This window comes from Fluviicola sp., from assembly GCF_039596395.1.
Classification (GTDB): Bacteria; Bacteroidota; Bacteroidia; order Flavobacteriales_D; family Crocinitomicaceae; genus Fluviicola.
This window is the reverse complement of sequence record NZ_JBCNJT010000002.1, coordinates 461,373-576,715: the sequence shown is the minus strand read 5'-3', so window position 1 is coordinate 576,715 and position 115,343 is coordinate 461,373. Positions and strand designations below refer to the sequence as shown.

104 protein-coding genes and 1 pseudogene (2 of these 105 cut by a window edge) are annotated in these 115,343 nt (G+C 43.4%); 74 read left to right on the top strand and 31 right to left on the bottom strand.

Annotated features, from left to right (window positions below; translation table 11 throughout):
- The 3 genes in view from ABDW02_RS11545 to ABDW02_RS11535 are tightly spaced (at most 24 nt apart) and all read right to left on the bottom strand, a layout consistent with a single transcriptional unit that may run on beyond the window.
- On the bottom strand, positions 1-607 hold the 5' portion of the coding sequence (locus ABDW02_RS11545) for an Omp28-related outer membrane protein (RefSeq protein WP_343634709.1). 329 nt of this gene lie to the left of the window's left edge; only the first 607 of its 936 coding nucleotides appear in the window; the start codon lies at positions 605-607; its stop codon lies off the left edge, out of view.
- Between the two features lie 17 nt (positions 608-624).
- Positions 625-2,319: a DUF6029 family protein gene (locus tag ABDW02_RS11540; RefSeq protein WP_343634708.1), complete on the bottom strand. Its 1,695-nt coding sequence runs from the start codon at positions 2,317-2,319 to the stop codon at positions 625-627.
- Positions 2,320-2,343: 24 nt separating this feature from the next.
- The gene (locus ABDW02_RS11535; RefSeq protein ID WP_343634707.1) at positions 2,344-2,853 is read right to left on the bottom strand and encodes a TlpA disulfide reductase family protein; all 510 of its coding nucleotides are present in this window, start codon (positions 2,851-2,853) and stop codon (positions 2,344-2,346) included.
- Positions 2,854-3,191: 338 nt separating this feature from the next.
- Here ABDW02_RS11535 and ABDW02_RS11530 point away from each other — a divergent pair, with 338 nt between their 5' ends.
- Both ABDW02_RS11530 and ABDW02_RS11525 read left to right on the top strand, forming a co-directional pair.
- A complete protein-coding gene (locus tag ABDW02_RS11530; RefSeq protein ID WP_343634706.1) occupies positions 3,192-3,953 on the top strand; it encodes a T9SS type A sorting domain-containing protein in 762 nt (253 codons plus the stop codon).
- Between the two features lie 66 nt (positions 3,954-4,019).
- On the top strand, positions 4,020-4,760 hold the full coding sequence (locus ABDW02_RS11525; protein WP_343634705.1) for a T9SS type A sorting domain-containing protein: 741 nt from the start codon (positions 4,020-4,022) through the stop codon (positions 4,758-4,760).
- Here the strand turns inward: ABDW02_RS11525 and ABDW02_RS11520 are convergent.
- Positions 4,757-5,449, bottom strand: a complete 693-nt coding sequence (locus tag ABDW02_RS11520) for a Sir2 family NAD-dependent protein deacetylase (RefSeq protein WP_343634704.1) — start codon at positions 5,447-5,449, stop codon at positions 4,757-4,759. The genes ABDW02_RS11525 and ABDW02_RS11520 overlap by 4 nt on opposite strands.
- Positions 5,450-5,562: 113 nt before the next feature.
- Here ABDW02_RS11520 and ABDW02_RS11515 point away from each other — a divergent pair, with 113 nt between their 5' ends.
- The 9 genes from ABDW02_RS11515 (at position 5,563) to ABDW02_RS11475 (ending at position 22,680) form a co-directional block, all read left to right on the top strand.
- Complete coding sequence (locus tag ABDW02_RS11515; RefSeq protein WP_343634703.1) at positions 5,563-7,458, top strand: choice-of-anchor J domain-containing protein; 1,896 nt, start codon at positions 5,563-5,565, stop codon at positions 7,456-7,458.
- A gap of 124 nt (positions 7,459-7,582) precedes the next feature.
- Entirely contained in the window at positions 7,583-9,847 is a 2,265-nt protein-coding gene (locus ABDW02_RS11510) for an NADP-dependent malic enzyme (RefSeq protein WP_343634702.1), read from the top strand.
- A gap of 13 nt (positions 9,848-9,860) precedes the next feature.
- Complete coding sequence (gene ruvA / locus ABDW02_RS11505; RefSeq protein ID WP_343634701.1) at positions 9,861-10,439, top strand: Holliday junction branch migration protein RuvA; 579 nt, start codon at positions 9,861-9,863, stop codon at positions 10,437-10,439.
- Positions 10,440-10,479: 40 nt separating this feature from the next.
- Entirely contained in the window at positions 10,480-17,856 is a 7,377-nt protein-coding gene (gene sprA, locus ABDW02_RS11500; RefSeq protein WP_343635945.1) for a cell surface protein SprA, read from the top strand.
- A gap of 1 nt (position 17,857) precedes the next feature.
- Positions 17,858-18,301 (top strand): GNAT family N-acetyltransferase, encoded by a 444-nt coding sequence (locus ABDW02_RS11495; RefSeq protein ID WP_343634700.1) that lies wholly within the window; start codon positions 17,858-17,860, stop codon positions 18,299-18,301.
- Between the two features lie 28 nt (positions 18,302-18,329).
- Complete coding sequence (locus tag ABDW02_RS11490; RefSeq protein ID WP_343634699.1) at positions 18,330-19,304, top strand: hypothetical protein; 975 nt, start codon at positions 18,330-18,332, stop codon at positions 19,302-19,304.
- A gap of 62 nt (positions 19,305-19,366) precedes the next feature.
- A complete protein-coding gene (purQ, locus tag ABDW02_RS11485; RefSeq protein ID WP_343634698.1) occupies positions 19,367-20,053 on the top strand; it encodes a phosphoribosylformylglycinamidine synthase subunit PurQ in 687 nt (228 codons plus the stop codon).
- 1 nt (position 20,054) lies between these two features.
- Complete coding sequence (purD, locus tag ABDW02_RS11480; RefSeq protein ID WP_343634697.1) at positions 20,055-21,329, top strand: phosphoribosylamine--glycine ligase; 1,275 nt, start codon at positions 20,055-20,057, stop codon at positions 21,327-21,329.
- Positions 21,330-21,426: 97 nt separating this feature from the next.
- Positions 21,427-22,680 (top strand): hemolysin family protein, encoded by a 1,254-nt coding sequence (locus ABDW02_RS11475; RefSeq protein ID WP_343634696.1) that lies wholly within the window; start codon positions 21,427-21,429, stop codon positions 22,678-22,680.
- A gap of 39 nt (positions 22,681-22,719) precedes the next feature.
- Here the strand turns inward: ABDW02_RS11475 and ABDW02_RS11470 are convergent, their stop codons facing one another.
- Positions 22,720-23,577 (bottom strand): aldose 1-epimerase family protein, encoded by an 858-nt coding sequence (locus tag ABDW02_RS11470; RefSeq protein ID WP_343634695.1) that lies wholly within the window; start codon positions 23,575-23,577, stop codon positions 22,720-22,722.
- A gap of 155 nt (positions 23,578-23,732) precedes the next feature.
- On the opposite strand from ABDW02_RS11470, the gene rimP reads away from it, so the two are divergent.
- From rimP to infB, 3 genes are all read left to right on the top strand, one after another.
- On the top strand, positions 23,733-24,209 hold the full coding sequence (gene rimP, locus ABDW02_RS11465) for a ribosome assembly cofactor RimP (RefSeq protein WP_343634694.1): 477 nt from the start codon (positions 23,733-23,735) through the stop codon (positions 24,207-24,209).
- Between the two features lie 6 nt (positions 24,210-24,215).
- Complete coding sequence (gene nusA, locus ABDW02_RS11460; RefSeq protein ID WP_294673171.1) at positions 24,216-25,451, top strand: transcription termination factor NusA; 1,236 nt, start codon at positions 24,216-24,218, stop codon at positions 25,449-25,451.
- A gap of 177 nt (positions 25,452-25,628) precedes the next feature.
- The gene (gene infB / locus ABDW02_RS11455; protein ID WP_343634693.1) at positions 25,629-28,472 is read left to right on the top strand and encodes a translation initiation factor IF-2; all 2,844 of its coding nucleotides are present in this window, start codon (positions 25,629-25,631) and stop codon (positions 28,470-28,472) included.
- Positions 28,473-28,566: 94 nt separating this feature from the next.
- Here the strand turns inward: infB and ABDW02_RS11450 are convergent, their stop codons facing one another.
- Positions 28,567-29,019 carry a DUF4395 domain-containing protein gene (locus tag ABDW02_RS11450; RefSeq protein WP_343634692.1) on the bottom strand — a complete coding sequence of 151 codons (453 nt, stop codon included), beginning with the start codon at positions 29,017-29,019 and terminating at the stop codon, positions 28,567-28,569.
- Complete coding sequence (locus tag ABDW02_RS11445; RefSeq protein ID WP_343635943.1) at positions 29,019-29,657, bottom strand: peroxiredoxin; 639 nt, start codon at positions 29,655-29,657, stop codon at positions 29,019-29,021. Before ABDW02_RS11445 ends, ABDW02_RS11450 begins: the two co-directional genes overlap by 1 nt.
- Positions 29,658-29,942: 285 nt before the next feature.
- Here ABDW02_RS11445 and ABDW02_RS11440 point away from each other — a divergent pair, with 285 nt between their 5' ends.
- Genes ABDW02_RS11440 through ABDW02_RS11430 form a run of 3 tightly spaced genes read left to right on the top strand, consistent with a single transcriptional unit; the run spans position 29,943 to position 32,804 of the window.
- Complete coding sequence (locus ABDW02_RS11440; protein ID WP_343634691.1) at positions 29,943-31,211, top strand: LETM1-related biofilm-associated protein; 1,269 nt, start codon at positions 29,943-29,945, stop codon at positions 31,209-31,211.
- A gap of 17 nt (positions 31,212-31,228) precedes the next feature.
- The gene (locus tag ABDW02_RS11435; RefSeq protein WP_343634690.1) at positions 31,229-31,624 is read left to right on the top strand and encodes a hypothetical protein; all 396 of its coding nucleotides are present in this window, start codon (positions 31,229-31,231) and stop codon (positions 31,622-31,624) included.
- 28 nt (positions 31,625-31,652) lie between these two features.
- Positions 31,653-32,804, top strand: a complete 1,152-nt coding sequence (locus ABDW02_RS11430; protein ID WP_343634689.1) for an acyltransferase — start codon at positions 31,653-31,655, stop codon at positions 32,802-32,804.
- A 131-nt stretch (positions 32,805-32,935) separates the two neighbouring features.
- Here the strand turns inward: ABDW02_RS11430 and ABDW02_RS11425 are convergent, their stop codons facing one another.
- The 3 genes from ABDW02_RS11425 to ABDW02_RS11415 all read right to left on the bottom strand — a co-directional run bounded on the left by ABDW02_RS11425 (position 32,936) and on the right by ABDW02_RS11415 (position 35,737).
- Complete coding sequence (locus ABDW02_RS11425; RefSeq protein WP_343634688.1) at positions 32,936-33,526, bottom strand: NYN domain-containing protein; 591 nt, start codon at positions 33,524-33,526, stop codon at positions 32,936-32,938.
- Between the two features lie 148 nt (positions 33,527-33,674).
- On the bottom strand, positions 33,675-34,616 hold the full coding sequence (locus ABDW02_RS11420; RefSeq protein WP_343634687.1) for an endo alpha-1,4 polygalactosaminidase: 942 nt from the start codon (positions 34,614-34,616) through the stop codon (positions 33,675-33,677).
- Complete coding sequence (locus tag ABDW02_RS11415; protein ID WP_343634686.1) at positions 34,613-35,737, bottom strand: glycosyltransferase family 1 protein; 1,125 nt, start codon at positions 35,735-35,737, stop codon at positions 34,613-34,615. Before ABDW02_RS11415 ends, ABDW02_RS11420 begins: the two co-directional genes overlap by 4 nt.
- Positions 35,738-35,891: 154 nt before the next feature.
- Here ABDW02_RS11415 and ABDW02_RS11410 point away from each other — a divergent pair, with 154 nt between their 5' ends.
- The 9 genes from ABDW02_RS11410 to rodA all read left to right on the top strand — a co-directional run bounded on the left by ABDW02_RS11410 (position 35,892) and on the right by rodA (position 45,354).
- Positions 35,892-36,536 carry a lipocalin family protein gene (locus ABDW02_RS11410; protein ID WP_343634685.1) on the top strand — a complete coding sequence of 215 codons (645 nt, stop codon included), beginning with the start codon at positions 35,892-35,894 and terminating at the stop codon, positions 36,534-36,536.
- A gap of 136 nt (positions 36,537-36,672) precedes the next feature.
- The gene (locus ABDW02_RS11405; protein ID WP_343634684.1) at positions 36,673-37,401 is read left to right on the top strand and encodes an FkbM family methyltransferase; all 729 of its coding nucleotides are present in this window, start codon (positions 36,673-36,675) and stop codon (positions 37,399-37,401) included.
- A gap of 9 nt (positions 37,402-37,410) precedes the next feature.
- Positions 37,411-38,868, top strand: coding sequence for an oligosaccharide flippase family protein (locus ABDW02_RS11400; RefSeq protein ID WP_343634683.1), 1,458 nt, complete (start codon positions 37,411-37,413; stop codon positions 38,866-38,868).
- A 30-nt stretch (positions 38,869-38,898) separates the two neighbouring features.
- Complete coding sequence (gene galE, locus ABDW02_RS11395) at positions 38,899-39,921, top strand: UDP-glucose 4-epimerase GalE (RefSeq protein WP_343634682.1); 1,023 nt, start codon at positions 38,899-38,901, stop codon at positions 39,919-39,921.
- The gene (locus ABDW02_RS11390; RefSeq protein ID WP_343634681.1) at positions 39,908-40,645 is read left to right on the top strand and encodes a hypothetical protein; all 738 of its coding nucleotides are present in this window, start codon (positions 39,908-39,910) and stop codon (positions 40,643-40,645) included. Before galE ends, ABDW02_RS11390 begins: the two co-directional genes overlap by 14 nt.
- Before the next feature lie 66 nt (positions 40,646-40,711).
- Positions 40,712-41,560, top strand: a complete 849-nt coding sequence (mreC, locus tag ABDW02_RS11385; protein WP_343634680.1) for a rod shape-determining protein MreC — start codon at positions 40,712-40,714, stop codon at positions 41,558-41,560.
- Complete coding sequence (locus ABDW02_RS11380; RefSeq protein ID WP_343634679.1) at positions 41,561-42,079, top strand: hypothetical protein; 519 nt, start codon at positions 41,561-41,563, stop codon at positions 42,077-42,079. It begins immediately after the preceding gene.
- Positions 42,076-43,956, top strand: coding sequence for a penicillin-binding transpeptidase domain-containing protein (locus ABDW02_RS11375; RefSeq protein WP_343634678.1), 1,881 nt, complete (start codon positions 42,076-42,078; stop codon positions 43,954-43,956). Before ABDW02_RS11380 ends, ABDW02_RS11375 begins: the two co-directional genes overlap by 4 nt.
- Positions 43,957-45,354 carry a rod shape-determining protein RodA gene (gene rodA / locus ABDW02_RS11370; RefSeq protein WP_343634677.1) on the top strand — a complete coding sequence of 466 codons (1,398 nt, stop codon included), beginning with the start codon at positions 43,957-43,959 and terminating at the stop codon, positions 45,352-45,354. It abuts the gene before it with no gap.
- A gap of 89 nt (positions 45,355-45,443) precedes the next feature.
- Here rodA and ABDW02_RS11365 read toward each other — a convergent pair whose 3' ends face one another.
- Entirely contained in the window at positions 45,444-46,172 is a 729-nt protein-coding gene (locus tag ABDW02_RS11365; protein ID WP_343634676.1) for a DUF2490 domain-containing protein, read from the bottom strand.
- Positions 46,173-46,598, bottom strand: coding sequence for a hypothetical protein (locus ABDW02_RS11360; protein WP_343634675.1), 426 nt, complete (start codon positions 46,596-46,598; stop codon positions 46,173-46,175).
- A 180-nt stretch (positions 46,599-46,778) separates the two neighbouring features.
- Here ABDW02_RS11360 and ABDW02_RS11355 point away from each other — a divergent pair, with 180 nt between their 5' ends.
- The 6 genes from ABDW02_RS11355 (at position 46,779) to ABDW02_RS11330 (ending at position 56,295) form a co-directional block, all read left to right on the top strand.
- Positions 46,779-49,862 (top strand): CotH kinase family protein, encoded by a 3,084-nt coding sequence (locus ABDW02_RS11355; RefSeq protein WP_343634674.1) that lies wholly within the window; start codon positions 46,779-46,781, stop codon positions 49,860-49,862.
- Between the two features lie 2 nt (positions 49,863-49,864).
- Positions 49,865-50,908 (top strand): PorP/SprF family type IX secretion system membrane protein, encoded by a 1,044-nt coding sequence (locus ABDW02_RS11350; RefSeq protein ID WP_343634673.1) that lies wholly within the window; start codon positions 49,865-49,867, stop codon positions 50,906-50,908.
- Between the two features lie 441 nt (positions 50,909-51,349).
- The gene (purH, locus tag ABDW02_RS11345; RefSeq protein WP_343634672.1) at positions 51,350-52,882 is read left to right on the top strand and encodes a bifunctional phosphoribosylaminoimidazolecarboxamide formyltransferase/IMP cyclohydrolase; all 1,533 of its coding nucleotides are present in this window, start codon (positions 51,350-51,352) and stop codon (positions 52,880-52,882) included.
- A 265-nt stretch (positions 52,883-53,147) separates the two neighbouring features.
- Positions 53,148-54,368 carry a hypothetical protein gene (locus ABDW02_RS11340; RefSeq protein WP_343634671.1) on the top strand — a complete coding sequence of 407 codons (1,221 nt, stop codon included), beginning with the start codon at positions 53,148-53,150 and terminating at the stop codon, positions 54,366-54,368.
- Positions 54,369-54,530: 162 nt separating this feature from the next.
- Complete coding sequence (locus tag ABDW02_RS11335; protein ID WP_144332395.1) at positions 54,531-55,556, top strand: rod shape-determining protein; 1,026 nt, start codon at positions 54,531-54,533, stop codon at positions 55,554-55,556.
- Between the two features lie 61 nt (positions 55,557-55,617).
- The gene (locus tag ABDW02_RS11330) at positions 55,618-56,295 is read left to right on the top strand and encodes a hypothetical protein (protein ID WP_343634670.1); all 678 of its coding nucleotides are present in this window, start codon (positions 55,618-55,620) and stop codon (positions 56,293-56,295) included.
- 139 nt (positions 56,296-56,434) lie between these two features.
- Here the strand turns inward: ABDW02_RS11330 and ABDW02_RS11325 are convergent, their stop codons facing one another.
- On the bottom strand, positions 56,435-57,073 hold the full coding sequence (locus ABDW02_RS11325; RefSeq protein WP_343634669.1) for a MarC family protein: 639 nt from the start codon (positions 57,071-57,073) through the stop codon (positions 56,435-56,437).
- A gap of 82 nt (positions 57,074-57,155) precedes the next feature.
- The gene (locus ABDW02_RS11320) at positions 57,156-57,731 is read right to left on the bottom strand and encodes a phosphoribosylglycinamide formyltransferase (RefSeq protein ID WP_343634668.1); all 576 of its coding nucleotides are present in this window, start codon (positions 57,729-57,731) and stop codon (positions 57,156-57,158) included.
- A gap of 161 nt (positions 57,732-57,892) precedes the next feature.
- Between ABDW02_RS11320 and ABDW02_RS11315 the strand changes: the two genes are divergently transcribed.
- From ABDW02_RS11315 to pyk, 12 genes are all read left to right on the top strand, one after another.
- Positions 57,893-58,129: an acyl carrier protein gene (locus tag ABDW02_RS11315; protein ID WP_013686655.1), complete on the top strand. Its 237-nt coding sequence runs from the start codon at positions 57,893-57,895 to the stop codon at positions 58,127-58,129.
- A 37-nt stretch (positions 58,130-58,166) separates the two neighbouring features.
- Complete coding sequence (fabF, locus tag ABDW02_RS11310; RefSeq protein ID WP_343634667.1) at positions 58,167-59,420, top strand: beta-ketoacyl-ACP synthase II; 1,254 nt, start codon at positions 58,167-58,169, stop codon at positions 59,418-59,420.
- An 8-nt stretch (positions 59,421-59,428) separates the two neighbouring features.
- The gene (gene rnc / locus ABDW02_RS11305; RefSeq protein ID WP_343634666.1) at positions 59,429-60,151 is read left to right on the top strand and encodes a ribonuclease III; all 723 of its coding nucleotides are present in this window, start codon (positions 59,429-59,431) and stop codon (positions 60,149-60,151) included.
- A 98-nt stretch (positions 60,152-60,249) separates the two neighbouring features.
- Positions 60,250-61,248 (top strand): hypothetical protein, encoded by a 999-nt coding sequence (locus ABDW02_RS11300; protein ID WP_343634665.1) that lies wholly within the window; start codon positions 60,250-60,252, stop codon positions 61,246-61,248.
- 3 nt (positions 61,249-61,251) lie between these two features.
- Complete coding sequence (locus ABDW02_RS11295) at positions 61,252-62,823, top strand: hypothetical protein (protein ID WP_343634664.1); 1,572 nt, start codon at positions 61,252-61,254, stop codon at positions 62,821-62,823.
- Between the two features lie 20 nt (positions 62,824-62,843).
- Positions 62,844-64,136 carry a T9SS type A sorting domain-containing protein gene (locus ABDW02_RS11290; protein WP_343634663.1) on the top strand — a complete coding sequence of 431 codons (1,293 nt, stop codon included), beginning with the start codon at positions 62,844-62,846 and terminating at the stop codon, positions 64,134-64,136.
- Entirely contained in the window at positions 64,103-64,825 is a 723-nt protein-coding gene (locus ABDW02_RS11285; RefSeq protein ID WP_343634662.1) for a hypothetical protein, read from the top strand. The genes ABDW02_RS11290 and ABDW02_RS11285 overlap by 34 nt, the downstream gene beginning before the upstream one ends.
- Before the next feature lie 65 nt (positions 64,826-64,890).
- The gene (locus ABDW02_RS11280) at positions 64,891-65,601 is read left to right on the top strand and encodes a hypothetical protein (protein ID WP_343634661.1); all 711 of its coding nucleotides are present in this window, start codon (positions 64,891-64,893) and stop codon (positions 65,599-65,601) included.
- Between the two features lie 68 nt (positions 65,602-65,669).
- Positions 65,670-66,017 (top strand): hypothetical protein, encoded by a 348-nt coding sequence (locus ABDW02_RS11275; RefSeq protein WP_343634660.1) that lies wholly within the window; start codon positions 65,670-65,672, stop codon positions 66,015-66,017.
- Positions 66,018-66,439: 422 nt separating this feature from the next.
- Positions 66,440-67,123, top strand: coding sequence for a hypothetical protein (locus ABDW02_RS11270; RefSeq protein WP_343634659.1), 684 nt, complete (start codon positions 66,440-66,442; stop codon positions 67,121-67,123).
- A 131-nt stretch (positions 67,124-67,254) separates the two neighbouring features.
- On the top strand, positions 67,255-67,686 hold the full coding sequence (locus ABDW02_RS11265) for an IPExxxVDY family protein (RefSeq protein WP_343634658.1): 432 nt from the start codon (positions 67,255-67,257) through the stop codon (positions 67,684-67,686).
- The gene (gene pyk, locus ABDW02_RS11260; RefSeq protein ID WP_343634657.1) at positions 67,683-69,101 is read left to right on the top strand and encodes a pyruvate kinase; all 1,419 of its coding nucleotides are present in this window, start codon (positions 67,683-67,685) and stop codon (positions 69,099-69,101) included. Before ABDW02_RS11265 ends, pyk begins: the two co-directional genes overlap by 4 nt.
- 96 nt (positions 69,102-69,197) lie before the next feature.
- Here pyk and ABDW02_RS11255 read toward each other — a convergent pair whose 3' ends face one another.
- Positions 69,198-71,759, bottom strand: coding sequence for a lamin tail domain-containing protein (locus tag ABDW02_RS11255; protein ID WP_343634656.1), 2,562 nt, complete (start codon positions 71,757-71,759; stop codon positions 69,198-69,200).
- Between the two features lie 91 nt (positions 71,760-71,850).
- Here ABDW02_RS11255 and ABDW02_RS11250 point away from each other — a divergent pair, with 91 nt between their 5' ends.
- Positions 71,851-72,414, top strand: a complete 564-nt coding sequence (locus ABDW02_RS11250) for a hypothetical protein (RefSeq protein WP_343634655.1) — start codon at positions 71,851-71,853, stop codon at positions 72,412-72,414.
- A gap of 101 nt (positions 72,415-72,515) precedes the next feature.
- On the opposite strand, the gene ABDW02_RS11245 is transcribed toward ABDW02_RS11250, so the two are convergent.
- Positions 72,516-73,637, bottom strand: a complete 1,122-nt coding sequence (locus ABDW02_RS11245) for a DEAD/DEAH box helicase (protein WP_343634654.1) — start codon at positions 73,635-73,637, stop codon at positions 72,516-72,518.
- Positions 73,638-73,894: 257 nt separating this feature from the next.
- On the opposite strand from ABDW02_RS11245, the gene ABDW02_RS11240 reads away from it, so the two are divergent.
- Positions 73,895-74,908 (top strand): aspartate-semialdehyde dehydrogenase, encoded by a 1,014-nt coding sequence (locus ABDW02_RS11240; RefSeq protein WP_343634653.1) that lies wholly within the window; start codon positions 73,895-73,897, stop codon positions 74,906-74,908.
- A 26-nt stretch (positions 74,909-74,934) separates the two neighbouring features.
- Positions 74,935-75,765 (top strand): DUF6089 family protein, encoded by an 831-nt coding sequence (locus tag ABDW02_RS11235; RefSeq protein WP_343634652.1) that lies wholly within the window; start codon positions 74,935-74,937, stop codon positions 75,763-75,765.
- Positions 75,766-75,968: 203 nt separating this feature from the next.
- Here ABDW02_RS11235 and ABDW02_RS11230 read toward each other — a convergent pair whose 3' ends face one another.
- The 7 genes from ABDW02_RS11230 to cyoE all read right to left on the bottom strand — a co-directional run bounded on the left by ABDW02_RS11230 (position 75,969) and on the right by cyoE (position 81,403).
- Complete coding sequence (locus ABDW02_RS11230) at positions 75,969-76,544, bottom strand: DUF420 domain-containing protein (protein WP_343634651.1); 576 nt, start codon at positions 76,542-76,544, stop codon at positions 75,969-75,971.
- Positions 76,522-77,190: an SCO family protein gene (locus ABDW02_RS11225; RefSeq protein WP_343634650.1), complete on the bottom strand. Its 669-nt coding sequence runs from the start codon at positions 77,188-77,190 to the stop codon at positions 76,522-76,524. Before ABDW02_RS11225 ends, ABDW02_RS11230 begins: the two co-directional genes overlap by 23 nt.
- Positions 77,191-77,257: 67 nt before the next feature.
- Positions 77,258-77,953 (bottom strand): SCO family protein, encoded by a 696-nt coding sequence (locus ABDW02_RS11220; RefSeq protein ID WP_343634649.1) that lies wholly within the window; start codon positions 77,951-77,953, stop codon positions 77,258-77,260.
- 25 nt (positions 77,954-77,978) lie between these two features.
- The gene (locus tag ABDW02_RS11215; RefSeq protein WP_343634648.1) at positions 77,979-78,347 is read right to left on the bottom strand and encodes a cytochrome C oxidase subunit IV family protein; all 369 of its coding nucleotides are present in this window, start codon (positions 78,345-78,347) and stop codon (positions 77,979-77,981) included.
- Between the two features lie 20 nt (positions 78,348-78,367).
- Positions 78,368-79,420 (bottom strand): cytochrome c oxidase subunit 3, encoded by a 1,053-nt coding sequence (locus tag ABDW02_RS11210; RefSeq protein WP_343634647.1) that lies wholly within the window; start codon positions 79,418-79,420, stop codon positions 78,368-78,370.
- A 21-nt stretch (positions 79,421-79,441) separates the two neighbouring features.
- Positions 79,442-80,497, bottom strand: a complete 1,056-nt coding sequence (locus tag ABDW02_RS11205) for a hypothetical protein (RefSeq protein WP_343634646.1) — start codon at positions 80,495-80,497, stop codon at positions 79,442-79,444.
- A gap of 6 nt (positions 80,498-80,503) precedes the next feature.
- Entirely contained in the window at positions 80,504-81,403 is a 900-nt protein-coding gene (gene cyoE / locus ABDW02_RS11200) for a heme o synthase (protein ID WP_343634645.1), read from the bottom strand.
- A gap of 505 nt (positions 81,404-81,908) precedes the next feature.
- Here cyoE and ABDW02_RS11195 point away from each other — a divergent pair.
- Positions 81,909-82,688: a DUF4382 domain-containing protein gene (locus tag ABDW02_RS11195; protein ID WP_343634644.1), complete on the top strand. Its 780-nt coding sequence runs from the start codon at positions 81,909-81,911 to the stop codon at positions 82,686-82,688.
- A 63-nt stretch (positions 82,689-82,751) separates the two neighbouring features.
- Here ABDW02_RS11195 and ABDW02_RS11190 read toward each other — a convergent pair whose 3' ends face one another.
- Genes ABDW02_RS11190 through ABDW02_RS11180 form a run of 3 tightly spaced genes read right to left on the bottom strand, consistent with a single transcriptional unit; the run spans position 82,752 to position 86,592 of the window.
- On the bottom strand, positions 82,752-84,236 hold the full coding sequence (locus ABDW02_RS11190) for a hypothetical protein (RefSeq protein WP_343634643.1): 1,485 nt from the start codon (positions 84,234-84,236) through the stop codon (positions 82,752-82,754).
- A complete protein-coding gene (locus ABDW02_RS11185; RefSeq protein ID WP_343634642.1) occupies positions 84,236-85,777 on the bottom strand; it encodes a hypothetical protein in 1,542 nt (513 codons plus the stop codon). The genes ABDW02_RS11190 and ABDW02_RS11185 overlap by 1 nt, the downstream gene beginning before the upstream one ends.
- A complete protein-coding gene (locus ABDW02_RS11180) occupies positions 85,774-86,592 on the bottom strand; it encodes a 3'(2'),5'-bisphosphate nucleotidase CysQ (protein ID WP_343634641.1) in 819 nt (272 codons plus the stop codon). The genes ABDW02_RS11185 and ABDW02_RS11180 overlap by 4 nt, the downstream gene beginning before the upstream one ends.
- 226 nt (positions 86,593-86,818) lie before the next feature.
- On the opposite strand from ABDW02_RS11180, the gene deoC reads away from it, so the two are divergent.
- The 6 genes from deoC to ABDW02_RS11150 all read left to right on the top strand — a co-directional run bounded on the left by deoC (position 86,819) and on the right by ABDW02_RS11150 (position 92,640).
- A complete protein-coding gene (gene deoC / locus ABDW02_RS11175; protein WP_343634640.1) occupies positions 86,819-87,739 on the top strand; it encodes a deoxyribose-phosphate aldolase in 921 nt (306 codons plus the stop codon).
- A gap of 21 nt (positions 87,740-87,760) precedes the next feature.
- A complete protein-coding gene (locus ABDW02_RS11170) occupies positions 87,761-89,230 on the top strand; it encodes an aldehyde dehydrogenase family protein (protein WP_343634639.1) in 1,470 nt (489 codons plus the stop codon).
- A gap of 109 nt (positions 89,231-89,339) precedes the next feature.
- On the top strand, positions 89,340-89,714 hold the full coding sequence (locus ABDW02_RS11165; RefSeq protein WP_343634638.1) for a four helix bundle protein: 375 nt from the start codon (positions 89,340-89,342) through the stop codon (positions 89,712-89,714).
- Positions 89,715-89,752: 38 nt separating this feature from the next.
- Positions 89,753-90,634, top strand: a complete 882-nt coding sequence (locus ABDW02_RS11160; protein ID WP_343634637.1) for an aldehyde dehydrogenase family protein — start codon at positions 89,753-89,755, stop codon at positions 90,632-90,634.
- Positions 90,635-91,133: 499 nt separating this feature from the next.
- Positions 91,134-91,856, top strand: a complete 723-nt coding sequence (locus ABDW02_RS11155) for a class I SAM-dependent methyltransferase (protein WP_343634636.1) — start codon at positions 91,134-91,136, stop codon at positions 91,854-91,856.
- Between the two features lie 202 nt (positions 91,857-92,058).
- On the top strand, positions 92,059-92,640 hold the full coding sequence (locus ABDW02_RS11150) for a hypothetical protein (RefSeq protein ID WP_343634635.1): 582 nt from the start codon (positions 92,059-92,061) through the stop codon (positions 92,638-92,640).
- 128 nt (positions 92,641-92,768) lie between these two features.
- Here the strand turns inward: ABDW02_RS11150 and ABDW02_RS11145 are convergent, their stop codons facing one another.
- Together ABDW02_RS11145 and gcvH are read right to left on the bottom strand one after the other, a co-directional pair.
- A complete protein-coding gene (locus ABDW02_RS11145) occupies positions 92,769-93,329 on the bottom strand; it encodes a hypothetical protein (protein ID WP_343634634.1) in 561 nt (186 codons plus the stop codon).
- A gap of 175 nt (positions 93,330-93,504) precedes the next feature.
- Positions 93,505-93,882, bottom strand: a complete 378-nt coding sequence (gene gcvH / locus ABDW02_RS11140) for a glycine cleavage system protein GcvH (RefSeq protein ID WP_343634633.1) — start codon at positions 93,880-93,882, stop codon at positions 93,505-93,507.
- Between the two features lie 201 nt (positions 93,883-94,083).
- Here gcvH and prfB point away from each other — a divergent pair, with 201 nt between their 5' ends.
- Positions 94,084-95,166 carry a peptide chain release factor 2 gene (prfB, locus tag ABDW02_RS11135; protein ID WP_343634632.1) on the top strand — a complete coding sequence of 361 codons (1,083 nt, stop codon included), beginning with the start codon at positions 94,084-94,086 and terminating at the stop codon, positions 95,164-95,166.
- Positions 95,167-95,273: 107 nt separating this feature from the next.
- Complete coding sequence (locus ABDW02_RS11130; protein ID WP_343634631.1) at positions 95,274-95,624, top strand: ArsC/Spx/MgsR family protein; 351 nt, start codon at positions 95,274-95,276, stop codon at positions 95,622-95,624.
- An 87-nt stretch (positions 95,625-95,711) separates the two neighbouring features.
- On the opposite strand, the gene ABDW02_RS11125 is transcribed toward ABDW02_RS11130, so the two are convergent.
- Positions 95,712-96,590: a T9SS type A sorting domain-containing protein gene (locus ABDW02_RS11125; protein WP_343634630.1), complete on the bottom strand. Its 879-nt coding sequence runs from the start codon at positions 96,588-96,590 to the stop codon at positions 95,712-95,714.
- 154 nt (positions 96,591-96,744) lie between these two features.
- Here ABDW02_RS11125 and ABDW02_RS11120 point away from each other — a divergent pair, with 154 nt between their 5' ends.
- The 4 genes from ABDW02_RS11120 to ABDW02_RS11105 all read left to right on the top strand — a co-directional run bounded on the left by ABDW02_RS11120 (position 96,745) and on the right by ABDW02_RS11105 (position 100,601).
- A complete protein-coding gene (locus ABDW02_RS11120; protein ID WP_343634629.1) occupies positions 96,745-97,068 on the top strand; it encodes a phosphoribosylpyrophosphate synthetase in 324 nt (107 codons plus the stop codon).
- Between the two features lie 66 nt (positions 97,069-97,134).
- Positions 97,135-98,388 (top strand): hypothetical protein, encoded by a 1,254-nt coding sequence (locus ABDW02_RS11115; RefSeq protein WP_343634628.1) that lies wholly within the window; start codon positions 97,135-97,137, stop codon positions 98,386-98,388.
- 194 nt (positions 98,389-98,582) lie between these two features.
- Entirely contained in the window at positions 98,583-99,983 is a 1,401-nt protein-coding gene (locus ABDW02_RS11110; RefSeq protein WP_343634627.1) for an arginine decarboxylase, read from the top strand.
- A gap of 240 nt (positions 99,984-100,223) precedes the next feature.
- The gene (locus ABDW02_RS11105; protein ID WP_343634626.1) at positions 100,224-100,601 is read left to right on the top strand and encodes a hypothetical protein; all 378 of its coding nucleotides are present in this window, start codon (positions 100,224-100,226) and stop codon (positions 100,599-100,601) included.
- Between the two features lie 44 nt (positions 100,602-100,645).
- Here the strand turns inward: ABDW02_RS11105 and ABDW02_RS11100 are convergent, their stop codons facing one another.
- Positions 100,646-101,008 (bottom strand): four helix bundle protein, encoded by a 363-nt coding sequence (locus tag ABDW02_RS11100; protein WP_343634625.1) that lies wholly within the window; start codon positions 101,006-101,008, stop codon positions 100,646-100,648.
- Between the two features lie 203 nt (positions 101,009-101,211).
- Between ABDW02_RS11100 and ABDW02_RS11095 the strand changes: the two genes are divergently transcribed.
- Positions 101,212-102,078 (top strand): TraB/GumN family protein, encoded by an 867-nt coding sequence (locus ABDW02_RS11095; RefSeq protein WP_343634624.1) that lies wholly within the window; start codon positions 101,212-101,214, stop codon positions 102,076-102,078.
- Between the two features lie 3 nt (positions 102,079-102,081).
- On the opposite strand, the gene ABDW02_RS11090 is transcribed toward ABDW02_RS11095, so the two are convergent.
- Positions 102,082-102,444: a hypothetical protein gene (locus ABDW02_RS11090; protein ID WP_343634623.1), complete on the bottom strand. Its 363-nt coding sequence runs from the start codon at positions 102,442-102,444 to the stop codon at positions 102,082-102,084.
- Between the two features lie 128 nt (positions 102,445-102,572).
- On the opposite strand from ABDW02_RS11090, the gene ABDW02_RS11085 reads away from it, so the two are divergent.
- From ABDW02_RS11085 to serS, 13 genes and pseudogenes are all read left to right on the top strand, one after another.
- On the top strand, positions 102,573-104,681 hold the full coding sequence (locus tag ABDW02_RS11085) for an Ig-like domain-containing protein (RefSeq protein ID WP_343634622.1): 2,109 nt from the start codon (positions 102,573-102,575) through the stop codon (positions 104,679-104,681).
- Positions 104,671-105,198, top strand: a complete 528-nt coding sequence (locus ABDW02_RS11080) for an ankyrin repeat domain-containing protein (protein WP_343634621.1) — start codon at positions 104,671-104,673, stop codon at positions 105,196-105,198. The genes ABDW02_RS11085 and ABDW02_RS11080 overlap by 11 nt, the downstream gene beginning before the upstream one ends.
- 104 nt (positions 105,199-105,302) lie before the next feature.
- Positions 105,303-106,319 (top strand): AAA family ATPase, encoded by a 1,017-nt coding sequence (locus ABDW02_RS11075; protein ID WP_343634620.1) that lies wholly within the window; start codon positions 105,303-105,305, stop codon positions 106,317-106,319.
- A gap of 6 nt (positions 106,320-106,325) precedes the next feature.
- A complete protein-coding gene (locus ABDW02_RS11070; RefSeq protein WP_343634619.1) occupies positions 106,326-107,195 on the top strand; it encodes a DUF58 domain-containing protein in 870 nt (289 codons plus the stop codon).
- On the top strand, positions 107,192-108,106 hold the full coding sequence (locus ABDW02_RS11065) for a hypothetical protein (RefSeq protein WP_343634618.1): 915 nt from the start codon (positions 107,192-107,194) through the stop codon (positions 108,104-108,106). The genes ABDW02_RS11070 and ABDW02_RS11065 overlap by 4 nt, the downstream gene beginning before the upstream one ends.
- Positions 108,103-109,128, top strand: a complete 1,026-nt coding sequence (locus tag ABDW02_RS11060; protein ID WP_343634617.1) for a VWA domain-containing protein — start codon at positions 108,103-108,105, stop codon at positions 109,126-109,128. Before ABDW02_RS11065 ends, ABDW02_RS11060 begins: the two co-directional genes overlap by 4 nt.
- Entirely contained in the window at positions 109,121-110,248 is a 1,128-nt protein-coding gene (locus ABDW02_RS11055) for a VWA domain-containing protein (RefSeq protein WP_343634616.1), read from the top strand. Before ABDW02_RS11060 ends, ABDW02_RS11055 begins: the two co-directional genes overlap by 8 nt.
- Positions 110,245-111,027, top strand: a complete 783-nt coding sequence (locus ABDW02_RS11050) for a tetratricopeptide repeat protein (RefSeq protein WP_343634615.1) — start codon at positions 110,245-110,247, stop codon at positions 111,025-111,027. The genes ABDW02_RS11055 and ABDW02_RS11050 overlap by 4 nt, the downstream gene beginning before the upstream one ends.
- The gene (locus ABDW02_RS11045; protein WP_343634614.1) at positions 111,008-112,750 is read left to right on the top strand and encodes a BatD family protein; all 1,743 of its coding nucleotides are present in this window, start codon (positions 111,008-111,010) and stop codon (positions 112,748-112,750) included. The genes ABDW02_RS11050 and ABDW02_RS11045 overlap by 20 nt, the downstream gene beginning before the upstream one ends.
- 88 nt (positions 112,751-112,838) lie before the next feature.
- The gene (locus tag ABDW02_RS11040; protein WP_343634613.1) at positions 112,839-113,003 is read left to right on the top strand and encodes a hypothetical protein; all 165 of its coding nucleotides are present in this window, start codon (positions 112,839-112,841) and stop codon (positions 113,001-113,003) included.
- 377 nt (positions 113,004-113,380) lie between these two features.
- A pseudogene (gene rplU / locus ABDW02_RS11035) lies at positions 113,381-113,689 on the top strand (50S ribosomal protein L21); the annotation flags it as partial.
- 36 nt (positions 113,690-113,725) lie between these two features.
- Positions 113,726-113,995, top strand: a complete 270-nt coding sequence (rpmA, locus tag ABDW02_RS11030; protein ID WP_343634612.1) for a 50S ribosomal protein L27 — start codon at positions 113,726-113,728, stop codon at positions 113,993-113,995.
- A 126-nt stretch (positions 113,996-114,121) separates the two neighbouring features.
- On the top strand, positions 114,122-115,343 hold the 5' portion of the coding sequence (serS, locus tag ABDW02_RS11025; RefSeq protein ID WP_343634611.1) for a serine--tRNA ligase. Its footprint extends 50 nt past the window's final position; only the first 1,222 of its 1,272 coding nucleotides appear in the window; its start codon is at positions 114,122-114,124; its stop codon lies beyond the right edge, outside the window.

Here is a 115,343-nt window from a genome sequence, read left to right as displayed (position 1 = left end):
CTACATGCAGGAAGCTTCCTCTTGTACTTGCGAAATAATTAGCATGTGACTGGATGTTTACACGAAGCGGTTTATTCAGTTCCACGGTAGTTTTTGAACTCCAGGTACCCGGAGAGCTGGTGTTGTCCGTACCATTCAACTGGCGGTTCACCGCTCCGCTCGGATTACCGATAAATCCTGTTCCCGGTTTGGAACCGAAATGGATCCCGATTTCGTAAGCCAGGTCGTTATACAAAACGGTCGGATAATCAGGCAGGGATATTTCCTGGAAATTGGATGCTCCTACCGGACTTGTGTGAATGGAAGCACCGAATACTCTTCCCGGATTTGCATCTTCCAGGTTGTGTAGCACCACGGCTGCATTCGGGCAGTTGTTGCAACGGTGTCCCGTGAAATCCTCGATCAATACATTGGTAAACGTATTGGTATTTGCGGGGAATGTAGGCCAAAGCCCCTGTGAGACATAATAGGCAGAATCACCATCCGGGTACAAAGACCAATCCAGTGTGGAGTTTCCGGCTGCTTTTGCAGGATACGCATTTTTTACTTTATCACAGGAAGCAATCACTGTTGCCAAAACTGCTGATAATACGATAAACTTTTTCATGTCCTAAAAGTGATTAATTAGAAACTTTGCGTTAATGAAACGGTCAATCCGTTAGATGCAGGAACAAATCGGCATACACCACCCACGCAGAATAAACCTGCACGCTGACGTCCGTAATTCACCGTTACTCGGGTTGCATCTTTGATCCATCCGAAAGATCCGATCGCATAATGCACTCTCAAATCTTTGTTTGAATTTCCATAATTATACTGGTCCATGAACCCAAGGAACCAATTCGGGGAAATGGTATACTCCAAAACAAGTGTCACCCAATCTCCTTTGTCCTTGGATGTTTGATAATCAAACAGGGCCATTTTTTTATTGGTTGTAAACAATGCCTGAAGTTCGGCTCTCAAATTGTGTCTTTTATTGATTTTCCAGCCTGCTTCCAAAACGGCAATGTGCGCATTGATAATCCCGTGTGCATCTTCGGTGATTTTCGACACGTCGTTATTGATTGCGATGTTGAAATAGGAACCGATCAGGTAAAAGCTTTTATTGAATTTGTAAGTGACATTCACGTTGATATCCTGCCAAAGCAAACTGTCCGACATGTCGAACGGATTTCCTTTGTAAGCCACCCGACTGGAATCACCCGGCAACCCGTAACCGTTTGTATGACGCAATGGTTTGTAGGCAGTTGAATAATTGAAGTTGATCGGAATTCCGTATTTACCGCCACCTTTTCCTTTCGGAATGGTATAAAGCACTTCAGCCTGGTAAGCAATTTCCCCCAAAGGTTGTGTAGCATACGGATAAAGTGTTGCCACTAAGTTATAGGTATGTGTTTTGTTCATCGCAGGCAGGTAATTGATGAACAAATCTGCCAACCCTTTTGTGCGGTCGGAACGGTAACTCATATTATCTACCGACTTGGCAGAAAGGGAAATTCCCAACCCTTTCCGGGAATAACCCAGGTTGATCAAAGCGGCGTGTCCCGGATTGTAAATGTATCCGTTGTCATCACTCGGATCATTGTCTTTGTGTGTATATTCCCCGTTCAGGGTGAATTTCTTGTAGCGCAACCCGATCCGGCCGCTGTAAGCTGCTACGTTTTCCGGAAGGATATACGTTTCGTTGTCGTCTTTCTGGTATTTACTGACGAAAGCTCCGCCAAGGGTTACGTCGAAATCACTGGAATCCATTGCGGGAATCAGTTCGTTCAGGTGCAACTGCAAGTCAACGCCTCGGGTGACACCTGCTGATTTTTCTACGCGTCCACTTTGGAAGGAATAACGCTGGTTCCCGTAAACTGCTTTTAGCTGCACCCCTTTATAAGGGCGTAAAATCACGCGGGCTCCGTCCATGGCGTTGTCATATCCCAGGTTACGGTCTTCGTAAGCCCGGAAAATGGTTCCTGCCCCGAATTGCTCGTAGAAATTCCCCAGGGTAATATCGATGTAATCATTCGACCAGCCTACGTAGCGCATTCCAAGTCCTGTTCCGTCGAAACGGTTCGGATACCCGTTAATACGAGGTAAATAGGATTCGAAACGGACGCCGGCCTTGAAATGTGAACCGGAATAGAACACATTCATATAAGAGTTCAGCAAACCGCGTTCAACAGGTTGAAGAGCTCCGATTAACGGATCGGCATTCAGGTACTGGAATGTTGCTTCCATGTTCCCGGTGATACCCCCTAATATATTCGATTGTCCGAACGCTGCGAGCGATCCGGACAATGCGCAGATTCCTAAAATCCAGTTTTTCATCTATAGTATAAGAGTGTGAGTAGCTTATTTATTTACGAGTTTTTTGATCTCGTCGTACAATTTTTCCTCGTCTCCGGGAGCATAGTTATTATGAGAATAAACGATGTTTCCTTTTTGGTCCACCAAGAAAGTGTGAGGCACATTGTTTACACCCATTGCACGTTTAAAGTCTCCGTTCGGATCCATCAGAACCAGGTAATCCCATCCTTTTCCGTCTACGTAAACCGGAACCTGTGATTTTGTTTTCTCGTCATCGATGGTAACGGCAACCAGGTTTACACCTGTTTCTTCCTGCCAATCCGGGTATAACTCGTGAATGGTATTCAATTCGCGTTTGCACGGAGAACACCAGGTAGCCCAAAAAGAGATAACCACCGGACCTTTGAAGCCCATTTCAGCAGTATTCACGGATTTACCATTCATGTCAACCAATTTTACAGAAGGCAATTGTTTAACGATTAACGGTTCATGGTCTTGAGCCATCGATAAGCCGGAAATAATAAGCCCTAGAAATAAGAACGCAATTTTTTTCATAGTTTAAATTTTAGCATGGGCCAGTTCAAGTTCTGTGCCGAATTCCAAAGATACCTTTTCCTTAACACAATTTTAAACATGTGTTATCGGATACTCTTGTATTCCTAAAAATTGTTAAGTCGCGGTGAAAGATTGTAATCCTAATAATCCTGATTTTCATCAAAATCAGACCGTTTAATTCCAAAAAACGACACTTCAATCAAAAAACCGGGAATATCCGGGCCAGGGCGCTTGTTTTTTTGAACAAAAAATTGTAATCTTACTGATTGATATATGAATGTGGCCTATTGTGAGACAAATAGAACGTTCCTATATTTGTGAAAACTGAAAATACGATTATGAAAAAATTATACTCCTTAGTTGCTGTTGTTTTACTTGCTTGCTCTACCGGTTTCGGGCAGGTGGAAATCAAGTTGTGGGATTCCGGCACGCAAGCTGGTACCGGAAATGCTTTGAACGGTGAAGAGTACACGGTTATGGCTACAACGGATGGGACACACGGAGTTACTATAAACTTCAAGAATACTTCTTCCGTAAATAAAACGTGGAAAATGGAGCGATACAGAATTACGGATATGGCTGCATGGACGGATTATTTATGCTGGGGTGCTCCCGGAGATCCATTCGGACAATGTTATACAGCTCAAATCATGAATACAAACCCTTGGACAAGCCCTAACCAATACAGTTTGGACGTTGCTCCGGGAGGTTCTGCAAACCTGGTAGCTGATGCGGATACGCAAGGTGCAGGAACAGAAAAATACCGTTTTTACCTGATCGAAGGACAGTCTACCCGTGTGGATTCTGTGGATGTAATCGTTACTTCTACTTTAGGAGTTGCAGATCAGAAACAGGAAGAAGTATCTATCGCTGTTTACCCGAACCCGGTTGCCAATAACCTGGTTATTGCTGCAAACGGATTGGATGGAGCAATTGATATTAAGATGACTGACGTTCTTGGAAAAGTAGTATTGAACGAAAGCTCAAGCCAGGCGAAAAAAGTATTGGATGTAAGTGACTTCAAAAACGGAGTTTATTTGGTTTCCGTATTCAACAAGGGAGAATTGATCCAGACACGAAGAATAGTTGTTAAGCACTAATTCGGTAAATATATTGCGAAAAGAGAGGTTATGCCTCTCTTTTTTTTTCACTTAAATCTCTAAATCATGAAAAGAATTTACCTTTTTACCTGCATTTTTTTAGTTAGTTCCCTGAATGCCCAGGTTGATATTAAATTATGGGATCATCAGGTCCAGGCTACGACCGGAAACACTATAAACGGAACGGAACAAGTGGTTGCAGTTTCTTCTGACGGAGACTATTCATTGACTTTCAATTTTAAATATACGTCCGGGACTTCTAAAGAATGGAAGGTAGAACGCCTCCGCTTAACAGATACCCCGGCCTGGGAAGACCGTTTGAATTGGGGAGTAGCAGGTGATCCTGCGCAGGAACAAGGATATAGCCCGGGACAAATGAATTCGAACCCGTGGACGGTGATCTGGAGTTATCAGGCAGATTCCGGCAACTCATTAAATCTAACCGCCATCGCATCTGTTCAGGGAGCAGGAGAGGAATTGTACCGCTATTACCTGGTTGAAAACGGAACGAGAATCGATTCTGTTGATTACAGAGTAACAACAGCTTTGGGTGTCGGAACAAATGAACCGGAATCGGCGATTGCGGTATTTCCCAATCCGGCTTCTGGTCTGTTAACGATTCAGGCAACGGGCAGTTCGGAGGTTTCTTATGCCTTTAAAATGCTCGACGCACATGGAAGGGTTGTTTTAGAATCCCGTGAACTCCAACAAATTGATCTTGGAACGATCGAAAACGGTCTTTATACGGTCTTGATCAGCAAGGATCAAAAACCTGTTCAGGTAACCCGGGTGGCTGTTATGCATTAATGGCCCAGGATTTCTTTCAGGAAGGGAATGGCTCCCTGGGCGGAGTAATTTAAAAGTTTGAAATCACCCGGGACGGATAGCTTTTCTGCCAGGGGGTCCACAACAATCTTCAGGGCGTTTTGCGGTGCGTAGTGAATGAGTCCGGCAGCCGGATAAACCTGCAGAGACGTCCCGATTACAATCAAGATATCTGCCTGGGCTACCATTTCTGCCGCTGTGGCAAGAAGCGGAACTTCTTCTCCGAACCAGACCACATGCGGCCTCAAGGGATAACCATCCTCACATTGATCCGTCATTTTTAACTCGTGGCCCTCGATGAGGTAGTATTTCTTTTCTTTATTCGGTCCTGAACTTTTTGCGTAACGGATATTTCCGTGCAGGTGCAGCACATGCTTACTTCCTGCCCGCTCATGCAGATCGTCAATATTCTGGGTAATTACCTGTACATTAAAATATTCCTGCAACCGGCTGAAATAATGATGCGCATCGTTTGGTTTTACGCTTATAACATTGAGTCGTCTTTCATTGTAGAATTTCTGGACCAGTTCCGGATTATTTTGCCAGGCCTGGGGCGTTGCTACTTCTTCTATGGAATAATTTTCCCACAGTCCATCGGCATCCCGGAAGGTCTTGATGCCGCTCTCCGCACTAATCCCCGCTCCCGATAGAATAACAAGGTTATTTTTCATATAAACGATTTAGCTTTCCAATAGTCAAAGTTAATTGAATCAAGCTTAGGTGGTTAAATAGTTGTTAAGTTATTGCCTTAATGTTAGATTTGGGATTCTAAAACGTTAAGATTATGAAAAAAAGTTTACTTGCTTTATCGGCGCTTTTTTCAGTAGGTTCTGCTTTCTCACAGGTAGTTTTGTCTGAAAATTTTGATGCCGGAACAACTTTGCCTGCAGGTTGGGCGCAATACAACGTAGACGGATTGACTCCGGCTTCAAGTGTAAGTTATATGGGAACAAGCGCATGGGTAGTTCGTGCTAACAGCGTAACGGGAACTGGTAACCATTTGGTTTCAACATCCTGGTATTCTCCTGCAGGAACATCTAATGACTGGGTTGTTTCTCCTTCAATCGCAGTTCCTAACGCAACCGGTTTTATGTGTCAGTTTGATGTTATGGCTCCGGATGCTTCTTTCCTTGATGGATACAAAGTATATGTTTCTACAACAGGAAACACGGTAGCAGATTTCACAAACCCTGCTGTTTTGACAGTTCCTGCTGCTCCTAACACTTATACAACGCAATCCTTCTCTTTGGATTCGTACATGGGACAAAACATTTACATCGCTATTCAAAACAACTCAAACGATAAGTTCTTGTTGTTCGTGGATAACTTCGTAGTTCGTAAGCCAATGAACGACGATGCGATGCTTCTTTCTTCCACTTTGAACCGTTACTCTTTGACAAGCACAAACAACACTTTGTCTATGCGAGTTAAAAACGACGGAGCAAATGCGATTACAGGATTGACAATCGATTGGAATGACGGAACTTCTCACAGCAGCGTTATCTCTACAAACATCGCTCCGGGAGCTACAGTAACGGTAAACCACCCAACTGCTGTTTCTTACGCTACAGTAGTAGAGAAAGACGTGAACATTACAATTACTGCTGTTAACGGAAACTCCGATGCAACAGACAATACATCCACTAACAAAATCAACACGGTAAGTGTGAACTCTCCGAAAGTAGTATTGTTCGAAGAAGGAACAGGAACATGGTGTGGATGGTGTCCAAGAGGTGCTGTTGCCATGGAATACATGGATAACACGTATCCGAATACATTTGCTGGTGTAGCAGTACACAATGATGACCCGATGATGGTTACAGCATATGATGCTGCAGCTGCATTCTCAGGATTCCCTGGAGCAAACGTAGACCGTGTACTTTTAGGAGTAGACGTTTCTGACCAGGATTTTGACAACTACTACAACGATCGTAAAGATTTGATTACTCCTGCAGGTTTGTCTATTCAGACAGGTGGTTCAGGAAACGCAGTTACAGTTACTGTAAACGCAACTTTCCGTACAGTTTTCGCAGCATCTAACTACCGTTTGGGAGTTATTATCTCTGAGGATAACGTAACAGGAACAACATCTGCTTACAACCAGACAAACTATTACAGTTCCACTTCTCAGAACATTGCGTTGAACGGTGCAGGACACAACTGGCAAACAGAACCAAACCCGGTAGCTGCTGCAAACATGGAATACGACCACGTTGGTAGAGCTTTGTTGGGAGGTTACACAGGTCAGGCTGGTTCAGTTCCTGCTGCAATTACAGACGGACAAGTGGCAACATACACATTCAACTACACAGTTCCTGGAACAAGTGTACGTGCAAACATGCATGCAGTTGCTGTATTGATTGACCAAAACACCGGTGAAGTTGTAAACGCGAAAGAAATTTCTTTGGCTACTTTAGGATTGGCTGAGGCTTCTACAATCAATATGGAAGTATTCCCTAACCCAGCTTCTGACGTTGTAAACGTGAAGTTTGACGGTCAAGGTGGAGAGTACACAGTTTCTATCATCGATTTGTCAGGGCGCACAGTTGCATCTAAAGTTGTTACAGGAGCAGGAGCTACAGCAGTAGAAGTACCTGTTACAGGTTTGACAGCTGGAAACTACCTGATCTCAATTGCTAATGAGACTGGTTCTTACACACAAAAATTGATGGTGAAGTAATTCACGGTTAAATATTGAATGAGGAACCCCGGCGATAAATGCCGGGGTTTCTTTTTATCCGAACTTTTGGTGCTCTTTGTATTAAGATTTATTAACTTTATCGCCCCTTACAATCTTATTTTATATGCCAAAAGTTCGTAAACAAGATGCGCTGGATTATCATGCTTCCGGCAGACCCGGAAAAATCGAGGTGATTCCGACGAAACCTTATGCGTCTCAACGGGATTTGTCTTTGGCATATTCTCCGGGAGTTGCAGAACCTTGCCTGAAGATCGCGGAAAATCCTGCGGACGTTTATAAATACACCAGTAAAGCGAACCTGGTTGCAGTTATTTCCAACGGGACAGCTGTACTCGGATTGGGCGATATCGGTCCGCTGGCTTCCAAACCGGTGATGGAAGGAAAAGGGTTACTTTTCAAAATCTTTGCAGACATTGATGTATTCGATATCGAAATCGATGCGAAAGATCCGGAATTATTTATTCAGACAGTAAAGGCGATTGCTCCGACATTCGGAGGAATTAACCTGGAAGATATTAAAGCACCTGAAGCGTTTGAAATCGAGCGCCGTTTAAAAGAAGAATTGAATATTCCGCTGATGCACGATGATCAGCACGGAACAGCGATTATCTCTGCGGCAGCTTTGCTGAATGCTTTGGAATTGGCTAAAAAAAGAATCGGAAAAGTAAAGATTGTGATCTCAGGAGCCGGAGCAGCCGCAATTTCCTGCGCGAAATTGTACATGGCTCTGGGAGCTTCCGTGAACAATATTTTCATGTTCGATAGCAAAGGATTGATCCATGCAGGAAGAACAGACCTCGATGAAATGAAGCAACAGTTTGCCCCGCATAAAAAAGACGCCACTTTACAGGAATCTTTCAAGGGAGCCGACGTATTTATCGGTTTGTCAAAAGGAAACATCGTTTCGAAAGAAATGGTCGCTTCCATGGCAAAAAACCCGATCGTGTTCGCACTGGCTAATCCGGATCCGGAAATTTCCTACAAAGATGCGATGGCTACACGCAATGACATCATTATGGCAACCGGCCGTTCGGATCATCCTAACCAGGTAAACAACGTACTTGGATTCCCATTCATTTTCAGGGGAGCTTTGGATGTGAGAGCTACGGGAATCAATGAAGAAATGAAACTGGCAGCTGTAAAAGCAATTGCAAACCTGGCAAAGGAAACAATTCCGGAAGAGGTAATTGAAGCTTACGGCGAAAAACATATTTCCTTCGGGCGGGAGCAAATTATCCCGAAACCGCTGGACCCACGCTTGATTTACCACGTTGCTCCGGCAGTTGCCCGTGCAGCGATGGAATCAGGGATCGCTCAAAATCCGATCACGGACTGGCACGAGTACGAAATGACCCTGAAAAAGCGACTGGGATTGGATAATAAATTGGTTCGACAAATCACTACGAAAGCACAGAGCAGCCCGAAACGCGTTGTCTTTGCCGAAGCGGATAATGTGAAAATCCTGAAAGCGGCTCAAACAACTTCCGAAGAAGGAATCTGTTTCCCGATTTTATTGGGAAAACGCAGAGTCATCGAATCATTGATCGCGGAATACTCGATCGAGATCCCGAACCTGGTTATTATCGACCCGAAATCGGATACCGAAAAAATGCGCCGCCAGGTGTACGGAAAAGCGTTCTTCGAAAAACGCAAACGTAAAGGAGTAACGGAATACGAAGCGATTCAGCTGATGCGAGAACGCAATCATTTCGGGGCCATGATGGTGGAAATGGGAGATGCGGACGCTATGATCTCCGGTTTGACCAGAAACTACCGCGATGTGGTTCGCCCGGCAATCCAGGTAATCGGTTTGCAGAAAGACGTGAATATCATTGCCGGTGTATACATCCTGAACACGAAAAGAGGACCGATTTTCCTGGCAGATACGACGATCAACAAAAATCCGTCTGCTTGCGAGATTGCGGAAATCACCAATAACGTAGCAAAAACACTGCGCAAATTCAAGGTAACACCAAAAATTGCACTCCTGAGTTATTCCAACTTCGGGTCTGCACCGGGAGAAGATGCGGAGAAAATGGCCGAAGCTGTCAAAATCCTGCATGAGAATTATCCGAGTTTGATCGTTGACGGAGAAGTTCAGGCGAATTTTGCGATGAACAATGACCTGATGAATGAGAAATTCTCGTTTTCACAATTGGCAAACAAGGAAGTCAACACGCTGATCTTCCCGAACCTTTCATCCGGGAATATCGCTTATAAATTACTCCAGGAAATGACGGATTCGGATGCAATAGGGCCTATTTTGGTCGGATTGAAAAAATCGATTCACGTATTGCAAATGGGTTCATCGGTGCGCGAGATCGTGAACATGGTGAAAGTAGCCGTTGTTGATGCACAAACCAAGTAGAAATTAGAGAGCAATGATCGCACATCTGAACGGCCGTTTAATTGAAAAAAATCCAACGAACCTGATCATCGAATGCGGTGGTGTAGGTTACTTTGTGAAAATCTCGCTGCATACTTATTCTGCTATCGGGAGTGCTGAATCCGTAAAGGTTCTGACCCAGCAGATCATCCGCGAAGATGCTCATTTGCTGTTCGGTTTTGCCACTTCCGAAGAGCGTGACGTATTCAATTTACTATTATCTGTTTCGGGAATCGGCCCCAATACGGCTATTTTGATGCTTTCATCTTTATCGCCAAATGAGATTGCAAACGCAATACAAACAGAAGATGTGCGTTCTATACAGGCGATTAAGGGAATCGGGGCGAAAACAGCTCAACGCGTTATTATCGATTTGAAAGATAAGATGTTGAAAGTCGAATGGAACGATCCAACAAATATTTTTGTCGGAAACAATACAAATCGATTTGATGCGTTAACTGCTTTGATTTCTTTAGGTTTCGATAAAAAATCAGCAGAGAAAGCAATAGAAAAGATTGCCACCGGGGAGGAAACTGTGGAGGAATTAATTAAAGGGGCACTGAAAATATTATAAACACTTGGAAAAAATTTTGAACGCTAACTACACAAAGGTGATGCAACTGTTTTCAACGGTTGTTTTCTGTTTTGTATCGCTTGTATTCTGGGGACAGACTCCGCCGGATACAACACTGCCATTTCCGATTTCCAATCCGTTGGATCCGACTCAAAATAATCCGCAAACATTCGATTTGGGGGATCCTTCCGGTGTGAAGAAAAACATCGTTTTTGATCCGATTACTGGGAAATACATTTTCTCTGAAACGATGGGAAATACCAACCTGAATTACCGCAATCCTTCCATGATGACCCTGGAAGAGTACCTGGAATACGAACGGCAAAAATCCTTAAAGGAAAACTGGAAAGATAAAATTGATGCGCAAACGGAAGAAGACAGAGCACTTGAATTCCCGATCAAAATCCCATCCAAAGTATTCACCAGCTTCTTCGGTTCCGATGAAATCACGATCCGTCCGCAAGGATCGATCGAATTGGCGTTCGGGGTCAATACTTCCCGTTACGACAACCCGATCCTGCCTGTAAAACAGCGTAAAATCACCCGTTTTGATTTCCAGCAGCAGATCCAGATGAACCTGGTAGGGCAAATCGGGACCAAACTGAAATTGAGTGCCAGCTACAACACCCAGGCCGCATTTGATTTTGATAACGTCACAAAACTGGGATATTCCGGTGATGAAGACCAGATTATCCAGCGCATTGAATTAGGAAACGTAAGCTTCCCTTCTTTCGGAGCTTTGATCCCGGGATCCCAGACCTTGTTCGGGGCGTACGCCAAGTTGCGTTTCGGAGATTTGACAGTCGATGCGATCGGTGCGTCGTCCAAGGGGAAAAGAACAGAGATCAACATTACCGGGAAAGCACAAATCCAGCCGTTCGAAGTAACCGCGGATAATTACGAAGCCAACCGTCACTACTTCCTGAACTTGTTCTTCCACGATCAGTATGATGCTGCCATGGCGCAAATGCCGAACGTAGCTTCCGAAACCTACATTACGAGAATGGAGGTTTGGATCACCAATAAGATCAACAATACTGAAAACTCCAGAAACATTCTTGCGTTCTCGGATTTGGGGGAATCTCAGCCTCAAAACCTCGTAGGTTCGCCGGGATCACTTAGCTCGGATGTCATTCCAAAAAACGATGCCAACGGACTTTACAGTTACCTGACGAACCCGAACAGCCCGGTGAGCCAGACAATCCGCGGATTCAACGGAGCGGTAGCTGAATTATCGTCTCAAACAACAACACCAGGACCTTTCCGTCAGGCGTTCGAGTATGAAAAAGTGGAGAACGCGCGAAAACTGAGCGAATCGGAATATACCTACAACGCGCTTCTTGGATTTATTTCCCTGAGCCAGCCGTTGAACAACGATGAAGTATTGGCTGTTGCCTACGAATATACCTACAGGGGAAAAACTTACCAGGTCGGTGAATTCTCAACAGACGGAGTTGCAGGACAAAATGCCCTGATGCTGAAACTTTTGAAGCCGACTATCACCAATCCCACTTTGAAAATCTGGGATTTGATGATGAAAAACATCTATTCGATCGGTGCCTACCAGGTTGACCCGAATGGATTCAAATTGAATATTTACTATAACAACCCGGAAACTTCGGTTTTAGCGCCGATTTTCCCATATCCCGGATTGGATGACAAACAAATCATCACCCTGGTTGAAATGGACCGTCTGAATGTAAATAACCAGCAATTCTCGGATGGATTATTCGACTTTGTGCCGGTAATGTACAACGGACAAAAGGCCGAAACCGGTGGTACGATCAATACCAAGAACGGCCGGGTGATATTCTCCACGAATGAGCCTTTCGGACAGGTGTTGAAGCAAAAGCTGATGACAAGTAATCCGCCGATGTCGGAGAGTATTGCCAACACCATTGCTTATACGGAATTATACGATTCAACAAAAACGGCGGCTCAACAGGTTCCGAGCAAAAACCGTTTCGTATTCAAGGGAGAATACCAGTCTTCGGTTACTTCGGATATTTCCCTGAATGCACTGAACGTTCCGGAAGGAGCGGTTAAAGTAACTGCAGGTGGAATCCCGATGGTGGAAGGACAGGATTATACGGTTGACTATAACCTCGGTCGTGTAAAGATCCTGAACACCGGAGTTTTGGAATCGAATACACCGATCAAAATTTCCATTGAAAGTAATTCCGTGTTCGGATTCCAGTCGAAATCGATGGTAGGAACGCACCTGAACTACCGTTTCAACAAAGACTTCAACATCGGGGCTACCTGGTTGCGAATGATGGAACGGCCGGTTACCCAAAAGGTCGACTTCGGAAGCGAACCGTATAAGAACAATGTGATTGGTTTTGACATCAATTACCGTACGGAGTTGCCGTTCCTGACCAAGGTCATCGATTTATTGCCGGTACTTTCCACGAAAGAAAAATCATTCATGACTTTCAAAGGGGAATTTGCCCATTTGATCCCGGGAACACCAAAAGCAATTTCCAAAGCAGGTATTTCATACGTGGATGATTTTGAAGGAAGCCAGAGTACCATTGATTTGAGAACGCAAAGTGCATGGCGTTTGGCTTCGACTCCACAGGGTCAAACCGACCTTTTCCCGGAAGGATCCTCCAAAAACCTGAGAAACGGTTTCATGAGATCCAAGATCGCGTGGTATTTAATTGACCCGCTTTTCTACCAATCGAATAATTTAACGCCGCAGCATATCAAGGACGACCCGTCGCAGATCTATGATAGTCGTATGCGCCAGGTACTTCAAACAGATATCTTCCCGAACCAGCAGTTGACTTACGGATCTATCCCGACTATCCAGATCCTGGAATTGGGGTACTATCCGAAAGAACGCGGAATGTACAACTACGATACGCTTGCTACGGTGAATGCGGATGGTACGTTTACGAATCCGGAAGATCATTGGGGAGGAATCATGCGTTCCCTGACAACCAACGATTTTGAACAGGCTAACGTCGAATACATCCAGTTCTGGATCCTGGATCCGTTCAATGAGGATGCGATGCTTGCAACTCCGAACTTAACAGGTGGAGATTTGTATTTCAACTTAGGAAACGTTTCCGAAGACGTGTTGGCGGATTCAAGAAAGAGTTTTGAAAATGGAATTCCTCCTTATTCCGGGGCGAATTACCCGGTGGTCATAACTCCTTGGGCGAAAGTATCTACCCAGCAGGTGGTAGTGAACGCATTCGACAATGACCCGAATTCACGGGCGAACCAGGACGTCGGTATCGACGGATACAAATCAGTGGAAGAGCAGACTTCTTATTCCGGTTACGTGAATTGGGTACAATCCAATCCGACATTGACTGCAGATGCGAAAGCAAGAATGATTGCCGACCCTTCGAATGACGATTACAATTTCTACCGGGATGATGTATACGACCAGCAGCAGTTGAATATCCTTCAGCGCTATAAAAAGTATAACGGAATGGAAGGAAACTCTGCAACAACAGAGATGTCCGATACCATGAACAACGATAAATATCCGACACAGGCAAGAAACACACCTGATCTGGAGGATATCAACCAGGATAATAACTTGTCGGAATCAGAAGCATACTTCCAGTATAAGGTGAGTTTACGTCCTTCCGACATGGTGGTGGGAAAAAACCACATTACCAGTGTAGTTACCTTCACTCCGGCAAATTCCACGAAGACTGAAAAGTGGTACCAATTCAAAGTTCCGATCAGAGAACCGGAAAGAATTATTAACGGTATCCGTGACTTCCGCTCTATCCGTTTCTTCCGCATGTACATGAAAGGATTTGACGAAGAGGTGATCGTTCGTTTTGCGAAACTGGAATTGGTTCGCGGAGAATGGAGAAAATACTTACTGGATTTGACTTCTCCGGGAGAAGTGATCCAGGTCGATCCGAACCTGACGACATTCAACATCGGGGCATTGAACTTTGAAGAGAACAATGAGAAAATTCCGATCGGATACCAGATTCCTCCGGGAATCCAGCGTGAGATTGACCCTTCTCAACCTCAGCAGCGCCAGATGAATGAGCAGTCCCTGACATTGGATGTTTGTAACCTGCAGGACGGTGATGCAAGAGCGGCTTACAAAAACGTTCAGTTTGACGTTCGTACCTACAAGAAATTGAAAATGTATGTCCATGCAGAAGAGGTTACCGCAAACACCCTGCATGATAAGGACGTGACTTTATTCGTTCGTTTGGGAACTGATTTCGTAGAAAACTACTACGAGTATGAGCTTCCGTTGTACCTGACACAATGGTATACGAACAATGCGGATGCTATTTGGCCGGAAGTAAACAACATGGAAATCGTGTTCGACGATTTATTGAACCTGAAAAAGCGCCGGAACGATCTGTTAGGTCTACAGAGTTCAGGAGTTACTACAAACGTGGAATACGTCATGGTCGACCCTCAGAATTCGGACAGAAGAATCAAAGTGAAAGGAAGTCCGAACTTACAGGGAATCAAAACAATTATGATCGGGGTTCGTAACCCGGCTAAAAACCAAAATACGCTTTGGGCGGATGACGGGCTGGCAAAATGTGTGCAGGTTTGGGTGAATGAGCTTCGTTTGACGGATTTCGTAGACGATGGCGGTTCTGCCGCAATTGCGCAAATGCAGGTTCAGGCTGCTGACTTCGGTAGTTTCTCCCTTTCCGGGAATTATTCCGGTGTGAACTGGGGAGCAGTTGATTCCCGTGTACAGGAAAGACAGCGAAATCAAAAAATCGGGATGGATTTCCAGACCAACCTGCAGTTGGGCCAATTCTTTGGTAACCGCATCAAACTGGCAGTTCCGTTCTTCTACGGGTATTCTCTTGGAATTATTAACCCGGAATACGATCCGTTCAACCCGGACATCAAATTGAATTCTTACGATGCCGGACAAAGACAGCGCGTGGCAAAAATTGCCCAGGACTATACCGAGCGTAAATCATACAACTTCCAGGGAGTCCGAAAAGAGCGTGCAGCTGGTAAAAAGGCGCATTTCTACGATATTTCCAACTGGATGGCCGGTTACGGATACAGCGAATCCTTCCACCGTGATTTCAATACGAATTACGACCGAACCAAGCAGTGGAAAGGTAGTTTGGCCTATGCTTATACGTTTGAGAACAAGCCATTCGAGCCGTTCAAGAAGAACAAGAAAATGCAAAAGTCCAAGTGGTGGGGATTGATCCGTGAAACCAGTATCGGGTACTTGCCGAAAACACTGGGTTTCACCAATGATGTCCAGCGAAACTACAACGAACGCCAGATCCGCAATACCATCGATACTTCGGCAAATGCATTCCAGTACAAGCCGGTTTACGTGAAGAACTTCCAGTGGAACAGAGGTTACCGTTTGGGATGGGATTTGACCAAGAACCTGAAACTGACATTCAACGCGAATAACAGAGCTATTTTCGACGAACAGGACGGGGAAGTAAACCGTAAAGGAAACGATACCTTGTACCGCCAGTTTAAGGATACGATCGCAAAACAATTGAGAACCTTCGGAAAAACGATGGATTATACCCACGATTACACCTTCTCATACAATGTACCGTTTAATTTAATTCCTGCTTTGGATTGGTTGACCGGTAATGCGAAATACACCGGAACGTATAACTGGCAGCGTGCACCGCTTGGTCAGGACGGATCCAAAAATCCAATCACAGGTGGTTATAACCCGGATTACGGAAATATTGTACAGAACAGCCGAACAATCAATGCCACGCTTCAGGCCAATATGACGACCTTATACAATAAGATTCCATTCTTTAAAAAGGTAAATACCGGTGGCGGAGCTCCGAGAGGAGGAATGCCAATGCGTCAAAAAGCAGGCGGAGCGGATGATGGTGCAGGAAAACCGGAAGATAAAGGAAAAGAAACGGTTGCCGAATTGAAACCGCCGAAACCATTGGATGAAATGACCAAAAAGGAACGCAGACAATGGGAGCGTAAGAAACGCAAACATGAGCGCCAGCAAAAACGCAAGAAAGACAATAAGGTGAACCCTGTTGCCGGCTTCGGTGCGCGCTTGTTGATGAGTGTCCGAAATGTTTCAGGAACGTACAATCAAACGGATGGAACGTTGCTTCCGGGATACAACCAGAAGACTTCTATTCTAGGATTTAATCCTGCATTCAGTTCCGGAATGGGCGGATTTATCTTCGGTCAGCAATCTTATACGGTTACAGGTAGGGAAACAGGTTATAATTTTGCGCAAACTGCTGCTGATAATGAGTGGTTAGTGAAGAATTCAGCCTTGAACCGCCAGCATACTATTACGCATAATGAGATGTTTACTGCGCGTGCTACGCTTGAACCGATGAAAGATTTAACGATTGATTTATCGCTGAACAGAACGATGTCGGAAAATACGAACGACTTCTTCCGATACAATGATGCAACGGGTCAATTTGAATCACAAAGCCGCTTCCAGACAGCGACACTTTCTTACTCTACGATCTCGATCGGAAGTGCGTTTGAAAAACTGTCGGCCGGTTATGAGTCCGGTAACTTCAAGCAAATGAGAGAAACCACGCAGCGGGTGTCCGATATCCTTGGAGATGCGAACAGCAATTCCAGCGGAGGCACAGGCGGATACCGCGATGGGTACGGAATCTCCCAGCAGGAAGTAGTGATCGGAGCATTCTTGTCTTCTTACACGAATGGAAAATTGAACAAGCGTTCCGTGAATCCGTTTAATTCCACTCCGTTGCCAAACTGGACGGTAAACTACAATGGATTGGCGAAATTCGAGCGCATGAAAAAGCTGACTAAGAACTTTGTGATCCGTCATGCTTATTCATCTACCGTAACATTGGGCCAGGTGCAATCAAACCTGAATGCAGTATTCGATGCCAATGGTTCTGCAACAGCCCGCGACCTGAACGGTAACTTCATTTCCGATAGAAATATCCAGACGGTTACTATTTCAGAGCGTTTCTCTCCGTTGATCGGATTTGATGCAACCTGGAACCTGAACAGCAAAAAAGCAGGAAGCCAGGGATTGATCACGAAATTCGAGATCAAGAAAGACCGCTCGGCAACGCTTTCATTGAATAATAACCAGGTAACTGAAGTATTAGGAAATGAGATCGTGGTAGGGGCGGGATACAAATTCCCGAAAGTGAGATTGCCATTCAAAATCGGTAAGAACAAACCGGAGAACCCGTTGAATATCCGTTTCGACTTTACATTCCGTGATAACCTGACAGTGATCCGTAAGGTAGTTGAATCGACAGAACAGGCAACTGCCGGTCAGAAAGTAATTTCGATCAAATCGTCGATTGATTACAACATCGGTGCGAACCTGATGGTTCAGTACTATTACGACCAGGTAATTACCAATCCGAAGATCGCTACGTCTTACCCGACAGGGAACATGAGTACAGGAATCCGATTCCGCTTTAACCTGGGAGGATTGTAAGATGATTATCCGTCCGGCAAGATTGGGTGATGAAGGTGCGATCCACGGATTGATTTCCGAGTTGGCTTTGTATGAAAGAGCTCCGGACGAAGTCACGAATACGGTTGAAAAACTGAGAGTCGATCTGTTTGTGGATGCTGTTTGCGAAGCATTCGTAGTCGAAAATGATGCACAGGAAGTTGTTGGTTTTGCGCTCTATTACCAATCTTATTCCACCTGGAAGGGCCGGTGTCTTTACCTGGAAGACTTTTACATTCAGCCGGAATTCCGCCGTGGAGGAATCGGATCGCGTTTATTTACGGAAGTGGTTGAAACCGCTAAAAAGTGGGGTGTGAAACGGATGGACTGGCAGGTCCTGGATTGGAATGAGCCTGCTATTGAATTCTACAAAAAGCACCAGGCACTTTTGGACCCGGAATGGGTGAATGGCCGTTTGTTTTTCTGATTCTAAATTTTCCGATTAAATTCGCAGTATGATATTGCGTCCCTTTTTGAGTAACCGTCCTTTGGTGTTATTACTATTGATTCCGATTGTTGCCGGATTTCAATTACTCAATGCGCATTATCACTTTCATGCTTTGCTGGATGTAGTCGATTTGGGACTTTGGGGAAAGGCAAACTTTTTGGGTTCCTGGTGGACTTCGATCATTGCTTCTGTTATTGTCATTGCCAATGCGATCCAGCTAAACTACCTGTTTAACCAGCACGAATTTTTGGACAAGAACAATTACGGGCCTTCCTTATTTTATGTGGTCCTGATGAGCTTTTCGCATTCTTTTTACCAGGTAGACGCGGTGTTGATCTGTCATTTGTTCCTGCTGCAGGCCTTGCGCTTATTGTTCCAGCTGAAAACACATGAATCGAATCTCACATCTTCATTCAATGCAGCTTTTTTTATCGGGTTATCGGCTTCATTCCTTACACCGAGTGCAGCATTGATCATTCCGTTTTGGTTTTCGGCATGGGCATTACACCCATTCAGCTTCCGGCAATGGCTCTTAATGATCATCGGCTTTTTGATCCCGATCGCAAACGGATTGACCTGGTGGTGGTTTTCCGGACATACGATTTCCACACGGATCTTACGCCACTCTTCGCTCATTAAATACGAAGAAGTGTTCTTTTACGGAACTTCTGCAACCATTGTAATCCTGTTCCTGTTGAGTATCATCGGTATCCAGATCCGGGTGCGCGTGAGTAATATCCGATTTAAGAAACTGAACCGCGCTTTGATATGGATTCTGGTGGGAACATTGCTTTTGGGAGTAGCAGAAATCATTATTTATCAACAGTCGGAATGGATCAGTATGCTCTTTATTCCCTTGAGCTTCTTCTTTACGTTTGCCTTTATTCACCGCATCTGGCAGCGTGTGGCAAGCATCTTTTTTTACCTCACCTTAATTATAGCTGTTGCTAAATTTTTCCTCATTTCATACATGGTTGTCTAAGTAGATTGACTAACTTTGTTGCCATTCATGAATTGACGGGCTTCCGTCGCAAAAATAGATCAATGAAATTTGGTGTTGTTACCTTTCCCGGTTCCAATTGTGATGAAGACATGGTATATGTACTTGAAACGATCATGGGCCAACAAGTAGAACGTTTATGGCATAAAGATACCAACCTGAAAGGGGTGGATTTTGTAGTTCTTCCGGGTGGATTCTCTTACGGGGATTATTTACGCTCAGGAGCAATTGCAAAACTTTCTCCGATAATGGGCGAAATTATGAACCACGCCGACAAAGGCGGTTACGTAATGGGTATTTGCAACGGTTTCCAGATTTTAACGGAAAGTGGTTTGTTGCAGGGAGCTTTATTGCATAACAACAATCAGAAATTCATTTGTAAAAACGTGTATTTGAAACCTGCAACTTCAAACAGTGCTATCACAAAAGGATTGGATGCTGCCAAAGCATACAAAATTCCGATTGCACACGGTGAAGGAAGATTTTATGCACCGGAAGACACGATGAAATCTATTTTGGACAACGACCAGGTCTTGTTCCACTATGTGAACGAAGAAGCACAGGTTTCCGAAACAAGTAACCCGAACGGGTCTTTACATAACATCGCCGGAATTTGTAACCCGGGAAGAAATGTATTTGGTATGATGCCTCACCCTGAAAGAGCCGCAGACGGAGCTTTGGCAAATGAGGACGGAAAACGTTTCTTCGAATCAATTTTGAAATTCTGTTAGTATGCGCATTTTATTGTTAGGTTCAGGAGGAAGAGAACATGCAATCGCGTGGAAAATTGCTCAAAGTTCACATTTGGAGCAGTTATTCATCGCACCTGGAAATGCAGGAACCCGACTTCACGGAACAAACGTGGAGATGTCTGCAACAGATTTTCCGGCAATCAAAGCATTTGTTCTGGCTGAGAATATCAATATGGTGATCGTAGGACCGGAAGATCCGTTGGTGAAAGGAATCCACGATTTCTTCCTGGCGGATGCACAGTTGAAAGACGTTCCGGTAATCGGGCCGAACAAAGAAGCTGCGCAACTGGAGGGAAGTAAGGACTTCGCGAAAGCATTTATGATGCGCCACAACATTCCGACAGCCAAATATGCTACGTTTACCAAAGATACACTGGAGCAAGGTTATAAATTCCTGGAAGGAATGAAAGCTCCTTACGTATTGAAAGCAGACGGATTGGCTGCAGGAAAAGGAGTTTTGATCCCGGAAACACTTGCGGATGCTAAAAACGAATTGAAAAGTATGCTTGCCGATGCAAAATTCGGCGATGCATCTTCCCGCGTGGTTATCGAACAATTTTTAAAAGGAATCGAATGCTCCGTGTTTGTTTTAACAGACGGAGAATCATATAAAATACTTCCCGAAGCGAAGGATTACAAACGCATCGGCGAAGGTGATTCGGGCTTGAACACCGGAGGAATGGGAGCGGTTTCACCGGTTCCTTTCTGCGACAAGACCTTTATGGATAAGATCGAGAACCAAATCATTATCCCGACGGTAAAAGGATTGAAGCAAGACGGAATTACCTACAAAGGATTTATTTTCTTCGGATTGATCAACGTAAAAGGAGAACCTTATGTGATTGAATACAATTGCCGCATGGGAGATCCTGAAACGGAAGTGGTGATGCCACGTCTGAAATCCGATTTGATCGATTTATTGGAAGGCGTTGCCACCAACACACTTTCTGAATGCGATATCCAGTTTGAAGAAAGAAGCGCTTGTACCGTGATGATGGTTTCAGGTGGTTATCCGGATGCTTATGAAAAAGGAAAGGTAATCAACGGAATCAACAGCGTAACGGACAGTTTGGTGTTCCACGCAGGAACTTCCAGCGACGGGCCGGTAGTTTTATCGAACGGGGGGCGTGTTCTGGCTGTTACTTCTTACGGAAGAAACCTGGAAGCGGCATTGGAACGTTCTTATGCAAGTATCGGGAAAATTTCCTACGACAATGCTTATTTCAGAAAAGACATCGGATTCGACGTTGTTTAATAAAATAAATATGTTATTCGGTGGGCACGCGATTAATCGCGTGCCCACGTGTTTTTGTTCGTATTTTTTCCTTAATTTCATTGCTTTCGGAAGCTAAATGGACCCTGCCGTCATTATAATCCTCGCATCGCTGCTATTTTCTGCATATTCTTCAGGAATGGAAATTGCTTTTGTTTCCTCCAATCGCCTGAAAGTAGAATTGGATCGCGGAAAGAATTCCTGGTACAGTAAATTATTGGATGTTTTCTACGGGAATGACGGTCATTTCCTGGCAACACTGCTGATTGCAAACAATGTAGGAATCGTTGTTTTCGGGATGTACATGGCTGACAGCCTGGATCCGCTGATCGATTCCTGGGGAATCAGGCAGGAATACCTGATCGTGTTGCTTCAGACCATCATTTCAACCTTGTTTGTGCTGACGATTGCTGAGTTTTTCCCGAAAGTTATTTTCCAGATCAATCCGAATGGGATTTTCCGGTTGGGAGCAGCGCCGATGTTCCTGATTTATTGGATTTTGTACATTCCTACCAAGCTGATCGTTTGGATGAGCAACGGATTATTGCGTCTCTTCGGTATTCGCGCCGAGCAATCCGAAACAGTACTTTCACGGATCGATCTGCAGCATTTTGTACAGGATGTAAACGACCGCATGGAAGACGAAGCGGATTTGGGAAATGAGATCCAGATCCTGCAAAACGCATTGGATTTTTCGAAGATCAAGGCCCGTGATTGCATGGTTCCACGCATGGAGATTGAAGCAATTGATGTGGAGGAAAGCATTGAAAACCTGCTGGCAAAGTTCGTGGAAACAAGGCTTTCCAAATTGCTTTTGTACCGCGATTCTGTCGATAATATCATCGGCTATGTCCACTCTTACGAATTATTCAAAAAGCCGGCAACTATCACTCAGATTCTGAGGCCAATTTCCTTTGTTCCGGAAGCAATGCCCGGGAAAGAGTTGTTGGAGTTGTTCACGAAGAAAAGCCAGTCTATTGCTGTCGTTGTGGATGAATACGGCGGAACTTCCGGTGTGGTAACGATTGAAGATGTGATCGAACAGATTTTCGGTGAAATTGAAGATGAGCATGACGATGAAACCTGGCTGGAAGAGCAAATCGATGAAACAACTTACCGTTTTTCGGCCCGTGCAGAAATCTCCTATCTGAACAGGACTTACGGGTTAAAATTGCCGGAATCTGACTCCTATGAAACGCTCGGAGGCTTGGTGATCCATGAGTTGGAAGCCATTCCGCAGGGCGGAGAAGAAGTAGAAGTCGAGAATTGGGTGTTGATCGTGGAAGAAGTCACCGACCGGCGCATCGAAATCATACGGCTCACTCAGCAATAATTGAAAATTTAAACCAACTTTTCAATCCGCCGCGGCGGATTATCCATTTTCAATTGAATACTCCAACCGTTCCTTTTCTCCCGGGTTTAATTGTCTTATTCCCGCTTTCTCTTCCAGTTTTCGGGTTGCATGCACATCATCTGCCCAGCCCCACCAGGGTTCAATGCAAATAAACGGAGCGCCTTTTTTTGTCCAGAAACCGATTGCTATCCAGGAATCACACTTCATCCGCACAAGGGTTTTTCCGCTTCTGTGTTTTAAACTGACGGAGGAAAATCCCGGAGCCTTCAGCACGAACGCATCTTTTTCGAACAGTTCATCATTCAGTGGTAACCGATCGGAAACTCCGTAATGGATTGTTTTCCCTGAAAAGTAACTTCCTTCCAGTTCCTGTCTGTTGAGCGGCACTTCCACATCAAATTCCAGGTAGTAATTTTCAAGGGATTCTTCCAGGTAAAAAGCGGGATGTCCACCAACGGAATAATACATAGGTTCTTTTCCGGTGTTCTGAGTTTCGTAGGAAACAACAATCCCGTTTTCAGTCAAAACATAGCAAACCTCAAACACGAAAAAATACGGATAGACATCCATCGATTTGGGCAGTGAAATCAGGCGAAGGCGGGCGATCGTATCACTTTTTTCCACAACCTCAAATGCGTTGTCGCGCGCAAACCCGTGCTGGCTCATCGCGTACGTTTTCCCCCCGATGCTGTATGAATCACCGAGCAGCCTTCCTACAATCGGAAAAAGATTTGGCGCTACGCGGTTCCAGTGATCCGTTTGTTTGGACCAGAGCATGTTTCCGCTTATTTTGTTGCCGTAGAAAATGAGCTCAGCGCCATGCAGGCTGATCTCTGCGTTGTGCGATTGATTTTGAAGTATGACGGATGTATTCATGGGTTCTTAAAAATAGTTAATTTGAAAAAGGAAACGCCCCGAATGAAACAATTTCGGTCCTAATTGTTGGAAATCAATAAAAAATACGTATATTTGCATCACATTTTAGTAATTAGACCGAATGAGGGGACGCAAGTCCCCTCTTTTTATCTCGTATGATTTCAAAACAAACAGTAAGGCAATTAGCAGAAGAACGGATCAAAGACCGCGACGAACGCTTGTTTATCGTGGAGCTGACGATCAGTGCTTCGAATGTGATTCGCCTGGAGTTGGACAAAACAGAAGGAAATGTTTCGATCGAAGACTGCATGTCGGTTTCGAGAAATATTGAGCACAACCTGGACCGTGAAGATGCTGATTTTGAATTGCATGTTTCTTCCGCCGGATTGGACAAGCCGTTGCGCGTGCATGCACAGTATGTGAAAAACATCGGGCGCGACCTGGACGTGAAATTGAAATCAAAAGAAAAAACAACGGGAACACTCATTGCTGTAGATGAAGCCGGAATTGTTCTGAAACGCGAAGAAAAACAGGCAATTGAAGGTAAAAAGAAAAAGGAACTGGTGGTGATTGAGAACAAGATCGCCTTTTCAGATATAAACGAAGCAAAAATTGTTATTTCATTTAAATAAGAAGCTATGAACAGCTTGGAACTAGTAGAATCGTTTTCCGAGTTCAAAGAACTCAAAAGCATCGACAAACAAACGATGCAGCACGTTTTGGAAGACGTATTTCGTGCCATGTTGAAGAAAAAATTCAACACAGATGAGCACATCGATGTGATTGTAAACATTGATAAAGGAGACGTTCAGATTTTCGTGAACAAGGAAATTGTTGCTGACGGAGAAGTAGAAGATCAAAACACAGAGATCGCTTATTCGGATGCTATCAAGATCGAGCCTGATTTTGAGATTGGTGAAGAAGTATCGGAAGAATTCCGTTTTGCGGATTTCGGACGCAGAAACATCTTGTCGCTTCGTCAGAATTTGATCTCCCGTATCCTTGAATTGGAAAAAGATCATTTGTACAAGAAATACAAAGAGCGTATCGGTGAGATTATCACAGGTGAAGTTTACCAGGTTTGGAAGAAAGAGATCATGGTATTGGATGATGAAAACAATGAGTTGATCCTTCCGAAATCAGAGCAGATTCCATCTGATTACTTCAAAAAAGGAGAATCTATCCGTGCGGTTGTTTCGAAAGTTGACATGCGTAACAGTTCTCCGGTAATTATCCTTTCGCGTATCGCACCGGAATTCCTGGAGCGTTTATTCGAACTGGAAGTTCCTGAGGTATTCGACGGTTTGATTACCATCAAGCGTATCGTTCGTGAACCGGGAGAAAGAGCAAAAGTTGCAGTAGAATCTTACGACGATCGTATTGACCCGGTTGGAGCATGTGTTGGTATGAAAGGTTCCCGTATCCACGGAATCGTTCGTGAGTTGCGCAATGAGAACATTGACGTGATCAATTTCACAAACAACCCGAAATTGTTCATTCAGCGTGCATTGTCACCGGCAAAAATTACCAATATCGAAATCGACGAAGAAGAAAAGCGTGCATCCGTATTCTTAAAGCCGGACCAGGTGTCTCTGGCAATCGGAAAAGGAGGTTACAATATTCGTTTGGCAGGAAGATTATCCGGATACGAAATTGACGTATTCCGCGATGGTGAATCTGACAATGAAGACGTTGACTTAGAAGAATTTGCAGATGAAATCGACAGCTGGATCCTGGACGAATTGAAAGCAGTTGGTTGTGATACAGCGAAATCTGTATTGGAATTGACCGTAGAAGATTTGGTTCAGCGTACAGACCTGGAAGAAGAAACAATACAGGAAGTATTGCGCATCCTTCGCTCAGAATTTGAGTAGTAGGAAAGTAACACTTTCAAGAATAAAACAAGGTGTGATTTCGGTCGGGTAAAAAATACCTGACCGATTTTCACCCAAATCTGGCCAACACTAACTATCTTTACACAGCAAAATGGGTTTAGCCCGGTCTGTTCAGGCAGATCAGCTGAACATTAATTTAAAAGAAGCAAATAATATATGTCTGGTAAAACACAGCGTTTAGGAAAAGCAGCAGGAGAATTGAATGTAGGGATCTCTACGATCGTCGACTTTTTGGCGTCGAAGGGGCAGGCTATTGACTCCAATCCAAATACGAAGTTGGATCCGGAGCAGTATGATATGTTGCGCACTCAATTTGCAGCTGACCAAAATTTAAAGGAGCAATCCAAAATGACGGCGGTTAAAAGAGAGAAACGCGAAACAATTACTTTGCGCGACATCAAAGAAGAACCGAAGTCTCACGACGACGAGGATGATTTTGATGCAAACGAGGCAAAAACTGCACCGGCTGTTACTCCGAAAGTTGAAACTCCAAAAGCAGAGGAGAAAACAGAAACTCCTGCACCTGCTGTTGAGAAACCAGCTGAAGAACCGAAACCAAAAGCGGAAGAGCCGGCTGCTCAGCAAGCTGATGGTGGAATTCAGGTGATTGGTAAGATCGACCTGGATAAGTTGAATACGAAAACAAGACCGGACAAGCGCAAGAAAGAGGATGGGCCGATCGATAAAAGCGATTATCCGAAACCTCCGGTAGCACCGGCTGTTCCCGAAAAAGAAGAAGTGAAAGCGAAGGAAACTCCGGCACCGGAACCTGAAGCTCCAAAAGAAATAGAAACCATCCGTGTGGAAAGACAAAAATTGTCCGGACCTACGGTATTGGGTAAAATTGAATTGCCTGTTGAAAAACCAAAATCAGTTGGTTCTTCCCGTCCGGGTGACGACCGCAAGAAACGCAAGCGCATCAAGAAAGTAGATGTGGCTAAAACTCCTGGGTCAAATCCACAGGGAGGTCAGGGCGGACAAGGCGGAAATCGTCCGGGTGGACCTGGACAAGGCCAGGGTGGAAACCGTCCGGGTGGAGGAAACTTCAACCGCGGTGGAAACAACTTCCGAAAAGGACCTATTGACAAACCGGCAGTTTCCGAACAGGACATCCAAAAAGAAATTAAAGATACATTGGCTCGTTTATCTTCCCAGGGAGGTAAATCGAAAGCATCCAAGAATCGTCGTGCAAAACGGGATGACCGCGCTCAACGTCGTGAATTGGAACAAATGGAAGCAGAACTACAGGAAAAAATCTTGAAGTTGACAGAGTTCGTTACCGTGTCAGAATTGGCATCGATGATGAGCGTTTCCCCGACACAGGTTATTTCGGCTTGTATGTCACTGGGAATCTTTGCTTCCATCAACCAGCGTTTGGATGCTGAAACGATCCAGATCGTAGCTGAAGAATTCGGGTTCGAAACAGAATTCGTTTCTGCAGACGTTCAGGAAGCCATTCCGGAAGTAGAAGACAAAGAAGAAGATTTGATCGAACGTCCGCCGATTATTACGGTAATGGGACACGTTGACCACGGTAAAACTTCCTTGTTGGATAAAATCCGTAATGCGAACGTAACAGCTGGTGAAGCCGGGGGAATTACCCAGCACATCGGGGCTTACTCCGTGACATTGAAAGACGGTCGCAAGATGACGTTCTTAGATACACCGGGTCACGAAGCCTTTACCGCGATGCGTGCACGTGGTGCGCAGGTAACCGACGTTGCCATTATCATTGTAGCAGCGGATGATGATGTGATGCCTCAAACGAAAGAAGCAATCTCTCACGCCCAGGCAGCTAACGTACCAATGGTATTTGCGATCAATAAAATTGATAAACCAGGTGCAAACCCTGATAAAATCCGCGAACAGCTTTCTGCCATGAATATCCTGGTAGAAGAATGGGGTGGAAAATACCAATGCCAGGAAATTTCTGCCAAGCAGAACCTGAACATCGACGAACTGTTGGATAAAGTATTGCTGGAGGCAGAAATCCTTCACTTACGCGCAAATCCGAACAAGAATGCGGTTGGAACCGTGATCGAATCCTCTTTGGATAAAGGAAAAGGTTACGTCACAAACATGTTGGTTCACGCAGGAACCATGAAAGTCGGAGATGTGATATTGGTAGGACGAAACTACGGACGTGTGCGTGCAATGCACGATGAGCATGGAATTGCTTTGAAAGAAGCAGGTCCTGCACAACCGGTATCTGTTTTGGGTATCAACGGTGCGCCTTCCGCGGGAGACACATTCCACGTGATGGACGATGAGCGCGAAGCGAAAGCAATTGCTACGAAACGTGAGCAGTTGTACCGTGAGCAAGGTCTTCGTACCAACAAGCACATTACTTTGGATGAGATCGGTCGCCGTTTGGCAATCGGAGATTTCAAGGAATTGAACCTGATCGTAAAAGGGGACGTGGACGGATCCATCGAAGCACTATCCGATTCCTTATTGAGACTTTCTACAGAGGAAATCCAGGTGAACATCGTTCACAAAGGAGTGGGTGCCATTACCGAAGCCGATGTAAACTTAGCATCTGCATCTGATGCGATTGTGATCGGATTCCAGGTAAGACCATCTGTTGCAGCCCGTAAATTGGCAGAACAGGAACAAATTGATATCCGTCTTTACTCGATTATCTACAAAGCAATCGAAGAATTGAAAGCAGCAATGGAAGGAATGTTATCTCCGGATATCGAAGAGAAGGTAATCGGTACGGCAGAAATCCGCGAAACGTTCGAGATCACGAAAGTGGGTACGATTGCAGGATGTTACGTCATGGACGGAGTTATCAAGCGTACTTCCAAAGTGCGTGTTATCCGCGACGGAATCGTTATCCATACAGGAGTTCTCGGATCATTGAAACGTTTCAAAGACGATGTACGTGAAGTGAAGAACAACTACGAATGTGGTTTGAACATCGACAAGTTCAACGATATCAAAATCGGTGACTTGGTTGAAGCTTACGAAGAAGTAGAAGTTGCAAGAAAATTGTAATTCAACAAATAAAATAAAAGACAAAGGGCCCGATTAATCGGGCCCTTTGTCTTTTTCTAATTTATAACCTAAACACCTAAACCTAACTGTCTGTTCAAAACGAATTGAACCAACGAAACCGTGCCAGTTGCTGATACATCATACAACCGACACAAATTCCAAAAACGGATTCCAATCCTGCAAAAAGAATCAGCAGTCCGCCTATAATACTTGCCGGAATAGCATATTCCAGTAATAATAAAGTAATGAAAAGCCCTACGACGACAAAACCAACGCCTGCTGCAAACTTTTTGGGAGCTTCATTGGTGGCTTTATAACCCAGGTGAAAATGGGTCACCGTTTTTTGGGCAATATATTTTAAAGGAGAAAATTGACTGAATCCAAACGCACGCGTTCCAAAATCGATCAACAGTAAACCGGCGATCAAGGCATTCTGAAAATACAGTGCCGTAACCGCAATAAAAATGACCTGCATGGCTACCATCCGGATAACAAACTCATTGACTTGTTTGTCATTCACGGGGCAGCTTAATCCTGCCTTTTCCATCAGATATTCGGTTGAGGAGTTAAACGCAAATAAGGTTTCACCTCTTTGAACCCTTTCGGGAATTTTGCCGGGATATCTTCTGTTTTAATTGCCGGAACTACTACTACATCTTCCCCGTGTTTCCAGTCTGCCGGAGTGGCAACGCTGTAATTAGCCGTCAATTGCAAGGAATCCAGTACCCGTAAAATCTCCTGGAAGTTTCTTCCGGTAGATGCCGGATAGGTAATCATTAACTTGATCGTTTTATCAGGGGCAATGATGAACAATGAACGAACCGTCAAAGTTGCTGAAGCGTTCGGGTGGATCATGTCGTATAACTCTGCAATACTGCGGTCTTCGTCTGCAATAATCGGAAAGTTGACCTGTGTATCCTGTGTTTCATTGATGTCCTTGATCCATTCGTGGTGTGAATCAACTCCGTCTACCGAAAGGGCCAGAACTTTGGTATTCCGGGCGATAAACTCGTTGGTTAATTTGGCCGTTTTCCCTAATTCTGTGGTACAAACCGGTGTAAAATCCGCCGGATGCGAGAACAAAATTCCCCAGGAATCTCCCAGGAATTCATGGAAATCAATCGTTCCGTTACTAGTGTTTGCTGTAAAGTTTGGTGCTGTGTCGCCGAGTCTTAGTGCCATAATCTTTGTTATTTGTATTACTTAAAAATTCCGTAAGCTGTATAATCTTATCTTCCCTATCGATTACCTTGGTTCAAAAGTTCAAAGGTTAAAAAGTTCAATTTTGAACATCGGAACTTTTTGAACGTTTGAACAAATAATAGATTTCAAGAGAAACCGAAAATCGTTATCATTATCTTCTTCTAAAGAAACAAAACTATATATTCTATAGAATTAGTAGACAAATATAATCCGAAAGATTGAAACACACCAATACTATTTGAAAATTTTAGCAGTCCCTATTCAAATATGCTTAACTTTGCTTCCATGTTCGCTCCCGGTTCTAAAGGATGGATTGCCAAATACTTGCAGTTGATAGAGGCAGGTGAGCTTTCTGTTGACTTGAAGAAACCGGCAGATCTGACACGTGCAGAATTCAATCATTACACACTTTCCCAAACAGGAATAATCTTCGGTTACCCGTCCAAATTGTTGTTCGGAAAGAACCTGGATACCTCCAAATGGACACACGATGAACAGCTGACCGTTCTTCTTTTTGAATCCCTGTTGTTTACACATATGAACATCCAGGGAAGAACAAAGCTGCGGGCAGATGAATTTTTGAACGATCTGAATATTTTCTATAAGAAACACCGCGTTCAGTCACTTTCGTCCGTTCTGACCTTTTTCCTGAAGGAAAGTGCTTCGGAGAAAATTGAGCGCATCCTGGAAAAACGTACCGATGTTCCCAAAAATCTGACGAATACCAAATCGTGGATGAGTTATTTCAACAACTCCTTCATTTATCTGGACGTAATCCTGTTCGAGGACTTCCTGAAGAACAAACGCAAACAAACGCTCGATTACCAGAAACTGGCACTTTTGGCCCTTGGTATTATCTCCATTTCCGCTTATTCGGACGGGGAAATCCAGGAGCACGAAAAGAACCTGTTCAATACCTTTTTACTATCGGCCGACCTGGATTCGGATGAGAAAGAATTGGCCAAACTGCGCTTCAGGGAAGGGATTACTTTGAATGAACTTACCTGCGACCTGGTAGATTCCTGGAACTTCAAACGTTATTTGCTGGATCTTTCGGTGCTTACGATGCACATGAACCAGAATTCGCGGGAGACGGACCTGGAAACCCTGATCATGCTGAAAAAATGGATGTCTTGTTCGGAACGTGATTTGGACGAAGCGATTTATTGTACGGACCAGTTCCTATTGGAAAACAACCAAAAAGTTTCGTACCTGAATGATTCGAATTCCATGGAACAAATGCTCGACAGTGTGTCGAGACGCTGGATCAAAATCCTTGGAAGAAATAAGGATAAACTGGCGCAGGAAATCAAACAGAGCAAGGAATTGGTATTCCTGATCCGCAAATCTGCTTCGGAAGAACTCAGCAAAGAAGAGAAGGAAAAAGTCAAAACCCAGTTTATGGATATCGCGAAATCCATGCCGGCACTGGCAATTTTCTTATTGCCCGGCGGAGCATTGTTGTTGCCCATTGTTTTGAAAATCATCCCCAACCTGGTTCCGTCTGCCTTTAAGGACAACGAACTGGAAGAATAATTACGAAAGAACCGAATATGTCTGAATTAGAAGAAGAACGCGACAACTTGCGTATGGAATTGGAAAACCTGGAAGAAAACCTGGAGGATTTTTTCCAGTTGGTGAAAACGTCCGTTTCCTATGAATTGGATTATTCGCTGGGATCGATTAAATACGTGGAGTTATTGCTCACACACCTGAACGTGGACGCCGAAGAAGATGCAGATGTCCTTATTGATACGGCTATGTATGTGGGTGAAACCATTAAGCGCAATTATAACGGGACATGGGATATTTCCGAAGAAACAGATGAGCGTTATTTGCAACCGGTTGTTCGCGGTCTTTCAGACGGCAAAAAAGATTTTTACCCCTTTCTGAGCGCCAATGATTTTACAACGGAACCGGCTGTAGGATACTTTTTGGGATTGCTGTGATGAATTATCCGGTTAATTTTGTCCTTCGATGATTCAGAACTTCAAATCCATTTCTCATTTCAAAGGTTTAAATACCTTGCGTTTTATTGCAGCATTCCTGGTGGTTTTGCATCATGCGGAATCTTTGCGGAAAGATCACGGACTGAAGAACCACTTAAAAGACTTCGGGTTGTTTCAGAATGGAGCGCACGCCGTAAGTTTCTTCTTTGTCCTGAGCGGTTTTTTAATTACTTATCTCCTGCTGAAAGAACGGGAAGCAAAGAACGATATTTCTGTCAAACAATTCTATATCAAACGCATCTTCCGCATTTGGCCCTTGTATTTTTTGATGGTCATTATCGGCGCAATTATTCAGCCGTATTTCATTGAATGGTTCAATATTCCGTATAAAATGCCTTATACCATTGGCGAAACGTGGTATTACTTTGTCTTCTTCGTTCCGGGAATGGTCAATTATTTCTTCGGGAGTAATTTATTGGAACCGCTTTGGTCGATCGGTGTGGAGGAAGTCTTTTACCTTATTTGGGCACCGCTTTTCAAGTGGTTGAAAAAACATGTCCTGAAGTTGCTTTTGGGTGTTATTGCGTTCAAACTGATCTTGATCACGATCAATACATATTGGGCTTTGCCCGGAGTTTTGAACTACCTGATCCGGATTCACCAGTTTGAAGCCATGGCAATCGGTGGTTTGGGAGCGTACCTGGTTTTTCATTATGGAAAGCAGATCAACACTTCCTGGATTTACAGCCTTCCGGCGCAGATCGGTTTGTATTCCCTGATCCTTGTTTTCATTGTTTTCGGAGCGAATATACAATCGGATATCTGGAAGTTCTTCTTCGATCAACCCATTGTTTCGGCCATTGTTCCGAATGCGTTGTTCCTGTACCTGATTATCGGTGTTTCGGTGGTTGAAAAGAATTTGTTTACACTTGAAAACCGCGTATTCTCTTACCTGGGAGAAATTTCCTACGGTATTTACATGTTCCACTTACTGATCCTGTCGCAGATCATCGAATTGCTGAAAGGCTTCGTAGCCGGTTCGGGCATGTTCCTGGAAACATTGTTCTATTATGGGGTGTCCATTCCGCTGATTATCGGGGTTTGCGTACTTTCAAAGCGAACGCTGGAGGCGTATTTCGAACGCAGGAAGAAGAAGGTCTTGCAGAAAATGAACAATTAATAAACTTAATTATTCTGCGGCTGAACTTTCGGAAATTTCTTTTCTGGACATATTTTTAATCGTCATAAGACCATCAATATGCTCATGAAGGGTTTGGTCAATAGCATTCAGCATAGGATCAAGAATAAAATCTACTCCTTTCGCCGCGCAAATTTAGCAGCAGGAACGAAGTCGCTATCTCCTGCAATAAGTATAATTTGATCGACTTGTTCTTTAAATGCTAAAGTAGCAATGTCCAAACCTATTTTCATATCTACTGCTTTTTGTTTCAGCGGAAACTCGATATCATCTTCAGTTAATTCGGAAATAGTCATTTTTCCATTTAATAAAGGTTTTGTATGTTTCGGACGAATTACCCATTCTTTAGAACTATTTTTTAAGAATCCCAGGCGAAGGGCAATTTTTCGTTGTTTCTTTAATTCAGAGAATAGATCGTTTCTAAATTTGTATTGTTCTGTTTTTTTGAAATTAAATAGACGATTAGTGATTGGATTATGTGAATCTCCGTCAAATGGGGTTGCATCATAATAATAAATGCGATACAATTCTGTTGGAATTAGCGAATATTTGCTTCTGTAATTGTTAACCTTTTGAATGTGTTTAAAACAATACAGAACCAGATTTTTGGCCATTATTTCAGGAGTATCATCTGATTCAAAGCCATTGATATATTTGTATCGGCGGATAAAAAATCCACCGTCAACCAGAATAGCAGTTTTCATAAAATTAGGTTATAAAAAAAGTCCAAAGTCAGGTATCGCTATTAATCCTTTAGAAAACTAAAGGTGACAAATTCTGCTCATTGGACATTATACTAACAAATGTAAGTAAATAATTGTTTTACTGCAAGTTATTAGTTGAATACAATTGTTAATCCTTGTGATACAAGAAATAAAACCCTTCGATATTATCCAGGTACGCCCCGTCAAAACCGGCATTCAATAATTTTTGGGTATATGAATTGTCATTCCCGTAAATGATTTCCTGCCACTCGTCTTTCCAGAATTTTACCCAGATCTCGTCTTTGTAGCCATCGTATTTTTTCTTCAGCCACAGCGGATGGTGCAATCCCCAGTTCTTTTTCCAGTAGTACCGGTATTTTTCTGCCGAACCGATGTTCATGTAAGAAATCACCAGGCGCTTTCCTCCGTTTTGTTTCGTTTTCAAACTGGCCACTTCATCGAAAGTCAATAGATCATCTCCGAAAAAAGCGTCAATAATCACGACATCAAAATTGGACTGCCGGATAGCATCCAGGAAAGAAGCTTTTTCCGCATAACTTTCGGTGCTGATCAGGTACAGGTAATTTTGAGCCTGTGAAAGTGTCTGGATATCGTTTGCGTTTTCGTGGTGGACAGTTGAAGGAATGTATTTGTAATCGTAATTCACATTATAGCGTGGAAAGGCAATGAATTGATCCATATCAGCTAACTGGAAAGCATTCGTAGCGTCGGCATCGTTGCTCAGATAATCGGCCACCATGATTTTTATTCCGGGACTTGCCTGGCGAAGCATGTTCAGCCGATAATCGTCGGGAGCGTAAGAATCGCCGTTGTAAAAAAGTTCTTCAACTCCATAGCCGTTAATAGCCTGGATCAGATCGGACCGCAATCCTTTTTCAGGATCGGTATCTGTAAAAAGCACTTCTTCCCCGTTCTGGGGAATGAGGATAAAATCGGGGTCCTGCGCACGGGCATATTGACTGATCGAAATAATGAAATCCTGCATTTTTACACCGGCTTTCACAGTTTTCTTTTCCTTACACGAAAATCCGCATAAAGCAATCAGAAGAATCAAACTTCCTTTTCTCATAATCTCAGTATATCTTCTATAACGTACCAGGTTGTTTCGGCAGTATAATTCCAGGAAAATAATGCGGAGCGTTCCAGGCTTTTTTGAGACAATTCCGCTTGTTTTTGCTCGTCTGAAGCCAGGTAAATCATTGCTTTTGAAACTTCCTCCGTATCAAACGGATTGACGTATATTGCAGCTTCCCCGGCAACTTCGGGCAAACAGGTGAGATTCCCGGAAATGATCGGCAATCCGCAGCGCATGGCTTCCACCAACGGAATTCCAAAACCTTCGAAGTAGGGAATATATGCCAGCGCAAATGCTGCTCCCATCAGTTTATTCAATTCCTGCAGGGAAACATGGCCCGAAAACAAAATGCGTTTTTTCAATGCGTCGGAAACTTCCGGAATGGAGGAAGGTTTATTGGCCCACAAACTTTTGCCTACGATCATCAGGTCAATATCGGGGTTTACCGCAGCAAATTTCCCGAAGGCTTCGATCAATCGCCCTACGTTCTTACGCGGATGTATTGCCCCTACAAAAATAAAGTAAGGCCTGCCTGAACTTTTTTCAGCCCGGATTTCAGTAATCTCATTCGTATCCAAAGGCACAAAGGTTTCGGATGCACCGTTCCATGCCACCGTTATTTTAGAAGGAGAAATGCCGTAAGTTTTTGCGATATCCTGTTTCGAATAATCGGAAACCGTCAGGATATGAGCAGCCTTTTTCGCAAATTTCGGGAAGTACTTGCGTAAATACTTCAAGGGACTCGCCGGAATGTCTTCCGGGTAATGCTCGAAATTCAGATCGTGAATAACCCCGACTTGCGGAACCGGCGATTTCAAAGACAAATAACCGTCGGGAGAATAGAACAGATCGATGTTGTATTTCTTCAATGCCCGTTTGATCGAAAATTCGAACCACCACACAAAAAGAATCGGATGCCGGGCTGGAGGAAACAGAACGACCGGTGTTACATTTTTGCCAAAAACAAATTTTTCATCGAAAGGCCGGTCAAAGAAGAAAATGAATTCGTGTTCCGGGTGATTTTCCACCAGGCGTTTCACCACTTCATACGTGTACCAGCCGAAACCTTCCATTTTGGAAGAAAGCAAAAAACGGGTATTGATTCCGATGCGCATTGCGTCGAAGGTACAAACTATCTGTTAAATGGGGATTCGGTGCATTGGAATAATTCGCCCTGGATGTTCATTCAGGTGGTTGATTCCTAAATATTGCTAAGAAAATAAGTTCGAGGAAATGGATGATTACATTTGAAGGCTTAAACCGATTTTAATGAAGATTCAATTCCTGCTCATTTTCAGCTTCTTTTTTACACTTTCAGGAAATGCCCAAAGCAATTCCGGTGAGTTTTTAGAAAGCTCATTGTGCTACAAAATCTGGCTGGTTGACAACAAAATGGGTGGTTACGACGGGTTTGAATTTCGCCACGGCGGAGAACTGAAACTCCTGAATTATGATGGCTTTACCGGTGAAAAGTGGTGGACGAAAGGCGATCATTTATACGTGGAAATTCGCTCGAAAAAGAGTGGCAAGGTGCAGAAAACGGATTATCGGATCATAAAATACACGAAAGATTCCCTCGTTCTGAATTACCAGGCATTAGGCCAGTCATTTACAGATGTCTACGAGACGCTTACCAATCACGATTTTACCGACAAACTTCTCGGACAGTGGGATGGAAGGGATGGAACCTACATTCAAATTGTTCCGAAAAGTAATTTTCAGTTCCAGTTAGTCATTCCGCGCGGTTCGGAAGAAATACCGGAACGGGCAGAAGGTTTCCTGGATAAACAATACGGACGGATTCTGTTTTACCTGGAGCAGGAAGGGGAAGAAGTGACGCTCTCTTTTGAGTCCGGGCAGGAAACGATTTCATTCGGAGGGAAACCCTATTCCAGGAAGTGCTCCGGCAATTGATTGGTCGTAAGAATGACTCTTTCACCCGTTTAAAATTGATTCCGGATCGGCATTTATCGGTTTCATATCCAAAATAGTTGGAATAAACAGCGGGCTTCTTTCCAACTTTTCCTAACTTCGCGGCATCTTAGTGGAAATGAAGAATAGCGTTAAATATATTTTACAGAAGCTGTTGGGTTTGAATACCTATCTGTATGTCTTTGCGCTGTATAAAATCCGCACACTTCGTTCAGACAAAAAGGAAAATGACTTTTTCACCTTCCTGTCCTTGTTGAAAGACGGGAAAGGAGACGTGTTGGATATCGGTGCGAATTTGGGAATCATGACCGTACACCTGGCAAATACACTGCCCAATACAACCATTCATGCTTTTGAGCCGATGCCGGCAAATGTGAGCGTTTTGAAACGCATTATCGCAAAATTCAAGCTGAAAAGAACGAAAATCCATGAAATTGCTTTGGGCGACGAACCCGGAATTGCGAAAATGGTATTGCCTGTAAACGGTCAAACGATCATGCAGGGATTGAGCCACATCAAGCACGAAAGCATTACCGAATGGAACGAAGGAAAAGAAGTAGACGTGCGCCTGGACAAACTGGATAACGTGCTGAACGGACAAGCGATCCAGGCTATCAAGATCGATGTCGAGAACTTTGAATACTTCGCACTCAAAGGAGCAAACAGAATTATTACATCCAATAAGCCGATTATCTACGCAGAATTGTGGGACAATGAAAACCGCTCGAAGTGTTTCGAGTACCTGCAATCCTTCAGTTATTCTATTTTCGTGGGAGAAAACAACCGGATCGTTCCCTTTGATTCTTCGAAACACCACACGCAAAATTTCATTTTCATCGCAGAATAACCCCGGCTAATGCAAAAACTGTTTTTAAGAGGATTAGGCATTACGCTGTTGTTGAATTTACTGGTGAAACCCGCTACCATTTTCCTGGTAGACATTAAAATGCAAAACGAGCTCGGGTCGGATGCCTTTGGGATTTTCCAAACGATGCTTAGTTTTACCTTCCTGTTTTCCATGTTGTTAGACATGGGGATCACGAACTTTATGACACGGATGATTGCCCAGCATCCGCACATGATCCACAAATACAGTAATCGTTTATTTACTTTCCGGCTGATCCTGGTAGTGATTTACGTGGTTTGGACGATTTCCCTGTTCTTCATCCTGAACTTCCCCAACGAATGGTTGTGGGTTCTTGCCGCTTTGATCATGCATCAGATCAGTATCATTACGGTGAATTATGTGCGTGCCTATACGGGTGGTTTGCTGATGTTCGGCCTGGATGCGGTACTTTCCGTTGCTGAGCGTTCCGTTTACTTTGTAGTCGGAACATTGTTGATTTATTCTTCCTTCGTAGAGCCGATCCCGTTGGGCTGGTTCGTGACGATTTTCGTTGGTTCCTCCGGTTTGGCTTTGATGATGGCAACGGTGATTTACCTGAAGCTGGTTTCTTTTCCCAAAATCCATTGGGATGCGGATTTCTTCCGGGCTATCTTCCGCCAATCTTACCCGTATGCCATTCTAGCGATCCTGATGATGCTGACATCCAAGCTGGACGCCGTTTTCCTGGAGAAATTACACCCGGATGGTACGCACCAGGTTTCCTATTACACCCAAAGTTTTCGCTTGCTGGACGCTTGTTACATGTTCGGTATTCTCTTCGGAAGTATTCTCCTGCCGATCTTTTCGCGCGTCCTGAAAGACCACGGATCTACGACCGGAATTACCACCAGCGCTATCAATATCCTGCTTTCCGGCGGATTCATCATGGTATTTTTCACCATTGGGATTCGTGTGGAGATGTTTACGGCCTTGTATAAAGAAGCCAATTCATTTTCCTACAATTCCTGGATTTTCCATGCGATGACCTTCATCCCGATGTGTTTCACCATTGTGTTCGGAACATTACTGACGGCGAACGGATCTCTGCGTATCATGAACCAGATTGCTTTTTTGTCTTTGGCGGTGATGTCGTTGCTGAATATTGTCCTGATTCCGGTCTGGGGAGCTGTAGGGGCTGCAATCGGGGCGTTTGTTGCGCAGTCGGTACTTGGTTTCGTTCAGTATTTCGTGGTGCGTTATCACATGAAACACGATGTGGCACGCTTAACCTGGCTGAAACACTTCATCCTGGTGGTTGTTTTAGGAGTGGCTTTGTTTGTCCAGTTCAGGTATGCCTTTAATCCGCTAATTTGGATGGTGCTCGTTGGGGGATTGTGGATGGTTTTGGTCTTCGGATTAAGGATTATTGATTTGAAGCAGATTTTGAGCCTGCTCGCAAAGAAAGAAAACACGGCAGAGGAGAAATAATCCTCACAGATTGCGTTATATTTGTTCTTAATGAGCGCAAAAGAAGTATTGGTTACCGGCGGAACGGGTTTTATCGGATCACATACCGTCGTTGAATTGATCGAATTGGGATATACGCCGGTTATTTTGGATAATGGTTCGAATTCCAGTCCGTCTATCGTCAAACAAATTGAATTCATTACCGGAAAGCAATGTGCGTACTATGAAGGAGATATGCGCGACAAAGCCTTCCTGAAATCAGTTTTCGAAAAACATGCATTCGAAGGAGTGATTCATTTTGCGGCATTTAAAGCCGTTGCCGAATCGGTGGAAAAACCCTTGTATTATTACGATAACAACCTCATTTCGCTCATTCATCTGTTGAGTTGTATGGAAGAATTCCGGGTGAATAAACTGGTTTTCTCTTCTTCCTGTACGGTTTACGGAGTGGAAAATTCACAGGAGCCGTTAAATGAAACCATGCCGGTAGGAAAACCGAATTCACCTTATGGCTGGACGAAATGGATGGCAGAGCAAATGCTGATCGATATCGCTTCCAAAACAGAGTTAAGACCTGTCTTTCTGCGCTATTTCAATCCGATAGGTGCGCATCCAAGTGGAAAACTGGGTGAAATGCCGCTCGGCCCTCCGAATAATGTGCTTCCTTACATTACTCAGACCGCAGCAGGTATCCGGAAAGAACTGACCATTTTCGGGAATGATTATGATACACCGGACGGAACATGTGTCCGCGATTACATTCACGTGACAGACGTAGCGAAAGCGCATGTGAAAGCCTTCACACATCCTTTCGAAAATGCGGTTGAAGTCTTTAACCTGGGAACAGGAAAAGGGACTTCTGTGCTGGAATTGGTGAAGTTATTCGGGAAGGTCACGGGAAAACCGCTGAATTACCGGTTCGGGGCGAGACGGCCCGGAGATGTAGATGCTTTGTTTGCGGATGTTGCCAAAGCAAAGAAAATTTTAAACTGGAACACGGAAAGAACCATTGAAGATGCTATTTTAGATGCCTGGAAATGGGAACAATATCGCTTGGAACATGAGATTTCTTAAACTGACAGCTGTCTTTCTTTTAATTGCTTTTCAGAGCTTTGCACAGCCTCAGGGGAGAGACTCGAGCCTGGTTTCCAGGCACCGGCCGGGACTTTTTTGGTACAATACCGGCTGGAGGCCCGCAAGACCCGGGAAATTGAGAAAGTACGACCGCTTGATCCTTGACGTGACGTACAATCAATTGATGAATTCCGGAAGCATCAAAGCGAATCCATTGCGATCTTTCGGTTGTAACGTGAATACCATGTGGGACATCCCGATAACGAACGGCAATACCGTTTCTTTGGGAATCGGTTTGGCTTACAAATACCAGAAAACGGGACCGAAAGGGTTGTTCTATGCAGACAGTAGCAATTCCTTCACGCATTTTTATGCGGATTCGGGGTATACCGGTTTCCGCAAAAACACATTCGGGAACCACATCCTGGCAATTCCGGTTGAATTCCGTTTCCGGACTCCGAAATGGCAGCATTTTAAAATACATCTGGGTGGTTCCATCGGCTACAGGCTGCAGACTTTCCAAAAAGTTTGGCCGGAGCATAAGCACGGGATAAAAGACAAATCATTACCGGACAGAAATCCCCTGGTTTATGGCGTTCATTTGCGCGTAGGTATCCGGAATTGGGCGTTGTTTGCGGATTACACATTGGCTCCTCAATTTAAAAGCGATAAGAGTGACAAAATCAATGCATTAGCTTTCGGAGTGTCGCTTTCAATTTTTTAAAGGGCATTGTCAAATAAAAATAGGTTTCACCGGTTGGAAAATCGTTTATCTGACTAATTTTGTGATATGCGCAATTTGATTGCTTTTTTCAAACGATTTCAGATCTTTTTGGTCTTTGTGTTACTGCAAATTGTAGCACTTTCTGCGTATATCCGCTATTCCGAGTTTGCCCGCCTGCAGGTTTTTTCGAGTGCTTCCGCTATAAACGGAAGATTGTTCGAAATGCGAAATGCTGTGTCACAGCATTTTTACCTGGAAAATACCAACCGAAAACTAGAACTGGAAAATGCCCGTTTGAGAGAAAAATTGAAGCTTTCCAACTATAAAGTGGACCGAGAACTAATCCAGATCGAAGATACGAATTACCAGCAGCAGTATTTATACATGGCGGCTTCCGTAATCAATAACACTTACGACAAGCGAAACAATTACATGACGATCGATATCGGCAAGAACCACGGCATTCAGAAAGGATGGGGAGTTATTTCCTCCAAAGGAGTGGTGGGAATTGTCCATTTGGTCGGAGATTCTTATTCTGTGGTAAAAACCATTCTGTCCAAGAACATCAATGTTGATGTAAGTATGCGTGATGGCGGTGCTTTCGGATTGTTGAAATGGGATGGTGTGAATCCGAAAATTTGCCAGATCTCAGGGATCTCGAACGATATTACCATCAAGAAATTCACGAAAGTAATTACACGCGGAGGGTCGGGAATTTACCCGAAAGGAATTCCGGTAGGCGTGATCACCAAGCGCAAATCCATCGAGGGGAAACCCTTGTGGGATTTGCAGGTAAGAATTGCAGAAGATTTCAGGACCATTCAGCATGTATACGTGATCAAGAATGTGATGCTGGATGAAATGCGCGAACTGGAAGGAAGAATTCCGCCGGATAAAGAAGAAGAGGAGCTGTAAGTGAATAGTTTTGTTTTAAATAGCATTCGTTTTGTATTGTTTGTACTGTTCCAGGTACTGATACTGAACAACCTGGAACCGGGCTTGGGTATGTATGTGATGATCTATCCCCTGTTCATTTTAATGCTTCCCTTCCAAATGGGAACTGTGCCGCTGATGCTGATCAGTTTTGCCTTCGGACTGGTAATCGACTCTTTTTCCAATACCTTCGGATTGCATGCATCCAGCGCGGTGATTATGGCTTTTTTCAGACCCATTATTTTCAAATGGCTTTCTCCCAGAGACGGTTATGAAAGTGTTGAATCCGTGAATGTTTATTCCATGGGAGGCCGCTGGTTCCTGTATGCATATGGCTCATTACTCGTCATTCATCATATCTGGTTCTTTTCCATCGAATCCTTTAAATGGAACGAGTTCGTCTGGATCCTGATCAAGATCGGGTTGAGCGTTCCGAGTTCTTTTTTATTAAGTTTATTGGTACAATTTATTTTCGTCTCTAATAAAAAGGCTGTACGATGAATCTGGACGGAAGAAAATATGTCATCCTGGTGTTCTTTATCCTGGTCGGGTTTATTTACCTGATCCGCCTGTTCTTTATGCAGGTAGTAGACGATTCCTGGAAATTGCGTGCACAGGAAATTGCGGAGAAACGAAAAGAAATCACTCCTCCGCGCGGGATCGTTTTTGACCGTCACAACAAGAAAGTAGTCACTAACAGAAGTTACTACAACCTGATGATGAAGGAAGAGAACATTCACGATTTTGATACTGCAGCATTCGGTCAATTGGTGGGAATGACCAAGCAGGAGGTGAAAGACCGCTTTTACCAGATCAAAAAAGGGGAAGGAAAATACTTCAACAAGAACATCAATAAATACCAGGATAATTACCAGCCGCAGCGTGCTTATCCGTTCATCAAGGAATTAAGCATCGATGAAATTACACGCATTGCTCCGCATTTGGAAAAATTTCCCGGGTTTTACGAAGATCTGACTTCCATGAGAAGCTATCCGTATTCCGGTGGGGCAAATATTTTCGGGTACTTGAACGAGGTCACTAAAGAAGAATTGGAAGAAGATCCTTTTTACCGGAGAGGTGATGCCATAGGAAGAGCCGGAATTGAACGGTATTACGAAAAGGAGCTCAGAGGACAAAAAGGAATCAAATACGTGGTGACTTCTGCCCTGAATAATGCCATTGAATCGTATGCCGGAGGAAAGTATGATACGCTGGCGGAACAAGGTCCGGCGCTGCATTTGGGACTGGATATCCAGTTACAGGTTTACGGTGAAAAACTGATGCAGAACAAACGCGGATGTATCGTTGCTATTGAGCCGAAAACAGGAGAAATCCTGGCACTGGTTTCCGCACCGAGCTTCGACCCGAATATCCTGGTAGGAAGAAGAAATATCGGGAAAAACTACCCGAAATTATTACTCGACGAAGGAAAACCGTTGTATCCGCGACCTTTGGCTGCAGAATATCCTCCGGGATCTATTTTCAAGCTGCTTCAGTCGCTGATCGGTTTGCAGGAAGGAGTTATTACTCCAGAATCCGGTTTCCCGTGTACGAAATCCATGGTAGGTTGTCACAATCACCCGAATGCCACGAACTTACCGGATGGAATCAAGAATTCCTGCAACCCGTATTTCTACTATGTGATGCGCCGCATCATCCAGCAGGGAAAAAAACGCTCCATTTTTGCAGATGCAGAGATCGGTTTGAATATCTGGTATGACTACATCATGAGCTTTGGTTTGGGAAGTCAGTTCGAAACCGATGTTACCGGAATGCGCCCCGGTTTGATCCCGAATTCTGCTTATTACGACAAATGGTACGGCCACAATACCTGGGCGTTTTCTACGATCCGTTCGATTTCCATCGGGCAGGGAGAGGTGAAAGTAACACCCCTTCAAATGGCCAATATTGCTGCAATTATCGCCAACCGCGGATGGTATTACACGCCTCATTTTGTGCGGTCGATCGGGAACAAAGGACCGCTACCGCAATTTAAAGTCGTACATAAAACAAAAGTGGATGCCATTCACTACGAACCGGTTATCGAAGGAATGCGAAGAGCAGTTTACGAACCGGGTGGTACAGCCAAAAAAGCACAGGTAGAAGGGATGACTGTTTGCGGAAAAACAGGTACCGCGCAAAACCCGCACGGGGAAGACCACTCTGTTTTCATTGCTTTCGCACCGATGGAAAATCCGAAGATCGCCATTGCAGTTTTCATTGAAAACGCCGGGTTCGGAGGAGTTTGGGCTGCACCCACCGCCGGGTTGATGATAGACAAATACATTCACAGGAAAGTAAAGGATAAAGCGAAAGAACAGATGATCGTGAATGCGAACCTGTTGAATATTAAAGCGAAGCCGAAAAAGAAAAAGTAAATGAGAAGAGATGATTCCCTGACACAGCATGTGGATTGGTGGCTGCTTTTAATTGTAGTCATCATGTTGGGTATGGGAATTGCAAACGTTTATTCGGCTGCTTTTGATCCGGACCATCCAAGTATTTTCGATTTTTCCCAAAAGTACGGGAAGCAAATCATGTGGGTGGGAGTTTCGATTTTCCTGGGATTTCTCGTATTTCTCATCGATTCGGACATTTACCGGAAGTTTGCCATCCCCATTTACGTGTTTTGTTTTTTCCTGTTGATCATAGTCCTTTTTATGCCTGCCATCAACGGGGCGCATGCCTGGCTGGGAATAGGATCTTTGGGAATACAGCCGGCCGAATTCATGAAGATCGGAACGGCAATCGTTCTTTCGAGGTACATCTCAACGGTGAACGTAAAGAATCAAAATGTGCAGACAGTACTCGTAGCATTGGCGATTGTGATGGTGCCGATGGTGCTGATCCTGCTTCAGCCGGATGCCGGAACATTTGTGGTATTTACCTCTTTCTTCTTCGTGCTTTACCGGGAAGGAATCACCTTCGATCCGCTGGTATTGAAAATTGTAAACCTGATCCCGGGAGTTCGTTTTAAAGACACCTGGGTGGGAAGTCACTTTATTCCGATTTTATTCTATGTGGTTTTCCTCTCCATCATCACGCTTTTGATGAGTGGAAATAAGTACGAATTTACCTTCATGCCGGGAGTCTTGATTCCGGGATTTTATGGGGTAATTACCGTAATCACGGTGATTGCTTTGGTTGCATACCTGATTCTGCGCTGGATTTCCTCCAAACGCGAGCAGCGAAGAGTATTACTGGTAATCATTGCCGGTTGGTTTCTATCGGTTGCAGTTTCCACCACCGTTAACTTCTCTTTTTCCGGTTTGGCCCAGCACCAGAAAGACCGTATCGAGTTGGTTTTGGGATTGCGCAAGGACGATGACGGAAAAGATTACAACCGGAACCGTGCCATGGCAGCCGTGGGTTCGGGAGGTTTATTCGGGAAAGGTTACAAAAAAGCAAGCGTTGCCAGCGTGCGTTCCAACCACGTTCCGGAAAGTGAGACAGATTTTATCTTTTGCCCGCTTGCAGAAGAATGGGGATTTATGGGAAGTCTGGTAATCGTGATCCTGTTTATGGGAATGCTCTTCCGGATCATTGTCATTGCCGAAAGACAGCGCTCTACCTTCAACCGGGTGTATGCCTATTGTGTGGCCATGATCGTCTTCTACCACTTTGCGGTCAACATCGGGATGAACATCGGCTTGGCACCGGTAATCGGAATTCCTTTACCGTTTTTCAGTTACGGAGGATCATCATTGATGTCGTTCTCCATGCTGTTATTTATCCTGCTGAAACTGGATAGCCAGCGGAGAGATGTACTTTTCTAAGAAAGTTTAAAAAGTAGAAGAGTTCAAATGTTCAAATTGTTTTCTCATGGAATTTCCTTTGAACTTTTTGAACCCTTTAAACTGTTGAACTATTTAGGATACTCAATATCTTCCTCCAATTCGTCATCGTCTTTCTTTTTCTTCTTTTTGGCTTTTTTCCATTCATACGTATATTCCAAAGAAAGAATGTGCTCGTTGTAATTGTTCTTGGCGTTGAATTTCTGTCCGTAATAATATGTCAGGCCGATTTCATTGGCACCCGGCAAATCGAAATTTAAAGTTGCGCCGTAACGCACCCGGTTCCAGGTATGGCCAAAAGGCCCGTTATTCGGATTGTAGAAAAACTCGACAGAAACTTCCGGAGTAATCTTGGATTTCGGTTTAGCCCATTCCACATGCGGTTTCACACGGAAAGAGGGATCCAGATCCCCGCCCGTCGTTGCGTATCCTCCGATATACATTTGGTAGCGCAAGCGGGCACCGAATTTGATCTGCTGTACCTTGTGGCGGAAATCCGCATTGAAATTCAACCGGTGACTGTTCTCATAATTTCTGCGCTCATCGTAGTTTGTCACAAGACGGTATTCGATGGAAGGCCTGAACCAGCTGAATTTGGAATACTTTAAACTTGCTTCCTGGTACAAAGTAGCCAATTGTCCGTAATTATTCAAACGGAGGTTGGTATTCAGATTGGCCTCCAGGTTGTGCTTGAGATCACGCTTTACGCCCGCACTGAACCAATATTGTCCTCTCGTGCTTTGATTCCAGGCCAAAAAGCAGGGCGCCAGAAAAAGAGCAGCAATAATAAAGGACCTCATTTAGTTTTTGGTTAGCGTAATCGTACCGATATCCGCATTTTCCTTTTTGCCGATGGTCACCGTTTTGCTTACTACTTCAAGCGTGTTGTAATCATCGTCATTATTGGGAATGTTATTTCCCGGATGGAAAATTTTGCTGTATCCGAAAATGGTGTAGGTTCCGGGTTGCAGGAATTCAAATTTGAACGTTCCGTCGTAAGAAACCTCGATCTTATCATCATACATCGCATCGCCGTCACCGTAGATAATGTATAAATCTTCCGTTGCACCGTTATAAGTCACAGTATCAGTAACTACGCCATTGATACGTAATTTTTCATTCACGACAACATTTCCCGAGATAGATGCCCTGCCGCCGTCACCTTCTACTTTTTTACACGCTGAAACTGCGGAGAGAAGGGCAATTCCAAAAATTAGTTTTTTCATTAGTCTGGTTTTATAGAGTCACAATATTAAGAGAATTTTAATCAAATCCGGCCTCTGTAATAAGGAATTACAAAATAAAAATGAACTTCCCCGCCACTTTTCGTGAAATATTACGTCTAATGTTTGGATTATCACAGAAAAGATTCGTAAAATTATACACTCTTTAAATGAAAACTACACATGAAATTGCTACCTCTCTTTAAAAAGGCTTGTTTCCTGTTGCTTGTTTTGCTGACTACTACGTCATATTCTCAAGTATATATCAATGAATATTCATGTTCCAATATAAGTGGTCCAACGGATGCTTTCGGTGAGTATGAAGATTGGGTTGAATTGTATAATGCAGGTTCCTCTGCGGTCGATCTGACCGGCTATTATTTGTCTGATAATGACGGAAATCCGCAAAAATGGCAAATTCCTTCCGGCTCGATTGCTGCCGGTGGGTATAAAATGGTTTTTTGCAGTGGCCGCAACCTGGTTTCGGGAACTCAGTACCACCCGAATTTTAACCTGGCACAAACCAGTAACGAGTGGTTTATCCTTACCAGTCCGGCTAACGTGACAGTTGATTTCGTCGAGATTACCCAAATGACCAAACAAAACCATTCGATCGGTCGTCAGACAAACGGAGCCGCTAACTGGAAGTTGTTTTTAACACCAACTCCGGGAGCAGCAAATACGGGTGGAGTTAACTTTTATACACCAACTCCTGTTTTCAGCGTAGCACCAGGATTTTATACCTCTACGCAAAACGTAACCATCACTTGTTCGGATGCAACAGCAACTATTCGTTATACCACAGACGGATCTGTTCCTACAACCGCATCCACACTTTATTCCGGACCGGTTTCTATTACCTCTACCAAAGTTTTAAGAGCAAAAGCATTTTCATCGAATGAACCGAGTTTCACCATGTCGGGAACTTATTTCATCAATGTAAACCATACCATACCGGTAGTTTCTGTAGCCGGTGCCGGAAGTAATTCCGTGGCGACCTTATTGAACGGAAACGGAAGCATCAGCCCGCAAGGATTCTTCGAAGTCTGGGAAGCCGATAAATCTTTCGTTGACAAGGGAGAAGGTGAATTCAACAAACATGGAAATGACTCCTGGGCTTATGACCAGCGTGGATTTGACTTCATCATGAAAGACCAGTTCGGTTACGATCACGAAATTGATCACCAGATCTTCCCAAATAAATCCAGAGATCATTTCCAGCGATTGATCTTAAAAGCAGCAGCCAATGATAATTATTCGTTTGAAACCGGTGGCGCTCACATCCGGGATGCGTTTGTTGCCCAGCTTTCCCAAAATGCACATCTGAAACTGGACGAACGTACCTGGAGACCGTGTATAGTTTACGTTAATGGACAGTATTGGGGAGTTTATGAATTGCGTGAAAAAGTAGACGATGGAGATTTTACCAAGTATTACGCGGACCAGGATAAATTTAACTTGCAGTACTTGAAAACCTGGGGTTCTACCTGGGAAGAATACGGTGCGCCGAATGCCATTCCGGCATGGAATTCCCTGAGAACGTACATCAACAGTAATAACATGGGAGTTCAGGCCAACTTCAATTATGTAGACAGTTTGCTGAACTGGGAATCATTGGTAGATTACTTCGTTTTGAACTCTTATGTAGTTACACAAGACTGGTTAAACTGGAACACGGCGTGGTGGCGTGGAATGGACCCTGCCGGAGATAAGAAAAAATGGCGTTACACCCTTTGGGACATGGACGCTACATTCGGACATTACATCAATTATACAGGAATCCCCGATCCGACGGCGAATGCTGATCCATGTAACGTGGAAAACCTGCCGAACCCGGGGAACCAGGGACACACGGATATTCTGGAGAAACTGATCGATGAAAACCCGGTGGTGGAACAATACTACATTTCCCGTTACATTGACCTGGTGAACACGCATTTCTCCTGTACTTATATGATCAACCTGTTAGACAGTATGATCAACCAGATTGCTCCTGAAATGCCGGGGCAATGTACAAAATGGGGAGGAACAGTTGCAGGCTGGCAGGCAAACGTGCAGGCTTTGAAAGACTTCATCAATTTAAGATGTACTGCATTGAACCAGGGAATGACAGATTGTTACCAGGTTACAGGACCGAACGCGGTGGTGGTAACAGTTAGCCCGGCTAGTTCCGGAGAAGTGAAGGTGAACTCTGTTTGGGCACCGACTTATCCATGGAATGTGAACTATTTCGGTGGAATTCAGACCAACCTGATTGCAAGGCCGCTCACCGGTTATGTATTTGATCACTGGGAATATACGGCCAATTCATTAACGGCAGCAATTACTCAGGATACCAACTCGATGGATATTGTAAACCCGGTGACAATTACGGCGGTGTTTATTGCTGATAATCCGGATCTGGACGGAGACGGTTGTACCAATGTGGATGAAATTGCTGCAGGAACAGATCCGAATAACCCGGATACTGACGGTGATGGCGAGAACGATTGTATTGAGATCGGTTCAGACCCCGCAAACCCTACAGATACGGACGGTGACGGAATTATCGACGCATTGGAATCAAGCAGCACAGACGCAGATAATGATGGTGTTCCGGATGAAACAGATCCGGGAAATACCGATCCATGTATTCCAAATCCGAATGCAGGCCCTTGTGACCAGGATGGAGATGGATTGACAAATTCCCAGGAAGGAACTGCCGGAACAAACCCTACGAACCCGGATTCGGATGGAGACGGAATCAACGATGGAGATGAGGTAACAAACGGAACGAACCCGTTAGATCCATGTGATCCGCCAAATGCTACACCACAGTGTAATATCGATACGGATGGTGACGGAATCCTGGATGGTTCCGAAGCTCAGTACGGAACAGATCCGAACAATCCGGATACAGATGGTGACGGAATCAATGACGGTGATGAAATTGCGAACGGTACAGATCCATTGGATGGCTGTGACCCGAATCCTGTTGGGGAAGGCTGTTTCAACGGATTCCACATGCCTACTGCATTCTCTCCGAATGGAGACGGTTTGAACGATTACCTGGCTCCGCGAATCGGAAGAGACGTTGCATCATTTACCTGGTACGTTTACGATCGTTGGGGTAACCGCATGGTGATGAGCTCTGACCCTGCATTTAAATGGGATGGAATTTTCAACGGTGTGAAAGTCAATACAGGTGTATATGCTTACCAGGCGGACGTTACCTTCTCCGATGGAAGAAAAGAACGATACACAGGTAATATTACTGTAACAAGATAATCATGAGAAGAAGGATTTTAACGGCACTTGCCTGTTTGGCTGCATGGTCAGCAAGTGCCCAGGATTTCCATGTAACTCAGATCCTTCAGTCTCCGAATTTGCTCAATCCCGGAGCAGTCGGAGTGTATGATGGCTGGGAACGGATTGCGATCCAACATAGAAATCAGTGGCTGGGAGGAGGTACTACCTATATGACTACAGGTCTGGCAGCGGACGCCAACTTTTTCAAGAGCGACCGTAAACCAAAGGCCCATTTGGGTGTCGGTGTGCAGTTCTATAATGATATTGCCGGAAGTTCCGGATACGGATTACAAACCGGATCGGTAGCCGTTTCAGGGATTCTTCCTGTAGGCAACGGAAGCCAGCTTTCACTTGGAATTCAGGGAGGAGTAGGGAACCGGTCAGGAAATATGTCGCGGTTGATCTACGATTCACAATGGAACGGAACGGATAACTATGATCCGACTATTGTAAGCGGTGAAACCGGAAGCTTAAGTTCCTTCATTTACCTGGATGCTTCTGCAGGACTTTTCTACCAGTTCGATGGTGGTCAAAGTTCTTTTGCACGCAACAACGACATCAAATTCCAGGCTGGTTTTGCCGGATACCATTTGAATGCGCCGGCTATGCGTTTTCGAACCGGTTCTTCCGAACAGCTTGCCCGGAAATACGTCGGGATGATAAAGTATTCGATGGATATTCCGGGAACAAAAATGGCTTTTGATGCGCAGTTTGCACAATTCGTTCAGGGCGGACATTATGAATCGATCCTCGGATTGATCCTGAGAAGACGTTTCCAGGACGGAGGTAAAATCACCGGGTTGAACCAGGATGCATTTCTGGGATTGGGAGTTTACACGCGTTTAAGAGATGCTATTTCACCGACCATGCAGGTTGACTGGAGAGGGTTTCATTTCGGTGTTTCCTATGACTTGACGTTGTCGGCACTGAGATATGGCTACAAAGGCGGAAGTTTGGAGTTTTCGATCAGTTATACGAATTTGAATAACGCGATCTTTAAAACACGCAGAAGAGGATTCAGATAATAAATCGATTTTCCGAATGCTTCCCTGTTAGGACAAGTATAAGGGAAATTAATCGCTCTTAGATGTTGTAATAGCATCCAATTTTTTTACCGCAAATGCACAAATTTTTAAAGGGCGCTTACCAGTCGCCCTCATTCTCTTAAACGGTCAAATTATTCTGAGGGAAAATAGATTGGTTAGTTTATCTGGCTCGACCGGTAGGCGAGCTTTTCATTTGCGTATTTGTGGGAATGACACTTGGCTTTCTGTCAAAACAGGATATGTGTGGGGATAAGTATCTAGCGACGCGATTCATCTGCCCTAGTGTTATTAATTCCGGAATCATTCTGTAGAGTTGTTGACAATTAATTCTCAACAAACTACAACGTTTTTCCATTTAAAATCGGTACTTTTGCGCCCTCGAATCAGCACGCCTTGGCGGAGCAGGAACAAAGTTGAAATATGGAAAACACGAAAAAAATTACAGGAGCGTTAATTTCAGTTTATTACAAGGATGGTTTAGAGCCTATTGTGCGTAAATTGCATGAAGATAACGTGAGCATCTATTCTACGGGTGGAACTCAAATGTTTATCGAAGGATTGGGAATTCCGGTTATCCCGGTTGAATCCATGACTTCCTATCCTGAAATTTTTGGTGGTCGTGTGAAAACATTGCACCCGGCAATCTTCGGTGGAATTTTACACAGAAGAAACCTGCAGGCTGATTTGGACCAAGCAAAGCAATTCAACATTCCTGTTATTGACCTGGTAATCGTGGATTTATATCCGTTTGAAGAAACCGTTGCATCCGGTGCAGACCATCAATCGATCATTGAAAAAATCGATATCGGTGGAATTTCATTGATTCGTGCAGCTGCAAAGAATTACAACGATGTGGTGATCATTCCTTCGGTGAACCAATATGCGGAATTCCTTTCCATTTTAAATGAGCAGGGAGCGGCATCTACTTTGGAACAAAGAAAGCATTTTGCTAAAAAGGCGTTCATGGTTTCTTCCCATTACGATACGCATATCTTCAACTACTTCAATGAAGGAGAAGAAACGCCGGTGTTCAAGCAAAGCATCCTGGAAAGCCAATCCTTGCGCTACGGGGAGAACCCGCATCAAAAAGGATGGTTCCACGGTGATTTTTCGGCAATGTTCGACCAATTGCACGGAAAAGAACTTTCCTACAATAACTTGTTGGATGTAGACGCTGCAGTTCAGCTAATGGCTGAATTTGAGAACAACGATCCGACATTCGCTATTTTGAAGCACAACAACGCCTGTGGTTTGGCAACACGTCCAACATTGGCGCAGGCTTATGCCGATGCACTTGCGGGTGATCCTACCTCCGCATTCGGAGGGATTTTGATTGCTAACCGTAACATCGATTTGGCAACTGCAAACCTGGTGAATGACCTGTTTTGTGAAGTAGTTATTGCTCCTGGCTTTGACGCAGATGCCGAAGAAGTATTGAAAAGCAAAAAGAACCGCATTTTATTGGTTCAGAAAAAAGTAGAGCTTCCGAAACGTCAGTTCCGAACGCTATTGAACGGCGTGTTAGAGCAGGATAAGGATATGCTTTCGGAAACAGCTGCAAACTTTGAAGCGAAAACAAATACCGTTCCTACTGCACAGGAAGTAGAAGATTTGATCTTCGCAAATAAATTGGTGAAACATACGAAATCTAATACAATTGTGTTGGCTAAAAACGGCCAGTTGCTTGCAAGCGGAACGGGGCAAACTTCCCGTGTGGATGCATTGCGTCACGCTATTGAGAAAGCAAGATCATTTGGTTTTGACCTGAAAGGATCGGTGATGGCATCAGATGCATTTTTCCCGTTCCCGGATTGTGTGGAAATTGCACATCTGGCAGGAATTACCGCAGTAGTTCAGCCGGGAGGATCTATCAAAGATGAATTGTCGATCGATTACTGCAATGCAAATGGGGTTGCGATGGTGTTTACCGGAAACAGACATTTTAAGCATTAATTAGTAGTACAAGAATAACGGAAGGGAGCTCGTGAGGGCTCCTTTTTTTGTTTCCGGAATGTAAAGGCAATAAATACAGATCAACAATTCTTTGTTAAACCTTGATACAGGCCGGTTTCAGGAGTTTTCAAACTCTAATTGAAAGGTCCGGTTTACTCATTGAAACGTACAGAATGCTTCTTTCAGGAAAAAAAAGACTGGGTTAGGAAATCCAAACAGTACTTTTGTGCGTTTTTTCAGAATACAACTTATATTAATTTTTGCGATGAGAACAATTTTAGCGATTGCGCTAACCTTTATTACACATTCATTTTTTGCCCAGTTTCAATACCGGATTACTTCAAATTCCAACCAAGCCGACAACAAATCGTACTTAACAAGTATCGAAAAACACATTCCCGATACTTATTCCCGTTCCTGCGAAGAGAACTTTATTGAGTTTAGTGCTCCCACCAATTATTCGGTGCATTACGTGGATTCCATCTGCCGGATTGCCGGAGTTCCTGCCGGAAGTATCGTTAAATCAAGAGGACCGGCCTCCGCTATTGAAAAAGCCGGAGGAACGGATTGCGGAACTGCTCAGCAGCTTTGCACGAATTCATCGCTTTCCGGAAACAACTCCGGTTTCGGAACGCAGGAACTAACAAATGCAAACAGCGGATGTCTCGGAAACGAGCACCAATCGTCCTGGTACTACATCAATGTCCTGACGGGAGGGTCTTTATCTTTCCGGATCAACCCGAGTGCGAACTCCGATTACGACTTTGCACTTTGGGGCCCTTTTACCTCTTCGAATGCCGCGGCAAACTGTCCTCCAATTAGCGGACCGGTACGCTGTTCGTTTGCACAAGGAAGCGGACAAACCGGGATGCGCGTGGGTGAATCGGATAACAGCGAAGGCAGTGGCGGAGACCGATGGGTCAATGCGCTGAATGTCAATTCAAGTCAGGTTTACATCCTATTGATTGATAACTATAGTAACTCCGGAGTAGGTTATACCTTTGACTTCAGTTGGGGAACAAACCTTACAACTGCTGTTATCGGATGTGTTCCTGTGGTTTTGCCGGTAGAAATGAGTAGTTTTTCAGGATCGTACTTTTCCAATACAAACGTATTGAATTGGTCTACGGAAACAGAATTGAACAATGATTATTTCCAGGTGGAATGGACAACAACTCCGGCTGAAAGTACTTCCTGGAACAAACTGGACATCATTGACGGCGCAGGAGAAAGCCAGTCCAAACTGTATTATTCGATGAACCATTACACATATGCGCGCAATGCGATCAATTATTACCGCATCAAGCAAGTGGATTTTAATGGACAAACCCGTTCCTATCCGGATATTATTGCCATTGACAACCGGATGAAATCCGAGAAACTGGTGAAAGTGGTGAACCTTTTCGGGCAGGAAGTATCGGAATCCGAAAAAGGAGTGGTGATTTACGTTTATGATGACGGATCTACCGAAAAACGGATTAATTAATAGCAATTTACATCAGAATACACGTAGGGGCGAAAAATTTTTCGCCCCTACGTGTATTTCTATATATACTTTAAGAATATCTCGATTATTTAATCTAATTTTGTAACCATTTCCCGGAATTTACGAATAAAGGGAGCAAAAACGCAAAAAGGAGCGCGCTAGATGGGATTGTTTAATTTTCTGACACAAGAAATTGCTATTGACTTAGGTACTGCAAACACACTGATTATCATGAATGATAAAGTGGTGGTTGACGAACCTTCAATTGTAGCTAAAGATATTCAAACGGGTAAAGTTGTTGCCATCGGTAAGAAGGCACAGCAAATGCACGGAAAAACTCACAAATTAATTGAAACGGTCAGACCATTGAAAGATGGTGTAATCGCAGACTTCCAAAGTGCTGAGCAAATGATTCGCGGATTCATCAAAATGATCAATCCGGGAAGAAAGATGTTCAATCCGACTTTGCGTATGGTGATCTGTATTCCTTCAGGGATTACGGAAGTAGAGAAACGTGCAGTACGTGACTCTGCCGAACATGCCGGAGCGAAAGAAGTGTATCTGATCCATGAGCCTATGGCTGCTGCAATCGGTATCGGTATCGATGTAGAAGAGCCGATGGGGAATATGATCATTGATATCGGTGGTGGTACTTCTGAAATTGCAGTCATTGCATTGGGAGGAATCGTTTGTGACAAGTCTATCCGTATTGCGGGAGATGATTTCACTTCCGACATCGAAGAGTACATGCGTCGTCAGCACAACATCCTGGTTGGTGAGCGTACAGCAGAGCAGATCAAGATTGAAGTAGGAGCAGCGTTGCCGGAATTGGAAAACCCGCCTGCAGATTTCGCTGTTCGTGGCCGTGACTTGATGACAGGTATTCCGAAGGAAATCATCATTACTTATTCGGAAGTTGCACACGCATTGGATAAGACGATTTCGAAAATTGAAGAAGCGATTTTGAGTGCTTTGGAGCAAACTCCACCGGAACTTTCTGCAGATATCTACAAAACAGGTATTTATCTTGCGGGTGGAGGTTCGATGTTGCGCGGTTTGGACCGTCGTATCAACGAGAAGACAAAACTACCGGTTCACATTGCTGAAGATCCGCTAAGAGCAGTAGCCCGCGGAACCAGTATCGCATTGAAGAACCTGGATCGTTTCCAGTTCCTGATCAAGGATTAATCAAACCAATTATAAAGAAACCCCGGCATTTATCGTCGGGGTTTTTTGCTATATTGCCGGCATGAATCACTTAATCAAATCAGTATTACTTGCTTTCCTCTTTTTAATTCCGCGCGAATCTATGGCGCAGGAATCCTCCAAAGTCTCGTTTGCAATACGAGGGAAATGGTTCTACCTTCCGGGCTGGGAAAACGTTTCCTGGAGATACTACAGTTATGGCGGGGAGATTTTTCTGGGTAAGCATCACGCAATCGGTTTGGAGAGTGACGGTTTCGAAACACACAGAAGATGGGAGGCGGGTGAATATGATAACCTGGTAGCAATGGAAGTGACCAAAAGAACAGGAATTGTTGCGGATTACAAGTACCTGCTGCCTTTCAATGAGTTTTTCAGTTTGTATGGACTGGTTTACTCCAGGTTTCTGGGAAAACGCCGATACTGGCTGGAGAAATCTACTGAAGAAGAGGCCCCGGAACCGCCGGATCCGAATGCTTTGTTGACAACCAATTCCGGAACATTTACCGATTTCGGAGCAGGATTGGGTGGTAAATGGTATTTCAACGGGGGAAGTTCCGGATTGGATGTGAGCCTGAATGTCTTTAAACGAATAGGAAGTTACCGGGAAACTGTGCGAACTGAAAACGGTTGGGTGGTGAGCAACATAACTGATTCACCGGTTTCCATGTACTTAAGAATTTCTTTCTTCTACCATTTTCTGCGCTTTAAGAAACAGGAATAACCCTTTGAATAACAGAGCCAGTTAAACGGATCAAAACCATTATTTTGGATTTAAGTTAACAACATTGCATGAATATTCCGGAGAACGCGATTGGGGATATCAATTACGTTTTAGGATTGAAAATCAATAACTCAAATGACTAGCGCGGATGCTCTATCTTCTGAACGTCTTTTTCTGCTTCAACATTCAGAATAATCTTCGCAATATTGGTTGTAAACAGCTTCACGGCGATTGCCAGCAAAATAATCCCGAAGACCTTTTTCATAATGGCAATTCCTCCCGGACCAAGTAAATGTTCGATCTTTTTGGTCAGGCGAAGTACAATATATACTAAGAGAACATTCAATAAGATGGCCAGTAAAATATTGATATTCTGGAACTCAGCTCTCAGGGAAACAAGCGTTGTCATCGTTCCTGCACCTGCGATAATCGGGAAAGCCAGCGGAACAACACTCGCCGTTTTTCCCGACACAGAATCACGGAACAGGCGAACGCCCAGGATCATTTCCAGGCTCATGGCAAACAGAATGAGTGAACCGGCTACGGCAAACGATCCCACATCCACTCCGAATAATTTCAGGATGGATTCTCCCAGGATCAAAAACCCGATCATAATTCCCAACGAAACGAAACTCGTTCTGGCAGGATGAATATCACCGCTTTGCTCTTTGATCTTAATAATTAAAGGAACCGACCCGATAATATCGATCACCGCGAACAATACCATGGAAGCCTTGAAAAGTTCGCCCCAATTGAAAGCCAAAAAATACTTCATCATATCTTTTATGATTTAGAGATATATTAAGTGAAAATAAAACAACTCGACTGAAATTACTTTTCAATTTTGTACGGATCAATTTTCACTTATTTAAAACAGTTTGTTCTACAATGATAGGAAAATGTTCGTGTTCGAGTTGCTGTATTTTTTCCGCGAGCGATTCCAGTGTGTCGTCGGAAGTCAGATCTGTTTCGAATTGTGCCAGTATTTCGCCCTGGTCGAATTCCTCGTTTACCAGGTGAATGGAAATCCCGCTTTTCAATTCCTTCGCCCCGATAACCGCTTCGTGCACAAATTTCCCGTACATGCCCTTTCCTCCGTATTTCGGAAGCAGGGAAGGATGGATGTTAATGATACGGTTTTGGTATCCATGAATAATATTGACAGGAATTTTGCGTAAAAATCCGGCCAAAATGATCCAGTCAATAGCGCGGTAATCCAGTTCCTGTAAAACAGTCAGTCCGCTCTCAAACTCTTCATTGTTGAAAACGAGCACTTCAACACCTAAAGCTTTTGCCTTTTCCACAACAGGTGCATCGGCCCTATTACAAATGAGTGTTTTCACCTCGATTTGCGGATGATTCTGAAAAAATTGAATCAAATTCACCGCATTTGAGCCATTACCCGATGCGAATAGCGCTATTGATTTCTTATTCATGGGACAAAGTTACACAATCCAAATGACACGGCACAAGCGGATTTCAAGCTAAAAACAAGATTTCCCGGAAGACTTAAAATGTAATTAAGTCACTTTATATTTTGTTTTTATCGCATTTCCTATTTTCTTTGCAAGCTGAAAAACCTTATAAAAGAATTGAGATGTCTGATATCAAATCAAGAGTAATATCTATTATCGTAGATAAGTTAGGAGTTGAAGAAAGCGAAGTAACAAACGAAGCGAGCTTCACAAATGATCTAGGTGCAGATTCACTAGACACAGTAGAATTGATCATGGAATTCGAAAAAGAATTCAATATCGCTATTCCGGATGATCAGGCTGAAAACATTCAAACAGTTGGTGACGCAGTTTCGTACATCGAGCAAAACGCTAACTAAAAAAACGTTTTCACAGGCATTTATTTAATCTGATTTTATGGAGTTAAAACGAGTTGTTGTAACCGGCTTGGGGGCTATTACGCCTATTGGAAATACTGTTTCAGAATACTGGGAAGCATTAATCAATGGAAAAAGCGGGGCCGCACCGATTCAGCAATATGACGCTTCAAAGTTCAAGACCCATTTTGCCTGCGAAATCAAAAATTTCAATGTCGAGGATCATATCGACAGAAAAGAAGCACGGAAATTAGATCAATTTTCACAATACGCCATGGTTTCTGCAAAAGAAGCCATGGCTGATTCTAAGTTGATGGAATCGAACCCCAATGTAGACCGCATCGGTGTAATCTGGGGTTCGGGAATCGGTGGTTTAAAGACCTTCCAGGACGAAGCTCAAAACTTCTTCGGAGGCGACGGAACACCACGATTCAATCCGTTCTTTATCCCTAAAATGATCGCGGATATCGCCGCAGGTCATATTTCCATTGAATACGGCTTAAGAGGACCGAATTACGTAACTGTTTCGGCTTGTGCTTCATCTACCAACGCGATCATTGATGCATTCAACCTGATCCGTTTGGGGAAAGCAGATGCGATTGTTACCGGAGGATCCGAAGCAGCTGTAAATGAAATGGGAATGGGAGGATTCAATGCCCTGAAAGCACTTTCAACGCGCAACGATTCTCCTGAAACGGCTTCCCGTCCGTTCGATCTTGACCGCGATGGTTTTGTATTGGGTGAAGGAGGCGGTGCACTCATCCTGGAAGAATACGAGCATGCAAAAAAGCGTGGAGCTAACATTTATGCGGAGGTTCTTGGAGGCGGAATGTCGGGTGATGCTTATCACATGACCGCTCCTCATCCGGAAGGAATAGGTGCAAGAAATACCATGATCGCTGCATTGGAAGACGCTGAGTTGGATCCCACTGCAATTGATTATGTAAATGTTCACGGTACATCCACTCCGCTTGGAGATATTGCTGAAACAAAAGCAATCCTTCAGGTATTCGGAGAACATGCCTATAAACTGAACATCAGCTCCACAAAATCCATGACAGGTCACTTGTTGGGTGCGGCAGGAGCTATCGAAGCAATTGCATGTATCCTGGCAGTTAAAAATGACATTGTTCCACCAACAATCAATCATTTTACAGACGATCCTGAAATAGACAATCGATTGAATTTCACATTTAATAAAGCTCAGCACCGTACCGTGGATGTTGCCTTATCAAACACCTTCGGTTTCGGTGGTCACAATACTTCTGTGATCGTGCGAAAGTATAAAGGGTAAAAATTTAGGTGCGGCTACGACTACCATTCTTTAAGCAAAACAGGTCTCCCGAAGACGTTGCATTCATTCGATTTTTCGTAAATCGCTTTGGATACAGACCAAAGAATATCCATTTGTTTTACCAGGCGGTAACACACCGTTCCATTGCTTATCACGGTCAAAAAGACTTTTCCAACGAGCGTTTGGAATTTTTGGGAGATGCCATTCTGGATTCCATCATCGCGGAGTTTTTGTTCCAGCGCTTCCCGGATGAAGATGAAGGCTATCTCACAAAAGTCAAATCAAAAGTAGTTTCCCGCAAAACCCTTTCGGAAATCGGTGAAGAGCTTGAATTGCGTTCCATTTTGCGCTACAACAAAGGCCGTTCGATCAACCTGTCTTCCCTGGAAGGAAATGCGTTCGAAGCAATCATCGGGGCCATCTACCTGGACAGTTCGTACGAAGTCACCAAGAAGATCATTTACAACCACATTTTCCGCAAGTATGTAGATCTGAACAAGATCCTGGAAGAGGAGATCGATTTCAAGTCCAAATTATTTATCTGGAGCCAAAAAAGAAGGTTGAGCCTTGAATTCACCGTTTTGCGCGAAGAAAACAACCACGGAACCTGGTTCTACGAAGTGATCGTGCAGGTAAATGGGACCAATTACGGGAAGGGAACCGGAAACTCCAAAAAACTGGCCGAGCAGGCCGCTGCAAAGGAAACGCTCCTTTTGATGGGGGAGATCTAAAAAAATCTGCGGAAAACCACAGGATAATTTTCAGTATTTATACGGTTGATTTTTAGTGATCCGGCTGTTAAGTTTGCAGATAACTTTAAACACCCACTATGAAAAAGTCACTACTACTATTGCTGCTAGTTATAGCAGGCACTACTCCTTATTTTTCTCAAACAAACAGTCTTCCCACCACTGGAAATGTTGGAATCGGAACCACAGCACCTGACCAGAAACTGACGGTCCGCGGGTCAGCACGAATCGATTCCATGTTGGTTGTAAAGGACTCGATCGTTGTCAATAAAACAGCTACCATTAAAAGCGATCTGAAAGTTGTTGGAAATGCAAACTTAAAAAACGATCTGAGGGTCGGAGGGTCCACTACTTTAATTGGAACTACCATTATCAAAGAAGGCGATTTGAAGATCAGATCGCTGGGAGATTCCACTTTGCCGGGAGACGGAGTACTTCTGGTTAATGCCAATGGCAAGCTGAAGAACGGCGGTGAACTGAAAAGTTTGGTTTATTCCGAATCAACCTACGTACCCTGCAAAGACGATAACGAAGGAAATACAACGCCTGCATCGCCCGTTTGGTTAAATGGTCCCGGGAAATTGTATACAAGCCGCCATTGTGTTCCGGACATTCTGGTTGGAATCGATCAGAATAATCCAGAATCCAAGCTACACATTTCCATAAATGCCGATAAAGACACCCATCCGATCATCGTAGACAAAAAGATGACCGGCACTACCGAAAGGTATAAATTGATGCAACTGGATAATACCGGGTTGTTGTATGCCCGGGAGATCAAAGTGAATCTGAACCAGCTATGGCCGGATTATGTCTTTGCTGAAAACTACGAACTGATGCCTCTGGAGGAATTGAAGGAATACATTGCAGAAAACAACCACTTGCCGAATGTTCCGAGTGCCAGCGAAATGGAAGAGGAAGGAGTCAACGTGGCAAAAAGCAACGTGATGCTGATGGAAAAAGTGGAAGAATTGACTTTGTACCTGCTTCAGATGAAGGAGCAGTTGGAAGAACAGAAACGATTGCTGCAACAGCAACGGGAATTGATTCTTCAATTACAGGAACAGACAAAACCGTAAACCATGAGAAAATTCATTACAGGAATGTTCCTGCTCATGAGTTTACATGGGTTGGGGCAAGCGGATACGCTGGTGTTTAAGAACCCGCGGGAAATGATGGAATACGCGTATTCAACTACCAATTTCAGTAATTTCTCCAGCACTTACTTTCGGAATGCTACCATGGAACTGGAAGATTCTGTTTTCAAGCAACTGGTTTATAAAGACCAACCAATCCATTGCACCGGAAACGGGATAATAGGCTTATTCTCTTTGATGAATTGGTGGGATATGTCGCAGACTTTTCACCGCGATTCCATTCTATTCCCGGTATACGATCATTTCTATTCACTGGATGAATACAGTGAACTGCGAATTCCATTCTATGTGGTCGATTTGAAGATAAACTCGTTAATTCCGGCTGTAGCGGATGCATTCAGGAATAGTTCGGAGATAAATCCATACCGTGAAATCCTTGCAAATGATTTAACCGAAGACAAAGTGTTGTATGCGGCTATGTTTTTAGATTCCTTTGCTTACAACAATGCGGTTCTTGAGTTGAACGATAAGACCTTCTTCACCAATAACAACAGAACGATTGATCACGTGGAAATAAAACGCGGAATCGATTCCAAACTCCTGTATTTTAATTCCTCCGTAGATTTGAGCAATTGGCTGGAAGGCAAGCAAAAACTCACTTTTGTGATCCATTTTTCAGACGGAGAACAAGTGCAGGTCCAGCAGGAAGTGGAGATGAATCCCAGAAACACCCCGAAATCTTCCGTGAGCCAGCATTTTGTGTCCTATGAGACGCTTTACCCGGACAATTATACGTCGTCGTCTATTTATTCCCCGGATTTGAAATTCTCGACTTATTATGCCTGTTCCGATAATAAATTGCGCAAACCCTTTATTATGGTTGCAGGCTGGGGACCACACACAGATAAGAAAGCGATAAATGATAAACAAAACTGGCCGGCATCTTTGGGTCAGCTGTCCAATCAGTTTAACCAGGCCGGCTTGATTGAAAACCTTCATGATGAAGGCTTTGATGTCATTCTTTGTCAGTTCTTCCCTCCAAATGCCTATGTAGAAAAGAACGCTGACCTGTTGGAACAATTAATCAACTTGGTAAACACCCGGAAAATGGAAAACGATTCCTACCAGGAAAACATCATTATGGGTTTTAGCGCCGGTTCACTTGCCACACGGCTTGCGTTGCAGAAAATGGAATACAAACACCTGAATGCGAACGGGCCGCACCCACATACCAAATTGTATATTTCCAATGATGGAGAACATGGTGGAGCAAATATTCCCCTTGGGATGCAACATGCTGTGGAGTACCTATGGGTTTACGATTACAATCAAATGTTTTTTTCTGAAGTACCTTTTGTTGCTCCGGCAATTGAGAACGTTTACAAAACCTATGCTTTGCATTACATTCTCAATGCGCCGTTATCAGCGCAGTTACTACATTATTTTCATACAGAAACAGGCTCGGGAGATTCGCCGGGTCAAGGCCAGAGCGGGCTCCGTACTTCCTACATGGCAAAACATACGGCTTTCAACCATGCTAAAAACGGCATCGTTTAGGTTATCCATCCTTTCAGCGGATGATTTCCCTTTCCAATGGTACGTCTACTCCAAAATACGATTTCTCTAATTTCACTGTTGATCACTTTCCGTACCCGGAGGAAACAGGAGCTATCTTTTTCAAACAAAACTCTGCTCCAATGCCTTTTTTAAACCGGAGATATGAAGCATCTTTCCTAACACATGGTATTCACCGGGTATTTTATTGTGAACACAAACCCTGGTTTAAACCCTGGAAATCGAAGTATGAAGCGACAACAAAAGACCCGCTGGTGCTGGATAACGCTCCCGGAGGAATCATCTTTATTGAGCAAAATCCAATTATTGAAATCAATAACCAATTCAGCGCACAATTGCCATTGAGTCCGGATATTAAGGAACAGTTGTTATACGCTTTTACTCCCACCGTATTGACACACGATGTGAAGGACTTAAATAGTAGTTTGAATAATGGTTATCCGGATTATAATTTTAAGATTCATAAACTAATGTATGATACTGAAATTACTGCTGCTGTAAATGATCCAGATGACGCATCCAATTATTATGGATATCCCCACTTAGGTTATCCGTTCAATCATTACGATTATACCGTATTTGATGCTTTATTTTGTTGGGATGAAAATACCGAACACCTGACCGGAAACCGGAAAGATCCGAATGCTTATGCCGGAATCGATTCACCCATTAAACCTATCATCAAGAATTTCGTGGTGGAAGAGGCGGAACCCGATTTTATTTTCCTGCAGAATATGCGCATCGGTTTCTTTACCCGACCGGGATATTTCTATCGGGTAGATTACGAGGCAGGAAATAGCATTTTGTTGGGGAATCACGTCACCCAAAAAACCGACTTTGTAGATCTGGTTGTAGAACCGAATGCCATTGTAGATGCGCAGGCGGTTGAGGAAATTCATTTCACACCTGGAGTCCACATCAAAAGCGGTGCGGATTTGCATGCTTATATTGGAGATATTGTCTGTGAAAAAACATCAGCCATTACTAACACGAACTTCGGTTCTGAAAATACAGCAGCAGAAGCCTCCGAATTCCGAAATAACAACGGAGGAAGTTTGGATCGGGTTTCCATTTTCCCCAATCCTTCCAAAGAAAGTTTTTCGGTTCGTTGGGAAGAATTATCCATGGATGAAATCATCGAGATCCGGATTCTGGATCTTTCCGGCAAGGAAGTATATAAAAAGCTTGTATCTTTAAAGGAACCAATATTCCATCAGGTAAGGCCGGGCTTTTATTTGGTTAAATTAATTAAGGACGGAGTATGCACTACCAAAAATATATTCATCGAACATTAGTTGTGGTAGGTTTGCTTCTATTAATCTTCTCCTGTCACAAAGCGGATAAGAAGCATCCTATTCAATTTACAATTAAGTCGCACATTCCATACAGTGGAGAACCTATTTCCGGTGTGAAGTATACCATAACGGAATACCGGTCCAAAAAATTTTCAAAGAAGCTGAGTGATATTGAATACACCGATTTCAAGTTGGAAGGTTACACCAATACTAACGGGCTTGCAGTTATTTCTTTTCTTCCGAAGAAAAGCTTGGATTACATGTATCGAATTGATTTTGATTATTCCAAGATTCAATTTTCAGGATCTTCCGAAGATTATTCGTTAATCAACGCCCCTGCATACGATCTTATTAACCGGGATAATCCAAGGGATTATGAAATCAGAGCCTTACCTCATTGCAGTGTTCATTTTAAAATTGAAAACATCAATTGTTTTGATAGCAATGATAAAATGCGCTTTAAAACATTCAATATGGATGAATTCCCCAATCAGTCATTTCAATACATATCCGTTTGGAGTAATGATTTTAACGGTTGTGCTGTTAATTTAGAGAATACCAGTAACGATATGTTATCGGGCAGGAAAGTCTACCAAATCGAAGTGACTCGTAATGGTCAAGTGACAACTTATATAGACACTTTTTTCCTGCAACCCGGTATCATGAACGAGGTTTTCCTGGAATATTAATCAAGTACGGAAAATCGCAACAATTTTTACAAATGAATTACTCACATTTGTAAAAATGTACTGCAATGAAATTACTATTCGCATTATTCAATTGTTGCCTGCTTCTTTTAATCATTTCCTGCAAAAAGCCAGATAAAAAACATCCTATTCAGTTTACAATCAAGTCTCATATTCCGTATAGCGGTGAATCTATTAAGGGTGTAAAGTATACCATCACCGAATACCGGGCAAAAAAATTCTCACAAAAACTGGGTGAAATTGAATACACGGACTTCAAGCTGGAAGGTTACACCAATGCAGCTGGGCTTGCAGTTATTTCTTTTTTTCCAAAGAAAAATTTAAATTACATGTATCGAATTGAATTTGATTATTCCAATATTCAATTTTCAGCTTCTTTCGGAGATTATTCTTTAATCAATGCCCCTGCTTATGATCTAATTAACCGGAATAATCCAAGAGACTATGAAATTAAAGTGTTGCCACATTGTGGAGCTCATTACAAGATAGAAAATGTTAATTGTTTTGATGCGAACGATAAAATGAGATATAAAGTATATCACTTGGAAGAATCTCCCAATGAGACATTTGAAACTGTTTACACGTGGAGCGATTATTTTAATGGGTGTGGAATATTTGGTGAGTATATCAATAATAATTCATTGTCCGGTCATCAAGTTTATCAAATCGAAATAACTCGCAACAATCAAGTAACTACTTACACTGATACCTTCTTCTTGCAACCTGGAGTAATGAACGATGTTTTTATTGAGTATTGAGAATCAAGTACGAAAAATTGCAACAACTTTTTCAAATCAATTACTCACATTTGTAAAAATGTACTGCAATGAAATTACTATTCGCATTATTCAATTGTTGCCTGCTTCTTTTAATCATTTCCTGCAAAAAGCAGGATAAGAAGCATCCTATTCAATTTACAATTAAGTCGCACATTCCATATAGTGGAGAACCTATTTCGGGTGTGAAGTATACCATAACGGAATACCGGTCCAAAAAATTTTCAGAGAAGCTGAGTGACATTGAATACATCGATTTCAAGTTGGAAGGTTACACCAATACCAGCGGGCTTGCAGTCATTTCTTTTCTTCCAAAAAAAACCTGGATTATATGTATCGAATCGACTTTGACTATTCTGATATTCAATTCCAAAACTATTCGGGTAGTTATTCTCTGATTAATGCACCTGCTTATGATCTTATTACTCGTAATAATCAGGAGAGTTATATAATTCGAGCTTTACCTTTGATGCAAATTAATTACAAAATAGAAAATGTAAATTGCTCTGGGCCATCAGATAGTATGCGGATCATAATAAGGAATTTTGATGAAGATTATTATTTGGATTTTAATAATGAAACTTGGAGTCCTTATAATTTGGGTTGTTACAATGAAGCATCAGTAGTCCAGTCAAAAGCGGGACGCTATGTGTACAAAATCCAAATAAATCGTAATGGAAGTTTAACAGAATATATAGATACGATATTAATCGCTCCCGGTGTTAATAATAATCTGTTCATTGAATATTGAGAATCAAGTACGGAAAATCGCAACTCACATTTGAAACCATTTTCTCATATTTGTGAAAAACAATTAATTATGAGACTACTATTTATTGTATTTATTCTGTCACTGACTGCATGTACTATTACCAAGCGCCATTTCGGACCCGGCTATCATGTGGAATGGAAGAAATCGCATTCGGAGGAAGAACATCAATCGAACAAAGAAAATCAGTCAGATTATCCAGAAGATCATCCCGGAAAATCGGAAATCACTGTTCAGGTGACATCTTCTCCTTCTCCCATTGACTCTATCCGTCCAAAAGTTTCTCAGAAAAGTGAAGTCATTTTGGGTGACACTGAAGCAGATGTGGCTTCCTATCCGGAAAACTCGAAATCGGCATTCAATGAGGATTTTCCGATGCAAATGGATCAACCAAGTTTAGAAGATCCGAAAGAAGAACCTGCCAAGAAGACTGAACCATTGACTTGGGTTGCATTTATTCTTTTAGTGGGAATAGGGATTTCTGCAGGATTGATATCCATGTATAGCTCCTTTCTTTATTTAGGAGCCGGAATTTTTCTAACTGGATTGGCCCTTCTTCTAACGGTTTTTGCATTTATTTCCTTTGTTAGGGTTGTAAGGAACAGAGATCGTTATAAGAATAAAGGATTGACCTATCTTTTGTTCTTTATTTCTATCACAGCTCTATTTGTAGGAGCAGTTTACTTAATAGCGGTTAGTGCCTTATCGTCAATGACTCCAATAATGGGCTATTGAATTGCAAATTCTACGCTATTCCTTTCAGCTTATATCTTTCTCAATACCATGTTAACTTAATGAAATCCTAACCTCCAAACAGCTTGTCATGTCTGAGATATTGCGTAACTTCACGTATAAATTCAAAGTGGATGAGCAAACAAAAGCGTCATGTACTTTCTTTGGAAACTTCTGTAGACTTTGAACTGATCGGTATTTGTTCACACCACAGTGACTACCGGTTGGCTTGGGGAATCAACAAAATACTGGAATTGGAACTTACCAAAAGTGAAGAGCCCTTTGTGATTCAATCCAAAAAAGGTACAATCGTTTCACAACACAGTTTCCATGTGTTTATCGATGAGGTAGATCACATGGAATGGTATTTAATTAAGAATAAATGTGAGGGTAAATTCCTGATTCCCGAAAAGAACCAGATTGATTATTTTTTGATTCTCCGGGAAAACGTGCTTCACGACCTGGATGAGTTGGTAGAAAAGATCCGGGAATCGAATAGCGTGATGGCTGCCTATGTTTTTGAGGCTGAATCCATTCCCTCTGCAGAACTAATAATTTTCGAATGAAAAAAACAAAAATTGTAGCCACCTTAGGTCCGGCAACTGCTGAAAAAGAAGTTTTAAAACAAATGATATTGGACGGGTTGAACGTTTGCCGTTTGAACTGTTCGCACGGATCACATGAAGATCACAAGAAAAGTATTGATCTGATCCGCGAGATCAACCAGGAAACCGGTTTGAATGTTTCCATCCTGGCCGATTTACAAGGTCCTAAGATCAGAACCTACGAAATGGAAAACAACGGTGTCATGATGGAAGAAGGCGCTATTGTGACCATTGTAACGGAACGAATTACGGGAACAGCTGAGAAATTCGGGATCAGTTATTCATTGATGCCGCGGGATGTACAACCCGGAGAACGTATTTTGCTGGATGACGGGAAATTGCAGATGGAAATCGTGGAAACGAACGGTGAAACGGAAATCAAGGCGAAAGTGATTCACGGTGGAATTCTTTCCTCCAAAAAAGGAGTGAACCTGCCGAATACCAAAATTTCGTTGCCGTCATTAACAGAAAAAGACCGCGCAGACCTGGAGTTTGCATTGGCGAATGACGTGGATTGGATCGGTTTGTCATTTGTGCGTTCTGCCAGAGACATTATCGAATTGAAGCACATTATCTCAAACCGCCAGGCTAAAGCACGTGTGGTTGCGAAAATTGAGAAACCGGAAGCAATCGAAGATATTGATGAGATCATCAAAGTAACGGATGCCTTGATGGTTGCCCGCGGGGATTTGGGAGTTGAAATTCCGTACCAGAATGTGCCGCTGATCCAGAAAATGCTGATCCGTAAAGGACATCAGTACGCAAAACCGGTAATCGTTGCTACGCAAATGATGGAAAGCATGATCACGAATGTTACTCCGACACGTGCGGAAGTGAACGACGTTGCCAATGCTGTTTTGGATGGTGCCGATGCAGTGATGCTTTCCGGGGAAACATCGGTGGGGAAATTCCCGATCGAAGTGATCCGTACGATGGTGAATATCGTAGAAGAAATGGAGAAATTTGACGGGATCTATCACAAAGATCAGCTTCCGGATAAAACCCAGTCGCGCTTCATTTCCGATTCAATCTGTTTCAATGCCTGCCGATTGGCGCAGCGTGTAGAGGCAGATGCGATCATTACGATGTCATTTTCGGGCTATACAGCTTATAAGATCGCATCCCAAAGGCCCAATGCGCCGATCTTTGTGTTTACAGGAAACAAACAGATTATCACACAGCTGAGCCTTGTTTGGGGAGTGAGAGCTTTCTATTACGATAAAAAAGTAAGTACCGACCATACCATTGCTGACATCAAATACCTGCTTACCAAAGAAGGTTTGCTCAAACAGGGAGATTTGGTGATCAACATCGCTTCCATTCCGATCGAAGAGAACGGAAAATCGAATATGTTGAAGTTGAGCTACGTAGAGTAAATTGAAAATGTAAAATTGATAATTGAAAAGAGGAGAAACGAGGTTTAAAGCTTACAGATATTTCCCCTTTTCAATTTTTGCATTCTCAATTTTCAATTAGTCAAGTTTTCCGGCTAAAGTAAAGCCTACACGCTTTGCAAATTGCTTTGTTCCTCCGTCTGCAGCAAAAGCTTCAATCACTGCTATATAAATTCCGATCGGGGCTTTTTGACTGTTCGACATCACGCCATCCCAGGTAAAACTTCCCTGTTGTCCGAGCAATTCACTGGAGAAAAGCGTGTGCACCTCGCGGCCTTGATTGTCAAATATTTTGAGTGTTGCAATCATTCCCACGTCAAAATTATACTGGAATAACAACACATCCTGGAAACCGTCATTGTCCGGCGAAAAGATCGGTTCTGTGGTTCCGAAAGTGGACGACACACTTCCTGTTGCGCACTGTGAATTGATTTTTCCCGGTGTTCCGAAACCGATTGTTTCCGCAGCCGTGTGCCAGTTGGAAGCACTCGATGAAACGCCATCCGGGTTGATGCGCTCGAGGGTTTTGTTTTCCGTGTCGTCGATGAGTGACAAATGCCAGTCTTCCCTGTAGCTTACTTTGTCAATGATAATGGTGTTGTAGAACAACTGTACGGTCGAAGAATCATTATTCAGGGAAGGCAGGGACGTAGCATAGAATTTTCCGGATACAGCTTCCGGGAAAGTACTTTTTTGATAATTGCTGTCGGGAGTCAGGACCACGTATGCGCCCGGATACAGGAAATAATTCTGTGTCAGCTGAATGGTATCATCGTTGTAATTGGCAATGGCTGAACCATTTAGGTTGATCACTTTCAAAGAGCGGTTGTAGATTTCCACGAAATCAGATCCGCCGGTTGCGGGGTCAAAAAGAATCTCATTGATCACCAGGTCTCCGGCTTGCGGAACATCTGCCAGGGCGAAATTCCCGGTTAGAGTCGTTGCGTTCAGCCAGCAATCGCTGACTGGTCCGTAAGAAAAATGGTACTGTTGACTTGGAGCCAGGTTTTCATTGAATGCAATGGTTGCCTGGTTACTGAAAGTCGTTGCCACAGAAATGGATTGAACCGTCAGGTTTGGATTTGAACTGAAAGCGGCATTTACCAGGCTTGCGGAATCCATTCCTTCCGAAAAATGCACTTCCAGGTAATTCGGGCCCAAAGCTATCAGGCCGGTGATGTAAGGAATTTGTACGTCGGGGATGATATTATAAACGGAATTTTGTGTTCCCGGAGTTCCGCCATTGGGATTATTGGAAGCGATCCAATTCGATGCGTCCGAGCAGGGATCATCCGGGTTGATTAATTCCAGCGTGTAACCACCCGTTTTTTTAACCGGATCCTGGTACCAGCTATCGGTATAAGAAACCTTGTCGATCAGTATTCCGGTATTATCCTTCAGAACAACATCATCACTGGAATTGTTGTAGCTGGGAAAACTGCTTACGGTGTAAGAACCGGGAAATTCAGGAGCGCTGGACGTAGCACAAAGAATTTTGTATTGGCCCGGACTAATGAACCCGGATAGAATGGTTCCGTCTCCGCTCTGATCGCCCAGTTTCCAGCCGGCAAGATCAATGTATTTGCTGCTCTTATTGTAGATTTCAATAAACTCCAGTTCCGGAAGACCGATAACCGGAGAAGGATCTACCATCACTTCTGAAATGATGATGTCGCCTTTCACCGCTGATTCGCCCACCAGGTACGAAAAGTTTCCGGTCAGATTCGTTGCTGTATTCCCGAATGCATCTTCAATACTTCCGACCGTAATGCTGTAATTCTGTCCATTGCTGAGAGGAGCTCCCAAAATCAGGTGAAGCAAAGAGGCATTGGTTCCGTCAACCGAAACATTGGAAACCGCAATTGCCGGATTGATCGTATAATTGCCCGTCTGGAGCATTGCGCTTCCTCCAACCGGCTCGCTAAACAACAGATCGACCTGGGAATTGGTAATCACTGTTGCACTGACTAGTGAAGGAGCTTGTGTATCCACAATTTCGCTGCCCACATAAATATCGTCATAATAGAACTTCGTTGCGTTGGAAACAGTATACGTTTGAAAAACACCGAAATGTGTTCCGGTTAAAACGGTTGCATCCGTTCCGGTATAGGCACTTCCGAAGTTTGTTCCGCCGGTTGGATCGACATACAATTTCCAGAGTCCTGCATTATCCCGGACAACCTTCACCCTTACAGCGAATGAAGCGGCTATTTGTCCATCCAGTGAAGCACAAATTTGGGTCGAAACACCGGAAACAATTTTAAATAAACGTACGGCGTCTGTGGATCCTGCTTCTCCGAACTGCAGGTAAAATCCATCCGGGTTGGTGCTCAAATCGGCAGAGGAAGCGGTCAGATAAACCCGCCCGAAATTGCTGGAGCTTGGAGCAAAAGTCTGCCGGACCACTAATTCCCATTGCTTGTTGTCCAAAGATGATAAACCATGCGGAGTTGACAAGTAGGAAGTGGCTGCAACAGTATTGCTTAATTGCAATTCCTGGCCTGCATTGATAATGTATGTTGTGTTGGTTCCATTCCAGGCCGGATTTGAGGTAAAATCCCCGTCGGAAAAATCATCAACGAGCTGATTCCAGGCCAAAAGAGGACAGAGTAGTGTAAGAACAATGAAAAGTGCCTTCATATCAATTAAGTCGGACTAATATACAAAAGTCCGTTTTGATTGACATACTATTCACAAACTATTTATCTTTGTGCCATCAACTAACTGAAATATGAAAAAAGGCATTCTAACTATCTTCATCTTCTTTTTAATGCATGGTGCCTTTGCGCAGAAATTGGCCGAAATTACCTGGTTCGGAATTGATTTTTCCCAGGCTAAAATGGTTGGATCGGCAGGTTTTACGGAACCCGCTAAAATTCAGGCTTACTATTTAAATGTTTGGAACAGTGTTGTAGTCACAGAGTCGGATAAATACGATATTGCAAAGTATTACGGTGCGGCAAAAGTAACGGTGTCGCTTGATATCGTGAAGAAGGCGAATGAGGCTGTAAATTCCGAAGAACTGATCACCGATAACACCTATAGCTTATCTGAAGCGAACGCCAAAGAGGAAATTCAAAAATATGTGGGGCAGGGAGCAGGTACCGGATTGGTATACATAGTTGAATATTTCAGCAAGAGCGAAGAGTTGGCATCGGTTTACGTGATTCGGTTCGATATTGCAACAGGAACCATTTCCAACATGCAAAAAGTAACCGGTAAGGCCAAAGGATTTGGGTTTAGAAATTACTGGCTAGGAGCCATCGAAAAGATCATGAAAAAACGGTTGAAGTAAAAAACCTCAACCGCTTAAAAATAGAATTTTACAAAGAATCAATATTTCAACATTGCAATATAGCCATGTTCAAATATTGCAATATTGGAACTTTGCTTGGTTCATTTCAGTGTTCGCTCCGGGATTTGCTGATTGATCAGCTTCTGGATCGCTTTCAAATACCCTTTTTCCTCACTGGAGCACATCGTATACGCGATTCCGCTTGAACCTGCACGGCCCGTTCTACCGATTCGGTGGACATATGTTTCCGCTACTTCCGGGATCTCAAAATTGATCACATATTCTAATTGGTCGATGTCAATTCCGCGAGAAGCGATATCCGTTGCTACCAAAAAGCTCACAGTTCTGTTTTTGAAACCTGCCAGTGCTCTTTCGCGGGCATTCTGCGATTTATCTCCGTGGATTGCCTCCGCTTTGTGGCCGGATTTCGTAAGTTCTCTTGCTACGCGGTCAGCGCCGTGTTTGGTGCGTGTGAATACAATCGCGTGAGAAATGTTTTCGCTTTTGATCAGTTGTTTCAGGAAAGCACGTTTATCTGCTTTCTCTACATGATAAACAAATTGCTCTACGATCTCAGCTGTGGAAGAAACCGGTGTAACGCGTACATTTACCGGATCGAACAAAATCGTTCCGGCCAACTCCATAATCGTCGGAGAAATTGTAGCGGAGAAAAAGATATTCTGTTTGTTCTTCGGCAAACGCGGAAGGATTTTTTTGATATCGTGAATGAATCCCATGTCGAGCATGCGATCTGCTTCATCCAATACAAAATGGGTGATCTTGGACAAATGAATATGTCCTTGGTTCATTAAGTCGAGTAAACGTCCGGGTGTTGCTACCAGGATATCCACTCCGGCATTCAACTGGTTGACTTGTTTGTTTTGGTTTACGCCACCAAAAATGACCATCGTGCGCAGCTTGGAATGTTTTCCGTAAGCCTTGAAACTGTCGCAGATCTGGTTTGCCAATTCTCTGGTCGGAGCCAATACCAGACAACGGATCGGGCGTTTTCCTTTAACAGGTCCGTCCGGTTCTAAATGCTGCAAAATAGGCAAAGCGAATGCTGCTGTTTTTCCTGTACCGGTTTGGGCGCATCCGAATAAGTCTTTTCCTTCTAGTAAGCTTGGGATCGATTGTTCCTGGATAGGTGTCGGTGTAGTGTAGTCTAATTCTTTTAGTGCATCCAACAAATGCGGATGTAAGTTTAATTCATCAAATTGCATGAAATTTTTTCTGTAAAGTGTTCCGAACTGAATGTCACGTGCGACGAGCTTTTCCTCACTTCAAATCGGTGGAAATTGATTTTTCCGGTACAAAGATACGCTAATGAATTGATTTAATAAAAAATGTTCAAATGTTCAAATGTTCAAATGTTCAAATGTTCAAATGTTCAAATTTGATTCATTAAATTTTTGAACCCTTTGAACTGTTTCAACCTTTTGAACTTTTTAGTATTATTTTTGTGTAAAATTTTTTGGTTATGAGAGTAGCAGTTGTCGGAGCGACAGGAATGGTTGGAAATGTCATGATGGAAGTGTTGAAAGAGCGTTCTTTTCCCATTACGGAATTGATCCCTGTTGCTTCTGAGAAATCGGTTGGTAAAAAGATCGAATTCGGAGGATTGGAATTTCCGGTTGTGGATTTGGCCACAGCTGTTACCATGAAGCCCGATGTGGCTATTTTCTCTGCCGGTGGTGAAACTTCCCTGGAATGGGCGCCAAAATTCGAAGCTGTCGGAACCACCGTGATTGATAACAGTTCGGCGTGGAGAATGCATCCGGACAAAAAATTAATTGTTCCTGAAATCAACGGAGATTTGCTGACGGCGTCGGATAAGATCATTGCAAACCCGAATTGCAGCACCATCCAGTTGTTGATGGCACTTGCACCTTTGCACAAGGCTTACGGAGTAAAACGCGTGGTGGTTTCTACGTACCAATCCATCACAGGAACCGGAGTAAAAGCGGTTCAGCAATTGGAAAATGAGCGTGCGGGAATTTCCGGTGAAATGGCTTACAATTACCCGATCGATAAAAACTGTATCCCGCATTGCGATTCTTTTTTGGATAATGGATATACCAAGGAGGAAATGAAACTGACCAACGAAACGAAGAAAATATTGGATCCTGCTATTTCCGTAACTGCTACTGCGGTTCGCGTTCCGGTTGTGGGTGGACACTCTGAAGCTGTGAACGTGGAATTCGAGAAAGAATTCGATCTTGCGGATGTGCGGAAATTGCTTCACGAAACTCCTGGAATCACTTTGAAAGACGATCCTACGACAAATACCTACCCGATGCCGCGTTTTGCAGAATCCAAAGACGATGTATTTGTAGGCCGCATCCGAAGAGATGAAAGCCAGGAAAAAACCTTGAATATGTGGGTGGTAGCGGATAATTTAAGAAAGGGTGCTGCTACCAATGCGATCCAAATTGCAGAATTGCTGATTCAAAAAGGAATTTTAGTTCCAATGGCAGCAGGAGCACACAATTAATCGCATTCAAATCCGTTATAGCTGGTATGCAGAACAGAATTCTGATAGGTTTCCTTTGCCTGGTAACTTCTCTCTCCTGGAGCCAAAAGGCGCACAGGCACAATGCCTTGTCGCGTTCCGAAATTGGTTTTATGGCGGGCGGAAGCTACTATATCGGCGATTTGAACCAAGCACATTTTAAGCATACCAATTTAGCCGGACAATTGTTGTATCGCTATAACATCAATGCGCGTTTAGCTTACCGGTTAAATTTTACGTACGGGAAAATTGAAGGCTATGACAGCGAACAAAAAGGGGAATTTTACAAGAACAGGAACCTTTCCTTCCAATCGGATTTATTTGAATTCGGATCTGGGATCGAAGTAACTTATTTTCCGTTTGAGATCGGGAACAGAAGGTACAAGGGAACGGCTTATTTATTGGCTGAGTTGTCACTGACGCGTATTAATCCCATGACGGAGTACAACGGAGCGATGGTGGAATTGCAGCCATTGGGAACGGAAGGCCAGGGAACAGAATTGGCGGACCGTGGAAAATATTCGCGCATTCAAATGGGAATTCCGATCGCAGTCGGTGCCCGCGTTTCAATTTCCGAGAATATCGGGTTGAACATCGAATATGGAATCCGTTTGATGTTTACGGATTACCTGGATGATGTGGGCGGATACCGGTATGCAGATCCTTTGCTTTTGGCTGCTCAAAATGGTCCTACAGCTGCTGCATTGAGCAACAGAAGTTTGGACGGGAACCGTTTCGGGCAAAGAGGAAACCGCGCCAGCCGCGATTGGTACACTTTCTTCGGAATTGGTTTGATGATCCGTATGGGGGGCAAGAAAAGCTGTCCGCAACCGAAATAAATTAAAACATGATATCATGTTTTGATAAACTCCATTAATTTAAGTGTGTTCTGGCAGGAATGAAAGGTTAGCATTCCATTTCTTCAATAGCCGCATCCGAAAAATTGCAATATTAGAACCGGCATTATTTTAAATGCTCAGATTTTCATTAATTCATAATTAGCAATTCGGCGTTCGCAATTAATTAGAAATTTGCAATCAGATCAATGCGGATAATAAGGAGAAATCATAATATAAACCACCACTCCGCTAGCTGCTACATAAAACCACAAAGGCCAGGTAATTTTCGTCCACTTGCGGTGTTTGTCGTATTTTCCTTCCCAGGCATACAAATAGGAAAACAATACCATCGGAATAACCGCCACACTTAAAACAATATGTGTGATCAGGATGAAGAAATACGTGATTTTACTGGCAGAAGACACATTTGCCGCCTCGTAGGTATCCAGTTCACCGTTTCCGTTCAAATCTCCGTAAATCGTAGGATCAGACGTCATGTGATAAGCAATGTAACACAGGAGGAATAAAACGGAAAGCGCCATACAAACCTTAATGATTCCTTCGTGTAAGCTGATTCTTTTTTGTTTGATGGCTACCAGTGCCAAAATCAGTAAAAATGCTGTTACAGCATTGATACAGGCATAAATGGAAGGTAAAAAGTGCAAGTCATAGCCCTGGATTTTCACTTTGAATAAAACTGCTACAACTAACGGGATAACAATAGAAAGCGCAATGATCAGCTTTCGGATTCCGGTTTTAGTGCTTTGAGTTGATTCCATATTCAATTTCTAATAATTTACGTAAATCTTTGTTCAGTTTGTCTACATCCTGGGTTTGGGTTCCACGGTAAACTCCCCGAACATATCCTTCCCTGTCAACCAGGACCAAGCCGTCGCTGTGCGCGAAACCGCCTGCGGCCATCGGATCTTTGTCGGCGTGTACCATGAAATGCATCACTCCCAAACGGTGCGTTTTTGCTTCGTCTCCGGTAAAGAACTGCCAGTTTTTGGTACTTATCCCGTTGTTTTTGATGTAATTTCTCAATACGTGCGGTTTATCCGTGTTCGGATCAATGCTGAAAGACATGAACTGAACTTCTGAAGCCAGATCCTGTGTAAGAACGTTCAGCCGTTTCATTTGAGAGATCATCGGCGGACAAATGCTTGGGCAACTTGTGAAGAAGAAGTTGGCAATCCAAACCTTTCCTTTCATGGATTTTGAAGTAATAAGTACTGAATCCTGGTTCAGGTATGAAAATGCCGGGATTTTGGGGTAAACCGTATCAGCCGATTCAACACCGTCCGTTTCAGAAAAGACAATGTCGTAATTCCCAAAATAGGGAAGAGCCCTCGGTTTCTTTTCAGGTTCGGTTTTACAGGCAGTGAGCAGGATTAGAATCAGCGCGAAAGGTACGATCTGTTTCATTTTTCTGTAATTAATTCTTTATGCAGAATTGCATTAACACTTGTTCCTTTCCGGCTTTTGTCAAGCGTTATGCTTTTTCTTTCTTCTTTTTCAGCTTGTATGCTTTGATATCGTATTCTTTTTCAAGAAGTGCCATGTGATCACGCATGGTACGGATAGTACTTTCTGTTTTGCCCGGAAGCACCATTCTCAAATGATTGCTTTTGTCGGAAAGAAGCATCAGTTCCTGGAAACCAAATCCGCCGAAGTATTTTTTATCTTCCTGCAACAGGGTTTGTCCGTTGTGTTTGATGTTGTAAAGGGATTTCGCATCGCCGGTGACAATAATCCAGATCGAAGGATCAAACCCTTCCACGCGATCTTTCAGCATATATTCCACGTCTTTCAAGCGTTTATCCGGGTTGCCGATACCATCTGTCAGCACAGAAACTATTTTCACGTGACCCAGTCTTTTCTTGTTTTCACGCAGTCTCTGGTAAATCAATTGGTCCAGATGCCAGATAGTAACACCACATGAATCCGGGCAGGAAGGCTGGATCGTGGTATAAATAACGATCTTGTTCTTAAAAGAATTGTTGGTATAGACCTTTCCTCTCGCATCCGTAAAGGAGAATGCCGGAATGGGCCCGTAATCATCCAGCTCCTTGAATTTGTGTTCACAACCCCGGGTGGAAATGAATATTAAAATAAGAGCCGGTCCGAATAGAAGCAGTAGTGCGAACACTGATCTTAACGAACCGGCCTTAGAATTTGACTTAGCCATTGGCTAAAAATGAATTAAATGAAAACTATCCTCCGTATGTTTCCCATGCTGTGTGGACTGCGTTAGCCTCCGTCAGCGCGATGAAAATCAGGTAAATAATGAATATAAAATACGGAACAAGGATGCAGTACTTCAATACTTTTTTCTCGTCACCCAGGTGCATGAACACCAATACGATGTAACCTGCTTTCAATAATGTCAATCCGATGAACAACAATTTCACGATCCACCACATTGGGTTGTCCTGGTGAACCATTGCTCCTACAGCTACTTCAAATGCTGTAATTACAGTAAGGATCGCCGTTACCAACCAAATTTTGCGACGAATCTTCTTTCCTTGTTCTTCGCTATGGTGAGCATCTAATGAGTATTCAATAATATCGTCTCTTTCCATGATCTATGTCTTTCAAAAAATTAAACTAAGTAGAAGAATGTAAATACGAACACCCATACTAAATCGACAAAGTGCCAGTACAATCCTGTTTTCTCAACCATTTCATAGTGTCCGCGCTTGTGGTAAGTACCACGGGAAACACCTAAGAAGATCAAGATATTAATAACAACTCCTGAGAATACGTGGAATCCGTGGAATCCTGTAATGAAGAAGAAGAATTGTCCGTATTGGGATGGACCGTACTCGTTGCTTTTCAAATCAGCACCGTAAATGATCGCTCCTTTTTTTCCGGAGTTAACAGACTCCCAGTATTTCACTTCAGCATCTTTTCCGTGGATCTTAGTCACTTTTGATAAAGAATGACCTGTTCCATCCGTTTTGATGATCAATTCCATGTGCTCGTCGTTGTGTTTTTTCCAGGTAGCAACTGAACCGTCATGCAAAGTGATTTTTCCGTCTTTCACTTGTCCGTTCATAACCGCTGTGCGGAAATGGTGGAACAATTCGTCCGGAGTTTCTTTGATCACATCACCTACTTTGTGGTGTCTTCCTGCTTCAACAACTGTAAAGCTTTCCAACTCTCCGAAATGACCTTTTACGATTGCACGTGAACCTGTGTGCTCTCCGGAAAGGATTTCAACGCTTCCGAAATGAGAACCGTGAATGAAGTGAGACCACTCCCAAGCCTGAGAACCCAGGAAGAAGAAACCACCGATGATCGTAGCGATCATCCACTTCATAACACCTTTTTTGTCCATTCGGTGACCGGCTTCAACCGCCAATACCATCGTTACGGATGATACGATCAAAATGAAGGTCATCAATGCAACGTACATCAATGGATAACCGTGACCTAAGAAAGGCAAGGAGTCAAAAGTCTCTTCACCGATCGGCCATGCGCTCTGTGTAGTGTGGCGCGTATAACCATAAGCAACTAACAATCCACCGAATGTCAATGCATCCGATACCAAGAAAAACCACATCATTAACTTACCGTAACTTACGTTAAACGGTGAAGTCTTCCCGCCCCAAGCGGTTGCTGCGTCGACGTGTGTTGTAGCGTGTCCAGCCATTTTACAATTTTTTGTGCAAGTTTAATGAATAAAAAGCAAAAAAAGCAATAAATAAATCCATAATACGCCTAAAAAATGCCAGAAAATAGCAAGGGTGCGTACAGGAAGGAAATTATCAACTGCTAATTTACCTGAGAATGAACGAATTGAAGCCTTTAAAACAAAAATCAGCGTTACCAAAATATGTAACAGGTGTAAAAAAGTGAGGATATACAGGTAGGATGTTGCTGTGTCCGAAGAGGAATCCATCTTGAGCTGAAGCGGCGCACTTAGCGGAACTCCTTTATAATAAAGTGTCCGGTCTTTGTAATCCAGTTCCTGGTTTTTGTAATAGATCTTAAAGTCTTTTCCATATTTCCCGGAATGGAAAAAATCACCCCTTCCGTCGCGGATATGCCAGGAAAATTCCTCCAGCCGGATCAGGTCTACATGTTGTAATTCGACCGTATCCTGGACATAGAATTTTCCATCTTTCAGGCTTACTGCCTGGTGTTTGTAAAGAATGGTGTATTTGTCCAGATCAGCAATTTTCGGATGCTTTTCTTTAGTGATTCGTTCAAACTGCTTTGCGAATGCACTGATTTGTTTTTTCTGTTCTTCCGAAACCAGCTTCCCGGCTATCAGGTAATCATTTCCGTCTACCTCCATGTATTTTCCATCTACCTGAAGTTCGTAATAAGACCCGTAACGGCCCTCGGAAACAGTGATTTTGGAAGATAAAAATGCCCCGTTCTGGTACAATTCCTTATATCCTTTAAACTGGAAATAAGCAAATCCGACTCCCAGGATGAAAGTTAAAGGAACAATGGTTTTCAGGATGCCCGGATTTCCTTTCTGAGCCAGTTTGATGCCCACAAAGAGAATCATACTGCTCAGTACGATCAATGCTGTTGAAACATAGAATGCTGGCGGGAAATTATACTTCACCCAAAAAGTATCTCCTGCGCTTACAATGTATCCGGAGGATAAACCCGCAAACAACATGATGATACCGAAAATCCCTACGTAGATGAGATTTTTTTTCATTTTCTCCCGAACCTCGGGAGTTAATTCTTTGTCGTAATCAATTTGTGACATACGTTTTTAAAAAAGAGTACCGTGCTGCCACAAAGCGTCCATAATTTCAGGAAGCTTTCTGTCGAACACATATAAAAATTGAACAACCGGTAACCAGATAAAAGATGCAAACATCAGTTTCCGGGCATCGGCAATAGTAAGGCTTAGGAATAATTTATAAGCTTGAAGGAAGAATAAGATGGAAAAACTTCCGGCTACTATTAAAGTAATGTCGCTTGTCCAGCCCATCAGCCATGGCAATAATGAAAACGGAATCAATGCCAGTGAGTAGATCATGATCTGGAAAGCCGATCCTTTGGTTCTTCCCTGTTTGGAAGGCAGTAAGGAAAATCCTGCTTGCTGGTAATCATCGTAAACCACCCAGGCAATGGCCCAGAAATGCGGGAATTGCCACACAAATTGCACGAAAAACAATACGCCCGGCACCAAACCAAAGCTGTCGGATCCGGCAACAGCTCCGATCATTGGAGGAAGTGCTCCGGGAAATGCCCCCACAAAAACAGCCCATGTAGAAATGCGCTTCATCGGGGTATAAATAAAAACGTAAGAGACAAATGCGGCTAAACCAAGAAGCATGCAACCCAGGTTCAATTGATAAAGCATCCACAATCCCGGAAGTAAACAAAGTGCGATGACAATTAATCCTTCGTTAACAGACATTTCTCCCATGGGAAGCGGTCTTTTCCCGGTACGGTTCATCAAAACATCCAGTTCGCGTTCCCAGATTTGATTGGATCCGTTGGAGGCAGCAGTTACCAATAAACCACCAAGTATTAAGTAGGTCATTTCCAGTCCGTCACGACCGCCAACAAATAAATATCCGGAAAGTGCCGATAGAATAACAAGGGCTGAGAGTCTGAATTTGGTGAAATTCATGTACATCTTCACTTTTTTGCCAATACCCATAATTACTCTTTTTAAAGATGGTGCAAATGTAAGCATCAACTTGCCAAGTTGTACCCAACTCGAATTCAAAATTTCAAAACAGGTATAAATTAGATTGATTTTAGATAATAATTATTTCAAGTATTCTTTAAAATGAACCAAATGTTACTTGGTTCTTACCTCTTATTAATTCCTGAAGGTTTCATTTAACTTTAAAGATATCTTTGTTCTGTATCAGGTTATGAGATCCAAACATGGATTCTCAAAAATCGGGTCATAGGTGTGTTAGTTTGAGGGAGGAAGTGGTAAGCCTCCCTCTTTTTTTTTGCCCTGAAAATTCCTTTTTCAAATTGAAAACGGCCTTTTCAAATTGAACCGGAAAACACACCGGTTCGCTTCTTGGCACCATTCCTATATCATTCTGAAACCCCTTTATTTTTCGGACGAATCGCACAAATTCGCAGGCTGCAATTATTCCTTTGGCACAAACTTCGTTTAGCCCATTTCCGGATTAAAATACACGATTATGAAAAGGATACTAGTATTTACGTTGATGATTGTTTGTGCAGGATTCACTATTCAATCATGTAAGAAAGACAATAAAGTCTCTCAGGGACAAATGGAAGTTCGAATGACCGATTCACCGGGTGATTTCGTAGCGCTGAATGTGGAAATCGTGAAAATCGAAGCTTATCTCCAGAATTCCGGGTGGGTAACCATCAATGAATCTTCCCATGAAATTAACATCATGACTTTGACAAATGGGGCAGAGGTTACACTTGCAAGTGCAACAACTGTTCAACCGGGAACATATACCAAACTAAAATTGACTTTTAGTGGTGAGAACAGTTTAACGTTTAACGGATCGAATGGTTCAAACACGGTAAACCTTTCTTTCGGATCCAGTTTCCAGGGACAGGTTGAAGTTCCGATCCATTGTACGGTTAGCAGCGGTGTAACGGCAAGTATTTTGCTGGATTTCAACGTTGGCTCATCCATTGCACAAGCGGGTGGTGGTTATACACTGAACCCGGTAATTGCAGAGATTGTCGATCCGTCGACAGGTGTGCAGGGACAGGTAAGCGGAGCTTCGCAGGCAGCAATTACTTTAAGTAATGCTTCATACAATGCAAGTACGTTCATTAACAGCAACGGATATTTTATGATCAAAGGTGTTCCCGACGGAACATATACTTTGAACATTGAAGCGAAAGCACAAGGTGAAGTGGTAACATCTCAGGAAAGTATACAAAACGTAACGGTTACGAAGGGCCAGATAAAAAATGTAGGCTCTATCCAGATCTAAAAGTCTTGTATACTAAAATGAAACAGAAAGGGTCGCTGAGCATAGTCGAAGGGCCCTTTTTTATTACCGGATTTTGCGTTCGTTGAACAGGTTGCTGCGAACTCCCGCGCAAATGAGCGGAGTAGCACTTGTTCCCATCTCTCCCCAACTGTATTGCAATCCTGCCTGGAGATACAGTTCCATCTGCAGTTTGTTTAAAGTAGTGGAAGCATTTGCCTGCAGCGAAACAGTGCGTTGGGTAATTCCCTGGCCAATGGTATTTCCATATTCCTTCGGATGGGAAACATAGCTTTTGTAAATATCGCCTCCGTAACTGATTGCTGAATCATCGTATCCTTTCAGGTAAAAGGAAGAGAAAAGTGTCAATTGAAAATGCTTGAACGGAATTTGCGCCGTTGCAAGCAGTTCGGCAAAATTACTTCCCAGGTAATGTCCGAGCGGCAAGCCCAGAGAACCATTGTTCTGTCCGGAAGAAATATGGGAGAAAGTATAGGGCCTGACCAGATTTCCTTCCAGCTGGTAAGACCAGCGTTTGAATCGCCCTTTGATACCCAATTGCACCGCGTATTTATTCGCCCACCATTTCGAGCGCTTAGTGATCTCTTTCAACACAAATTCGTCCAGCGGAAGCTGAAAGTACACACAGTGCTTCTTTTGTGAGAAATAATAGGAAGATTGCAAAGCCAGCAACACGTTATCTGTAGATCCCAAACTATATTCCTGTGGGCGGAAAAATACGAACGGATTCAGGTATTCGACCTCATAACCACGTTTGTAAGTGCTGTCTTTCGATTGGAAAATGACCGATTCCAATAACATGATATTGAAATTCTGACCGATGTTCATGCTCAGGTAATGCGTGGTATTGTATTTCCAGTCGCGGGTTTTATTTGCGTAATTATTATCATGTAAGAACTGGTAAAGAAGACCATATTCTAAATTCCAGAAATTCACGCGGAACTGGACAAACGGATTGGGGGCAACCTGGTCTCCCTGGATCAATGAGCGGTATCCTTCCCCGAAAAACTGGTTGTCGATTCCAGCGCTGATGTGGAGCATGTCGCCGGGCGTATACCCGAAACGCGTGCGGATATCCGTGAACCAGAATGAACTTCTGTCCTGTAAAGGAGAAAAGGCAACGTGAGTTTGCGTGTAATCTTCGCGCAAGCTCCAGCCGGAAGTCAGCAAGGTACGATTGTACCATTTTCCCCACGTCTTTTCAAAGTTAAAACCAACTGCTGCACGATAACTGATGGCGGTGTCGTATTGGAAATAACTGTCGGTTGCCGGAAGAATGGCAAAACCGCGTTTGGAACCTTTCGGGCTGAAATAAGCATTAAAAATAGAGGTATCGCCATCGAAAACGAGTGTATCTGTTTTAATCGTTTTTGCTCCGGTATAGCGGATCATCGGCTGCACCGAATGATGGATCATTCTGGAGTCCGCGATATTCGGTTTCAGGTTCAAATAACGGATTCGGTCTATTGTTCCCTGGGAATGCCCCGTGAGAACAATAAATAAAACTGCTATGTGAATCAGGTATCGCATCAGAAGTCGAAATAATGATTGTTAAGAGCGGTCCGGATCCCGATGTTGAACCAGTAAGATTGTGCGTTTTGTAAAGGATTGTTGACCATGCGCAATTTGGCTGAACCGAAAATTTCCAGGCCGTAAATGTGGTTGAAATTATATCCCAATTCCAGGTTTTCATAAAATACCTGCTGGTTCACCCCCGGGTTTGTTTCATAAACGGGAAGCAATTGCCGGTAATTACCGGATTGATTGATGTAATAATTGGTCGATGAGCTAATAAACAAGTGGTTCCATTCCGCGCGGATCCTCAAAACAACTTCGTCCACTCCGGCTCCCATCGGATGCCCGACCGGAAGGTTGAAATTGCTGTAATTGATCCGTGGATTGGAAGATTGGTAAGCATTTGCAGCTGTGTGGTTGTATTCCACGTGAACCAGGTAGTTCGGAGATTTGAACGGCCAGTAGCGAATCCCGATTTGCCCCACATCACTCGATTTGGAATATGGATTTCTTCCGTATTGACCGTATAAAAGGACTTTCCAGAATCGCCAGTTCAGGTCCAATCCCAGATACCCATAGCTTTTTCCGTTGATTCCTTGCTGGATCGTTGCAGCTCCCGGGATGGGAATGTAGAACCCGCCTTCAACAGCTTGTTTCTGAATGGAATCTCCGCGTGTCCAGGTTCCGCCTTCAACCAATCCTATTCTTAAGTGTTCGGTCGGCTGGAAATAGATCGTTCCGATGCTCAGCGCCTTGCGTTCATACAGTGCTTCCCCGTTTGCGGAATACGGAACGCGCAGCATGTTCAATCCCTGCATGCGGATCATCTGGAAGTTCCACTTTTTACCCAGGGAGTAATTGATGCGGAAATTCATCGTCGGCAATGAATTGTCGGAATAAATCACCGACCGGTAACCACTCCCGATAAAAACAGGATTGTTCCCAACAGAAACTGATAAGCTTTTCAATACCTGCCATTGCACCATTCCCGTTGCATAGGCATAATCGAAACCGTTGGTTTTGAAAGGTTTGGTGCGTGCGCTTCCCGGAATAACAGCATTCACCTGGTAATAGCTTGAATCAGCGCTATTCGGATAAAATTCGCCCCGATTTGTTACATATTGCTGTAAATAATAAGGCAGAATAGCCTGGTTTTCGTAAAAAGAGCCGGAGAAGAAGACCTTGTTCTTCATGCTTCCCTCCAGGCGGACACCGCGCACGTTTAAGTATTGGCGCATGTTGGTATCGCCTTGTTCCCGTCCCATTTGAATATCCAGGATCGGACTAACCCAAATAGCTCCGTTGTTCCGGACAAACTGGATCAGTTCCCGCTGATAGATGTAATAACCGATGTTTGAGTACCGGGTTTTATTTTCTTTGGTTGCGCCGTAATAATTCACCTGGTTATCGGTTACCGGGAAAACGGGTGCGAAGGAAGAGTCGGTGAAAAAAGAAGCATCTTTAAAGTATGTTTCGATTGGCAACACACGGTATTCCTGTCCGAGAACAGTGGAAGCCAGCAAACATGAAAAAAAGATGTTCAGGAATATTTTCATTTAGTCAATCGCTCAATAACAGGTTTGGTTTTCACAATGAAATAAGGATTGTACAAGTTCTCTTTATTATACCGGAGCGGCTGATCCGTTTCTGCATGTACCACGCTTCCGCCCAATGCTTCAATGATTGCTTGCCCGGCAGCGATATCCCATTCCATAGTCGGTGCAAATCTCGGGTAAACATCTGCTTTTCCCAACGCCAGGTCGAAAAACTTTAAGGCGCTTCCCATTTTAGTAAATTCCACTTCCCCGAAAATCTGCCGCATGGATTCGTTGAACTTCAGGTCATTCCCGGAATGATGGGACCTGCTGCCCGAAATTCGCAGCGGTGTATTTGTTTCCGTTTTCGGATGGATCGTTTTCCAATGTTCTTGTTGTTCAACCTGGTCGAAACTCAGGAATGAAGTGCCGAATTCCTTCCCGCCAAAAAGTATTTCTTCTTTAGCCGGTGCAGTAATGAAGCCTAAGACCGGTTGATTTTGATGTACCAATGCGACGCAAATGGCAAATTCCCCGTTCTTTTTGATAAACTCTTTTGTTCCGTCTAATGGGTCAACTACCCAAACCGTTTCCCAGTTTTTCCGGATTTCATAGGGAGAATTGATGATTTCTTCCATGATGACAGGAATTCCGGTTTGTTCCAATGCGCTTTTGATGATTGCATTGGATAGCAGGTCGGCCTTGGTAACCGGGCTGCCGTCATTTTTGAGGGAAGGATCAAAATCTGTTTCGTAGACTCCCATAATGGCTTTGGAAGCATCTACGCAAGCTTTCAAAACGACAGGGATAAAAGACTGAATTTCTGAAGTAACCATTGGTTAAAAGTAGCAAGAAAATGCAATAAAATAAGTGAAAAAAGAGACGGCCGGTAAGCGTCTCAAATAATCTGTGCATCAGAGGGAAAGAAATAATACCTGTAAATGGCGGGTAATTCTTTCAAAGGATCAGATCACTAATTCCTTTTAGCACCATTTCTTCCCCGAATTTAACCGCCAGTTAATTTCCTATCTGTATCTTTGGTTAAATCACATGTCATCATACATGAATAGAAATAAAACATTCAAAAATATTCCCGACTTCAAACTTTCTCCCTCTGTGGACAAAGTAGGCGTGGAAGAACGTGTTGCCCGTTTTCAAACCCGAAGTATCAAGAACGAATCGAAAGTTCAGGGATTGAAAATGGTCTTGAATATGATTGACTTAACAACGCTGGAGGGAAAAGATACTCCGGGGAAAGTGCGTCAATTGTGTTACAAAGCACAGCACTTGCACGATTTGCAGGAAGGATTGCCCACTGTTGCTGCAGTTTGCGTTTATCCGACCATGGTGGCGGAAGCCAAAAAGGCACTAGGCGATTCGGGGATTAAAGTAGCATCCGTTTCAACGGCATTTCCTAGCGGACAATCCACCCGGGAAATCAAATTGCTGGACACGCAGTTTGCGGTCGATAACGGAGCGGACGAAATAGACATGGTGATCTCACGCGGCAAATTTTTGGCCGGAGATTACAATTTTGTGTTCGATGAAATTGCAGCCATCAAAGAAGCATGCGGCAAAGCCCGGCTGAAAGTAATTTTCGAAACCGGCGAATTGGCCTCTTTGGACCAGGTGCGCAGAGCAAGTGATATTGCCATGTATGCCGGTGCGGATTTTATCAAAACATCTACCGGTAAAATTCAGCCCGCCGCAACCATGCAGGTCACTTACACCATGTTGTGTGCCATCAAGGATTTTTACCGCAAAACAGGAGTAAAAGTAGGAATGAAGCCTGCGGGAGGTATTTCTTCTTCCAAACTGGCATTGCATAACCTGGTGATGGTGAAAGAAACCCTGGGAAACGATTGGTTGAATAACGAATGGTTCCGCTTCGGGGCGAGTTCTCTGGCAAATGACGTGCTGATGCAATTGGTGAAACAGGAAACAGGGCATTATCAAAGTGCCGATTATTTTTCGATAGATTAACGGGAGGATATGTCAAAAAAGATGAAAGAAAAAACAACGTTCGATTTCAACGGCGGATGGGATTACAGTCCAAGCCCGGAAAGTACCAGTCACGTGAAACTGAAAGAGCGTTACGACCTGTATATCGACGGGAAGTTTGTTGCTCCGGCTTCGAAAAAATATTTCAAGTCGACTAACCCTGCAAATGAGCAGGTGCTGGCAGAAGTAGCGTATGCCAACGAAGCGGATGTTGACAAAGCGGTGAAAGCAGCACGTAAGGCTTACGAAAACGTTTGGTCAAAGTTGTCTGCCAAAGAGCGCGGGAAGTACATTTACCGTATTGCGCGTTTGATGCAGGAAAGAGCACGTGAACTAGCGGTTGTTGAAACACTGGATGCAGGGAAAACTATTCGCGAATCACGTGATGTAGACGTTCCGCTGGCGTGCAACCATTTCTTCTATTATGCCGGTTGGGCAGATAAACTGGAATACGCGTTTCCGAACAGAACAGTAAGCGCTTTGGGTGTTGCGGGACAAATCATCCCGTGGAATTTCCCGCTTTTGATGGCAGCCTGGAAAATTGCCCCTGCTTTGGCAGCAGGAAATACGGTTGTTTTGAAACCGGCAGAAACAACACCTTTGACAGCCATGCTACTGTCAGAAATTATTCACGAAAGCGGCTTGCCGGCAGGTGTTGTAAATATTTTGACGGGTTACGGTGATACCGGAGCAGCAATTGTCAATCATCCCGATATCAATAAAATTGCCTTTACAGGTTCTACCCATGTTGGGAAAATCATTCAAAAAGCCGTTGCGGGAACAGGAAAGAAACTGACCTTGGAACTCGGCGGGAAATCGGCCAATATTATTTTTGAAGATGCACCGATCGACCAGGCTGTGGAAGGAATCGTGAACGGGATTTTCTTCAACCAGGGCCATGTGTGTTGTGCGGGTTCGCGCTTGTTCGTACAGGAATCCGTTGCAGAAGAAGTCATTCAAAAACTAAAAGACCGTTTGGATACGTTGTATGTAGGCGACCCATTGGATAAAAATACCGATATCGGAGCGATCAATTCCAAAGAACAATTGGAAACGATTCAGAAATACATCAAAATTGGGAAAGACGAAGGAGCAAGCATGTACGAAAGCTCCTGCGAGATCCCGAAAAAAGGATATTTCGTTCGTCCGACATTATTCACGGATGTAGCGCAGTCGAGCAGAATTGCACAGGAAGAGATTTTCGGTCCGGTTCTAACTATCCAGACTTTCCGCACCATTGATGAGGTGATCCAAAAAGCGAATAATTCACCATACGGACTGGCAGCCGGAGTTTGGACCGATAAAGGATCGCGGATCTTTAACCTGACAACAAAACTGCGCGCCGGAGTGATCTGGGCAAACACTTATAACAAATTCGATCCGACTTCCCCTTTCGGAGGTTACAAAGAAAGCGGATTCGGAAGAGAAGGCGGCTTGCAGGGATTGGGAGCTTATTTGAAAATAGAAAGATAATTATCAATTATTAATTGATTAATTATCAAGGTGCAGGCTTCAATTTTTTTGAAGAATAATTTGTTTTTTAGAAGATGTTTTTGCGTAGATTAAATAAGAAACGGGAAAAATGATCACTAACAAACAAGACATCAGAGAAAGAAGTTTCGATTTCGCCTTAAGCACCGTAAAGAATTGCAGACGAATAAAAGAAAGACATAAAGAGTTTATTTTGACAGACCAATTGGTGAGATCATCTACATCTGTAGGAGCAAATATGAGAGAAGCTAGAAATGCAGAAAGTAAAGCAGATTTCATTCATAAACTAAGTATCTGTCAAAAAGAATGTGACGAAAGTATATATTGGTTAGAGTTGTTAATGGCATTATTGAATGAAGAAAAAGAGCATCTTTTAACCATTCACGATGAAGCGAATCAACTACTTAGAATTATTAAGACAATTAGTTTGCGGACCAAAGAAAATTCAAAATGGACGAAGCGTTGAACTACTTAATAATTGATAATTAAACATTGATAATTAGAATGGAACGTTTGGAAATACTAAAAACATACAAAATCTTCATCGGCGGACAATTCCCGCGCACGGAATCCGGAAGGTATTACACTCCGCTGGATCAAAAGGGACAGCCTTTGGCGAATATGTGCCTGTCTTCCCGGAAAGATTTCAGGAATGCAGTGGTAGCTGCGCGAAAAGCTTTTGGTTCCTGGTCGGAGAAAACGGCTTTTAACCGCGGACAGATCCTGTACCGCATTGCCGAAATGCTGGAAGGACGCAAAGCTCAGTTTGTAGAAGAATTGGTGAAACAGGGAAGTTCCGAAGCAAAAGCGAAGCAGGAAGTAGAACTTGCAATCGACCGCTGCGTGTATTATGCAGGCTGGTGCGACAAGTACCAGCAGGTTTTCTCTTCCGTGAACCCGGTGGCCAGCAGTCATTTTAATTTCTCGGCTTTGGAACCGATGGGAGTGGTGGGAATCATCGCTCCGCAGACCAATGGGTTGATCGGCCTGGTTTCAACTATTTTACCGGTTATTGCAGGAGGAAATGCATGTGTGGTCCTGGCTTCGGAGAACCTGCCCCTGTGTGCGATCACTTTTGCAGAGGTTTTAGCGACCTCAGACCTGACTGGCGGCGTAGTAAACATCCTGACAGGAACCGAGAAAGAATTGGTAGATCAATTCCACAGCCACATGGATGTGAATGCGGTAGTATATGCTGGCGGAAACAACGAATATGCATGGGCGATTGAATCCGGTGCTGACTGCAACGTGAAACGCGTATTTATCTATGAAAAAGACTTCACCCGGGAAGCAGATGAAAATCCGTATTACATTACCGATTTGCAGGAACTGAAAACGACCTGGCACCCGATCGAGAATGTGGGAGGTGCGACGAGTAGTTATTAGATAGAGGATCTTTGAAAGCTGCAAAGTTTGCCTACTTTATTGCACTGATTGTAATGTTAGTCATTACCCGGACTATATTAATGATTGGTTTTATGTTTCCCGGCAACAGGCATTCAGAAGAACAATTACGGCTGGCATCACTCTTATTTCTTTTTACGCTGGGTTTTCTGATAGCTTCCTGGTTTCCCGAAAACATCCGGATAATCCGGACTTTAGAGAACGCATCTTTAGTGCTCGGAGCATTTTTTTTCAGGGCACTTCTGTTACCGGATGTAGAAATAGTACCGGTATGGGCTCAGTTATTCTTTGTAATTTCTTTTGGGCTCTTCCTTTATTTTAAATTGATGCGGCATTTTAACCGGAAAAAAGAAAAGCAGAATAAAGAAAATTGTTCTCGTCCGTCCTGGTGCGTTTCCTGTTGAAATCAATGGGTAAATTCTTTCATTTTTCTTTTCCGGTTTTTCGATATGTTGTATCTTTTATTCCAAAGAGCGACTAAATGAAAGACAATTTTTCACATAATTCCCCGCTTTATGCGCAATATCGGCCATCTTATCCGAATGAAGTATTCACATTCCTTCAAACCATTCTTAACGGTAAAGAGCGTGTTTGGGATTGTGCAACCGGAACCGGGCAAATTGCTGAGAAGCTGGTAGATTTGTTTGATGAGGTGGAGGCAACAGATTTAAGTAAAAATCAACTGAAACATGCGTTTTCTCATCCGAGGATCCGTTATACGAAACAATTGGCTGAGCAAACTGATTTCCCGAATGCTTACTTTGATTGCATTACTGTAGGCCAGGCTATTCATTGGTTCGATTTCGATAAATTCTACGCAGAGGCAAAACGGGTTTTGAAACCGGATGGCTTACTGGTGGTTCTGGGTTACGGCAATATTGAAGTAGATGACGGCGAAATTATCCGGCTGGTTGACAAACTTTCTTCTGAAATCCTGGAAGCTTATTGGGATACGGAACGCAGGTATATTGATGAAAATTACCAAACCATCCCGTTTCCTTTCGAAGAAATCGCCCATCCGGAATTTGTTATCCGCGATACGTGGCGAAGAGAACAATTGCTTGGTTATTTGAACACCTGGTCATCTGTGAACCATTATAAGAACCAGCATGAAATGAATCCGATTGATTTGATTCTTCCGGAATTGCCCGACTTTGAATCAGTAGAAATCTCTTTCCCGGTTTTACTTCGGATAGGAAAATAGCATTCTAACATCTTTTTTGGAAGGACATGAAGAGGCCAAAATGTCATTTCGAAGCGCATTTTTTCATTTTGAAAAAATTTCACATTTCTTTTCATTTTGAATAATCGTTCGCTATTCCTTGCTACACAAGCGTTTCAGGAAATTTTTCCATTCATGGCACATCCATTGTCTGTGGTTAATCGAACCATAAAAATGAATAGTCATGGAAAAGATGAAATTAAAGAACCTGTTTATGATCGGGACGATGGTAGCAGGACTATTAGCGACAACGCCTTCCTTTGCTGCGAATGATGAAGGTTCAATCCAGGGAAATCGATTCTTGCATCGTAAAGAGTACAAAGACATGAAAGCATCCATGTCACGTATTGAAAACGACCGCGACCGTATCGCCTTCCACAAAGCTGCATTCAAAACAAACAAAGAGGCAGGTTTGGTCATCGAGTCACACATGAGTAAAAAAGAAATCCGAAAAGCGAAAGCCGATTTAAAAAGGGATAAAAAATACTTACGTATTGACCGACGAGACTTAGAAGCCGATCAGAATGTTGCAATTCACCAGGCGAATTTAGAGCGTAGACAAGCGAAAAAAGAGCTTTGTGCAGCTAAAAAAGAATTGCGTAAAGACGAACGCCAGGGAAATACCGCCGATTTAAAAGGTGATAGAGCTTTGGTAGAAAAACTAACGCTTAAAAAAGAATTGAAAACTCAGAAAGCCGAGGCTTTGAAAGATGATGTATATGCATTCTTTGTTTACCTCGACGAAGAGATTGATGAGGTTGTTTAATTCGTAGCAGATTAAACACATAAATCGGGGCTGTAAGATAGGGACAGCCCCTTTTTTTATTTCTTATTCTCAGGCATCCAGCATAGGTAAATCTAAAAGTTGACTGAGCGGAGTCGAAGTCAACCTCCTTATTTCGTTCTTTTTAGTGTAAATGGCTCAATGTGAATCACATCACTTTTGTAATAGCTGTCAATTTTACTGTCGTCGATTGTTACGATATAGGATTCGGTCAATTCTCCTGTTTCCTCGTCCAGATCCGTGTTGGTGGTCACTTGTGAGAAGAATGGCTTCAGCTGCTCGGCAGTAACACCTTCTTTGGCATTCATGGAATGAAGTTCCCAATCTTTTCCTTTTTTGATCACTTTAAACACATTCAATGCAGGTTCTTTCCCCATGCACAGGTAGAATTGTTTTCCCAGTTTATTGACAGAAATGGAATCGTTCAGTTTCATATGAGAATCGCCTTCCCCGCTGTTCATGATCAACTCATCGGATTTAATCTCCACGATTGTCTTCATGTCTGCACCTTCCATCATTCCCTGGAAACTTTCCGGGTAGATCAGTTCGTATTTCCCGATCATGGCTTTGGGGAATGCTTTTTCCGGTTTTCCGGGTGCATTGGTAGAAGTGACAATGGTACAGGAATTCAAAAAGATCAAAAGTCCTGTGATATATAACGCTATTTTCATCAGATAAATATTTTAGTGAAAGTACTATTAAAAATTTGTTGGGATCGAAAAATTCAAAAACCATGCCCCGAAAACATACTAGTAGGGGCGAAAATTTTTCGCCCCTACTGAATTTAATACAAGAAAAATCCTGATCAGCATAACCGATCAGGATTCCTATATGTTTTAATAAGGATTATCCTACCAAAGCCTGGTAACCTGCTGCATCCAATAAACTATCCAATTCGGAAGGATTGCTCAATTTTACTTTGATCATCCAGCCATCTCCGTAAGGATCTTTGTTTACTGCCTCAGGGTTCGATTCCAAACCTTCGTTAAACTCAATGATTTCTCCGGAAACCGGCATAAACAAGTCAGAAACTGTTTTTACTGCCTCTACGGAACCGAAAACTTCTTCCTGGTCCATTGTTTCGCCCACTGTTTCAATTTCAACGTAAACGATATCTCCTAATTCACCTTGAGCGAAATCAGTAATACCGATTGTTGCAACATCACCTTCAACACTTACCCATTCGTGGTCTTTTGTGTATTTTAAATTTGCCGGAATATTCATCTTGTTATTCGTTTTAAAGTCTTTTTCTCGGTGCAAATGTAATTTTTTTTAGGTAGCGGCGAAAAAATTTTCACCACTACTATTCTCATAACAGCTTTCAATACCAACTTTTCACATTTCCGTCAGTTCTTTTTAAACTTCTCACTTTACCTTTTCACTTTTTTGAATTTTGCCTTTTGAATTTTGAATTAACTTTGCGATATGGTAAACAGTGACCAACTCAAAGAAATTAATCAGCGCATCGATGCGATTGCAAGCTATTTGAAAATTCCCGAAAAGCAGATGCAATTGCGTGAAAGTGAATTGAAAACGCAGGACCCGGGCTTTTGGGATGACCCAAAGAAAGCTGAGGCACAAATGAAAGAGATTCGTGGACTGAAGTTCTGGATCGAATCGTATACACGCTTAAAATCCCAGGCTGAAGACCTGGAAGTCCTGATGGATTTCGTAAAAGAAGGCGCTGCAGAAGAATCCGAATGTGATGAAGCGTATGCCTCTTTGTTGGTTACGCTTGATGAAGTAGAGTTGAAAAACATGCTTTCCGGCGAGGAAGATGCATTGAGCGCAGTATTGCAAATTACGGCAGGTGCGGGCGGTACGGAAGCGTGTGACTGGGCCGGAATGCTGATGCGTATGTACCTGATGTGGGCTGAAAAGAGTGGCTACAAGGTCAAAGAATTGAACTTCCAGGAAGGCGATGTAGCGGGAATCAAAACCGTTACGCTGGAGATCGAAGGAGAATTTGCTTTCGGTTACCTGAAAGGTGAGAACGGAATTCACCGTTTGGTTCGTGTGAGCCCTTACAACTCGCAGGGAAAACGGATGACCTCTTTTGCTTCCGTATATGTGTATCCTTCCGTAGATGATACGATCGAGATTTATGTGAATCCGGCAGATATTACCTTTGAAACCTTCCGTTCGGGTGGTGCCGGCGGACAGAACGTAAACAAGGTTGAAACAGCCGTGCGTTTGCGACACGCTCCTTCCGGAATTATTATCGAGAACTCCGAATCGCGCTCACAGCTTGCCAACAAGGAAAAAGCGATGCAGTTGCTTCGTTCACAGTTATACGAGATCGAATTGCGCAAACGTGCCGAATCGCGTGAGCAAATTGAAGCAGGAAAGAAAAAGATCGAATGGGGTTCCCAGATCAGAAGTTACGTATTGGACGATCGCCGGGTGAAAGATCACCGGACAGATTATACTGTAAATGACCCGGATAAAGTTCTGGACGGCGATTTATTGCCATTCCTGAAATCCTACCTGATGATGTACGGGAACTAACAGACTTCAAGACTTAAGGATTTTAAGATATCAGGACTGAAGTTATTTTGAAAACTTCAAGATTAAGTCCTGATATCCTGAGGTCTTAAAGTCCTAAAATCCGCTCTATGAAAACAATCATATACCATAACAACCGTTGTTCCAAAAGCCGGGAAGGACTTTGCATTCTGGAAGACCTGGGAGCTGATGTGGAAATCCGCGATTACCTGCTGGTCCCTCCGACCTATGAAGAATTGGACGACTTGTTGAAATTGTTGAAGGCTAAACCGTTGGATATCATTCGTAAGAAAGAAGATATTTTCCTGGAAAAATACGCGGGAAAAACGCGTACCCGGAAACAATGGATCCAGGCCATGATGAAATACCCGATTCTGATCGAACGGCCGATCGTGGTACGCGGCGATCAGGCGGTTGTCGGAAGGCCTCCTTCTCTCATCAAAGATTTACTGGCTAAATAAAAAAAAACCGCAAAGCCTCAAGTAACGCCGGGAGAACCCTTTCCCTTTTACGCTCCTTGCTACTTTGCGGTCAAAAAGAACTCTGTTTTATTCCCGGATCAACCGGTCTTTGAAAGTGCCGGATGCATTGGTCACTTCAACCGTGTAAATTCCTTTTGGAAGTTCGGCAATGTTCAATTGCGCCGTATTTCCGTTCAATACGTAGTTTACGGTAATTTTTTGTCCCTGGGCATTGTATAACAGCACGGTTTCAATCGGTGAAGAACCTTCGATTTTTACTACCGATGACGCCGGATTAGGAGACAGGCTCAACCCGTTATTCCCGAAAGTTTCCAAACCTAAACCTGAATTCGTGTATTGGATGGAATCGCATGAAATGCATCCGCCATTCATGGTGGTTGTCATAACGCAACAGAAAAATTTGTTACTGTTATTAGAAGGTCCGGGAGTGTAATCGATGACTGTTGGTCCTGTGAAAGGCATGGTTTGAGTTTGTCCGTTCCCGTCTGTCCAGGTTAAAAACTGGTTCAGGATCATAAACTGTGGCATCGGCATGGCGAACATATGATCAATAGATACCTGGTTAGGTCCTACAATGGAGGAGGTAAATGCGGAAGGACAAGGATACGGGATTTGCGAGATCGACGTATCGCCGGTGCAGGTTGTACAACCGTTCGCATCTGTCATACACAATTGGTAAATGATGCAGCCGTAGCTGTTTTGCAGCGTAAATGCGTCAATGGTAAGGCTGTCTCCGCCCATATTGTATGTGACCTGGATTGGCATCCCGACTCCGTTTGTCACGGTCCAGTTATACGTAAAAGGAGCAGTTCCCGTCGGGTTAACAGCATTTAGTACATAGTCGTAATTGCTCAGTAAACTGTCATTAACCTGTACGCTGCATTGAGCATTTAAAGCAGAATTGATTCCCAGAAGCAGGGAAATACTTAGTAGTAGATTCTTCATGATTTATTCTTTAGTGTAAGGTAGACGGCCCGGAATTTCCTGAAGTTGCTTCCATGAAATAATAAAATGCAGACACAAGATTAATCACGATCTAAATTTTATAACCACGATCACGTAATTTCATTACCTTTAGAAGGAATCAAAACAAGTAACGATGGTACACGATTACGAAACAGTCAGTGAAGCAGTAAATGATTTGAAGAAACGAGGGTACACGGCCGATTTATCCATGGAAGCAGAACGCGATTGCCTGGTTTGCAGCGGTTCGGCTACTGAGTTGTCACCCGAAGATTTTACCATTGATGAAGTATACCGGTTCGAAGGAATGACCGATCCAGGCGACGAAATGATTGTTTATGCGATTTCCTCCGACAGCAAGGACGTAAAAGGAGTTGTTGTAAACGCTTTTGGAATGTATTCCAGTTACCGGGCTTCGAAATTGGTGGAACATTTGACGAAAAACCAGGGGAATGCATAATTGAGAATTGAAAAGGATTTGACCTGTTTATCAATGGTGCATTGGTTTTCTGCCTATCATTGCAGCATGAAATGGTTTTTCAGTCTCTTTATTTTAGTCTTTTCCAGCCAATTGTCAGCGCAGCAGGTTGTTTGGGAAAAAGTATTGGGCAGCAACGTGGCTGATTTTGATTCGAGAGATGCCGTAACGGACTCCAAAGGAAATACCTATATCGTTGGTCGTTACGAAACAGGAATCGCTTTCTTTAAAACGGTAAACGGACAAACCGTTTATGCCGACACAACTTTACCTTTTGGTACGAGTCCGTTTGTCTGGAAAATAAGCCCGGACGGAAAATTACTGAAGCGGATTTTTCTTCCGGGAATCGAAGCCCAGCACATTGTTTTATTATCCGATAACCGATTAGCTGTTTGTGGCTTTATGAACGATTACCGCGAAAAGAATTACGAACAGGACCGAGGCCAGGGCGTTTTCAGCGTTTTCCTGGATTCCACCCTGGAAGGAAGCAATTACAACATATACCCGTCATTCTATAATTCTACCCCTTTCGGCATGACTTTCGATTCCGAGAACGGATTGATCATCGCCGCATCTGCATTTACCGGCCCCGACCCGAATATAGGTTTACACGACGTGTATTCCCTGCGCCTGATCCGTACGAATGATCAGGGTGCAACTTTACGGGATACAATTTGTCTGTACCCGGTTTGGTTCACGAAAAGCAAATATTATGCACGGACTTTTGACGGTTTGGGCCTGGCAAAAGGTGCGGATGATTCGTTCTGGCTTTGTGGCGAAGTACTTGGAACCGAAGGAGGAATCCACGACGCAAGAACAAGCAATCCAATGGCTTTGGTGCAGTTCGATAAGGATTTTCGCAAGATGACCGCAAAAGTATTTACCCACAGAGACCGGTTCAGGAATGAAGTGGGTGCGTACGTAAACGATCTGACTGCTTCTGATAAATACGTTTTTGTAGTTGGCCAGGACCTGCACGAAACCCCGCAGAGTTTTGTTTTTCTCTTCAATACCAAAGGAGACACGATTTACAAAAAAGGGTTCAACGGCGATTTCGGAGAGGAACCGGTAGTTGCACAAATCGATGAAAGTCATTGGGCCGTTCTGAATGTGAGCAAAGCAGACGAGTTTGTGATCAGTTTTTTTGACCTGAACGGGTTGGTGAAGGAAAAGCGTTTCAAACCGAGAAAATACAGCAAGCCAAAAGCTTTGATTGTCCATGGTAAAGAATTAATTGCAGTTGGAAAAATCAAGGAAGGCGAGATCGAAAAAATGTGGGTTTCCAAACTGCGTCTTGACTAATAAAACCGTGCAAAAAAGCGGTTTTCGGGTACTCGCCGGAAAGACATATTGAAAAAGCCGATCAATTTTTGATTTTTTACAGGCCACATCCCAATCTTTACTCTAAATTTGCACCTGATTATTCGTAGAATAATTAGGTTGGTTTGTAAACTTTTAAGAAAAGATTTCCGTAGGAGGAGTGCAACGTGTAGCGAATGAGAACAAAGTACATTGACCTTATCGATCAGACATTTGATTTCCCGCAAGATGAATTTCACTTGAGAGAAGATCGTTTGATGTTTCATGGTATTGATTTGATGCGATTAATTGAAGAATATGGCACGCCATTAAAATTCAATTACTTACCTCAGATTTCTCACAATATCCAAAGGGCCAAGGGTTGGTTCCGCGAAGCGATGAACAACCTGGGTTATTCCGGAAATTATTATTATTCGTATTGTACCAAAAGCTCTCACTTCTCTTTTGTATTGGATGAGGTACTGAAGAACGATGTTCACATTGAAACATCTTCTGCGTTTGATATTGATATCGTAAAAAATGTACTGAACGCCGGGAAACTGAAGGAAGGAAGTTATGTGATTTGCAACGGGTTCAAACCGCCGCAATACATTCAGAATATCGCAGATCTGATCGATGATAAACGATTGAACGTGATTCCTGTGGTAGATAATACGGCCGAAATCCACGATTTAATTGCTGCAACGGGCGAGAACGAATTAAAGATCGGGATCCGGATCGCATCGGAAGAGGAACCGAAGTTCGAGTTTTATACCTCGCGTCTGGGAATCCGTTACCGGGAAATCGTTCCTTTTTACAAGGCATTTATCCAGGACAATCCGCGCGTGCAGATCAAAATGCTTCACTTTTTCATCAATACCGGGATCAACGATACGTCGTACTACTGGAACGAATTAACGAAGTGTTTGCGTATTTACTCCGATCTGAAAAAAGTGTGTCCGACCTTGGATTCACTGAACATCGGTGGTGGTTTCCCGATTAAGAAATCACTGGCTTTTGATTTTGACTATGCCTACATGGTGCGTGAGATCCTGATGCAGGTGAAACGCGTGTGCAGCGATAACGATATTCCCGAACCGAACATTTATACCGAATTCGGATCATTTACAGTTGGCGAAAGCGGTGGTGCGATTTTCAATGTACTGCATCAGAAACAACAAAACGACCGGGAGAAGTGGAACATGATCGACAGTTCGTTCATGACAAACCTTCCGGATACCTGGGCTATCAACCAGCGTTTCATCATGCTGGCGATCAATCGCTGGAATGACGATTACGAACGCGTATTGCTCGGCGGTTTAACATGTGATTCGGATGATTATTACAACTCGGAACAGCATTCGAATGCTATTTACCTTCCGAAGTTCGACAAAAATAAACCGCTTTATATTGGATTCTTTAATACCGGCGCATACCAGGAAACAATCGGTGGTTTCGGAGGCTTAAAACACTGCCTGATTCCGGAGCCGAAACATGTGCTTATCCAGCGCGATGAACACGGGAAAATCGTGTCAGAGTTGTTTTCCAAGGAACAGACAGCTGATGACTTTATGCGAATACTCGGTTATCAACCATAAAATTAGCTAAATCGAATTAGTTAGTTTGTTCTAGGTTTTTAGTTGGATTTGTTGTATTTTTCAATCTGGATAGGCTCTGCGTTTAATTCCTTCTGGATCAAATGATTTCCGGAATATTGCATGGCTAATTCGAATAAAAAGAGCAATTAATTCAATTTTAAACAGGCTTTACTAAAAGTTTACAGTATTTTTGCACTCTCTTTTAAGAAACGTAAACGAAAAATAACAAATCAGGGAAGAATGACGACACATATTCAGACCATTTATACCGAAGACAAGACACCGTTTGCTGAGACCGTAAATTCCTGGTTGGAAGGAAAAGGCTTTCACGTTTTGCCCTTTCAGGAAAATGATGAATTAACTGAAAAGATCGACGCTGTAGTTATTTTTCACGATAACCACAACTTCGATAAACGCACTGCTGAACTGCGCGATTTGTTTGAAGTTCACCAGGCACCGATCCATAAAATTGACCTGAGCGGAACCATGAATGTGGCTTTATCTCACCTGTCTTTATTCTTCGACCGCACGAAGTGCAAAGATGTATTGTTCATCGGAAGCGAAGGAGTAAAAGATCATCCGAAAATGGAGCTTTTCAAGGAAAAGTGGAACATGTAAGGAATTCAAAATGATGCATTCAGCATTCAAAAAAGTTAGTCTGATCACATTTTTTGTTTTGTATGGAGTATGATTGAACTGAGTATTCGCAACAACTCATTTGCTTCATACTGTAAATCAATAACTTCTTTAGAATTCATTTCCAAAAACGCGTTTAACAATTCTATCCAATAGATACTTTCATTACATTCTTTTTGGGCAATTGAAAGTTTATAAACAAAATCTTTTTTTGTACCTGAGTTCTGCGCTTCTCTGATATTCGCACCTACAGAAGATGCCGATCTTGTTAATTGTTTTGTCAAAATGTATTCTTTGTTTTCACTGGAAATCGTTTTGCAAAGTTTAAGACAGTCCAGTGCAAACAGGAAAGATCGATCTTTGATATCGAATGGTTTATTTTTAGTCATTTTTAGATGTTTCTTATTTAATTTAAAAGAAAATGACTTTTGCTTCAACAGTTTATATTAAAATTTTGAATTTTGAATTTTGAATTTTGAATTTTGAATTTTGAATTTTGAATTTTGAATTTTGAATTTTGAATTTTGAATTTTGAATTTGTTCCGCATAAAACCGGGAAAATAATCTAACATTGTATCAGATTATGATCCGAATGAAAAAAATACCCGGCCTTCTTGTTTTCACTTTCCTTCTGACAACCTCGTTTGCCCAAAACACCATTTTGTGGTCCATTCAAAAACCAGGATCCCCCCAAACGTCTTATGTGTTGGGAACATTTCACCAAACCGGGAATTCTTTTGTCGATGGGAAACCGGTGATTAAAGAGTTGTTGCTCCAATCGGACATAGTCATTTTCGAAAGCGTAGAAGATAAGTATGAAAAGGTGATCAATGTAATGCTGCAAAGACCGGATGATTTTTCTTACCGGGAATTCCTGCTGAAAGAAGACCTGGAGTTCCTGGAAAAATTCTCCAAATACTGGAAAGTTCCGGTCAGTAAGCAAAAACCCGCGGAATTATTGGTGAAACTGCAGCAGGAATACGTGAAAATGAATTGTGGCGGTGTAAAACCAACCGACACAACCAGTCACATGGACGATTATCTGTTGTCATTGGCAAGAAACAACAATGTCCGCACGGAAGGCCTTGAAAGCTTTGCCGATCAGTTTGAGGCCATCAACAGTATCAACGGGGAAGATTTTACCTGGGAAAAAGCGAAAGATGCCGTTCATGTATGGGTCTCGAATTTTCAGGATGATAAAAACCAGTCCGAAATTTGTGGGTTGACACAAGCTTACTTAAAGCTGCGTCTGGATTACCAGTTCAATGCTAAATGTGCAGAAAACGATCCGATCCTGCTAAAGCGAAATGAGAAATGGATGCCCCTGATCAAAGATTTTATCCAACAGAACAATTCCTTGATGATCATTGTAGGCTTATACCATTTGTACGGAGAATGCGGAATTATTTCCCAACTGCGAAAAGACGGGTATACTGTAAAGCCTGTAAAACTGAAGTAAATTCTATTTCACATAATCCTGTTTCAGCACCAGCATATACTGATCGCCATCCAGTTTCGTGTATCCCTGTTCGTAGCAGAAAAAATAAGTATTCCCTTTTTGGGTTTGATAAGTGTTCGTGTAATAATGGAAATTGAACCCTTCTTCGGCCAGTGTAATAGCATCCACGGTTCGTTTTCCGCTGGGATTGAGACTTGACAGAACGCGCCGGTTCTTCCTTAAAATGTTATTAATGCGCCGCACATACTTGGTCGCGTCTTCATTCAATCGGTTGTTGTAGGTATTCCTGCAGTAGTCGGAACAAAACTTCTGATCTTTCCGGCCGCTCAGTTTTTGACCGCATTCGAGACATTTTCGATCTGTCATGTTATCCAGTGATTTCGTGAATTGATGTTGAAAAATAGTCGATTTACACAAAAACGCGATAATAATCTTAAAAATTATTGATAGTTAACTGTTTATCCAATAGATTTGCCTGTAAAACACTACTGATTATGAAGAAAATCCACTTTTTGCTGTTCGCAATGTGTCCCTTGTTGTCATTGGGCCAGACAAAGGAAATAGCCTTTTCGGAACTAACTCCCGGCAGCGGGATGTATTTCGGGGCAGTGATGACAACAACTGATATTACCGTAACAGTCCAGGGGCCGTCGGACCGCTTTATCGCTTTTGGTTTCGGAACCGGAATGGCTACCGGAAATGATGCCATTATCTGGTCAACCTTAGGAACCGGAGCTGCACCGCTTCAATTGCGCGATCACCGCATGATCGGACAGGGAGTAGAACCTTCCGTAGATGCACAGCAGGACTGGACCGTTATTTCGAACAATGTTTCGGGAGGAAACAGGACCATTGTAGCGTCGAGAGTGTTAAATACCGGAGATGCGAACGATGTGGTATTTAATTTTGCAGCAACCAGCCAGAATTTGTTTTGGTCCAAAGGGCCGAGCGCAACAAACCAATTGCAGTATCACGGTGCAAGCAACCGGGCCAGTGGAATTGTCCGCAACTGGGTAGTTCCGGATGTGACACCTCCGACGATTTCAAGTACCAGCCCGGCAGATAACGCAGCTGGAGTGAGCATTACAACTAATATTTCGATCAATTTTTCGGAGAATGTCTCCTGGGGAACCGGTTCATTCACACTCTACGACGGAAGCAACAACGTCATTCAGACAGTTTCCAGCGGGAATCCGAATGTGACCATCAGCGGGTCGAATGTGTTCTACAATCCGCCGGCTAACCTGGTAATCAATACACCATATTACATCCAGATAGACGCTACGGCGTTTAAAGATGCTGCGAATAACTTCTTTGCAGGTATTTCGGATAATACGACCTGGAATTTCAATACCAATGATCTGACGCCACCGGCATTGATTGCCGCACCTTTTGTTCCGGCTGATAATTCCGTAGGGGTTGCAATCACAACGCCGCTTTCTTTGACTTTCAATGAAGCAATTCAGGCAGGAACAGGAGAAATCCAGTTGTATAGCGGTGCAGGAACACTGGTTGAATCTTACGACGTGCTTACCAGCCCGTTAATCTCCTTTTCAGGATCTGTAGTAACGATCAACCCTACGGATTTGGTTCTGAATACCAGTTACTACGTAAATGTTCAATCGGGAGCAATCAAGGATATGTCAAACAACAACTACGCAGGATTTTCGAATAACACGACCTGGAACTTCAACACGAATGATGTCGTTGCTCCGTTGGCTGTTGCTCCGTTCTCTCCGGCAGATGATGCAACGAATGTCTCTGTTGCCGGGAATCTCAGCATTTCGTTTTCCGAAGATGTACAACTGGCAACTTCAGGAGTTATTGAACTGTTCACTTCCGCAGGAACTTTGATAGAATCATTCGGGTCGGGATCTGCTCAACTGTCAGTAAGTGGAACAACAGTAACTATTTCAACGACCAACCCGCTGAGTGAAAACACGGCTTACTATGTTCACATTACGCCCGGGTTTATTGAAGATTTGAGCGGAAATGACTACGCCGGGATTACAACCAATACTACGTGGAACTTCACAACGGGAGATTTCACGGCACCGGATATTACCAACCTGAATCCGGCGGATAACAGCATCAATGTGCTTTTGGATGTAACACCAACGGTTACCTTTAGTGAAAATGTGGTAGCAGGCCCGGGAAGTTTCTACCTGGTATGTGAAAATAACGGCGTAATCCAGGAATTCAGCACGGCTCTTGGCAACACGACTGTGACGGGCAATTCCGTTGCATTGAACCAAACCGGGTTGAACATTACCTTTAATTACCACATCCTGATCGATAACGATGCAGTAATGGATGCGGCCGGGAATGCATTTGCGGGAATATCAGATACTACTGCATGGTCTTTCACAGCAGTGCTGGAAAACGGGTTACAGGAATTAAGCCTGAATGACTATTCCTGGAACGGAAAAGAACTGGTGATCAAAACAGCTTATTCTTCCGGAGAAATTACCGATGCTGCAGGACGTGTTGTGCGCAAATTGAATGCAAAATCGACTGTTCTGGATAACCTTCCGGCCGGAATTTACGTGGTGAGAATACAGGCAAGCAACACACCTTCTTTCTTCCGGATTTATGTGGACTAAAAGCGCCTTTTTTCTTGGTTTCTTCCTTTTCATAGGAATATCAGCGAATGCTCAGGATGTTTTTGAATCTGCACGCACGGGGAATATTAAGCAACTGAAAAAGCTGATTGCCCTGGACAAAGACACCATTCAAAAAGTAAACAAAATGGGCTTTGATCCGCTGATGATTGCCTGTTACCGCGGACAAACCAAATGTGCTGAGTTTTTGATCAAACAGGGTGCAAATGTGAATAGTGCTTCTGCGGAAGGAAGTGCTTTGCAGGCGGCCTGCTATCAAAATAATACCGAACTTGGAATACTGCTGATTTCCAAAGGTGCACAGTTGAATGGGCAAGGCCCGGACGGGAATACCGCATTGATGTATGCTGTGTTGAATCAGAATCCCGAGTTGGTAAGTGCATTGAAAAAAGCAGGAGCAGATCTATCGTTGAAAAATAAGGATGGACAAACTGCGCATTCCCTGGCAATGACTTTGGAGAATACGGAAATTCAGAAGCTGGTTGAGATCTCGCATTAAAGAGTTGGAAAACTCACTATTAACAGGAGGCTTAACATAAATTAACAGCATTTGAACCCCCCAAAGGACATTCTTTCACATATTTGCGACCTTAGGCTAAAACGATGATGGACATACCTAATTTATCTCCTTCGGAGCAGTTGCAGGTAGTTGCAACTGAGATTAAAACAGAAGGACTGAAATACGATTTATTGCGTCGCGAAATCGGGAAAGTAATTGTTGGACAGGAGAACATGGTTCGAAGTCTGCTGATTGCTTTGCTGGCAGACGGGCACGTCCTGTTGGAAGGTGTTCCGGGACTGGCAAAAACCCTTGCAATTCGCACGCTTTCCAATGCTGTTTCGGGAGAATTTTCCCGCATTCAGTTTACTCCGGATTTACTTCCGGCGGACGTAACGGGAACCTTGATCTATCAACAGAAATCGGAACAGTTTTCGGTGAAAAAGGGGCCGATCTTCGCCAATTTCGTGTTGGCGGATGAGATCAACCGTGCACCGGCAAAAGTTCAGGCAGCTTTATTGGAAGCCATGCAGGAACGCCAGGTTACGATCGGTGATTCCACCTATGAACTGCCGAAACCGTTTTTAGTACTGGCAACTCAAAACCCGATCGAACAGGAAGGAACATATCCGCTTCCGGAAGCGCAGGTAGACCGTTTCATGCTGAAAGTATTCATGGGCTACCCGTCCAAACAGGAAGAACAGCTGATCCTGCGTTCCAATGTAAGACCGGAAGGATTGGAAAAGATTTCGCACGTCATGCATCCGGAAGATCTGATCAAAGGAAAGCATCTGACACGTTCCATTTACCTGGATGAAAAAGTAGAGCGTTACATCGTTGATATCGTTGATGCGACACGTAATCCTGCTACGGCCGGAGTTTCTGAAATTTCGAAATACCTGTCTTACGGGGCATCTCCGCGCGCAACCATCAACCTGGCATTGGCAGCAAAAGCAAATGCATTTTTGGAACAGCGTGGTTTCGTGATCCCGGACGATGTGCGGACAGTTGCTATGGACGTATTGCGTCACCGGGTAGGTTTGAACTACGAAGCAGAAGCCGACGGAGTGAAACCGGAACAGATCATTGAACGTTTATTGCAGCGCGTAGAAGTTCCATAAATCACCATGGATAAGGAAGCCTTACTGAAGCGCATTCGTACCATTGAGCTTCAAACTCGCGGTATGACTGAACAAGTATTCGCAGGACAATACCAGTCTGCGTTTAAAGGACGTGGTATGTCTTTTAGTGAAGTAAGGTCTTACCAGGTCGGAGACGACGTGCGTACCATCGATTGGAATGTAACGGCGCGTTTCAGAGAACCTTATATCAAGATTTTCGAAGAGGAACGGGAATTAACTGTTCTGTTGGTGATCGATGTTTCCGGTTCCATGTATTTCGGACAGGGAAAAGATTCCAAAATATCTTTGGCTGTTGAATTGGCTGCAACATTGGCTTTTTCAGCGGCAAAGAAAAACGATAAAGTAGGAGCGATCTTTATTTCGGATGAAGTAGAGTATTACGTTCCACCTAAAAAAGGCTTCGGCCACGTGCACTTTCTGCTGCGCAAACTCATTAACCTGAAACCGAAATCCGGCGGAACGAGCCTGGATACGGGATTAAGATATGCCCGGAATATCTTCAAGCAACGGGGCATTTGCTTTGTGATCAGTGATTTTTCCCAATCCGAATTGAGCAAGGAAGGATTCGCGAATACGGCCCGAAAGCACGACTTGGTGGCTCTTGGCGTCAGTGATGCCGGTGAAGCAAACCTTCCGAATGTGGGATTTGTGCGCTGGCTGAATGCAGAAACCGGTGCTACCAATTGGATCGACAGTTCTTCCCCGCAGGTGAGAAAGGACTACGAAAAAAATTACAGGTTGCGAAAAGAACGAAATCAAGCCTTTTTCCAGCAATTGGGAATCGACGCGGCATTTTTCGATGTCGGAGACCACGTTTATTTGCCTTTACTTCAATTATTCAAACGCCGCAAATGAGAATCCTTTTATCCATAGCGGCCATGTGTTGTTTGGGAGCAGGATTTGCACAAACAAAGCGCGTTTATTGGGCGGAAGATTCCGTGCGTATCGGGGATAAGGCAAAATTGACGATCCTGGTGAAGCACAAACCGAAACAATTTGATTACAACCCGATTTCGGATGTGTTTATCTGTGATGTGAACCACAAAGGCCAAACGCTTTGGAAACCGGGAGGAGAATTGGAAATCGAATCGTTTGAAGATACTTCCTATACGCAAAACGGAATTAACTACTGGAAAGGAACTTATACCTTAATTGCATGGGATTCTGCCAAATACCGCCTGCCGGAATTGTGGATGACATGGAAAGATTCGACCTTCGCTTTCCGTGCACCGAACCTTTACGTAGGTTTCGTCAAAAAGAAAGTAAAAGACGGAATTGAGGAAATTCCGATCGAACCGGAAAATGAAACCTGGAGACTGGTGAAAAAATACTGGTGGGTTTTACTCCCTGTAGTTGCGGGAATCGTTATTGTCATTCTCTGGAACAGGAGAAGAACCATTAAAAAGACCGACGAACTGAGTTTGCGCGAACGGACCTTGCTTGCCATTCAGCAACTCCGGAAAAAAGAAGACTGGCTTCACGGCAGAACCAAATCACATTACGTCGGTTTTTCTGCCATCCTGAAACAGTATTTGAGTTCGCGCTACGAACTGAACCTGATGGAGCGCACGACTTACGAAACGATCTCTCTGCTGAAGCTGAAAGGATTGGATCTGAATATGGTCCGGAGAATTGAAGTGCTGCTGAGAGAAGCAGATATGGTGAAATTTGCCAAAACGGAATTGAACGATATGCACATTCAATCGAGCTTGTTCCGCCTGGAAGAAATAGTTACAGAATTAAGTCCCCTGGAAATACCCGAATGAGCCGTTATTTCAACATATTTTTTTGGGAATATGATTTCTACAATCCGCAGATGCTGTGGCTGTTGCTGGCTATCCCGGTACTTTTGTTCTTTTGGGAATACCTGCAAAAAAACCGCGTCGGTCAGCTGAAATATGCGAATTCGGAGCAGGAACAACTTTCCTATTCGATAGGCTGGGTGCGCTACATCCGTTGGGGAATCAATACCTTTTACGCGCTTTCGATGGCTTGTCTGGTGCTCACACTGGCAGAACCCTACAACACGTCCATTGATCCGCCGAAGATCGACTATAAGAACGGGATTGATATCATTTTAGCCATTGATGCCTCCGGGTCAATGCTTGCCCAGGATTTTGATCCGAACCGCCTGGAAGCTGCCAAACGTGTTGCCAAAAAATTTGTGGATTCCCGGAAAGGCGACCGCGTGGGTTTGGTGGTTTACGAAGGAGAAGCTTACACGGCTTGTCCGGCGACCTTGGATTACAAATTATTGAAAGAGCAGATCGGGGCCATCGAACCGGGATACTTAGAGCCCGGAACAGCAATCGGAAGTGGTTTGGGAGTTGCTGTGACCCGTTTGAGAAGTGACAGCCTGATCTCCAAAGTCATAATTCTGCTCACCGACGGAAGCAGCAATACCGGCCCGGACCCGATGGAAGCGGCCGAACTGGCGAAAGCAAAGAAATGTAAAGTATATACCATCGGAGTGGGAGCGAACGGCATGGCACCGACTCCGGTCCAAACACCGTTCGGGATTATTTACCAGAATGTTCCGGTAGAAATTGACGAAGGAATCCTGAAAGATATTTCCAAACTGACCAATGGAAAATACTTCCGGGCGCAAGACGAAAAATCGCTCGTAAAAATTTATGCCGAAATTGATAAACTGGAAAAACGGAAAATGGAAGACCAGCATTTGGCTTCGGAACCGCCACTGACCTTGTTTCCTTTTTTCATTTGGAGTATCTTGTTTTCCGTCACAGCCTGGACAGTCCAACGCCTGAAATTCAAACTGGATGATTAAAGGAAAGAGTACATACAATCATTTGGTGAAACTGTTAGCGGTTTCGGAAGCAATCTGGTGGTCGCTGGTGCTGATTTGCTATGTGCTTGTTCCGTTCGACAGCTGGGGAGTAAAACTGCTGCATAGTGAAATGCTCGGTTTGTGGCTGCTTATCCCGGCATTGGCGGCATTATCCTGGATCCAATGGAGGTGGAAAGCACGCATTTATGAACAGTATTCCGGCTACGGTTCTACCCGCATGTTATGGGTGAAATTTGAACCGGTAAAAGCCTTTTTGCATTATTTCCTGCTTCGGAGCACTTATTTCTTCATCGTTCTCGCCATGGCACAGCCTGTTGCAGGTTCCCGCAAGGTTAATGGTTCCAAGCGCGTACTCGACCTGGTAATTTGCCTGGATATTTCGAATTCCATGAATACCAAAGACATGGGAGGGAATCAGTCCAGCCGTTTGACGGCAGCAAAACAGGCCATCGGTGAATTGCTGAACCAACTCAAAGGCGAACGGATTGCCGTAGTGATTTTTGCCAATGATGCTTACACGCAGCTTCCGTTAACAATGGATTATGGAGCGGCAAAACTCTTCGTTCCGGATATTGAAACGTCGATGATCTCAGATCAGGGAACGAACATCGGAAGAGCATTGGAAGTGGCGCAGGACCAGTTTAAGGATACGGAGTCGGGGAAAGCGATCCTGGTGATAACCGACGGAGAAGACCACGAAGCACTGTGGAAGCAGCAGCTGGAGAAACTCAAAAAGAAACACGTGGAATTAGCTTATTTGGGTCTGGGTTCCACCAAGGGAGGATTGATTCCGAATAATCCGTACGATGAATCCGAAGGATACAAGCGCGAATACGGACATGCCGTGGTATCAAAGATTGATAAACAAGGATTGACACGCATGGCAAGTGCATCCGGGAGCATCCTGGTGACATCCGATAGCCCGTTCCCGAACATTTACGATATCGCAACCAATTATAAGAACGCAAAAAATAAGCAGGTTATGAAAGTGGAATTTAAAGTAGATAAAAACTATTTTTACATTCCTGCAACTTTGGCACTTTTATGTATGATCTGCTACTTCTTTTTACCCATCATCATTAATCCCGATAAGTCATGAAAACAGCATGGATGATTCTTTTGTGTGTCTGGACTTTCAATGCTTATGGGCAGGAATGGAAAGAAACGCTCAACCAGGCCAGGACTTTATACAAAAAAGGAAACTACAAAGAAGCGTTAAAGTATTATAAAAGAGCCGAACAAATAGCTCCAAATGATGTAGATTTGTCTCAGGAAATAGGTCAGACTGCTTACCGCGCCAATGATTTTGGTACGGCTGCGGAAAACTTTGAACGTCAGGTGAATAATGCTGAAACGAAAGAAAAAGAGATCCGCGCCAGAACAAGTTTGGGAGAATCCCGTATGAAGCAACAGGATTTTCAAAGTGCGGTGGATAATTATAAGCAGATTCTGAGAATGGATCCGGACAACGAAAAAGCAAGACAGCGGTTGGTTGAGGCGAAAAGATTATTGGAACAGCAGAAAAAACAACAACAGAACAAACAAGACAAAGAGAATAACCAACAGAACAAAGACAAGAATCAAAATCAGCAAAATAATAATCAGAATCAACAGAATCAACAGAATCAACAGAATCAACAGAATCAACAGAATCAACAGAATCAACAGAATCAACAGAATAATTCAAAGGATAAACAACAAAACCAAAACCAACAAAATCAGCAGTCTCAGCAACAGAAGAGCGAACAAAAAAAATTACAGGATAAAGAGACTGAGCGAAAACTCGACGAGTTTAGCAAACAGGAAATGAATACGAAGAAACGATTGGATGGTTCAAAAGGTACTACAGGTGGTAAAAGTGCAAGAAAAGACTGGTAATCAATGGCAATTTTTAGTGCTTTTGTTCACATTTGTGAGCCAGATTTCTGTTGCCCAAAAACCGATTGTTGCCCTTACGTCCGATAAGAAGGAAGTCGGGGCGAACGAGCACGTTGGCTTTACCGTTACTTCCAACGTAGAAGGATCCATGAAGATCGATTTCCCGGTGGAGTTCGAAGTAGATTTGAACGTCATGCATGGAATGGAACAGAAAATGGACCCGAGCGGTAAGATCAAAACGTATTATTACATGCAGCAAACGGGAGCTTTCAAAAAAGAAGGAACCTATTCGTTTTACGCCTATACGACTTACCGCAATAAAACCTACAGATCCAACAAGATTACCATTAAAGTCAATGAAGCTTCGGAAGAAGATGATAAGGTCAATTCCAACGATCCTGTTTTTGGTTTCATCCAATGCAAAAAGACGACTGTTTACGAAGGAGAACCGATCTTACTGAAAGCCAAAGTATTCTCTTATATCAATATTGAATACCTGGAAGGATATTCGGACTTCAAAGCAGATCTTTCCATGGAAGAACACGCGTTCCCGAACGGACGTGTGGAAGTGGAACAAACGCGTGTAAACGGAAAAGATGCCCTGGCGTTCGAATACGGAAAGCAGTTATTGATTCCCGTAGGAACAGGAAAATGCCACATCAAACCATACGAAATGGCTTTGCGCTGCCACGGTTCGCTGTTTTCGAAAACCATGCGTTTCCGTTCTTCCGGGCTCACAATCAATATCAAGCCATTGCCGGGGAATGCTCCGAAAGATTTCATCGGTGCAGTAGGTGAATACCGCCTTTCACAGAAAAATCCGTCAAAAGAAGTCAAAGAAGGCGATGTTTTCACATTAGAACTTATTATTTCCGGTGTAGGGAACCTGCACAATTCGAATGCGCCGAAATTAAAACTGCCCAAAGGCTGTTCCATTTACGGAGATCCGGAGCGCGTAGAAGACATTGAATTTACAGAAAGTGGTGCAGAAGGAACAATCACTTATCGGTTTAATATTCAGGTACTCGAAGGCCATGACCTGGCTTTTACAGCACCATCTGTCAGTTATTTCGACCCGGAAAAGGAACGTTATATTGCCATTAAGGGAAATGCGTTCAATATCAACGTCATTCCGGATAAGAGCTTTAACCCGGTTGTTTTATCAGATCCGGCTTCCGGAACGCACACAGACATGGTTGACCTGAAAACTCAGAAAACAACCACTTCAGCAACAAATACGAGTACTTCTTCCAAATCCAGATTGTGGGTAGGAATTGTTGCTCCGACCAGTTTGCTGGGACTTTTATTCCTGCTTTTGGTGGTCAGAAAACGCAAGAAAAAAGAAGTGGAGAAAATAACAGTTTCCGAGACAGACGACCTGGTCAGAAAACCTGTTTTCCTGGATGATGCAAAACCGGAAACTCCGGCTGCAGCTATAGATTACTGGAAAGATGCCGAAAATCACCTGGAAGATCCGGGGGTGTTTGCTATCCTTTTACCGAAAGCGATTATCCAGCGCATCGAGCAATGTGAAAAATGCAATTTCCAGTCGCGTGAGAAAGCTTTTGACCGCTTACTTGATACCAAGCCGGAGATTGCCAAAGGGTTGCGGGAGATCATTGAAATCTGCGATCAATACCGCTATGGATTTGGTGCTGAGCACTTAGAAACAAGAGAGCTACTGGCAAATGCGGAGAACTTGCTGAAGCAATTACCATCCTGAAGCCTTTTTTCACAGAAAAGTTGACGTAAAAAGATTCACTTTTGATTTTTTTACTACTTTTACCCCACAAAACACAAATTAATACATCATGAGCGTTTTTGGTATCGTATTGTTTCTTTTGATCGGAGGTATGGCATTTTGGATGCTTTTGTTCTTAATGGGATTTGTTCTTCCTTTTTGGATTACATTGGGAATCAATCAGCAAATGCGCCCGAAGCGTGTATTTGAAAAAGACGACACAGAAGCAAAGTAATTTGCACAACTATATTGAAGAACCCTGGCTGTCGATGCCGGGGTTTTTTGTTTTCCGGAAATCTTTTGGGCATTAAAAAGAGATTATAAAGCACGCGGATGGCGCGGATTTTCGCAGATGTATAACTATGAAAATTTGCGCGTAAAAAATCCTGTGTTAAGTTCATTGTTTGATGTTAGCGCCTTAGCTATTTGTCATTTGCGGGAAAACAGAACCCATTTGGTTTTGCATCAAAATGGTTTATACATTATTCCTTCCAGCACTGATCTCCGGCAGGTGAATTTGAAGAGTTCCGGAAGAAAAAATAGGGGTTCTGTATTGATTGTTGGAAAACTTTACTATCTTTGCCCTCCAAATTAAATTTTAAAACATCTGTTATGTACGCAATAGTAGAAATAGCAGGGCAGCAATTTAAAGTGCAAAAAGACCAAAAAATCTTTGTACACCGTTTGGATGCTGAGGCAGGATCAAAAGTAGAATTCGATCGTGTTTTATTGGTTGACAACGGAGGAAAAGTGAATATTGGCGCCCCGGCTATCGCAGGAGCAGTAGTTACTGCTCAAGTGAATGATCACGTTAAAGGTGATACAGTTATCGTTTTCCGCAAAAAACGCAGAAAAGGATACGTGAAAAGAAACGGACACCGTCAATCTTTTACACAAATTACAATTACAGGTATTACAGCGTAATTCTGTCAGCAGACAGATAAAAAATTAGAAAGCATGGCACACAAAAAAGGAGTCGGTAGTTCTAAAAACGGTCGCGAATCAGAAAGCAAACGTTTAGGAGTGAAAATTTTCGGTGGACAAATGGCAATCGCTGGGAACATTATTGTTCGTCAACGCGGAACTGCACACCATCCGGGAGAAAATGTTGGGATCGGGAAAGATCACACATTGTACGCATTGACTGACGGAACAGTTGAGTTCCGTAAAAAAAGAGATAATCGTTCGTTTGTATCGGTAGTTCCATTTGAAACTACGGAAGCTTAATCGAATAATCAATATTTTTTGAAAGGCGAGTTCCGGAAGTTTCGGGGTTCGCCTTTTTTTATTTTTAATTTTACCAATTTTAAACCCGGTTCGCTTCGGCGGGCTAACACTCAAATTCAATTCATTATGTTAGAAATGACCAAAATCCGCGCTGAACGTGATGAGATCATCACCGCACTCAAGAAGCGCAACATTGATGTGACAGAGACGATTGATGCAATTATTGCAAAAGACCAGCAATGGCGTGCAGCAAAAACATCCATGGAATCGATCGCATCCGAATTGAATAAGATTGCCAAAGAAATCGGGGAATTTTTCAAAAGCGGTAAAACTGCAGAAGCAGAAGCTGCTAAAACAAAAACTGCGGATTTAAAACAGGAAGAGCATCAGTTAAAAGTGCAGGTAGATGCACTTGAAGACGAAATCACGCACTTGCTTTACCAAATTCCGAATGTTCCGAATGCATTGGTTGTTGCCGGGAAAAACGAAGAAGACAACGAAACCATCGAAGTAGTCGGTGAACCGGCTGTTTTGCATAACAATGCGCTTCCACACTGGGAATTGACCAAAAAATTCGACCTGATCGATTTCGAATTGGGAGTAAAGATCACCGGAGCAGGATTCCCGGTTTATAAAGGAAAAGGCGCGAAATTGCAGCGTGCATTGATCCAGTTCTTCCTGGAAGAAGCCGAGAAAGCAGGTTACGAAGAATTTATTGTGCCTCACGTAGTAAACGAAGCGAGCGCTTACGGTACAGGACAACTTCCCGATAAGGAAGGACAAATGTACCACATGCCGGTCGACGATTTATACATGATCCCGACAGCTGAAGTTCCGTTGACGAATATTTACCGCGATGTCGTTCTTCCGGATGAGAACTTCTCGATCAAACTGACCGGTTATACACCGTGTTTCCGTCGGGAGGCAGGGAGCTACGGGGCGCATGTACGCGGATTGAACCGTTTGCACCAATTCGACAAAGTGGAGATCGTGCGTATCGAACATCCGAGAAATACAGAACGTGCTTTGACCGAAATGGTGGATCACGTGAAAGGATTACTGGAAAAGCTGGGATTGCATTACCGCGTGTTGCGTTTATGTGGTGGAGATACCGGTTTCGCTTCAGCTATGACTTACGATTTCGAAGTGTTCTCCGCAGCACAGGAAAAATGGCTGGAAGTGAGCTCTTGTTCCCGCTTTGATACCTTTCAGGCAAACCGTTTGAAGTTGCGTTTCAAAGGAAGTGACAAGAAAAATTACCTGGCACATACCTTAAACGGTTCAGCTTTGGCATTGCCGAGAATCATGGCTTCCATTATGGAAAATTACCAGACACTGGACGGAATTG

Excerpts from the sequence above, each read along its gene's own strand:
- cyoE (WP_343634645.1), bottom strand. The coding sequence starts at position 81,403 with ATGGGTATTGGCAAAAAAGTGAAGATGTACATGAATTTCACCAAATTC.
- ABDW02_RS11100 (WP_343634625.1), bottom strand. The coding sequence starts at position 101,008 with ATGACTAAAAATAAACCATTCGATATCAAAGATCGATCTTTCCTGTTT.
- ABDW02_RS11525 (WP_343634705.1), top strand. The coding sequence starts at position 4,020 with ATGAAAAGAATTTACCTTTTTACCTGCATTTTTTTAGTTAGTTCCCTG.
- ABDW02_RS11090 (WP_343634623.1), bottom strand. The coding sequence starts at position 102,444 with ATGACAGATCGAAAATGTCTCGAATGCGGTCAAAAACTGAGCGGCCGG.
- rimP (WP_343634694.1), top strand. The coding sequence starts at position 23,733 with ATGATTTCAAAACAAACAGTAAGGCAATTAGCAGAAGAACGGATCAAA.
- ABDW02_RS11165 (WP_343634638.1), top strand. The coding sequence starts at position 89,340 with ATGATCACTAACAAACAAGACATCAGAGAAAGAAGTTTCGATTTCGCC.
- ABDW02_RS11070 (WP_343634619.1), top strand. The coding sequence starts at position 106,326 with ATGGATAAGGAAGCCTTACTGAAGCGCATTCGTACCATTGAGCTTCAA.
- ABDW02_RS11320 (WP_343634668.1), bottom strand. The coding sequence starts at position 57,731 with ATGAATAAGAAATCAATAGCGCTATTCGCATCGGGTAATGGCTCAAAT.
- ABDW02_RS11050 (WP_343634615.1), top strand. The coding sequence starts at position 110,245 with ATGAAAACAGCATGGATGATTCTTTTGTGTGTCTGGACTTTCAATGCT.
- ABDW02_RS11530 (WP_343634706.1), top strand. The coding sequence starts at position 3,192 with ATGAAAAAATTATACTCCTTAGTTGCTGTTGTTTTACTTGCTTGCTCT.
- ABDW02_RS11150 (WP_343634635.1), top strand. The coding sequence starts at position 92,059 with ATGGAAAAGATGAAATTAAAGAACCTGTTTATGATCGGGACGATGGTA.
- ABDW02_RS11360 (WP_343634675.1), bottom strand. The coding sequence starts at position 46,598 with ATGAAAAAACTAATTTTTGGAATTGCCCTTCTCTCCGCAGTTTCAGCG.
- ABDW02_RS11295 (WP_343634664.1), top strand. The coding sequence starts at position 61,252 with ATGAGAAAATTCATTACAGGAATGTTCCTGCTCATGAGTTTACATGGG.
- ABDW02_RS11515 (WP_343634703.1), top strand. The coding sequence starts at position 5,563 with ATGAAAAAAAGTTTACTTGCTTTATCGGCGCTTTTTTCAGTAGGTTCT.
- purH (WP_343634672.1), top strand. The coding sequence starts at position 51,350 with ATGGAAAACACGAAAAAAATTACAGGAGCGTTAATTTCAGTTTATTAC.
- ABDW02_RS11120 (WP_343634629.1), top strand. The coding sequence starts at position 96,745 with ATGGTACACGATTACGAAACAGTCAGTGAAGCAGTAAATGATTTGAAG.
- ABDW02_RS11355 (WP_343634674.1), top strand. The coding sequence starts at position 46,779 with ATGAAATTGCTACCTCTCTTTAAAAAGGCTTGTTTCCTGTTGCTTGTT.
- ABDW02_RS11520 (WP_343634704.1), bottom strand. The coding sequence starts at position 5,449 with ATGAAAAATAACCTTGTTATTCTATCGGGAGCGGGGATTAGTGCGGAG.
- ABDW02_RS11335 (WP_144332395.1), top strand. The coding sequence starts at position 54,531 with ATGGGATTGTTTAATTTTCTGACACAAGAAATTGCTATTGACTTAGGT.
- ABDW02_RS11055 (WP_343634616.1), top strand. The coding sequence starts at position 109,121 with ATGATTAAAGGAAAGAGTACATACAATCATTTGGTGAAACTGTTAGCG.
- galE (WP_343634682.1), top strand. The coding sequence starts at position 38,899 with ATGAGCGCAAAAGAAGTATTGGTTACCGGCGGAACGGGTTTTATCGGA.
- ABDW02_RS11325 (WP_343634669.1), bottom strand. The coding sequence starts at position 57,073 with ATGATGAAGTATTTTTTGGCTTTCAATTGGGGCGAACTTTTCAAGGCT.
- ABDW02_RS11145 (WP_343634634.1), bottom strand. The coding sequence starts at position 93,329 with ATGAAAATAGCGTTATATATCACAGGACTTTTGATCTTTTTGAATTCC.
- purQ (WP_343634698.1), top strand. The coding sequence starts at position 19,367 with ATGAAATTTGGTGTTGTTACCTTTCCCGGTTCCAATTGTGATGAAGAC.
- ABDW02_RS11470 (WP_343634695.1), bottom strand. The coding sequence starts at position 23,577 with ATGAATACATCCGTCATACTTCAAAATCAATCGCACAACGCAGAGATC.
- ABDW02_RS11085 (WP_343634622.1), top strand. The coding sequence starts at position 102,573 with ATGAAGAAAATCCACTTTTTGCTGTTCGCAATGTGTCCCTTGTTGTCA.
- ABDW02_RS11220 (WP_343634649.1), bottom strand. The coding sequence starts at position 77,953 with ATGGCTAAGTCAAATTCTAAGGCCGGTTCGTTAAGATCAGTGTTCGCA.
- ABDW02_RS11255 (WP_343634656.1), bottom strand. The coding sequence starts at position 71,759 with ATGAAGGCACTTTTCATTGTTCTTACACTACTCTGTCCTCTTTTGGCC.
- pyk (WP_343634657.1), top strand. The coding sequence starts at position 67,683 with ATGAAAAAAACAAAAATTGTAGCCACCTTAGGTCCGGCAACTGCTGAA.
- ABDW02_RS11450 (WP_343634692.1), bottom strand. The coding sequence starts at position 29,019 with ATGGAAAAGGCAGGATTAAGCTGCCCCGTGAATGACAAACAAGTCAAT.
- ABDW02_RS11080 (WP_343634621.1), top strand. The coding sequence starts at position 104,671 with ATGTGGACTAAAAGCGCCTTTTTTCTTGGTTTCTTCCTTTTCATAGGA.
- ABDW02_RS11340 (WP_343634671.1), top strand. The coding sequence starts at position 53,148 with ATGAGAACAATTTTAGCGATTGCGCTAACCTTTATTACACATTCATTT.
- ABDW02_RS11420 (WP_343634687.1), bottom strand. The coding sequence starts at position 34,616 with ATGAGAAAAGGAAGTTTGATTCTTCTGATTGCTTTATGCGGATTTTCG.
- infB (WP_343634693.1), top strand. The coding sequence starts at position 25,629 with ATGTCTGGTAAAACACAGCGTTTAGGAAAAGCAGCAGGAGAATTGAAT.
- ABDW02_RS11510 (WP_343634702.1), top strand. The coding sequence starts at position 7,583 with ATGCCAAAAGTTCGTAAACAAGATGCGCTGGATTATCATGCTTCCGGC.
- ruvA (WP_343634701.1), top strand. The coding sequence starts at position 9,861 with ATGATCGCACATCTGAACGGCCGTTTAATTGAAAAAAATCCAACGAAC.
- ABDW02_RS11075 (WP_343634620.1), top strand. The coding sequence starts at position 105,303 with ATGATGGACATACCTAATTTATCTCCTTCGGAGCAGTTGCAGGTAGTT.
- ABDW02_RS11240 (WP_343634653.1), top strand. The coding sequence starts at position 73,895 with ATGAGAGTAGCAGTTGTCGGAGCGACAGGAATGGTTGGAAATGTCATG.
- ABDW02_RS11535 (WP_343634707.1), bottom strand. The coding sequence starts at position 2,853 with ATGAAAAAAATTGCGTTCTTATTTCTAGGGCTTATTATTTCCGGCTTA.
- ABDW02_RS11405 (WP_343634684.1), top strand. The coding sequence starts at position 36,673 with ATGAAGAATAGCGTTAAATATATTTTACAGAAGCTGTTGGGTTTGAAT.
- ABDW02_RS11210 (WP_343634647.1), bottom strand. The coding sequence starts at position 79,420 with ATGGCTGGACACGCTACAACACACGTCGACGCAGCAACCGCTTGGGGC.
- ABDW02_RS11125 (WP_343634630.1), bottom strand. The coding sequence starts at position 96,590 with ATGAAGAATCTACTACTAAGTATTTCCCTGCTTCTGGGAATCAATTCT.
- ABDW02_RS11225 (WP_343634650.1), bottom strand. The coding sequence starts at position 77,190 with ATGAAACAGATCGTACCTTTCGCGCTGATTCTAATCCTGCTCACTGCC.
- fabF (WP_343634667.1), top strand. The coding sequence starts at position 58,167 with ATGGAGTTAAAACGAGTTGTTGTAACCGGCTTGGGGGCTATTACGCCT.
- ABDW02_RS11495 (WP_343634700.1), top strand. The coding sequence starts at position 17,858 with ATGATTATCCGTCCGGCAAGATTGGGTGATGAAGGTGCGATCCACGGA.
- ABDW02_RS11410 (WP_343634685.1), top strand. The coding sequence starts at position 35,892 with ATGAAGATTCAATTCCTGCTCATTTTCAGCTTCTTTTTTACACTTTCA.
- nusA (WP_294673171.1), top strand. The coding sequence starts at position 24,216 with ATGAACAGCTTGGAACTAGTAGAATCGTTTTCCGAGTTCAAAGAACTC.
- ABDW02_RS11350 (WP_343634673.1), top strand. The coding sequence starts at position 49,865 with ATGAGAAGAAGGATTTTAACGGCACTTGCCTGTTTGGCTGCATGGTCA.
- ABDW02_RS11245 (WP_343634654.1), bottom strand. The coding sequence starts at position 73,637 with ATGCAATTTGATGAATTAAACTTACATCCGCATTTGTTGGATGCACTA.
- ABDW02_RS11065 (WP_343634618.1), top strand. The coding sequence starts at position 107,192 with ATGAGAATCCTTTTATCCATAGCGGCCATGTGTTGTTTGGGAGCAGGA.
- deoC (WP_343634640.1), top strand. The coding sequence starts at position 86,819 with ATGAATAGAAATAAAACATTCAAAAATATTCCCGACTTCAAACTTTCT.
- ABDW02_RS11435 (WP_343634690.1), top strand. The coding sequence starts at position 31,229 with ATGTCTGAATTAGAAGAAGAACGCGACAACTTGCGTATGGAATTGGAA.
- ABDW02_RS11415 (WP_343634686.1), bottom strand. The coding sequence starts at position 35,737 with ATGCGCATCGGAATCAATACCCGTTTTTTGCTTTCTTCCAAAATGGAA.
- ABDW02_RS11130 (WP_343634631.1), top strand. The coding sequence starts at position 95,274 with ATGAAAACAATCATATACCATAACAACCGTTGTTCCAAAAGCCGGGAA.
- ABDW02_RS11475 (WP_343634696.1), top strand. The coding sequence starts at position 21,427 with ATGGACCCTGCCGTCATTATAATCCTCGCATCGCTGCTATTTTCTGCA.
- ABDW02_RS11365 (WP_343634676.1), bottom strand. The coding sequence starts at position 46,172 with ATGAGGTCCTTTATTATTGCTGCTCTTTTTCTGGCGCCCTGCTTTTTG.
- ABDW02_RS11235 (WP_343634652.1), top strand. The coding sequence starts at position 74,935 with ATGCAGAACAGAATTCTGATAGGTTTCCTTTGCCTGGTAACTTCTCTC.
- rodA (WP_343634677.1), top strand. The coding sequence starts at position 43,957 with ATGAGAAGAGATGATTCCCTGACACAGCATGTGGATTGGTGGCTGCTT.
- ABDW02_RS11110 (WP_343634627.1), top strand. The coding sequence starts at position 98,583 with ATGAGAACAAAGTACATTGACCTTATCGATCAGACATTTGATTTCCCG.
- ABDW02_RS11490 (WP_343634699.1), top strand. The coding sequence starts at position 18,330 with ATGATATTGCGTCCCTTTTTGAGTAACCGTCCTTTGGTGTTATTACTA.
- mreC (WP_343634680.1), top strand. The coding sequence starts at position 40,712 with ATGCGCAATTTGATTGCTTTTTTCAAACGATTTCAGATCTTTTTGGTC.
- ABDW02_RS11375 (WP_343634678.1), top strand. The coding sequence starts at position 42,076 with ATGAATCTGGACGGAAGAAAATATGTCATCCTGGTGTTCTTTATCCTG.
- ABDW02_RS11155 (WP_343634636.1), top strand. The coding sequence starts at position 91,134 with ATGAAAGACAATTTTTCACATAATTCCCCGCTTTATGCGCAATATCGG.
- ABDW02_RS11105 (WP_343634626.1), top strand. The coding sequence starts at position 100,224 with ATGACGACACATATTCAGACCATTTATACCGAAGACAAGACACCGTTT.
- ABDW02_RS11230 (WP_343634651.1), bottom strand. The coding sequence starts at position 76,544 with ATGGAATCAACTCAAAGCACTAAAACCGGAATCCGAAAGCTGATCATT.
- ABDW02_RS11440 (WP_343634691.1), top strand. The coding sequence starts at position 29,943 with ATGCTTAACTTTGCTTCCATGTTCGCTCCCGGTTCTAAAGGATGGATT.
- ABDW02_RS11285 (WP_343634662.1), top strand. The coding sequence starts at position 64,103 with ATGCACTACCAAAAATATATTCATCGAACATTAGTTGTGGTAGGTTTG.
- ABDW02_RS11160 (WP_343634637.1), top strand. The coding sequence starts at position 89,753 with ATGGAACGTTTGGAAATACTAAAAACATACAAAATCTTCATCGGCGGA.
- ABDW02_RS11095 (WP_343634624.1), top strand. The coding sequence starts at position 101,212 with ATGAAAAAAATACCCGGCCTTCTTGTTTTCACTTTCCTTCTGACAACC.
- ABDW02_RS11315 (WP_013686655.1), top strand. The coding sequence starts at position 57,893 with ATGTCTGATATCAAATCAAGAGTAATATCTATTATCGTAGATAAGTTA.
- ABDW02_RS11300 (WP_343634665.1), top strand. The coding sequence starts at position 60,250 with ATGAAAAAGTCACTACTACTATTGCTGCTAGTTATAGCAGGCACTACT.
- ABDW02_RS11280 (WP_343634661.1), top strand. The coding sequence starts at position 64,891 with ATGAAATTACTATTCGCATTATTCAATTGTTGCCTGCTTCTTTTAATC.
- ABDW02_RS11190 (WP_343634643.1), bottom strand. The coding sequence starts at position 84,236 with ATGCGATACCTGATTCACATAGCAGTTTTATTTATTGTTCTCACGGGG.
- ABDW02_RS11180 (WP_343634641.1), bottom strand. The coding sequence starts at position 86,592 with ATGGTTACTTCAGAAATTCAGTCTTTTATCCCTGTCGTTTTGAAAGCT.
- ABDW02_RS11205 (WP_343634646.1), bottom strand. The coding sequence starts at position 80,497 with ATGTCACAAATTGATTACGACAAAGAATTAACTCCCGAGGTTCGGGAG.
- sprA (WP_343635945.1), top strand. The coding sequence starts at position 10,480 with ATGCAACTGTTTTCAACGGTTGTTTTCTGTTTTGTATCGCTTGTATTC.
- gcvH (WP_343634633.1), bottom strand. The coding sequence starts at position 93,882 with ATGAATATTCCGGCAAATTTAAAATACACAAAAGACCACGAATGGGTA.
- ABDW02_RS11400 (WP_343634683.1), top strand. The coding sequence starts at position 37,411 with ATGCAAAAACTGTTTTTAAGAGGATTAGGCATTACGCTGTTGTTGAAT.
- ABDW02_RS11330 (WP_343634670.1), top strand. The coding sequence starts at position 55,618 with ATGAATCACTTAATCAAATCAGTATTACTTGCTTTCCTCTTTTTAATT.
- ABDW02_RS11215 (WP_343634648.1), bottom strand. The coding sequence starts at position 78,347 with ATGGAAAGAGACGATATTATTGAATACTCATTAGATGCTCACCATAGC.
- ABDW02_RS11270 (WP_343634659.1), top strand. The coding sequence starts at position 66,440 with ATGAGACTACTATTTATTGTATTTATTCTGTCACTGACTGCATGTACT.
- ABDW02_RS11265 (WP_343634658.1), top strand. The coding sequence starts at position 67,255 with ATGAGCAAACAAAAGCGTCATGTACTTTCTTTGGAAACTTCTGTAGAC.
- ABDW02_RS11250 (WP_343634655.1), top strand. The coding sequence starts at position 71,851 with ATGAAAAAAGGCATTCTAACTATCTTCATCTTCTTTTTAATGCATGGT.
- rpmA (WP_343634612.1), top strand. The coding sequence starts at position 113,726 with ATGGCACACAAAAAAGGAGTCGGTAGTTCTAAAAACGGTCGCGAATCA.
- ABDW02_RS11430 (WP_343634689.1), top strand. The coding sequence starts at position 31,653 with ATGATTCAGAACTTCAAATCCATTTCTCATTTCAAAGGTTTAAATACC.
- ABDW02_RS11115 (WP_343634628.1), top strand. The coding sequence starts at position 97,135 with ATGAAATGGTTTTTCAGTCTCTTTATTTTAGTCTTTTCCAGCCAATTG.
- ABDW02_RS11040 (WP_343634613.1), top strand. The coding sequence starts at position 112,839 with ATGAGCGTTTTTGGTATCGTATTGTTTCTTTTGATCGGAGGTATGGCA.
- ABDW02_RS11195 (WP_343634644.1), top strand. The coding sequence starts at position 81,909 with ATGAAAAGGATACTAGTATTTACGTTGATGATTGTTTGTGCAGGATTC.
- ABDW02_RS11390 (WP_343634681.1), top strand. The coding sequence starts at position 39,908 with ATGAGATTTCTTAAACTGACAGCTGTCTTTCTTTTAATTGCTTTTCAG.
- ABDW02_RS11275 (WP_343634660.1), top strand. The coding sequence starts at position 65,670 with ATGAAATTACTATTCGCATTATTCAATTGTTGCCTGCTTCTTTTAATC.
- ABDW02_RS11185 (WP_343634642.1), bottom strand. The coding sequence starts at position 85,777 with ATGAAAATATTCCTGAACATCTTTTTTTCATGTTTGCTGGCTTCCACT.
- ABDW02_RS11290 (WP_343634663.1), top strand. The coding sequence starts at position 62,844 with ATGATTTCCCTTTCCAATGGTACGTCTACTCCAAAATACGATTTCTCT.
- ABDW02_RS11540 (WP_343634708.1), bottom strand. The coding sequence starts at position 2,319 with ATGAAAAACTGGATTTTAGGAATCTGCGCATTGTCCGGATCGCTCGCA.
- purD (WP_343634697.1), top strand. The coding sequence starts at position 20,055 with ATGCGCATTTTATTGTTAGGTTCAGGAGGAAGAGAACATGCAATCGCG.
- ABDW02_RS11060 (WP_343634617.1), top strand. The coding sequence starts at position 108,103 with ATGAGCCGTTATTTCAACATATTTTTTTGGGAATATGATTTCTACAAT.
- ABDW02_RS11425 (WP_343634688.1), bottom strand. The coding sequence starts at position 33,526 with ATGAAAACTGCTATTCTGGTTGACGGTGGATTTTTTATCCGCCGATAC.
- prfB (WP_343634632.1), top strand. The coding sequence starts at position 94,084 with ATGGTAAACAGTGACCAACTCAAAGAAATTAATCAGCGCATCGATGCG.
- ABDW02_RS11170 (WP_343634639.1), top strand. The coding sequence starts at position 87,761 with ATGAAAGAAAAAACAACGTTCGATTTCAACGGCGGATGGGATTACAGT.